This is a genomic window from Shewanella vaxholmensis, assembly GCF_031932135.1.
Classification (GTDB): domain Bacteria; phylum Pseudomonadota; class Gammaproteobacteria; order Enterobacterales; family Shewanellaceae; genus Shewanella; species Shewanella hafniensis.
In genome coordinates this window covers 57,672-173,014 of the sequence record NZ_JAUOEV010000003.1, presented here as the reverse complement: position 1 = coordinate 173,014, position 115,343 = coordinate 57,672, and the positions used below count along the sequence as shown (strand labels likewise).

The 115,343-nt window shown below is 43.9% G+C and carries 103 protein-coding genes and 1 tRNA gene (2 of these 104 cut by a window edge); 87 read left to right on the top strand and 17 right to left on the bottom strand.

The window, feature by feature from the left end; translation table 11 throughout:
- A protein-coding gene (locus Q4Q46_RS04360; protein ID WP_106649956.1) for a CNNM domain-containing protein crosses the window boundary here: on the bottom strand, window positions 1-321 show its 5' portion. Its footprint begins 771 nt before the window's first position; the window shows 321 of its 1,092 coding nt (coding positions 1-321); the start codon lies at window positions 319-321; its stop codon lies beyond the left edge, outside the window.
- A 150-nt stretch (window positions 322-471) separates the two neighbouring features.
- Between Q4Q46_RS04360 and rlmN the strand changes: the two genes are divergently transcribed.
- The 8 genes from rlmN (at window position 472) to der (ending at window position 9,488) form a co-directional block, all read left to right on the top strand.
- Complete coding sequence (gene rlmN, locus Q4Q46_RS04355; RefSeq protein WP_106649957.1) at window positions 472-1,593, top strand: dual-specificity RNA methyltransferase RlmN; 1,122 nt, start codon at window positions 472-474, stop codon at window positions 1,591-1,593.
- A 32-nt stretch (window positions 1,594-1,625) separates the two neighbouring features.
- Window positions 1,626-2,414 (top strand): type IV pilus biogenesis/stability protein PilW, encoded by a 789-nt coding sequence (gene pilW / locus Q4Q46_RS04350; RefSeq protein ID WP_106649958.1) that lies wholly within the window; start codon window positions 1,626-1,628, stop codon window positions 2,412-2,414.
- Window positions 2,411-3,508: a RodZ domain-containing protein gene (locus Q4Q46_RS04345; RefSeq protein ID WP_311905320.1), complete on the top strand. Its 1,098-nt coding sequence runs from the start codon at window positions 2,411-2,413 to the stop codon at window positions 3,506-3,508. The genes pilW and Q4Q46_RS04345 overlap by 4 nt, the downstream gene beginning before the upstream one ends.
- A 48-nt stretch (window positions 3,509-3,556) precedes the next feature.
- Window positions 3,557-4,672, top strand: coding sequence for a flavodoxin-dependent (E)-4-hydroxy-3-methylbut-2-enyl-diphosphate synthase (gene ispG, locus Q4Q46_RS04340; RefSeq protein ID WP_106649960.1), 1,116 nt, complete (start codon window positions 3,557-3,559; stop codon window positions 4,670-4,672).
- Between the two features lie 145 nt (window positions 4,673-4,817).
- Complete coding sequence (gene hisS / locus Q4Q46_RS04335; RefSeq protein ID WP_311898813.1) at window positions 4,818-6,098, top strand: histidine--tRNA ligase; 1,281 nt, start codon at window positions 4,818-4,820, stop codon at window positions 6,096-6,098.
- A gap of 24 nt (window positions 6,099-6,122) precedes the next feature.
- Window positions 6,123-6,743 (top strand): tetratricopeptide repeat protein, encoded by a 621-nt coding sequence (locus Q4Q46_RS04330; RefSeq protein WP_063883274.1) that lies wholly within the window; start codon window positions 6,123-6,125, stop codon window positions 6,741-6,743.
- Between the two features lie 11 nt (window positions 6,744-6,754).
- On the top strand, window positions 6,755-7,942 hold the full coding sequence (gene bamB / locus Q4Q46_RS04325; RefSeq protein ID WP_311905319.1) for an outer membrane protein assembly factor BamB: 1,188 nt from the start codon (window positions 6,755-6,757) through the stop codon (window positions 7,940-7,942).
- 79 nt (window positions 7,943-8,021) lie between these two features.
- Entirely contained in the window at window positions 8,022-9,488 is a 1,467-nt protein-coding gene (der, locus tag Q4Q46_RS04320; protein ID WP_006082478.1) for a ribosome biogenesis GTPase Der, read from the top strand.
- An 82-nt stretch (window positions 9,489-9,570) separates the two neighbouring features.
- Here the strand turns inward: der and xseA are convergent, their stop codons facing one another.
- Complete coding sequence (gene xseA, locus Q4Q46_RS04315; protein WP_311905318.1) at window positions 9,571-10,917, bottom strand: exodeoxyribonuclease VII large subunit; 1,347 nt, start codon at window positions 10,915-10,917, stop codon at window positions 9,571-9,573.
- Between the two features lie 120 nt (window positions 10,918-11,037).
- Here xseA and guaB point away from each other — a divergent pair, with 120 nt between their 5' ends.
- Window positions 11,038-12,504, top strand: a complete 1,467-nt coding sequence (gene guaB / locus Q4Q46_RS04310; protein WP_106651111.1) for an IMP dehydrogenase — start codon at window positions 11,038-11,040, stop codon at window positions 12,502-12,504.
- 119 nt (window positions 12,505-12,623) lie between these two features.
- Window positions 12,624-14,201 (top strand): glutamine-hydrolyzing GMP synthase, encoded by a 1,578-nt coding sequence (gene guaA / locus Q4Q46_RS04305; protein WP_220590772.1) that lies wholly within the window; start codon window positions 12,624-12,626, stop codon window positions 14,199-14,201.
- Between the two features lie 49 nt (window positions 14,202-14,250).
- On the opposite strand, the gene Q4Q46_RS04300 is transcribed toward guaA, so the two are convergent.
- The gene (locus tag Q4Q46_RS04300; RefSeq protein WP_311905317.1) at window positions 14,251-15,132 is read right to left on the bottom strand and encodes a GGDEF domain-containing protein; all 882 of its coding nucleotides are present in this window, start codon (window positions 15,130-15,132) and stop codon (window positions 14,251-14,253) included.
- Between the two features lie 159 nt (window positions 15,133-15,291).
- On the opposite strand from Q4Q46_RS04300, the gene tadA reads away from it, so the two are divergent.
- Complete coding sequence (gene tadA / locus Q4Q46_RS04295; RefSeq protein WP_106651858.1) at window positions 15,292-15,810, top strand: tRNA adenosine(34) deaminase TadA; 519 nt, start codon at window positions 15,292-15,294, stop codon at window positions 15,808-15,810.
- 441 nt (window positions 15,811-16,251) lie between these two features.
- On the opposite strand, the gene mltF is transcribed toward tadA, so the two are convergent.
- Window positions 16,252-17,682, bottom strand: a complete 1,431-nt coding sequence (gene mltF, locus Q4Q46_RS04290; protein ID WP_006082473.1) for a membrane-bound lytic murein transglycosylase MltF — start codon at window positions 17,680-17,682, stop codon at window positions 16,252-16,254.
- 280 nt (window positions 17,683-17,962) lie between these two features.
- On the opposite strand from mltF, the gene purL reads away from it, so the two are divergent.
- The 4 genes from purL (at window position 17,963) to cydX (ending at window position 25,963) form a co-directional block, all read left to right on the top strand.
- Window positions 17,963-21,844, top strand: a complete 3,882-nt coding sequence (gene purL / locus Q4Q46_RS04285) for a phosphoribosylformylglycinamidine synthase (RefSeq protein WP_311905385.1) — start codon at window positions 17,963-17,965, stop codon at window positions 21,842-21,844.
- 1,271 nt (window positions 21,845-23,115) lie between these two features.
- Entirely contained in the window at window positions 23,116-24,672 is a 1,557-nt protein-coding gene (locus Q4Q46_RS04280) for a cytochrome ubiquinol oxidase subunit I (protein ID WP_106651106.1), read from the top strand.
- Window positions 24,673-24,687: 15 nt separating this feature from the next.
- Entirely contained in the window at window positions 24,688-25,827 is a 1,140-nt protein-coding gene (gene cydB, locus Q4Q46_RS04275; protein ID WP_311905316.1) for a cytochrome d ubiquinol oxidase subunit II, read from the top strand.
- Window positions 25,828-25,846: 19 nt separating this feature from the next.
- The gene (gene cydX / locus Q4Q46_RS04270) at window positions 25,847-25,963 is read left to right on the top strand and encodes a cytochrome bd-I oxidase subunit CydX (protein ID WP_006082469.1); all 117 of its coding nucleotides are present in this window, start codon (window positions 25,847-25,849) and stop codon (window positions 25,961-25,963) included.
- A 266-nt stretch (window positions 25,964-26,229) separates the two neighbouring features.
- Here cydX and Q4Q46_RS04265 read toward each other — a convergent pair whose 3' ends face one another.
- Entirely contained in the window at window positions 26,230-28,233 is a 2,004-nt protein-coding gene (locus tag Q4Q46_RS04265; RefSeq protein WP_311890047.1) for a methyl-accepting chemotaxis protein, read from the bottom strand.
- A gap of 259 nt (window positions 28,234-28,492) precedes the next feature.
- Between Q4Q46_RS04265 and Q4Q46_RS04260 the strand changes: the two genes are divergently transcribed.
- Window positions 28,493-28,738, top strand: coding sequence for an HP1242/YdcH family protein (locus Q4Q46_RS04260; protein WP_115334205.1), 246 nt, complete (start codon window positions 28,493-28,495; stop codon window positions 28,736-28,738).
- Here Q4Q46_RS04260 and Q4Q46_RS04255 read toward each other — a convergent pair.
- Complete coding sequence (locus Q4Q46_RS04255; RefSeq protein ID WP_311905315.1) at window positions 28,735-31,803, bottom strand: efflux RND transporter permease subunit; 3,069 nt, start codon at window positions 31,801-31,803, stop codon at window positions 28,735-28,737. The two genes, Q4Q46_RS04260 and Q4Q46_RS04255, sit on opposite strands and share 4 nt — an antisense overlap.
- Window positions 31,804-31,805: 2 nt before the next feature.
- Window positions 31,806-32,912 carry an efflux RND transporter periplasmic adaptor subunit gene (locus Q4Q46_RS04250; protein ID WP_311905314.1) on the bottom strand — a complete coding sequence of 369 codons (1,107 nt, stop codon included), beginning with the start codon at window positions 32,910-32,912 and terminating at the stop codon, window positions 31,806-31,808.
- A 139-nt stretch (window positions 32,913-33,051) separates the two neighbouring features.
- Between Q4Q46_RS04250 and Q4Q46_RS04245 the strand changes: the two genes are divergently transcribed.
- Both Q4Q46_RS04245 and Q4Q46_RS04240 read left to right on the top strand, forming a co-directional pair.
- Window positions 33,052-33,681, top strand: a complete 630-nt coding sequence (locus Q4Q46_RS04245) for a TetR/AcrR family transcriptional regulator (RefSeq protein ID WP_220590765.1) — start codon at window positions 33,052-33,054, stop codon at window positions 33,679-33,681.
- 119 nt (window positions 33,682-33,800) lie between these two features.
- On the top strand, window positions 33,801-34,745 hold the full coding sequence (locus tag Q4Q46_RS04240) for a DUF6268 family outer membrane beta-barrel protein (protein WP_311905313.1): 945 nt from the start codon (window positions 33,801-33,803) through the stop codon (window positions 34,743-34,745).
- A gap of 12 nt (window positions 34,746-34,757) precedes the next feature.
- Here Q4Q46_RS04240 and Q4Q46_RS04235 read toward each other — a convergent pair whose 3' ends face one another.
- The 4 genes from Q4Q46_RS04235 to Q4Q46_RS04220 all read right to left on the bottom strand — a co-directional run bounded on the left by Q4Q46_RS04235 (window position 34,758) and on the right by Q4Q46_RS04220 (window position 37,628).
- Window positions 34,758-35,318 (bottom strand): chalcone isomerase family protein, encoded by a 561-nt coding sequence (locus Q4Q46_RS04235; protein ID WP_311905312.1) that lies wholly within the window; start codon window positions 35,316-35,318, stop codon window positions 34,758-34,760.
- Window positions 35,319-35,610: 292 nt separating this feature from the next.
- On the bottom strand, window positions 35,611-36,090 hold the full coding sequence (locus Q4Q46_RS04230) for a DUF2947 domain-containing protein (protein ID WP_311905311.1): 480 nt from the start codon (window positions 36,088-36,090) through the stop codon (window positions 35,611-35,613).
- Window positions 36,091-36,330: 240 nt separating this feature from the next.
- A tRNA-Arg gene (locus Q4Q46_RS04225) sits at window positions 36,331-36,406 on the bottom strand.
- A 55-nt stretch (window positions 36,407-36,461) separates the two neighbouring features.
- A complete protein-coding gene (locus tag Q4Q46_RS04220; RefSeq protein ID WP_311905310.1) occupies window positions 36,462-37,628 on the bottom strand; it encodes a flagellar assembly protein FlgT in 1,167 nt (388 codons plus the stop codon).
- A gap of 279 nt (window positions 37,629-37,907) precedes the next feature.
- Here Q4Q46_RS04220 and Q4Q46_RS04215 point away from each other — a divergent pair, with 279 nt between their 5' ends.
- Entirely contained in the window at window positions 37,908-38,540 is a 633-nt protein-coding gene (locus Q4Q46_RS04215) for a FlgO family outer membrane protein (protein ID WP_012587208.1), read from the top strand.
- The gene (locus tag Q4Q46_RS04210) at window positions 38,537-38,986 is read left to right on the top strand and encodes an LPP20 family lipoprotein (protein WP_006085649.1); all 450 of its coding nucleotides are present in this window, start codon (window positions 38,537-38,539) and stop codon (window positions 38,984-38,986) included. The genes Q4Q46_RS04215 and Q4Q46_RS04210 overlap by 4 nt, the downstream gene beginning before the upstream one ends.
- A gap of 135 nt (window positions 38,987-39,121) precedes the next feature.
- On the opposite strand, the gene Q4Q46_RS04205 is transcribed toward Q4Q46_RS04210, so the two are convergent.
- The 3 genes from Q4Q46_RS04205 to flgA all read right to left on the bottom strand — a co-directional run bounded on the left by Q4Q46_RS04205 (window position 39,122) and on the right by flgA (window position 40,656).
- A complete protein-coding gene (locus Q4Q46_RS04205; protein WP_106651094.1) occupies window positions 39,122-39,547 on the bottom strand; it encodes a flagella synthesis protein FlgN in 426 nt (141 codons plus the stop codon).
- A gap of 2 nt (window positions 39,548-39,549) precedes the next feature.
- Window positions 39,550-39,873 (bottom strand): flagellar biosynthesis anti-sigma factor FlgM, encoded by a 324-nt coding sequence (flgM, locus tag Q4Q46_RS04200; protein ID WP_107948432.1) that lies wholly within the window; start codon window positions 39,871-39,873, stop codon window positions 39,550-39,552.
- A gap of 75 nt (window positions 39,874-39,948) precedes the next feature.
- A complete protein-coding gene (flgA, locus tag Q4Q46_RS04195) occupies window positions 39,949-40,656 on the bottom strand; it encodes a flagellar basal body P-ring formation chaperone FlgA (protein WP_311905309.1) in 708 nt (235 codons plus the stop codon).
- Window positions 40,657-40,861: 205 nt separating this feature from the next.
- Here flgA and Q4Q46_RS04190 point away from each other — a divergent pair, with 205 nt between their 5' ends.
- The 50 genes from Q4Q46_RS04190 to Q4Q46_RS03945 all read left to right on the top strand — a co-directional run bounded on the left by Q4Q46_RS04190 (window position 40,862) and on the right by Q4Q46_RS03945 (window position 91,334).
- Entirely contained in the window at window positions 40,862-41,782 is a 921-nt protein-coding gene (locus Q4Q46_RS04190) for a chemotaxis protein CheV (RefSeq protein WP_006082431.1), read from the top strand.
- Between the two features lie 99 nt (window positions 41,783-41,881).
- The gene (locus Q4Q46_RS04185; protein ID WP_006082430.1) at window positions 41,882-42,721 is read left to right on the top strand and encodes a CheR family methyltransferase; all 840 of its coding nucleotides are present in this window, start codon (window positions 41,882-41,884) and stop codon (window positions 42,719-42,721) included.
- A 143-nt stretch (window positions 42,722-42,864) separates the two neighbouring features.
- Window positions 42,865-43,269 (top strand): flagellar basal body rod protein FlgB, encoded by a 405-nt coding sequence (gene flgB, locus Q4Q46_RS04180; protein ID WP_011847319.1) that lies wholly within the window; start codon window positions 42,865-42,867, stop codon window positions 43,267-43,269.
- A gap of 2 nt (window positions 43,270-43,271) precedes the next feature.
- A complete protein-coding gene (gene flgC, locus Q4Q46_RS04175; protein ID WP_006085646.1) occupies window positions 43,272-43,688 on the top strand; it encodes a flagellar basal body rod protein FlgC in 417 nt (138 codons plus the stop codon).
- Window positions 43,689-43,712: 24 nt separating this feature from the next.
- On the top strand, window positions 43,713-44,483 hold the full coding sequence (gene flgD, locus Q4Q46_RS04170; RefSeq protein WP_259528076.1) for a flagellar hook assembly protein FlgD: 771 nt from the start codon (window positions 43,713-43,715) through the stop codon (window positions 44,481-44,483).
- An 82-nt stretch (window positions 44,484-44,565) separates the two neighbouring features.
- Window positions 44,566-45,948 carry a flagellar hook protein FlgE gene (gene flgE / locus Q4Q46_RS04165; RefSeq protein WP_259528077.1) on the top strand — a complete coding sequence of 461 codons (1,383 nt, stop codon included), beginning with the start codon at window positions 44,566-44,568 and terminating at the stop codon, window positions 45,946-45,948.
- 172 nt (window positions 45,949-46,120) lie between these two features.
- On the top strand, window positions 46,121-46,864 hold the full coding sequence (flgF, locus tag Q4Q46_RS04160) for a flagellar basal-body rod protein FlgF (protein WP_126491503.1): 744 nt from the start codon (window positions 46,121-46,123) through the stop codon (window positions 46,862-46,864).
- Between the two features lie 10 nt (window positions 46,865-46,874).
- Complete coding sequence (flgG, locus tag Q4Q46_RS04155) at window positions 46,875-47,663, top strand: flagellar basal-body rod protein FlgG (protein ID WP_006085642.1); 789 nt, start codon at window positions 46,875-46,877, stop codon at window positions 47,661-47,663.
- An 11-nt stretch (window positions 47,664-47,674) separates the two neighbouring features.
- A complete protein-coding gene (gene flgH / locus Q4Q46_RS04150; protein ID WP_311905308.1) occupies window positions 47,675-48,349 on the top strand; it encodes a flagellar basal body L-ring protein FlgH in 675 nt (224 codons plus the stop codon).
- Window positions 48,350-48,360: 11 nt separating this feature from the next.
- Complete coding sequence (locus Q4Q46_RS04145) at window positions 48,361-49,452, top strand: flagellar basal body P-ring protein FlgI (protein WP_220590743.1); 1,092 nt, start codon at window positions 48,361-48,363, stop codon at window positions 49,450-49,452.
- Between the two features lie 17 nt (window positions 49,453-49,469).
- Entirely contained in the window at window positions 49,470-50,612 is a 1,143-nt protein-coding gene (flgJ, locus tag Q4Q46_RS04140) for a flagellar assembly peptidoglycan hydrolase FlgJ (RefSeq protein WP_311905307.1), read from the top strand.
- A 40-nt stretch (window positions 50,613-50,652) separates the two neighbouring features.
- Window positions 50,653-52,578 (top strand): flagellar hook-associated protein FlgK, encoded by a 1,926-nt coding sequence (gene flgK / locus Q4Q46_RS04135; protein WP_311905306.1) that lies wholly within the window; start codon window positions 50,653-50,655, stop codon window positions 52,576-52,578.
- 11 nt (window positions 52,579-52,589) lie between these two features.
- Entirely contained in the window at window positions 52,590-53,798 is a 1,209-nt protein-coding gene (gene flgL / locus Q4Q46_RS04130) for a flagellar hook-associated protein FlgL (RefSeq protein ID WP_261271475.1), read from the top strand.
- A 192-nt stretch (window positions 53,799-53,990) separates the two neighbouring features.
- Window positions 53,991-55,397 (top strand): flagellin, encoded by a 1,407-nt coding sequence (locus Q4Q46_RS04125; protein WP_261271474.1) that lies wholly within the window; start codon window positions 53,991-53,993, stop codon window positions 55,395-55,397.
- Window positions 55,398-55,794: 397 nt separating this feature from the next.
- Window positions 55,795-57,198, top strand: a complete 1,404-nt coding sequence (locus Q4Q46_RS04120; protein WP_311905305.1) for a flagellin — start codon at window positions 55,795-55,797, stop codon at window positions 57,196-57,198.
- Between the two features lie 290 nt (window positions 57,199-57,488).
- Entirely contained in the window at window positions 57,489-57,890 is a 402-nt protein-coding gene (locus Q4Q46_RS04115) for a flagellar protein FlaG (protein ID WP_311905304.1), read from the top strand.
- A 140-nt stretch (window positions 57,891-58,030) separates the two neighbouring features.
- Window positions 58,031-59,386: a flagellar filament capping protein FliD gene (fliD, locus tag Q4Q46_RS04110; RefSeq protein WP_311905303.1), complete on the top strand. Its 1,356-nt coding sequence runs from the start codon at window positions 58,031-58,033 to the stop codon at window positions 59,384-59,386.
- A 110-nt stretch (window positions 59,387-59,496) separates the two neighbouring features.
- Window positions 59,497-59,850 (top strand): flagella biosynthesis chaperone for FliD, FliT, encoded by a 354-nt coding sequence (locus tag Q4Q46_RS04105; protein ID WP_113939463.1) that lies wholly within the window; start codon window positions 59,497-59,499, stop codon window positions 59,848-59,850.
- Window positions 59,851-59,858: 8 nt separating this feature from the next.
- Window positions 59,859-60,269, top strand: a complete 411-nt coding sequence (gene fliS / locus Q4Q46_RS04100) for a flagellar export chaperone FliS (protein ID WP_261271471.1) — start codon at window positions 59,859-59,861, stop codon at window positions 60,267-60,269.
- A 286-nt stretch (window positions 60,270-60,555) separates the two neighbouring features.
- Window positions 60,556-61,989 (top strand): sigma-54 dependent transcriptional regulator, encoded by a 1,434-nt coding sequence (locus Q4Q46_RS04095; RefSeq protein WP_311905302.1) that lies wholly within the window; start codon window positions 60,556-60,558, stop codon window positions 61,987-61,989.
- Between the two features lie 109 nt (window positions 61,990-62,098).
- On the top strand, window positions 62,099-63,181 hold the full coding sequence (locus Q4Q46_RS04090; RefSeq protein WP_311905301.1) for a sensor histidine kinase: 1,083 nt from the start codon (window positions 62,099-62,101) through the stop codon (window positions 63,179-63,181).
- Window positions 63,174-64,517: a sigma-54-dependent transcriptional regulator gene (locus Q4Q46_RS04085; RefSeq protein ID WP_311905300.1), complete on the top strand. Its 1,344-nt coding sequence runs from the start codon at window positions 63,174-63,176 to the stop codon at window positions 64,515-64,517. Before Q4Q46_RS04090 ends, Q4Q46_RS04085 begins: the two co-directional genes overlap by 8 nt.
- Before the next feature lie 231 nt (window positions 64,518-64,748).
- Window positions 64,749-65,084: a flagellar hook-basal body complex protein FliE gene (gene fliE, locus Q4Q46_RS04080; protein WP_006082407.1), complete on the top strand. Its 336-nt coding sequence runs from the start codon at window positions 64,749-64,751 to the stop codon at window positions 65,082-65,084.
- Window positions 65,085-65,129: 45 nt separating this feature from the next.
- Window positions 65,130-66,812 carry a flagellar basal-body MS-ring/collar protein FliF gene (gene fliF, locus Q4Q46_RS04075; protein WP_199850926.1) on the top strand — a complete coding sequence of 561 codons (1,683 nt, stop codon included), beginning with the start codon at window positions 65,130-65,132 and terminating at the stop codon, window positions 66,810-66,812.
- Window positions 66,805-67,857, top strand: coding sequence for a flagellar motor switch protein FliG (gene fliG / locus Q4Q46_RS04070; protein ID WP_028761189.1), 1,053 nt, complete (start codon window positions 66,805-66,807; stop codon window positions 67,855-67,857). Before fliF ends, fliG begins: the two co-directional genes overlap by 8 nt.
- A complete protein-coding gene (gene fliH, locus Q4Q46_RS04065) occupies window positions 67,844-68,860 on the top strand; it encodes a flagellar assembly protein FliH (RefSeq protein ID WP_311905299.1) in 1,017 nt (338 codons plus the stop codon). Before fliG ends, fliH begins: the two co-directional genes overlap by 14 nt.
- Window positions 68,829-70,166: a flagellar protein export ATPase FliI gene (fliI, locus tag Q4Q46_RS04060; RefSeq protein WP_220590729.1), complete on the top strand. Its 1,338-nt coding sequence runs from the start codon at window positions 68,829-68,831 to the stop codon at window positions 70,164-70,166. Before fliH ends, fliI begins: the two co-directional genes overlap by 32 nt.
- Window positions 70,167-70,195: 29 nt before the next feature.
- Window positions 70,196-70,642 (top strand): flagellar export protein FliJ, encoded by a 447-nt coding sequence (fliJ, locus tag Q4Q46_RS04055; RefSeq protein ID WP_006082402.1) that lies wholly within the window; start codon window positions 70,196-70,198, stop codon window positions 70,640-70,642.
- A gap of 262 nt (window positions 70,643-70,904) precedes the next feature.
- Complete coding sequence (locus Q4Q46_RS04050; RefSeq protein WP_311905298.1) at window positions 70,905-72,515, top strand: flagellar hook-length control protein FliK; 1,611 nt, start codon at window positions 70,905-70,907, stop codon at window positions 72,513-72,515.
- Between the two features lie 88 nt (window positions 72,516-72,603).
- Entirely contained in the window at window positions 72,604-73,131 is a 528-nt protein-coding gene (gene fliL, locus Q4Q46_RS04045; protein ID WP_311905297.1) for a flagellar basal body-associated protein FliL, read from the top strand.
- A 39-nt stretch (window positions 73,132-73,170) separates the two neighbouring features.
- On the top strand, window positions 73,171-74,199 hold the full coding sequence (fliM, locus tag Q4Q46_RS04040; RefSeq protein WP_006082398.1) for a flagellar motor switch protein FliM: 1,029 nt from the start codon (window positions 73,171-73,173) through the stop codon (window positions 74,197-74,199).
- A gap of 11 nt (window positions 74,200-74,210) precedes the next feature.
- The gene (fliN, locus tag Q4Q46_RS04035) at window positions 74,211-74,591 is read left to right on the top strand and encodes a flagellar motor switch protein FliN (protein WP_028761182.1); all 381 of its coding nucleotides are present in this window, start codon (window positions 74,211-74,213) and stop codon (window positions 74,589-74,591) included.
- Between the two features lie 29 nt (window positions 74,592-74,620).
- A complete protein-coding gene (gene fliO, locus Q4Q46_RS04030; protein ID WP_261271464.1) occupies window positions 74,621-75,049 on the top strand; it encodes a flagellar biosynthetic protein FliO in 429 nt (142 codons plus the stop codon).
- A complete protein-coding gene (gene fliP / locus Q4Q46_RS04025; RefSeq protein ID WP_220590727.1) occupies window positions 75,046-75,792 on the top strand; it encodes a flagellar type III secretion system pore protein FliP in 747 nt (248 codons plus the stop codon). Before fliO ends, fliP begins: the two co-directional genes overlap by 4 nt.
- An 18-nt stretch (window positions 75,793-75,810) precedes the next feature.
- The gene (gene fliQ / locus Q4Q46_RS04020) at window positions 75,811-76,080 is read left to right on the top strand and encodes a flagellar biosynthesis protein FliQ (RefSeq protein ID WP_106651069.1); all 270 of its coding nucleotides are present in this window, start codon (window positions 75,811-75,813) and stop codon (window positions 76,078-76,080) included.
- A gap of 4 nt (window positions 76,081-76,084) precedes the next feature.
- The gene (fliR, locus tag Q4Q46_RS04015; RefSeq protein ID WP_311905296.1) at window positions 76,085-76,882 is read left to right on the top strand and encodes a flagellar biosynthetic protein FliR; all 798 of its coding nucleotides are present in this window, start codon (window positions 76,085-76,087) and stop codon (window positions 76,880-76,882) included.
- An 18-nt stretch (window positions 76,883-76,900) separates the two neighbouring features.
- A complete protein-coding gene (gene flhB / locus Q4Q46_RS04010) occupies window positions 76,901-78,031 on the top strand; it encodes a flagellar biosynthesis protein FlhB (RefSeq protein WP_311905295.1) in 1,131 nt (376 codons plus the stop codon).
- A 108-nt stretch (window positions 78,032-78,139) separates the two neighbouring features.
- Window positions 78,140-80,239 (top strand): flagellar biosynthesis protein FlhA, encoded by a 2,100-nt coding sequence (gene flhA / locus Q4Q46_RS04005; RefSeq protein ID WP_311905294.1) that lies wholly within the window; start codon window positions 78,140-78,142, stop codon window positions 80,237-80,239.
- Between the two features lie 11 nt (window positions 80,240-80,250).
- Window positions 80,251-81,633, top strand: coding sequence for a flagellar biosynthesis GTPase FlhF (gene flhF / locus Q4Q46_RS04000; protein WP_311905293.1), 1,383 nt, complete (start codon window positions 80,251-80,253; stop codon window positions 81,631-81,633).
- A gap of 4 nt (window positions 81,634-81,637) precedes the next feature.
- On the top strand, window positions 81,638-82,519 hold the full coding sequence (locus tag Q4Q46_RS03995; RefSeq protein ID WP_006082389.1) for a MinD/ParA family protein: 882 nt from the start codon (window positions 81,638-81,640) through the stop codon (window positions 82,517-82,519).
- Window positions 82,512-83,225, top strand: coding sequence for an RNA polymerase sigma factor FliA (locus Q4Q46_RS03990; RefSeq protein ID WP_028761175.1), 714 nt, complete (start codon window positions 82,512-82,514; stop codon window positions 83,223-83,225). Before Q4Q46_RS03995 ends, Q4Q46_RS03990 begins: the two co-directional genes overlap by 8 nt.
- 47 nt (window positions 83,226-83,272) lie before the next feature.
- A complete protein-coding gene (cheY, locus tag Q4Q46_RS03985; RefSeq protein WP_007649667.1) occupies window positions 83,273-83,656 on the top strand; it encodes a chemotaxis response regulator CheY in 384 nt (127 codons plus the stop codon).
- A gap of 13 nt (window positions 83,657-83,669) precedes the next feature.
- Window positions 83,670-84,407, top strand: coding sequence for a protein phosphatase CheZ (locus tag Q4Q46_RS03980; protein WP_261271460.1), 738 nt, complete (start codon window positions 83,670-83,672; stop codon window positions 84,405-84,407).
- A 15-nt stretch (window positions 84,408-84,422) separates the two neighbouring features.
- The gene (locus tag Q4Q46_RS03975) at window positions 84,423-86,654 is read left to right on the top strand and encodes a chemotaxis protein CheA (RefSeq protein ID WP_311905292.1); all 2,232 of its coding nucleotides are present in this window, start codon (window positions 84,423-84,425) and stop codon (window positions 86,652-86,654) included.
- Window positions 86,655-86,674: 20 nt separating this feature from the next.
- The gene (locus tag Q4Q46_RS03970) at window positions 86,675-87,802 is read left to right on the top strand and encodes a protein-glutamate methylesterase/protein-glutamine glutaminase (protein ID WP_006085600.1); all 1,128 of its coding nucleotides are present in this window, start codon (window positions 86,675-86,677) and stop codon (window positions 87,800-87,802) included.
- Window positions 87,803-87,815: 13 nt separating this feature from the next.
- Window positions 87,816-88,355: a membrane anchored protein in chemotaxis locus gene (locus Q4Q46_RS03965; protein ID WP_311905384.1), complete on the top strand. Its 540-nt coding sequence runs from the start codon at window positions 87,816-87,818 to the stop codon at window positions 88,353-88,355.
- Window positions 88,356-88,422: 67 nt separating this feature from the next.
- The gene (locus tag Q4Q46_RS03960; protein ID WP_106651060.1) at window positions 88,423-89,214 is read left to right on the top strand and encodes a ParA family protein; all 792 of its coding nucleotides are present in this window, start codon (window positions 88,423-88,425) and stop codon (window positions 89,212-89,214) included.
- Entirely contained in the window at window positions 89,198-90,205 is a 1,008-nt protein-coding gene (locus Q4Q46_RS03955) for a chemotaxis protein CheW (RefSeq protein ID WP_311905291.1), read from the top strand. Before Q4Q46_RS03960 ends, Q4Q46_RS03955 begins: the two co-directional genes overlap by 17 nt.
- A 7-nt stretch (window positions 90,206-90,212) precedes the next feature.
- Window positions 90,213-90,707, top strand: coding sequence for a chemotaxis protein CheW (locus Q4Q46_RS03950; protein WP_006082380.1), 495 nt, complete (start codon window positions 90,213-90,215; stop codon window positions 90,705-90,707).
- Between the two features lie 228 nt (window positions 90,708-90,935).
- Complete coding sequence (locus Q4Q46_RS03945) at window positions 90,936-91,334, top strand: DUF2802 domain-containing protein (protein WP_006082379.1); 399 nt, start codon at window positions 90,936-90,938, stop codon at window positions 91,332-91,334.
- Between the two features lie 79 nt (window positions 91,335-91,413).
- On the opposite strand, the gene Q4Q46_RS03940 is transcribed toward Q4Q46_RS03945, so the two are convergent.
- Window positions 91,414-91,722, bottom strand: a complete 309-nt coding sequence (locus Q4Q46_RS03940; protein WP_106651058.1) for an EscU/YscU/HrcU family type III secretion system export apparatus switch protein — start codon at window positions 91,720-91,722, stop codon at window positions 91,414-91,416.
- Window positions 91,723-91,764: 42 nt separating this feature from the next.
- The gene (locus tag Q4Q46_RS03935) at window positions 91,765-93,696 is read right to left on the bottom strand and encodes a hypothetical protein (RefSeq protein ID WP_311905290.1); all 1,932 of its coding nucleotides are present in this window, start codon (window positions 93,694-93,696) and stop codon (window positions 91,765-91,767) included.
- 219 nt (window positions 93,697-93,915) lie between these two features.
- Here Q4Q46_RS03935 and Q4Q46_RS03930 point away from each other — a divergent pair, with 219 nt between their 5' ends.
- Both Q4Q46_RS03930 and Q4Q46_RS03925 read left to right on the top strand, forming a co-directional pair.
- A complete protein-coding gene (locus Q4Q46_RS03930) occupies window positions 93,916-94,701 on the top strand; it encodes an MlaA family lipoprotein (RefSeq protein WP_311905289.1) in 786 nt (261 codons plus the stop codon).
- A 120-nt stretch (window positions 94,702-94,821) separates the two neighbouring features.
- Window positions 94,822-95,925 carry a response regulator gene (locus Q4Q46_RS03925; RefSeq protein WP_311905288.1) on the top strand — a complete coding sequence of 368 codons (1,104 nt, stop codon included), beginning with the start codon at window positions 94,822-94,824 and terminating at the stop codon, window positions 95,923-95,925.
- 117 nt (window positions 95,926-96,042) lie between these two features.
- Here Q4Q46_RS03925 and Q4Q46_RS03920 read toward each other — a convergent pair whose 3' ends face one another.
- Entirely contained in the window at window positions 96,043-97,548 is a 1,506-nt protein-coding gene (locus tag Q4Q46_RS03920) for a peptide MFS transporter (protein WP_028761163.1), read from the bottom strand.
- Window positions 97,549-98,023: 475 nt separating this feature from the next.
- Between Q4Q46_RS03920 and rfaH the strand changes: the two genes are divergently transcribed.
- From rfaH to Q4Q46_RS03845, 15 genes are all read left to right on the top strand, one after another.
- On the top strand, window positions 98,024-98,530 hold the full coding sequence (gene rfaH / locus Q4Q46_RS03915; protein WP_311905287.1) for a transcription/translation regulatory transformer protein RfaH: 507 nt from the start codon (window positions 98,024-98,026) through the stop codon (window positions 98,528-98,530).
- Window positions 98,531-99,327: 797 nt separating this feature from the next.
- A complete protein-coding gene (locus tag Q4Q46_RS03910; RefSeq protein ID WP_311905286.1) occupies window positions 99,328-102,096 on the top strand; it encodes an SLBB domain-containing protein in 2,769 nt (922 codons plus the stop codon).
- 202 nt (window positions 102,097-102,298) lie between these two features.
- On the top strand, window positions 102,299-103,258 hold the full coding sequence (locus tag Q4Q46_RS03905; protein ID WP_311905285.1) for a Wzz/FepE/Etk N-terminal domain-containing protein: 960 nt from the start codon (window positions 102,299-102,301) through the stop codon (window positions 103,256-103,258).
- A 184-nt stretch (window positions 103,259-103,442) separates the two neighbouring features.
- Window positions 103,443-104,456 (top strand): UDP-N-acetylglucosamine 4,6-dehydratase (inverting), encoded by a 1,014-nt coding sequence (pseB, locus tag Q4Q46_RS03900; protein WP_113940949.1) that lies wholly within the window; start codon window positions 103,443-103,445, stop codon window positions 104,454-104,456.
- A gap of 22 nt (window positions 104,457-104,478) precedes the next feature.
- Window positions 104,479-105,639, top strand: coding sequence for a UDP-4-amino-4,6-dideoxy-N-acetyl-beta-L-altrosamine transaminase (gene pseC / locus Q4Q46_RS03895; protein ID WP_311905284.1), 1,161 nt, complete (start codon window positions 104,479-104,481; stop codon window positions 105,637-105,639).
- 1 nt (window position 105,640) lies between these two features.
- Complete coding sequence (pseF, locus tag Q4Q46_RS03890) at window positions 105,641-106,333, top strand: pseudaminic acid cytidylyltransferase (protein ID WP_311905283.1); 693 nt, start codon at window positions 105,641-105,643, stop codon at window positions 106,331-106,333.
- 24 nt (window positions 106,334-106,357) lie between these two features.
- Window positions 106,358-107,860: a UDP-2,4-diacetamido-2,4,6-trideoxy-beta-L-altropyranose hydrolase gene (gene pseG / locus Q4Q46_RS03885; protein ID WP_311905282.1), complete on the top strand. Its 1,503-nt coding sequence runs from the start codon at window positions 106,358-106,360 to the stop codon at window positions 107,858-107,860.
- Between the two features lie 7 nt (window positions 107,861-107,867).
- Complete coding sequence (pseI, locus tag Q4Q46_RS03880) at window positions 107,868-108,923, top strand: pseudaminic acid synthase (RefSeq protein ID WP_113940953.1); 1,056 nt, start codon at window positions 107,868-107,870, stop codon at window positions 108,921-108,923.
- A 29-nt stretch (window positions 108,924-108,952) separates the two neighbouring features.
- Window positions 108,953-110,095, top strand: coding sequence for an N-acetyl sugar amidotransferase (locus Q4Q46_RS03875; protein ID WP_113940954.1), 1,143 nt, complete (start codon window positions 108,953-108,955; stop codon window positions 110,093-110,095).
- 4 nt (window positions 110,096-110,099) lie between these two features.
- A complete protein-coding gene (gene hisH / locus Q4Q46_RS03870) occupies window positions 110,100-110,714 on the top strand; it encodes an imidazole glycerol phosphate synthase subunit HisH (RefSeq protein ID WP_113940955.1) in 615 nt (204 codons plus the stop codon).
- Window positions 110,708-111,454 carry an imidazole glycerol phosphate synthase subunit HisF gene (hisF, locus tag Q4Q46_RS03865; protein ID WP_113940956.1) on the top strand — a complete coding sequence of 249 codons (747 nt, stop codon included), beginning with the start codon at window positions 110,708-110,710 and terminating at the stop codon, window positions 111,452-111,454. Before hisH ends, hisF begins: the two co-directional genes overlap by 7 nt.
- 63 nt (window positions 111,455-111,517) lie before the next feature.
- Window positions 111,518-112,840, top strand: a complete 1,323-nt coding sequence (locus tag Q4Q46_RS03860) for a hypothetical protein (RefSeq protein WP_311905281.1) — start codon at window positions 111,518-111,520, stop codon at window positions 112,838-112,840.
- Window positions 112,841-112,856: 16 nt separating this feature from the next.
- Window positions 112,857-114,062: an oligosaccharide flippase family protein gene (locus Q4Q46_RS03855; protein WP_311905280.1), complete on the top strand. Its 1,206-nt coding sequence runs from the start codon at window positions 112,857-112,859 to the stop codon at window positions 114,060-114,062.
- Window positions 114,063-114,078: 16 nt separating this feature from the next.
- Entirely contained in the window at window positions 114,079-115,125 is a 1,047-nt protein-coding gene (locus Q4Q46_RS03850; protein ID WP_311905279.1) for an EpsG family protein, read from the top strand.
- Window positions 115,049-115,343, top strand: the start of a protein-coding gene (locus Q4Q46_RS03845; protein ID WP_498300216.1) for a glycosyltransferase. The gene runs 551 nt beyond the window's last position; 295 of the gene's 846 nt are visible here — the first part of the coding sequence; its start codon is at window positions 115,049-115,051; the stop codon falls past the right edge of the window. The genes Q4Q46_RS03850 and Q4Q46_RS03845 overlap by 77 nt, the downstream gene beginning before the upstream one ends.

Here is a 115,343-nt window from a genome sequence, read left to right as displayed (position 1 = left end):
AATAATTTCTGAGAAGAACAGAATAATAAAGGTCAATACGCCCGAGAAAACACCCAACATATCGTCACCAAATACTTTCGCTGCTTGCGCACCCGCAACGGCAGCGCCAACGGTATGAGCGATAGTATTTAACGTAAGGATTGACACCAAAGGGGCTTCGACATTTTCTTTCAGTTTACGCAAGCGCGCGGCTGCGGCACTGTCAGTTTGTTCGAGTGATGCGATATAACTTGGGGTAACCGATAGCAGAACAGCTTCGAACACACTGCACAGAAAAGAAACTCCGACAGCGACAAGCACTATAATGATGAGGGTTAACATATAGGTGGAATTACAACTCCGTATTTTAGGCCAACATTAGCCCGTGGAGATTCTAGCATAGGTTAATTGAGTTACTGGCTAAAATTTATTTGCGTCTGTATAATTCGCCGCCCTGTTACAGGATCCGGTTTTGGTGTTGAGGTTAGCTATATGAGTGAAAAGAAGATCAATTTATTAGACCTTGATCGTAAGGCGATGCGCGCATTATTTGCGGACATGGGAGAGAAACCCTTTCGTGCCGATCAGCTCATGAAATGGCTATATCATTTCGGCGTCAGTGACTTCGAAGAGATGACCAACATCAACAAAGTGTTACGTCAAAAATTGGCGGCTCGCTGCGAGATCGTTGCGCCGGAAATTTCGAGCTTCCAAAAATCGACCGACGGGACGATTAAATTCGCAATCAATGTTGGTCAAGGCCAAGAAGTTGAAACGGTTTATATTCCTGAGGATGACCGCGCGACCTTGTGCGTTTCATCCCAAGTTGGGTGTGCCCTCGAATGTACTTTCTGCTCTACGGGGCAGCAAGGGTTTAACCGTAACTTAACGGTTTCTGAAATCGTCGGCCAAATTTGGCGCGTATCGCACTTTTTAGGTTTTGCTAAAGACACGGGCGAGCGTCCTATCACTAACGTAGTGATGATGGGTATGGGTGAGCCATTGCTTAACCTAGCCAATGTGATCCCAGCGATGGACATCATGCTCGATGACTTTGGTTTTAGCTTATCAAAGCGCCGCGTAACTCTATCAACATCGGGCGTCGTACCTGCGTTAGATAAATTGGGTGATGCGCTTGATGTGGCACTGGCTGTGAGTATCCATGCGCCAAATGATGAGCTACGTGACATTCTGGTCCCAATCAATAAAAAATATCCGCTGGATGAGTTTTTAGCGGGTATTCGTCGTTATATCGCCAAATCTAATGCAAACCGTGGTCGCGTGACGGTTGAATACGTGATGCTAGATCACATCAACGACAGCACAGAACAAGCCCATGAGTTAGCTAAGTTGATGAAAGATACGCCTTGTAAGGTGAATCTGATCCCATTCAACCCGTATCCCGGCTCGCCTTACGGTCGTTCATCTAACTCACGTATCGACCGTTTTTCTAAGGTGCTAATGGAGTATGGTTTTACAGTGATAGTGCGTAAAACCCGTGGCGATGATATCGACGCCGCCTGTGGTCAGTTGGCGGGTGATATTCGCGATAGAACGAAACGTTTAGCAAAAAAACGCATGCAAGAAAACCAGATTTCAGTCACAATGAATTAACTCTTTGTTTGCACAGATTTATAGGCTCGCCCATGAAGCATGGATTGCCAAGGTTTTCGTTGATTTTAACCCTGTCATTATTGATGACAGGGTGCGTCACTGAGCGTACTTATACTGGGACAGATATCCCTGTTTCTGAACGAAAGTTAGACAAAGTCGCCGCCGCGCGCGAGCGTTTGCAGCTCGGTTTAACCTATTTAAATCGAGGTAACTCGGAACAAGCCAAATACAATCTTGATAAAGCATTAGAATATGCCCCAGAGCTTGAAGATGTGCACACCGCTTTGGCTTATTACTATCAAACCGTGGGCGATTTAGTACGTACTGAAGAGTCGTACATGAATGCCATTAGTACCAAGGACGCCTCAGGCGATTCCATGAATAATTTCGGGGTGTTTTTGTGCCAACAAAAGCAATACAACAAAGCTGAAAAAATGTTTTTGGCCGCAATCGAAATGCCCAAATATACGCGAACGGCCTCAAGCTACGAGAACTTAGGTCTCTGTAGCCGCGAAGCTGGACAAGCAGAAAAGGCACGACAGTATTTTCAGATGGCGTTAAAGTATGACCCGAGAAGATCGGTGTCGTTGCTGGAGTTGGCAGAGTTAGAAGTCGACCAAGGTGATTTTATTCAGGCGCGAAACCAATTAGCGCGATATCACCAAGTGGCTGAGCAAACTCCAGAAAGTTTAGCGCTCGGAATCAAAATAGAGCAGGCAGTGAATGATGATGCCGCTGTGAAGAGATTTGGTATTTTATTGCTTGCCAAATTCCCAGCATCACCTCAGGCCAAGCAATACAGAGTTAATTTGCATCAATGAAAGATCATGAAATCAATGCGCCAGTTGAGTCGGTAGCACCGCAATCTATCGCGCTAGATGTAACGCTTGGAACCTTATTAAAAGCTGGCCGTGAAAAAATGGGCCTTAGTATTCAAGATGCGGCGGTTAAATTGCATTTACGCCCTCGTATTGTTGAAGATCTTGAAGCCGACAATTTTACCAATATTGCCTCATCCACTTATGTTCGTGGTTATGTAAAAAACTATGCCCGTATGGTCAGCGCGGATGCGGCTTTGATTGAAGCGTGTTTAGTGCGCCAAGTGCCTGTGGTGACTGAGCCTGCAATGCAAAGCTTTTCCCGTAAAACGACTTATCAAGCCCGCGATACGCGTTTAACTTGGCTGAGTATTTTAATCGTTATTGTGTTACTCGGCTCGTTAGTCGTCTGGTGGATGCAAAAAACGACTTTGTTAAGCACTATTGATGTATCGAAACCCACGGCAGAAGAGGTCGCCGCCGCGAACCAAACGCTACCTGGTGACGTACTATTGACCGAAACCGATGCGAGTCAACAATTGACCGACATCGCGGCTAACGGCTCTATGTCAATTGACGGCCCGATTAAAGATACCGATGCCAGCACTATTGATGTGAGCACTGGGCCTACTGACAATAATTATCCTCAAACGGTTGATACGAGTAATGAAGATGGTGGCTCGGCTAATGCTGCAACCACAGCGTCTCAAACGGCCTCTTCGGTAGCTGAACAGACGGTAGCTCAACAGACGTTTGTGCAACAGCCTGCAACTCAGCCCGTTGTAACTGCAACGCCTTTGCCTGTTTCAACATCGTCAGCCACAACGACCAATACTCTGGTGGCCGCTGCCGGTGAATCAATTATTAAGGTACAGTTAACGGGTGATTGCTGGATTAACATTGTCGATGCTAAAGGTAAAGCGTTAGTCGATGGTGTGAAAGGCGCTGGCGCCGCAGTGCAAGTGAGTGGTGTACCACCATTTAAAATTATTCTAGGTGCGCCGCAAGTGGCGACATTAAGCTTAGATGGTCAAATGGTTAGCTTAGCTGATGTCCCTAAGGGACGTGTCGCGCGCTTAACCTTACCTAAGGTTTAACGACCACCTAATGATCTACAGCACGTACCGAAATAGAGCATATTAAGCATGTATAATGAAACTCCCATAAAAAGACGTCCTTCCACCCGCATTTATGTGGGTAATGTACCGATTGGTGATGGGGCGCCGATTGCCGTTCAGTCAATGACCAATACTAAGACCACAGATGTTGAAGCGACAATCGCTCAAATTCGTGCCTTAGAAAAAGTGGGTGCCGATATAGTTCGTGTCTCAGTACCGACTATGGATGCGGCAGAAGCCTTTAAACTCATTAAGCAAGCGGTTAAGGTGCCTTTAGTGGCCGACATCCATTTCGATTATCGCATTGCCTTAAAAGTTGCTGAGTACGGTGTCGATTGCCTGCGTATTAATCCGGGCAATATCGGCAACGAAGAGCGTATTCGCAGCGTGGTGGAATGTGCCCGTGACCACAATATTCCTATCCGTATTGGTGTGAATGGCGGTTCATTAGAGAAAGATCTGATGGACAAGTACAAAGAGCCAACGCCTGAAGCCTTGCTCGAATCGGCCATGCGCCATGTCGATATTCTGGACCGATTGAACTTTGACCAATTCAAGGTCAGCGTGAAAGCCTCCGACGTGTTTTTAGCGGTTGAATCCTATCGTTTATTGGCAAAACAAATCCGTCAACCTTTGCATTTAGGCATTACCGAAGCGGGCGGCGCACGCGCGGGTTCAGTTAAATCGGCAGTCGGTTTAGGCATGTTATTGGCCGAAGGTATTGGGGATACGCTACGTATTTCCCTTGCGGCCGATCCCGTCGAAGAAATCAAAGTCGGTTTTGATATTTTAAAGTCGCTGCGTATCCGTAGCCGCGGAATTAACTTCATCGCCTGCCCATCTTGCTCCCGTCAAGAGTTTGATGTGATAAGCACAGTCAATGAGTTAGAGCGTCGCCTCGAAGACGTGACTACCGCCATGGATGTGTCTATCATCGGCTGCGTTGTGAACGGCCCAGGTGAAGCCTTAGTGTCGCACATCGGCTTAACCGGTGGGCATAATAAGAGCGGATATTATGACGAGGGTGAACGTCAAAAAGAACGTTTTGATAACGACAATATTGTCGATTCCCTCGAAGCGAAAATTCGCGCTAAGGCCAGTCAAATGGCGAACCGTATTCAAATAAAAGACACAACTGAGTAATATGCATCTGCATTTGGGCATAGATTACGCCTAATGATTTTGAGCTAGGCCCCGAAACCGACGGGGTCGTTTTACGTTTTACGTTCAAAAGCCTATAATGCGTGACATTTTTTATTAATTTAGCTAAATCGGACGAGTCGATACAGTGGCAAAACAGATCCAAGCGATTCGCGGAATGAATGACATTCTGCCAACTCAAAGTCCTCTATGGCAAAAAGTGGAAGCGGTACTACGTTCGAGCGTTAGTGCTTACGGTTACAGCGAAATCCGCACTCCAATAGTGGAAAATACCGATCTCTTTAAACGCTCTATCGGTGAAGTAACTGATATTGTTGAAAAAGAAATGTATACCTTCGCAGATAATAACGGTGACAGCTTAACGCTGCGCCCAGAAGGTACGGCATCGACAGTGCGTGCGGGTAACGAAAACGGTCTACTGTATAACCAAGAACAACGTCTTTGGTATATGGGCCCTATGTTCCGTCATGAGCGCCCACAAAAAGGTCGCTATCGCCAATTTAACCAATTTGGCGTCGAAGTGTATGGCATAGGCACGGCGGATATTGATGCTGAAGTCTTGATGTTATCAGCCCGCCTGTGGGAAAAACTCGGTATTAGCGATCACGTATCGTTAGAGCTGAACACCTTAGGCGATCCCGCTGAGCGCGCGGTTTACCGTGATGCCTTGATTGCGTTTTTAGAGCAGCATAAAGACGCGCTCGATGAAGACAGCAAGCGTCGCATGTACAGCAATCCGCTGCGGGTATTGGATTCAAAAGATCAAAATGTCCAAGCTATTTTGGCTGGTGCACCTGAGTTGATGGATTTCCTCGGTGAAGAGTCCAAGACACATTTTTCACAATTGCGTGAACTACTTGATGCTGTGGGTATCAAATACACCATTAATCCGCGCCTTGTTCGTGGTTTAGATTACTATAATCGCACTGTATTTGAATGGGTTACATCGAGTTTAGGCTCGCAAGGTACAGTACTTGCGGGTGGTCGCTATGACGGCTTAGTCGCCCAGTTAGGCGGTAAAGATACCCCAGCAGTGGGTTTCGCCATGGGCTTAGAGCGCATAGTCTTGCTGCTTGAAACCTTAGAACTGAACAAAGATATTCCGCCAGAAGTGGATGTGTATGTTACTGCTATGGGTGATAGCTGTCTGGTTGAAGCGATTAAAGTTGCGCAGGAATTACGCAGCGCGCTGCCAAACCTTAAAGTGATGAGTCACTGCGGTGGCGGCAATGTGAAAAAACAAATGAAACGTGCCGATAAAAGCGGTGCAGCTGTCGCCTTACTGATTGGTGAAGATGAACTGGCCGAAGGCATGGTGACAGTGAAATATTTACGCAATGATAACGAACAACAACGGGTAGCTCGAAGTGCCTTAGGCGCATTTTTGGCTGAACTGGCCATTAAGTAATAGATCATATAAGGGGACGTGCGCGTGGAAATTTATAGCACAGAAGAACAACAAGTTGATGCTATCAAGCAGTTCTGGAAAGACTATGGTACCTCGATTTTTATTGGGGCGGTCGTTGGTTTAGGCGGCCTGTATGCGTGGAATTATTATTCTGACGTTAAAGTGGCTCAAGCGGAAGAAGCCTCAAAAGCTTTCCACGAGTTGACCACTAAATCAAGCGACGAAGCCGCTATGCTGGCGGGTGTGGCTGAGTTTTCTAAAAATCATGATCAAAAAGGTTATCAAGCGCTACTAGAACTGATCGTGGCAAAAACTGCGGTAGAAGCTAAGGATTACCCTAAAGCTATCGAAGCCTTGAACAAGGTTATTGCGGCTAAACCAGGTGCTGGTTTAGATATGATTGCCACTTTACGTGTTGCTCGAGTTCAAGCCGAGCAAGGTCAAATAGACGCTGCTCTGGCAACCTTAGAGCAAGTTACAGATAAAGCCTTCTTCGCCCAGCGCGATGAACTAAAAGGTGATTTCTTAGTACGTCAAGGTGAAGTTGAGAAAGCGAAAACAGCTTATCAAGCTGCCATGGACAATGGTGGTGTGGTGACAAGCCCAGCGCTTAAAATCAAACTTGATAGCCTAAATCAGGCATAAGGGATCCCTTGATGAAGTCTTGGTGCAAAAACCTGCTAGCCGCCGGATTAAGTCTGGCCATGTTATCCGCCTGTTCGTCGAGCGATGTTGAAGACGAACCTGTCAGTGAGTTAACTGCCATTCAGGCGACAGTGTTCCCTGAAGTAAGTTGGAGCGCCTCTGTCGGTGATGGTGTAGGTGATTATTACTCTCGCCTCGCTCCTGCCGTTCGTTATGGCAAAATATTTGCCGCCGATCGTTATGGTGAAGTCACCGCGTTTGACGAAGCGACGGGCGAGCGCGTTTGGACTAAAGATTTTAGCGAAGAATTTCGTGATAACGCCTTAGCAAAAAACAAAGGTGCGCGAATCGCCGCTGGCGTAACTGCTGCGCGTAATAAAGTCTTTTTAGGGGGAGAAAGCGGGCTGTTAGCCGCGCTGAACGCCGAAGATGGCCAAGTGTTATGGCATGTGATTGCGGGCGGTGAATTACTGTCAGCACCAACGGTTGCCGATGACGTCGTGGTTGTCAGCACCAGCTCAGGTTCACTCGAAGCCTTTAACGTCGATACTGGCGCTAAGCTGTGGGTGTACGAAATGCAATTGCCAAATCTGACCCTGCGCGGTACAGGTTCTGCAGCTTATGAAGCGGGCGGTTTCTTTATCGGTACTGCCGATGGCAAAGTGGCTGTTGTGATTAAAAACAATGGTCAAGCAGCATGGGAACAGGCGATTTATAATCCAACGGGCGGTAACGAGTTTACCCGTATGGCCGACGTGGATATGACGCCGCTGATCCTTGGCGACAATTTATATGCGGTGAGTTACAACGGTAACTTAGTGTCGATGGAATTACGCACGGGTCGAGTTGTGTGGACACGTAAGTATTCTAGCTTTAACGAGTTAGCATCAGCGGGCTTAAGCTTGTTCCTTGTTGACGACCACAGCCGTATCTACTCAGTTGATAAGCGTAACGGTCTAGAGCTGTGGAGCAACTCTGAGTTAGCTAACCGCACTCTGACGTCACCAGCTGTGTATAAAGACTATTTAGTTGTGGGTGATTTCGAAGGTTATTTACACTTCATCGATCGCAGTACAGGGACGATTGTCGGTCGTGTCCAAGTGGACAGCTCTGGATTATACAGCCAGCCATTAGTGGTTGACGATAAAATCTATGTTCAAGGTCGCAGTGGAAAGTTAGCTGTTGTAACACTTCCATAGTTAAAAGTGTTATCCTTGTAGAGCCCCTGGAAGTGTGTTCCGGGGGCTTTTTATTGAAAAGTTTTTTAGAGGCAAAATCATGATCCCTGTAGTGGCCCTTGTTGGTCGGCCGAACGTCGGTAAATCCACCCTATTTAATCGCCTTACGCGCACGCGTGATGCGCTGGTTGCTGACTTTCCTGGCCTAACACGTGACCGTAAATATGGTCGAGCATTCTTATCCGGCTATGAGTTCATTGTGGTCGATACCGGCGGTATCGATGGCACTGAAGAAGGGATCGAGACGAAAATGGCTGAGCAATCCCTTGCCGCCATTGAAGAAGCCGATGTCGTTCTATTTATGACAGATGCGCGCGCCGGTTTAACCGCTGCAGATCTGTCGATTGCACAGCACTTACGTAGTCGTGAAAAGACCACTTTCGTGGTTGCGAACAAAGTTGACGGTATCGATGCCGATTCGGCCTGTGCCGAGTTTTGGTCTTTAGGTCTAGGTGAAGTTTACCAAATGGCGGCGTCTCAAGGACGCGGCGTGACCAACATGATTGAATACGCATTGACCCCTTATGCCGAAGCGATGGGCATTGTGCGTCAAGGCGAAGACGAAGTTACTGAAGAGCGTGAATATACCGAAGAAGAAGCGGAAGCTGAGCAAAAGCGTCTGCAAGATTTGCCTATCAAGCTGGCGATCATCGGTAAACCTAACGTCGGTAAGTCAACCCTGACTAACCGTATTCTAGGTGAAGAGCGCGTTGTGGTATTTGATGAGCCCGGCACGACCCGTGACAGTATTTACATTCCAATGGAACGTGAAGGTCGCGAGTACGTGATTATCGATACCGCGGGTGTTCGTCGTCGCAGTAAAGTACATCAAGTCATTGAGAAATTCTCAGTGATCAAGACTTTGAAAGCGGTTGAAGATGCTAACGTGGTGTTGCTTATCATCGATGCCCGTGAAGGTATCGCCGAGCAAGATTTAGGTTTGTTAGGTTTCGCGCTCAATGCGGGTCGCGCTTTGGTTATTGCCGTTAACAAGTGGGATGGTATTGACCAAGGGATTAAAGATCGAGTGAAGAGCGAGCTTGACCGTCGTCTTGGCTTTATCGACTTTGCCCGTATTCACTTTATTTCTGCGCTGCACGGTACAGGTGTTGGCCATTTATTTGAATCGATTGAAGAAGCTTACGACAGTGCTACGCGCCGCGTCAGTACTTCTATGCTGACACGTATCATGCAAATGTCGCAGGACGATCACCAGCCGCCATTAGTAAATGGTCGCCGTGTGAAGCTCAAATACGCTCACGCCGGTGGTTACAATCCGCCAATCGTGGTGATTCACGGTAACCAAGTGAGTAGACTGCCTGACTCGTACAAGCGCTACATGATGAACTACTTCCGTCGTTCATTGAAAGTGGTGGGTACGCCAATCCAGCTGCGTTTCCAAGAGGGTGATAACCCATTTGAAAACAAGACTGAGAAGTTGACTATGAGCCAAGAACGTCGTCGCAAGCGCGCACAAAGTCATATCAAAGACAGAAAAACCAAATAGTGTTTTTTACTAGACACATTTGAAACAAAAGGAACCTTAGGGTTCCTTTTGTGTTTTAAGACTATTTCAGCGTCATGTAGATTTATTCGAGCGGCTTTATCTGAGTGACGGTTGAAATCACTTGTCCATGGCGCAAGCGGGTTTGCAGGCTATCACCGATTGTCAGCTTATCCGTGGAGTCGACCACTTGATTGTGGATGTCAGTGGTGATGCTGTAGCCACGGCTCAAGGTCGCAAGCGGGCTGACGGTTTCAAGTTGATGGGCCGCGTATTTTATCCGTTGCTCACTTTGGCTCAGTTTGTCCTGTAATGCATCCTGTAAGCGACTCGCAAGATAACTTAGGCGGTTGCCCTCAATGGCGAGCTTATGCTTGGGAGATTGCTGTTCAAGGCGACTTGCGAGCAACTGCTGACGGCGGCTGAGTATGTGCAAGCGATTCGACAACGCCGACTCCAGTCTTAATTGCATCTCATCGAATCTTTGCTCGAACTGCTGCAGGGTCCGTTTGGGATCTTGGCGCTGCAGTCTGTGCTCAAGCAAACTGAGTCGTCTTTCTTGCTTAAGTTGATAATGTTTCGCACTTTGTTGCAGGCGAGATAAAGCTGTTGCGAGTTTTTGCGCCTTATTGTCGCTATCTTGGGATAACAACTCGGCACCTGCAGATGGTGTTGGGGCGCGAATATCAGCAACGTAATCACTGATGGTGGTGTCGACCTCGTGGCCGACGGCGCTGACCACGGGCAGGGCGCTGTTATAAATTGTGTGGGCGAGGGCTTCGCTGTTAAAACACCACAAATCCTCAAGCGAACCGCCGCCGCGGGTAAGCAGTAATACGTCGACCTCTAAACGCTGGTTGGCGATATTGATTGCCTGACAAATACTCTGCGCTGCAGTTTCGCCTTGAACCTGAGTCGGATAGATAATGACTTCGATTGAAGGGTCGCGCCTTGCGAGTACGTGTAAGACATCGCGAATCGCTGCGCCGGTTGGCGAAGTAATAACGCCAATGCGTTGGATGTTTTTTGGCAGCGGTCTTTTGGTGTCGGCGGCGAATAATCCTTCGGCGGCGAGCTTCATTTTGAGTGCATCGAATTGCTGGGCGAGTAGTCCATCCCCTGCGGGCAGCATGGACTCAATCAATAATTGATAGTCGCCTCTGGGTTCATACACGCTGATCGCGCCTTTGACTAACACTTGCTGACCATTGATGGGCTTAAAGCTGACCGTTTGGTTACGGCCTTTAAACATGGCACAACGGATCTGGGAAGAGTGGTCTTTTAAGGTGAGATACCAATGACCTGAGCTGGGGGAGGAAAAGTTGGATATTTCGCCATTGAGCCAAATTTTACCCAGTTGTCCCTCGAGAATTTGTCTGACTTCACCATTGAGTCGCGAGACAGTATAAATATTGTTTTTGGCGCCTTGCATCGAATTACTCAATTAAATGGGGATATTTGCTATTTTCCATTTACCAGTGCCGATATGCAAGGTATAATCCCGCCGCAATATTTCACCTCTAAATCCTACTCAACTGGGGAGATGTTGCATATGCTACGTTTAATTAAAGAAGCGCTTACTTTTGACGATGTGTTGCTTGTTCCTGCGCATTCGACTGTACTCCCAAATACCGCCATTCTTAAAACTCGCCTGACCAATACCATTGAATTGAATATCCCACTTGTGTCTGCCGCTATGGACACAGTTACCGAAGCTCGTCTTGCGATCGCTATGGCGCAGGAAGGCGGTTTAGGTTTTATTCATAAAAACATGAGCATTGAAAAACAAGCCGAAGAAGTGCGTAAAGTAAAAATTTACGAAGCGGGCGTGGTTCAACAACCTGTGACTGTGACGCCATCTACGACCTTAGCCGATCTGAAAGTATTGACACTGAAGAATGGTTTTGCTGGTTATCCCGTGGTTAACGAAGCAAACGAGTTGGTTGGTATCATTACTGGCCGTGACGTACGTTTCGTCACAGATTGGAGCAAAACGGTAGAAGAAGTGATGACGCCTAAAGCGCGATTAGTCACAGTTGCCGAAGGCACTAAATTAGATGAAGTGCAAAAATTGATGCACTCACACCGCATCGAAAAAGTCCTTGTTGTCGATGATAACTTTAAACTGAAAGGTTTGATCACAGTTAAAGACTTCGAGAAAGCCGAACGTAAACCTAACGCCTGTAAAGATGAGTTAGGTCGTCTACGTGTTGGCGCCGCCGTTGGCGCGGGTGCTGGTAACGAAGAGCGTGTTGATGCACTCGTTAAAGCTGGCGTTGACGTTTTACTTATCGATTCTTCCCACGGCCATTCTGAAGGCGTTTTGCAACGCATTCGTGAAACGCGTGCTAAACACCCAACATTGCAAATTATCGGTGGTAACGTAGCTACGGCTGAAGGTGCATTAGCCTTAGTCGAAGCGGGTGTTAACGCAGTTAAAGTGGGTATTGGCCCAGGCTCAATTTGTACGACGCGTATTGTAACTGGTGTTGGCGTGCCACAAATCACCGCAGTTTCAGATGCAGCCGCAGCCGTAAAAGGCTTAGGTATTCCTGTTATTGCCGACGGTGGCGTACGTTTCTCTGGCGACTTAGCTAAAGCATTAGCGGCCGGTGCATCTTGCATCATGGCAGGTTCAATGTTTGCAGGTACCGATGAAGCGCCGGGCGAAACTGAACTTTATCAAGGCCGTGCGTATAAATCTTATCGCGGCATGGGTTCACTAGGCGCTATGTCTCAAGGTTCATCTGACCGTTATTTCCAATCTGACAATGCTGCCGACAAACTCGTGCCAGAAGGCATTGAAGGTCGCGTACCTTACAAAGGTAAGTTGAAGGAAATCATCCATCAGCATATGGGTGGCCTACGTTCATGCATGGGCTTAACCGGTTGTGCCACCATTCAAGAACTGAATGAAAAAGCCCAATTTGTGAAAGTAACTTCAGCTGGTATGGGTGAGTCCCACGTGCACGATGTGACTATCACTAAAGAAGCGCCGAACTACCGTTCAGGTTCTTAATCGTTTGATAAAAGGGGCGGCGATAAGCCGCCTCTTTGTAAAGCGTGTGATCCAATACTCAAGGCTGGCTATCGCCGCGTTGAGCAATGTTAAAACAATAGATGAGATAAAGGTTATCCATGAGCGATATTCATGAGCACAAGATACTGATCCTCGATTTTGGATCTCAGTACACTCAACTGATTGCCCGTCGTATCCGTGAAATCGGTGTGTACTGTGAATTATGGGCTTGGGATGTAACAGAAGCCCAAATCCGCGAATTTGCCCCGAACGGTATTATTCTTGCTGGCGGACCTGAAAGTGTCACGGCTGAAAACTCGCCGCGTGCGCCTGAATACGTCTTTACCGCAGGTGTGCCTGTACTGGGCATTTGCTACGGCATGCAAACCATGTCTGAGCAGCTGGGCGGTAAAGTTATCCAAGGTGTGGGCGAAGGTGAATTCGGTTACGCTCAAATTGAAATGCTAACAGATTCGTTGCTATTCAAAGGCATCGAAGATGCGGTTAGCAGCGAAGGTAAACCCTTACTCGACGTATGGATGAGCCACGGCGATAAAGTGTCGGCCATTCCTGAAGGGTTTGTGGCGGTCGCTAAAACGGATACTTGTCCCTTTGCCGCTATGGCAAATGAAGCCAAACAATTCTATGGCGTACAGTTCCACCCAGAAGTGACCCACACTCGCCAAGGTATGCGCATGTTATCGCACTTTGCCTTAGACATTTGTGGCTGTGCGGCGAACTGGAAACCTTCTTCTATCATCGAAGATGCAATTGAGCGCTTGAAGAAGCAAATTGGTGATGATGAAGTGATTTTAGGCTTGTCGGGCGGTGTCGATTCTTCGGTTGTAGCTATGTTGCTGCACCGCGCTATCGGCAAAAAACTGACCTGCGTATTCGTTGATAACGGTTTATTGCGTTTGAACGAAGCTGAGCAAGTGATGGAAATGTTTGGCGATCATTTCGGCCTGAATATCATTCATGTTGATGCGGAAAATCGCTTCCTCGATGCGATGAAAGGCGAAGCCGATCCAGAAGCTAAGCGTAAGATCATCGGCCGCGTATTTGTGGAAATTTTCGATGAAGAATCGAAAAAATGCGCTAATGCAAAATGGTTAGCGCAAGGCACTATTTATCCTGACGTGATTGAATCTGCTGGCAGCGCCACAGGTAAAGCACATGTGATCAAGTCGCACCATAACGTTGGCGGTTTGCCAGACGATATGGAACTGGGTTTAGTTGAGCCACTGCGCGAACTGTTCAAAGATGAAGTGCGCAAAATTGGTTTAGAGTTAGGTCTGCCATACAACATGCTTTATCGTCACCCGTTCCCAGGACCAGGTCTTGGTGTACGTGTATTAGGTGAAGTGAAGAAAGAATACTGTGACTTACTGCGCCGCGCCGATGCCATTTTCATCGAAGAACTGCATAAAGCCGACTTATACAATAAAGTCAGCCAAGCCTTTACCGTGTTCTTACCTGTGCGCTCAGTTGGCGTGATGGGTGATGGCCGTAAATATGACTGGGTTGTGTCACTGCGTGCCGTAGAAACCATCGATTTTATGACAGCCCATTGGGCACATCTGCCGTATGATTTCTTAGGTCGCGTATCAAACCGCATCATTAACGAAGTCGATGGCATTTCCCGCGTGGTTTACGATATCTCTGGCAAGCCGCCAGCGACGATCGAATGGGAATAAGTTAATTATCTGAATTAACGATTTAAAGGTGCCTAGTGCGCCTTTTTTGTTATTCATTCTGATTGAGATCACTGGCAAGGACCACTCGATTTCTCCCGCCGTTTTTGGCCTGATATAGCGCTTTATCAGCAAGGTTAATGATCTCATCTCTATTTAGGTGTTGATTTGCAACGGTTGCGATACCAATACTGACTGTGATGCTAAGGTATTGACCTGAATAGTGAAAATCACTTCTTTCAATCAGCGTCCTGAGTTGTTCGGCTTTGAGTTGGGCCGTATGACTATCGCAGTGTTTAAGCTCAATGAGAAACTCTTCACCTCCCCAGCGGGCAACTCTATCTTGTTTTCGTAGGCTCTTGCTGATGTGTTTTGCAAGCTTTGTTAATACATAATCACCCGCTGCATGGCCATAGGTGTCATTGATTTGTTTGAAGTGATCTATGTCGAGGATTAAGTAAGCACTGGGATTATTGTCGGTACTGTTTTCGACATTTTGATTGAAACTGCGTCGATTTAGCAGCCCTGTTAGCGGGTCGGTATTTGCGGCAATATTGAGTATTTGGTTTTTGGTGATTTGTTGTTGGATTAATTGATAGAGGCCGAACCAAGCGCAGAGAATGCCAAAGGTAAAGAGTAAGTCTTCGACTTCTTGATAGTAACTGGCTTCGAAGGTAGATAATTCATCCAGTATATTCATATTGTTACCTATGAATAGGCTCCCACAGCCAATTAACAGCCAAAGATAGATTTGACGGTTATGTCGCGTGTAGCTGATATAGAACATCATAAATAACCAAATGATAGAACGGATCAATTCAAGGCTGAGTTCGTAATAATTGATTTCGTTATTAATGGACTTGCCGTGCAGCATAATGCAAGAAAAGCCTGCACTTATGATCAGAATTAACCACTGCCAAAAGTATCGAGTCATTGGAGTATCGATGATAAAACCATAGGTAAAGTATAGTGTGATGGTAGTGTTATGCAGGGGGCTTGCATTGGAAATGCTGACTTTGTGATATGTAGGCGATTGGCTGTTATAATCCGGTTTTATTTTCAGGCTAATTAAATGAGCGTGTGAGTGGAGCAAATGCAGCAAGTTGAACAATCGCAGCAGGACGAACATTGGATGCAAGTGGCTATGTTGATGGCCGAGAAAGCCGAGGCCGAGGGTGAAGTACCTGTCGGTGCGGTTCTGGTCAAAGACGGCCAGCAAATTGCGACGGGTTACAATTTATCCATTAGCCAACATGATCCTAGCGCCCATGCGGAAATTTTATGTTTACGGGAAGCGGGGCGCTTGGTCGAAAACTATCGCCTGTTAGACGCGACTTTATATGTCACCCTTGAACCTTGTGCTATGTGTGCAGGTGCCATGGTGCACAGCCGGATCGCGCGGGTGGTTTATGGTGCTCGGGATGAAAAAACCGGTGCTGCGGGGACGGTAGTGAATTTACTGCAACACCCGGCATTTAATCATCAAGTTGAAGTGACATCGGGTGTATTGGCCGATGCTTGTAGCGCGCAATTGAGTCGTTTTTTTAAACGGCGTAGAGAGGAGAAAAAAGCCCTGAAACAGGCTCAAAAGGCGCTGCAAGCAATTGAGTAAACAGTGGTAAAAGCGACAGGATTAATCCTGAGACTGAATAAAAGTAAAGAAAAGTTTCTGACGATTCAAAATACGACGATGGCGAACTTTGAGTAAAGTACGACGACGCGCGACAGTATTGCTGATGGTTTTTCTTCTCATATTGACCCCATTTATTGTTATTATTGATGCCCTGCAGTGATGTATCGCAGGTCATAACCCCAAGACAGTAGCAGTTGCACTTGAGCGCAGCAATAGCACTGGTCAGATAAGCTGAACTAAGCGATGTTTTTAAGCGTAAACCTAAGTTGGATTCAGCCCAGTTAAGCCAGCTTGGATCTAGTTTTGACTCTAGCTTCTAAACCTAAGCTCACTGAGATCACTGAGCTTAGGTTTAGAAGCTCGGCTCTTGACCTAAGTGTGTAGAAATATAGCTCTAACGCTTGGCTCAGGCTATTCAAATTACTTAGGTTGTTCTGGGCTCAATGTTCCTGCGGGAATGGCGGGTTCTTCCGACGCAAGATCGCTCGGTTCTTCCTCGGGGTTTTGCTGTTTCGACTGATTATCCACCCAGACTAACGTGTCGTAGTAGCGGCGAATACTGTCGACGTAATGGACGGCTTCACTGCCACGGGCATAGCCGTAGCGGGTTTTTTGATAGTATTTACGCTTTTGCAGCAGTGGCAGCACTTTCTTTAAATCTCGCCACGCATTGGGATTTAACTCCATCGATTCAGCCAGCTTTCGCGCATCTTCAACATGGGCATACCCTATGTTGTAGGACGCCAGTGCAAACCACATACGTTGACTCTCGGGAATGGATTCCGGCAGACGATTGATCATATCGTTCAAATAAGCCGCGCCGCCGCGGATACTTTCTTCCGCATCCAAACGGTTGGTGATGCCAATTTCTTTTGCTGTAGGTTGAGTCAACATCATCATGCCACGAACTCCTGTTGCTGAGCGGGCATGGGGATTCCAATGGGACTCTTGATAGCTAGTCGCCGCAAGTTTTCGCCAATCTAAATTACCCGCATGGGTTTCGAATAACTGACGATAGCGGGGCAAGACGGTTTCGATGGCGCGGATAAATGCCCGAGTATCGACATAATCGAAGCGCTTCACATGGCCAAAGTATTTTTCGTTGAGATGATCGAGCGTGCCAGCCAGTTTTTCTTGGTGCCAAAAGGCCAGTAATTGGCTCATGAGTTCATCACTGCGGGTTGGTGGCAACAGCCAGACCACATCGAGCTTTTCTTCAAGTACGGGGCCTGAACGTAGATCGGGCAAGTAGCGGCGGTTGATTTGTACGCTGCTGGAGTCGGCGATAGTGTAGTCAATTTCTTTGTTGGCGATCATGGCCAGCAATTCTTCGCTGTCTTTGTCGGTAATTTGATCCCACACCAGCGTCGGATAATGCTTTTGCAATTGAGTTAATGTCTCGACGAAGGAAGAGTCTGCGATGACAGTGATCTTACCTTTTAAGTCGCTGATGTCTTTGGGCGCTGGCATGCCTTCGCGATACACCAATACTTGATTAACGCGGTACAGCGGCGGTCCTAGGCGGAATTGTTCACGCCTTGCGGGCGTTTCTGTCATGCCCGCGGCAATCAGGTCGATTTCATTCTTTTTAAGAGCTTCGTACAGCTCGGTACGGTTAGTGTAGGGCACCATTTTTAACGGCACATCTAAGTATTCGGCGAACAATACCGCCATATCGTAATCGAAACCGCTATCACCTTGGCCCGATGTCATATAAATCTGTGGGCCGTAAAGTGTGCCGACTCTTAACTCAGTTAATTTCTTCGGCACGAATTCTGTTTCGTCCACGGTCACCTGCTGACAGGCAGTCAGTAAGAAACCTAAGATAAGAGCGAACAGGAATCGAGTCATTAAATGTGCTTATAGTAAATAAAATCAATATTATAGATAGCGAGTTAATAGTGGGGCATGTGTGATGAACTGGCCGACATTGGTGGGATTATATCCGTTTGTCTGCGATAACGTAAAAAAATCATTCGTGGGGGAAAATGGCGACTTAAAATGGTCGCGTTTTTTATATCACAGGAAACACTGTTTTGCGTAAGGTCACAGGTGATTTGTGGCAGACATTTCCTTATAATAGCGCCACCTCTGACCCCTGCAATAATAAATAATAAGGTGAATAGACGTGATGGAGATCATCCGCGGAGCCCCTGCACTCTCGACGTTTAGGGTGCAAAAGCTGATGGAGGCCTGCGAAAACGCTGCGCTTCCGGTACGCCAAATCTATGCTGAGTATGTTCATTTAGCGGATTTGAGCGAGTTGCTCGACACAAATGAACGCCAGCAACTTGAAAAAATTCTCACCTATGGACCTGCGATAGAAGCTCATATCCCCCAAGGTTCACTCCTGTTTGTCACTCCTCGCCCCGGTACTATTTCTCCTTGGTCTTCAAAAGCCACTGACATCGCACACAATTGTGGCCTTGGTAAAGTGAAGCGTTTGGAGCGAGGCGTTGCGTATTATGTCGAGTCAGATGCACTGACAGTAGCGCAGCAACAAGCCTTAAATGCGCTGTTGCACGATCGCATGGTTGAAATCATGCTTGATGATTTTGCCAAAGCCGATGTGTTATTCAAACGCACTGAGCCTGCGCCGTTTAAAAGCGTCAATATTCTTGCCGAAGGTCGCCGCGCACTTGAAGTGGCTAACACAGCATTGGGCCTTGCCTTAGCCGAAGATGAAATCGACTATTTAGTCGAAAACTTCGTCCGTTTAGGCCGTAATCCCCATGACATCGAATTGATGATGTTTGCTCAGGCGAATTCTGAGCATTGTCGTCATAAGATTTTTAACGCAGATTGGACAATTGACGGTGAAGTTCAGCCTAAGTCATTGTTCAAAATGATCAAGAACACCTTTGAATCCACCCCAGATCACGTGTTATCTGCCTACAAAGATAATGCCGCTGTGATGGAAGGCTCGGTTGCCGGTCGTTTCTTCCCCGATCCTGATGGGGTGTACAACTACCACACTGAACCTATGCACATCCTGATGAAAGTGGAAACCCACAACCATCCAACCGCCATCAGCCCCTATCCTGGCGCTGCAACGGGTTCAGGTGGTGAAATCCGTGATGAAGGCGCAACGGGTCGTGGTTCTAAACCTAAAGCCGGTTTAACGGGCTTTAGCGTATCAAATTTAAAAATCCCGGGTTTTGTTCAACCATGGGAAGGTAACTACGGTAAGCCAGATCGTATCGTTAGCGCGCTCGATATCATGACCGAAGGCCCACTGGGCGGCGCGGCATTTAACAACGAGTTTGGTCGTCCTGCACTGGTCGGTTATTTCCGTACCTACGAGCAGGAAGTCAGCAGCCATAACGGCGTTGAAGTGCGTGGTTACCACAAGCCCATTATGTTGGCCGGTGGTTTAGGTAACATTCGCGAAGAACATGTACAGAAGGGCGAAATCACCGTTGGCGCTAAGCTGATTGTGCTGGGTGGCCCAGCGATGAACATTGGTTTGGGTGGCGGCGCCGCATCATCTATGGCATCGGGTCAATCGAGTGAAGATCTCGACTTTGCTTCTGTGCAACGTGAAAACCCAGAAATGGAACGTCGTTGTCAGGAAGTGATTGACCGTTGCTGGCAGCTTGGTGATAAAAACCCTATCCAATTTATCCACGATGTGGGCGCGGGCGGTTTGTCGAACGCTTTCCCTGAACTTGTGAATGACGGCGAGCGCGGCGGTTTATTCAATCTGCGTAACGTGCCTTCAGATGAGCCAGGCATGAGCCCGCTGGAAATCTGGTGTAACGAATCACAAGAGCGTTATGTGATGTCCGTTGCCCCTGAAAACCTCGCACTATTTACTGCCATTTGTGAGCGTGAGCGTGCCCCGTTTGCGGTTGTGGGTGAAGCGACGGCGGAGAAACACCTGACACTTAGCGACAGCCATTTCGACAATAATCCTATCGATTTACCGCTCGAAGTTTTATTAGGCAAAGCGCCTAAGATGAGCCGCGATGTGGTATCGGCTAAAGCGGTATCACCCGCGTTAGCGCAAGATAATATTGAAGTTAAAGAAGCGGTTAAACGAGTACTGAGCTTGCCTACCGTTGCGGATAAAACCTTCCTTATCACCATTGGCGACCGCACTGTTACGGGTTTAGTTAACCGTGACCAAATGGTGGGTCCATGGCAAGTACCTGTGGCCGATTGCGCGGTCACAGCGGCAAGTTTTGATACTTACGCCGGTGAAGCTATGTCACTGGGCGAGCGTACACCGCTGGCACTGCTTGATTTTGGCGCCTCTGCCCGTATGGCGGTGGCTGAATCCATCATGAACATCGCCGGTGCCGATATCGGTTCATTTAAGCGTATCAAGCTTTCTGCTAACTGGATGTCTGCTGCGGGTCACCCCGGAGAAGATGCGGGTCTTTATGAAGCGGTGAAAGCCGTAGGTGAAGAACTGTGTCCAGAGCTGAGCCTAACCATTCCGGTCGGTAAAGACTCTATGTCGATGAAGACCGCCTGGCAGCAAGATGGCGCGGATAAAACCGTGACGTCGCCAATGTCATTGGTCATCACCGCTTTTGGCGTGGTGCAAGACATTCGTAATACAGTGACGCCAGAGCTGCGCACAGATAAAGGCGAAACGTCTTTACTGTTAGTGGATCTCGGTGCGGGTAAAAATCGTTTAGGCGGTTCTTGTTTAGCCCAAGTGTTTGGTGAGCTAGGTGATATTGCGCCGGATCTTGACGATGCTGCACTGCTGCGCGGTTTCTTTGAAACCATGCAAAATCTAGTGGCTAAGAAATCGGTTATCGCTTACCACGACCGTAGCGACGGCGGTTTATTCACTACCTTAGTGGAAATGGCCTTTGCGGGTAATACAGGTCTGAATATCGATTTAGAAGATCTACAGGGCACGGATTTAGAGCGACTCTTTAATGAAGAGCTCGGCGCTGTGCTGCAAGTGAGCCGCGACAATGCGGCGAAAATTGCCGCTCAGTTTGCTATCGCAGGCGTACCTTGCCATGTGATCGGCACGTTAGCTGACGATCAACGCATCACCATTAATGATGGCGCGCGTGAAATCTTCAGTGATAGCCGTGTAGCGCTGCGCACTGTGTGGTCAGAAACCACCTATCGTATGCAAGCACTGCGTGATAACCCAGCCTGCGCACTTGAAGAGTTCAAACTTAAGCAAGACGAAACCGATTTAGGCTTAACCGTTAACTTAAGTTTTGATCCAAGTGCTGACGTTGCCGCACCTTATATCCTTAAGGGCGCTGCACCTAAGATGGCGATTTTGCGTGAGCAGGGCGTTAACTCCCACGTTGAAATGGCCGCTGCCTTTGACCGCGCTGGATTTGAAAGCCGCGACGTACACATGTCGGACATTTTATCTGGCCGTATTAGCCTAGAGGATTTCCAAGGTCTTGTGGCCTGTGGTGGCTTCTCTTATGGTGACGTATTAGGCGCAGGTGAAGGTTGGGCTAAGTCGATTCTGTTTAACGAGCGTGCCCGCGATGAGTTTTCGCGTTTCTTTGAGCGTGACTCAAGTTTTGCCCTTGGCGTGTGTAACGGTTGCCAAATGCTGTCAAACCTGAAAGAAATTATTCCAGGAAGCGAACATTGGCCGCGTTTTGTGCGTAACCGCTCAGAGCGTTTCGAAGCGCGTTTCAGCTTAGTTGAAGTGCAACAGAGCCCGTCGTTATTCTTCCAAGGTATGGCAGGTTCGCGTATGCCAATCGCTGTATCACACGGTGAAGGTTTGGCTGAGTTTGCCAGCGCTGAAGCGCTGGCGATGGCCGAAGCGTCAGGCACCATTGCCCTGCGCTTTGTCAATGGCAAGGGCGATATCGCAACTCAGTATCCACAAAACCCGAACGGTTCTCCAAATGGCCTAACGGGCATTTGTACCACTGACGGACGCGTTACTTTGATGATGCCGCATCCTGAACGTGTGTTCAGAACGGTCGCTAACTCTTGGCATCCAGATGCTTGGGGTGAAGATAGCCCTTGGATGCGTATGTTCCGTAATGCGCGAGTGACCTTAGGTTAAGCGAGTAAACTCAGCGGCTTTTACCTCTATTGATGGGTAAAAGTGGATTTAGTTAATCGTAAAAAAGGAGCGATAATTTCGCTCCTTTTTTTATATTTAAAATGCACTTTTATGAAATATCTTGGATTTCAAATCATTAACACTTATTGCAAATAATCTAATGGACCAAAGTGAAAAAATAGCTTCTTTCATCGGTAAATACCTATTAATAGGTATGTTGCATACTTGATGCTGGAAGCGACGTTTTATGGGGTTCTAGAGTTGAAGGCAGATGTTGCGGCTTTAGAATAGAAAAAGCCCCCACTCTCAAAGAGATGGGGGCTCGTTTTGCGCTAACAAAACTTCAAATTAATGCAATAAATTTCACGAGTAATTCTGGGGATTATTTCAGCTCATTAGCTGTATAAAGTTCAACAAAAACACGCTTGTAGCTGTTAACCAGACGTTCAAATAATTTAGTCATATCGATATCTCCACACCAAAAGTTAATACCTATGTGCGCGAAGTTGGCATTGACTGGGCTACGACACCAGTTCTACCAAATTGTCTCCTTAACACAGGACATATATTAAACAACTCAGGTTAGCTTCTCAAACGAGAAAAAATACAATTATTCATTATTAAAACTAATGAATTTTGATGCTGTTTTTATATGCTAATTTATATGTATGGATTTATATATTGATTTTAAAGGTTTTAAATTAATTTTATCTGAAAATATTTTTATGTTTTCTTAGTTAATTTGTTGCAACATTATTTGTTTGTTAGTTTTTTGGCAGCTGGAGCTGATTTGCGGCAGCTAATCAATAAAAGTAGGGGTTTACATTAATTGATGTGTGCTCACTACTCCTGTTTTATGTGGTTGTCAATCCCTCTCAATGGGGAAGTGTGTGCCTCACCGCAAAACCCACCTAAACCACTGAGTTTGATTGATTTGCATCAAAGCGAGGTGGTATAAAATAGCCACAAATGAAAGCGAATAAATATCTTAACTATCTGATATTTATATCGATGAGATCATTTGATTGATTAAGTGGTAGGGTGTTGGTCTCAGTTACTTGCGATAGTGTGACTCGCGTCTCAATATGCGACGGATATTGGTACTTTTTAACCCTTGCTGCTTCGAACTAATGAAAAAGATTAAATTTAACGGTTTATACTGATGTTCAGATATAAACACAAAATGAAAACTCACTATCCTACAAAGGCACTTGCTGTGATTGACGCGGGTTTTGTCATAGCAATTGGACGCACCAAGTAAGGAGTCACCGATGATTGTTGAAGAGGTTGTTGAGCTATCGCGGTTGCAGTTTGCGCTGACAGCCATGTATCACTTCCTGTTTGTTCCCTTGACCTTGGGGTTGGCATTTTTGCTGGCTATCATGGAATCACTGTATGTGATGACAGATAAACAAATTTATAAAGATATGACTAAGTTCTGGGGTAAGTTATTTGGTATTAACTTTGCCTTGGGGGTTACCACAGGTTTGGCAATGGAATTCCAGTTTGGTACTAACTGGTCTTACTATTCGCATTACGTAGGGGACATCTTTGGTGCGCCTCTGGCTATTGAAGGTTTAATGGCCTTCTTCCTCGAATCTACCTTCGTCGGTATGTTCTTCTTCGGTTGGGATCGTTTCACTAAACGTCAACATTTAGTGGTGACTTGGTTAGTGGCCTTTGGCTCTAACATGTCGGCATTGTGGATTTTAGTGGCAAACGGTTGGATGCAAAACCCTGTGGGTTCTGTGTTCAACTACGAAACCATGCGCATGGAAATGACCAGCTTCGCAGAAGTGGTGTTTAACCCTGTTGCGCAGGTGAAGTTTGTTCACACTGTGGCTTCGGGTTATGTGGCGGGTGCCATGTTTGTGCTGGCGATCAGTGCTTATTACATCCTCAAGAAACGTGACTTACCTTTTGCCCGTCGCTCATTTGCTATTGCGGCAAGCTTTGGTATGGCGGCGATTTTATCGGTTATCGTCTTAGGTGATGAATCTGGTTATAAAGTCGGTGAAGCACAGCGTGTTAAGTTAGCGGCAATTGAAGCTGAATGGCACACAGAACCTGCTCCTGCGGCCTTTACTGCGGTTGGTTTCCCAAATCAAGAAACCATGCACACGGATTATGCGATCAAAATTCCTTATGCGATGGGCATTGTGGCAACACGTTCATTGGATGAAGAAGTCACGGGGATCCGTGATTTGATTGCTGAGCATGAAGTGCGTATCCGTAACGGTATGAAAGCTTATGCCATGTTAGTGAAGCTGCGTGCGGGTGAAGAAACCCCTGAACTGCGTGCGGCCTTTGAAGAAGCAAAAGTCGACTTAGGCTATGGTTTCTTACTGAAACGCTACACAGACAAAGTGGTTGATGCCACTGAAGAGCAAATTAAAGCAGCAGCTAAAGATTCTATCCCGAACGTAGCACCGATTTTCTGGAGCTTCCGTGTGATGGTGGGTCTAGGCTTTATCATGTTGTTCGTATTTGCTGCGGCTTTCTGGCAAAGCACACGTCATCAAATCGCTGAGAAGAAATGGGTACTTAAAGCTGCACTTTATAGCTTGCCATTACCTTGGATCGCGATTGAGTGTGGTTGGTTTGTGGCTGAGTATGGTCGTCAACCTTGGACGATTTCTGAGGTACTACCGACCTTTATGTCTGCATCGAGTTTAACGACTGGCGACTTATGGTTCAGTATCCTTTCTATCACCCTGTTCTACACTGTGCTGCTGGTGATTGAGATGTTCTTGATGTTTAAGTTTGCCCGCATTGGTCCGAGCAGTTTAAAAACTGGTCGTTATCATTTCGAGAACCTAGAAGCCTAAGCAGAGGATTTCATTATGTTTGATTATGAAATATTAAGAGTTATCTGGTGGGCTCTGATCGGCGTACTGTTCATCGGATTTGCGGTTACTGACGGTTTTGACATGGGTGTCGGTGCGTTACTGCCAATCATAGGCAAAGACGATACTGAACGCCGTATCATGGTCAACACTATTGCTCCCCATTGGGACGGCAACCAAGTGTGGTTAATCACAGCAGGTGGTGCGTTATTTGCCGCTTGGCCTATGGTGTATGCAGTGTCTTTCTCTGGCTTCTATGTCGCCATGATGTTAGTGCTGTTTGCCCTTTACATGCGTCCAGTCGGATTCGATTACCGTTCTAAAATTGAAAATCCAAAGTGGCGTAAGTCGTGGGACTGGGCCTTGTTTGCCGGCGGTTTTGTACCTCCACTGATCATAGGCGTAGCCTTTGGCAACTTGTTACAAGGCGTACCGTTTGAATTCGATGAGTTCCTACGTGCGACTTACCACGGTGGTCTATTCGGTCTGTTGAATCCTTTCGGTCTACTGGCAGGTCTTGTGAGCGTGAGCATGTTTATGATGCAAGGCGCTTCTTGGCTACAAATGAAGACTGATAGCGAGCTGCGAGTTCGTGCTGCGAAAGCCACGCAATTCTTCGCACTATTAGTGGCTGTGTTGTTTGCAGCAGCAGGCGTGTGGTTAGCCAATGGTATTGATGGTTATGTCGTGACATCAGTCCTTGACCATAATGCGGTGTCTAACCCAGCAATGAAAACAGTCGCGATTGAAGCGGGTGCTTGGCTTGCCAACTATGACAAATACCCCATCACTATGTTGTTCCCTTTCTTAGGTGTGCTATTGCCGCTGTTAGTGATTCTGGTGAGCCGCTTTAACCGTTCAGGTTTTGCGTTCCTATTCAGTTCGCTGACTGTCGCTATGGTGATTTTGACGTGCGGTGCAGCTATGTTCCCATTCGTTATGCCATCATCACTAGACCCTAACGTCAGTTTGACTATGTGGGATGCAACAGCCAGTAAAACTACCTTAGGGGTGATGACTGCTGCCGCTGCGATTTTCGTCCCTATAGTATTGAGCTACACTGTTTGGACTTACTACAAGATGTTTGGTCGTATCGGCCGTAAACATATTGAAGATAACAAAGCCTCACTCTATTAGGCATTAAGGAGCATCTGCTATGTGGTATTTTACGTGGATATTAGGGGTTTTGTTGGCCTGTTCTTTCGGGATTATCAATGCCCTGTGGCTTGAGAATACTGAGAACATGGACAGATCGGCAGATGATGCCGAGTAACGTCTAAACTCGATTTAAAAAACCTCGCACTAGCGGGGTTTTTTATTGGGATTTATTTACTGGGTGAGGTAAGGTTTAGCCTGTGTTGGGCTCTTTTAAAATAGCTATCCTCAATAACTATCTCCTCAAGTCGCTTTCTTGAATGATGCCCAAAACTGTTGGAATCGCGGCCATAAAAAATGCCACCCAGTGTGGGTGGCATTTGATAAACAACTCATTAAAAATTTGAGCTAGTGGTGTTAATTGAACCTGTCGAGCGAGTCTATCTAGGCCTTAAACTGGCTTATTTGGCGTTTTAAAGCCGCCGCTAAGGAAGACAGTTCATTGGCTGAATGTACGGTTTCAGTGGCACGGTGCTCGCCCTCATTTGCTAGTTCACTGATCTGATGCAGATTGTGAGTAATTTCCTCTGCAACACTGCTTTGCTGTTCAGTTGCTGAGGCTATATTACGTGAACTAATGGCGAGTTCACCAATCCGGCGGGTGATTTCCTTAAGCTGCTCGCCGGTTGCTTCGCCCTGTGCTGCGGATTCCATACCTAATTGATGACTCTGACCCATTTGCTCTGTGGTGCTTTTCACTTGGGTTTGTAGCTTTCCAATTGTTTGGCCAATTTCTAAAATGGATGATTGGGTGCGCTGGGCTAAGGTTCTCACCTCATCGGCAACGACCGCAAAGCCTCGACCTTGATCGCCTGCGCGCGCCGCTTCAATCGCCGCATTGAGTGCCAGTAAGTTTGTCTGCTCGGCAATGCTGTTAATCACTTCGGTGACTTTACTGATGGCTTCACTTTCGTGACTGACTTTTTCAACCGACTGATGACTGTTACTGAGCTGTTCACTGAGCTTGAGTAAATCTTGCACTACTTTAACTTGCTGATCTTGGCCTTCTTTGGCTGCGGCATCCACTTGCTGGCTCTGAACTGCGCCGTCTTGGGCATGGTTCGCCACATCACGAATAGAGGTCGACATTTCTTCAATGGCTGTGGCAATTTGATCCGTTTGTAGCATTAAGGCCTGAGCTTCTTCGCCATTCTGTTTGGCGATACTTTGTGCCTTAGAAGCCTGCTGCTCTAAACTCATCACCGAATCCTGCAGGGCAATGATCAACTGCCTTAACTCTGAGGACATGGTCGATACACTGGTGGTGATGCGATCAACTTCGTTTTGACTCTGTGGTTCCGATGGCGCTAAGTGATGACTAAAATTGCCACTGCCTAGCCTTTCCATATGCACTTGTAGGGCATGTAACGGTTTAAGTGCACGGATTAATACTACTGAAAGCAGTGCTGTGATCAGCGCAATCCCTGTGAGGGCAACGATAGCGTTGATAGTGAGTAACTGCATACTTTCTTCATTGAGTTCACTTGCCTTAACTTGGCCTACCAACATCCAATTCCAGCCGGTTACGGTTTGGCTATAGGCAAACATAGGCTCATTTTTACTATTGCTATAACTGTACTCAGAATCATCTTTCGTGGCCTCAGCCACACTTAACCCATCGAGCATACTCTCGGTGATAACGTCGCCAGCATTAAACTGAGGATGCGCGACTAGTACATTGTCCGCTTTACGCACTAACAGAAAACGGCCGCTTTCTTCTAGGGTGAGTCTGTTTACTGCATCTTTTAATTGTTTTAACGAGCTGGTGATGTCAAAGCCAATATATAAGATACCAATGACTTGGCCTTGGACGTCCTTTACTGGGCGATAGACTGTCATATAGTCTTTGCCGAAGAGTTTGGCGTAGCCTTCGTATTCTTGGCCGCTGATCAGCGCTTGATAGCCTGGATGCGTTTTGCCGAGGAAGGTGCCTAGTGCACGGCTACCATCGGCTTTTTTGAGTGAGGTCGACACCCGCATAAAATCATCGCCATCACGCACGAATACCGTTGCCGTGCCGCCTGTCAGGTTAGCAAAACGATCGACTTTACTTTTTGAGGAGTTAATTTGTTCTTGTTCGTGCATGAGGGCGGGGGAGCTGACTCCCATCACATTGACGGTTTTATTTGGTTTACTAAATTGCCCTGGATACATTTCCTTAAACACATCGGCGTTGCGCCTTGCAAGCTGCAAAAGGCTATCGTATTGCAGTTCTAACATGTCTGAAACGGCACGCATTTCGGACTTCATGGCACTCATGCCTTTATCTTCTAATACATTTGAAGCGGCTTTGTAGGAAACGGTACTGAGTATGCCGAAAATGGTGAGTGTGAGAATAAACGCGAGGGCACCTATTTGTTTTGCAATAGGCCAATTTTTATAATTCATCGTACGATCCTATAGGTAACGGTTACATCAATGTAGCCTAAGTCTCACTCCATGGTCTTGATATGGGTCTAGTATTTAAGCAATTGTATAGTCAATTCTTTGATATTTTACCAGTTTTAGACTTGAGTTAATGGATTCATTCCACAGACATGTCGGCAGATAAAAAGTCCTGCTAACTGGCCGTATTGTGATGGCATGGACTAAGCTGCTTAAGGTGAATGGAGTTCATAGTGTCAGAACCATTATAGGGGAAGTGTATATGCTAGGTGAGAATCATGCGTTAGTTTATGAGTTTCCTGATTTTGTCGATCAAATTAAGCATCTAAAAGTCAATAATAGCTCCTTTGCGACTATGGCCAGTCGTTACCATGAGCTCGACAATAAAATTAGGGCACTGGAGTTAACTAAAGTGCCCACCGCCGATGAGCACTTTTTAGCGTTAAAATTAGAGCGGTTAAACCTCAAAGATAAACTGTATCAATACCTAGTCCACGATGCGATTTAAGCTGGAATGGCGGACTGATTGTTCGCCATACGGGTTTTCATCAACAGTAGATACATAGTCGGTACCCAAACCAGAGAGAGCAAAGTCGTCAGCAGCGTGCCGCCCGCGATAGCAATGGCAAAGGGAGGCCAAAATCCGCCGCCAGCAATGATAAGCGGGATAAACCCGCCCACTGTGGTGATGGTTGTTGAGCTGATATGGCGGCCACAACTGCTGACGGTTGAGACTATGGTTTCCATATCGCCGAGTCTAGCACTCGGCATATCCTCAAGTTCAGCCAAGATCACTATGGCAGCGTTAATGGCCAGTCCCATCAAGCCTAGTAAACCTATGATGACAGGGAATCCAAAGGGATAGCCGAACACAAACACGGCTAATAGGCCAAGCCCGGCTGATTGTATCGCGCTCAACAAAATGATGGCCGTGAGCCTGAAGGAGTTGAACGACAACACCACAGTGGCCAATAACAAGGTGACGACTAACATCACATTGGAGAGCAAATTGCCGACCGCTTCGTTACGTTTTGCGCTTTCACCTCCGATTTCAATGCGATAACCCGATGGCAGCGCGAGTTGTGCCACTTTATCTTTGACATCGTTCAGCACCTGGGCGGGTAACACGCCACTGACAATATAGGCTTCTATGGTATTCACCCTTTGGCCGTTACGTCTTGGAATGGCGCCGCGACTCACTTGTACTTCGTTGTGGGCGAGGGCAGAGAGCGCGACCGACTCACCTGAAGGTGTCACTAATTGGATTTCTGAAAGGCGGGTGACTTGTTCGCGACTGCCATCACCGAGTCGCACTCGAACGGGTAATGACTCCGTTTGCTCAAGTACGCTGCCACCGATAACGCCCGTGGTCGACATTTGGATTTGCTTGGCGATATCCGTCAGACTTAAACCACTCATTAAGCTGGCATCTTCATTCACTTGCAGCCACAGCTTAGGCGCACCGGCACTTAAGGTGGCTCGGGTATGGAGCACGTCCGGTGTTTGCGCGAGGATATTGCGGACTTCGTCGCCTAGCGTTCGCAACGTATCGAGATTCGGACCGAAGATCATCAACTCTACCGGCGCATTAAAGGGCGGACCTTGCTCGAGTTTGCGAACTAGCACTTGTGCCTCGGGGAAAGCGCTATCGAATTGCTGTTGTAATTCGGGGATCAGCTCATTGGCACGTTCAAAGTCGGTCACTTTCACCATGGCCTGCGCATAGTTAGTCGCGCCCTGTTGGCGCTGCGTCAGGTTGTAATAAAATGAGGGCGTATTGCCGCCCACCACCCAATCGACTTGGGTTATCCCATTGACAGCATGGAGCTTTTTATCCATCAGTTGCACTTGGTTCAAAGTGTTTTCTAAACTCACATGGGGCGCAAGATAGACTTCAATTTGGAACATGTCCCTGTCCGATGGCGGAAAGAATTGCTCTGTCATCTTGCCCGAGGCGTAAAAACCTAATACTGGCGTAATACCAATAAGCAGCGCACTGAGAATAGGGCGCTTAAGGGCGATTCTGAGGCTGGTTTGAAAATATTGGCTCACAAGCGGGAGATTTATTCCGTGTTGATACCAGACATCATGTTTGCCTTCATGGCTAAATCGTCCCGCAAGTCCCGCAATTATCGTGTGGGAAATCAGGTAAGAGCCCAGCAGCGCAAACATCACTGACATGGCAATGCCACCGACAAACTCTCCTGCTGCACCGGGCATCAGCACTATGGGCGCAAAGGCTAGAATCGTGGTAATCGTTGAACCTGCTAAGGGTAACCAAAGGTGGTGTATGGTTTCACTCACTGCGGCTAGGCGGCTCATCCCTTGTTGGCGCCGTTGTGAGATGGCATCGACAATCACAATCGCATTATCCACCATGATCCCAAGGGCGACGACGAGTCCAGTCACCGACATTTGATGTATGGGCAGGCCGATATATTTCATGCAGGCCAAGGTAAACAGTGCCGTGAGGGGCAATGAAATCGCTACTATGATGGCGTTTCGTAGTCCGAGGGTGAGTAGCAATACCAGCAAGATGATCACAAATCCTTGCAGCAGGTTAACCACGAGTCCGCCAAGGCGATCGCTGGTGTAACTGTTTTGCTCGAATAGCCATTGGATCTGGATATTGGCGGGCACTTCGCGATTAAGTTCATCGACGACGCTATTCACTTGTGCTTGCCAGAGATCGACACGGTTATTGTTAAGCATGCGCGCGGCGACAAAAACGCCTTGTTCACCATCGACTAAGGCTATGCTGTCCGCGGGCGTTTTGGCTTGGCGCGTGACAGTGGCAATATCTCCAAGGCGAATAATTTGGCCTTGGTTATCAATTTTAAGTGGCACTTGGCGAATGCGTGTTAATGAGTCGAGTTCGCCCGAGACTTCGACTAAGGCGCGAAATTCACTGTTATTAATTTCACCCGCGGCAATTTTACTGTCGGCGCCGCTGAGAATATGGGCGATGGAAGCGGGAGTGAGTTGTAACTGGCTCATCTTGTTGCCATCGAGCTGCACTAGCATTTCTTCGGTCGGCGCGCCGTAGAGTTTGACAAAATCCGTGCCCGATAACAGCCTGAGCCTGCTCTGTAATTCCTTCGCGTAGCGGTTGAGCATATCGACTCGAACGGGCGTATTGCTATTCCACACTAAGCTTAAAATGGCGGTATAGGCATAACCAATTTGATCATCGAGTGTCGGGGATGGTATGCCCTCGGGCAGATTGATTTTCGCATCGGCTAATAAATCCCGCGCCCGAGACCACACGGGATCTGTCTCCATGACTGTGTCTTTTAATTCTAACTGTATGACTGAAATCCCCGGCCGAGAGGTCGATTGGATCAGCTTGATTTCTTCTAAGCGTCTGAGCTGATTTTCGAGCACTTCCGTGACTAATGCTTCGACCCGTTCAGCCGAAGCTCCGGGATAAGGGGTGATCACAGAGGCGAAACGGTTAGTTATGTGTGGATCTTCAGTGCGCGGCAGACTCGAGATAGCGCCAAAGCCCGCGACCAGTAATAGTGCAATAACGAGGCTGACTAAGCGGCCATTTTCAACAAAGGCTTTAATCATAACTACCTCGTGGCTGCGGCAATAGGAGACACGGCTTGGCCTACGACCAGCTTATGGAGTCCTTGGCTGACATAGATTTCATTGGGCTGAATCGCGCCTTGAATGTAGGCCATGTCTTGGGTTGTGTAGAGAATTTCCACATCTCGGCGCTCTATGATGGATTGCTGTTCATCATTTGCGATGACATACAGATTCCATAATCCGCGAATGCCATCCGTCAGCGCTGAAATTGGCACCCAATACCCAGCCTGCTCAATTTGCTGCTGTTGATGCAGATACGCAATTTCACCGTTAATCACACGGGCATCTTGGGGCAGGCTGATCCTAAGTTGTAGGGTGCGACTGACGGGATTCACTTCGGCGCTGATACCGGCAATTTCGGCGGTAAAGGTTTGGTCTTGCACGCTGACTTGTACTTGCTGTCCGGCGTGAAACTGCTCCGCTAACGCGACAGGTACGCCAATGTAGGCTTCAGGATTGATATTGCCCACTAAGGTGAAAATGGGGCTACCCGCAGCAACCACTTCGCCTAAGTTATGCAGTCTTTGGCTGATGGTGCCGTCGAAAGGCGCCACTAAGATGGATTTATCGAGCTTAAGTTGATTGGCATACTGTGAGGCAAGTAGGCGGTTTTTCGCCGCGGCTAAGCTATTTAATTGTGAGCGGTTTTCATCTAAAAGCTGCTCAGAGACATAACCCGATTTTTTCAATTCTTGATTACGTTTTAGAGTGCTGGTGGCCAGATCAACATCGGCTTGGGTTTGCGCCAGACTCGCTTGGATCTCTTGACGTTCGGCTTCGAGTAGTCGGGTATCGAGAATTGCCAGTATTTGACCTTGCTTCACTTTGATGCCGGAATCGGCCTGTAGTTCGTTTAACTTTCCTGCTAGTTCAAAGCCGACGCCAGTCGTGTTGCCCGCACGGATAGTCCCCGTGAAGGTCTGCTCGTGCTGATAGCTTAGTGTCAGGCTCAACGCTTGGCTCGTGACTGTGGGCAGTACGGTTGTCGTGGCGTGTTCAGTGACTTCCTTTTGGCAGGCGGATAATGTGACTAAAGCAAACACGCAGACGCTGATAGTGCGCCAAGAACGTCGGGCAGTTCGATCCATTTTAAGTGCTTCCGCTGTAAGTCAAACGTTAATGCTATGTAAATAGACTTGCTAGTCTAGTTGTGTGGAACTAGACTGTCTAGTCTATTTTGTGCTTAACTAATGCCAATTTATTATGTCTATCTATTCGAGAGTCGATATGACGCATTCTTCTGAGACGCAGTTACCTCTGAGCCGTAGCGAACAAAAACGTCAGCAAGTGCTTGTGGCTGCTATTGATTTATTTTGTCGTCAAGGGTTCCCTCATACCAGTATGGATGAGGTTGCCAAGCTTGCGGGTGTGTCGAAACAAACCGTCTATTCCCATTACGGCAGTAAAGATGAATTATTTGTTGCGGCAATCGAATCTAAGTGTGTCGGCCATAATCTTAATGATGATTTGTTAAGTGATCCCACTAAGCCGGAATTCGCATTAACCCAATTTGCCCTGCAATTTGGGGAGATGATCGTCAGCCCTGAAGCTATTACGGTATTCAAAGCCTGTGTGGCGCAATCTGAAAGCCATCCCGAAGTGTCGCAGTTGTTCTTCGATGCGGGCCCGAAACATATAGTGGGATTGCTGGCTGACTATTTAGTGAAAGTAGAGGCGTTAGGGCAATATCGATTTGGTAACGCTCACCACAGTGCTGTGCGTTTATGTTTAATGTTGTTTGGTGAGCTAAAACTCAAATTAGAATTGGGGTTAGCGGCCGATGAACTCGCTAACGATAGAAATGCGTATATTTTGGGTTGTGCCGACATGTTTCTGAGGGCGCATAGGGTTAAATAAAACGTGTACGTTAAAAAGGTATCATTTTGTATCTGAATATTGAAAGCATGAACCTTTTAGCTCGATAGCGCGTATTATGCGCAAAAATCTGTTAATCAATTTAAATGCAAGGAGCTGACGTGGCTAATCGAGAACTCTTACCATCGAGCGCAAAACTGCGCCTGCTGAAAAGCGCTGTATTACTGTTGCCGTTAATGAGCTGTGCTGCTATTGCAGCGGATAAACCTTCGCAGGAATATAAGCCTTTTAGATTAAGTGTCGCGCAGATCAGCACCCAGAGTGCCGAGGTTGCCAATGGCAATACCGAGCTTCAAAGGGACAGTTTATTACTGAGTGCAGGGATGAATGTTCCGTTAAATCAGCAATGGTCTTTAGGCTTTCGTGTAGGTTATGACAGGCTGGACTACGACTGGCGTAATATCACCCTTACTGGCGCTAACAGTGTCGCACCGCTTTTTGGTACCGACGGGCAGAATTGGGATCATATCAATCGCTATCGTGCAGGAGTGTCGTTAAATTATCGCATGGATAAACATTGGGCCTTCTTTTTAGCGCCGCAGATCCAATATGCTTACGCCGATACTGCATCGGCCAGCGAAGCCCAGAGTTACGGTATTGTGGCGTCTGCCATGTATGCATTTGATTCGGGGAATATGATTGGTGTTGGTGTCGCGTATCTTAATGATATCGATGAAGTTCGTACTGTGCCTTATCTCGCAATGCGCTGGCAGATAGATGAACATTGGGCACTGGCTAACCCTTTCCAAGCCGGTTTTAGTGGTCCCGCTGGATTAGAGCTGAGTTATCGATTTAATTCCGATTGGAATATTGGCTTTGGTAGTTCGCGTCGTACTGAGCGATTCCTTATCGAAGACGATGACACTGTAGTAGAAACGAACGAATGGGTGAGTTATCTGCGTGGTGGTTGGCGAGCAACGTCTGCAATAACAGTGAATCTTTACGCCGGTTATTACTTTGATGGTGAGTTAGAAGTGACTGACCAAGCCGCGCTTGATATGGATAGCCAAGGCGCTGCGGCCTTGGATATCGAATTCAAATTCTGACGTTAATGTCAGTTATTTACCCAGCATGGCCTCTTTGAGGCTTTTCTGGGCTGGCTTGTCACCTAGCCAAATTTTTAACAGTGCTTGACGGAACATTTCACCTTCGATGGTGGCTTGTTCCTGACCATTTTTATAGGCCGTCACGCCGCGGGCTTTATTGGCGACTAAGGTAAATTGATCACCTTCTTTAATTTCTTCGTTAAACAGCGCCATAAAAGCATCGATTTGCGGTTGAATATCGGCGGTATTATCTGCCGTCGCGTGCTCAAAACCTTCGGTGATCGCATCGCGCATTTTTTCTGAGGTGATCATGCCAGAGGTTATATTAAGGCGGATCGCCGCAATTGGAGCATCGATAACCGCAGTCGTATTACTCAAGGTTGCTGGCAAATACAAACTGCCCACATATAAATCCATAAAGAACTTACTGCGAACCCCCGCGCCATTAAGCTGTAATGCTTGACTATCTAATGTCACAGTATCGGCGACTTGCACACCTGAGACTTCTTTGGCCATTAATGTGTGGGGTAATAACAGCGCGCTGGCTAGGGTAAGAGTGGAGAGTAACTTCATAATACACCTCATTTTTCTATTTTAATTATTGGGTTTTAAGTAAAGCTTTATGAGTATTCACAGCAGAAAGTTGACCCCAACTTCTGAAATACTCGGCATCGAAAATGGATGTTAATCTAAAGTAGAGGGGAGAGATAGGCTAATTGTGCTTAAGTATCTTTCGAGTATGGCATACTCATCATTAAGTATGAGCATGCCAACAAGATGACTCATCGCGTTAAAATACTGACGTAAAAGTATTGATGTAAAACTATTGGCGGGTAAATTATCAGCGTTAAGCAACTGGTATAAATTATCCGCGAGTGCCCAGCTTGTACTGTCCACTCTGTTCGAACATCACGGCTTGTTTCTGTTTTGGTGAGATCAAAATTGGACCGTCGTCGAAGAAGAGAAAACACTTCCAATTACGGACGAACACATCCCAACGAGTTTCAATAATCTGATATTTTTCATAGCAAAAATAGACAGTTGTTTCATCTGGCCATTGAATGAACTCGGCTAACATGTCGGGTAAACTGCTCTCTTCACTATCCCAAGCACTCTGCCAATGATCTGTATCCACCCAAGCATCAGCCTTCGCCGCCCAATCTCCCTTAGTGAATTGCTCCGCACGACTACTCTTGTTGCTAATCCATTGGTTCCAGATTTCCATCGCACTTTTATCTGTTAACGGCAGGATATGCGCCTTGTCCTCGTCAGTGACAGGCAAGTCCTTGTGGTTGAAAATCCACTTACGGCGGTATTGATCTAGCGGGATATAAGTGTTGGCCAAGCAAGCTCTCCTAGGTTGAGCCCTGAAGGCTCATCAAACATCAGTGTGTTGGATTATACTGACTTAGCCAAGTTTAGGGAAATGGCGCAATGTGGCTATATCCTAGTATTGGATTTTATAGTAACGATTAAGAGAGCTGTTTTTTAAGGGATATAGACTGAGGAAGTTTTAAATGTGTTTTTGAAAATTATTCTTATCAGAAAAATCTTCAAGTGAAGTTGAAATCACACAAGCATTATCTGGTCTCTCCACAGGGACTCGAACCCCGATCGGCCGCTTAGGAGGCGGCTGCTCTATCCTGTTGAGCTATAGAGAGACGACAGTGATTATACTGGTTTTATCTCTGATTAAAAGGCTTATGATTTAGTTGCTTAAATCTTAAGCGCTATGTCGTTTATCTGCACATTGTAGGCCGCATTTTGGTCTAAAAGTACTGCTGTTGAGCTTTCTTCACTCACTTGTTCGATTTTTACCGTGGCTCGACTTTTGGTTGCGACGGCGCGCATTTCATTGAGTCTATCCGGTAGGTTTTGCTGTAATACGACTTGGAATTTATCCCCAACACGAATGCCATGTTTACGGCCGAGATTTAAAATGATCCTGTCCGCTTGGCGGCTCACGACTTGGCCGAGTAAGGGTCTGCAATTGAGTGTGCTGTCCAAATCGTGGGTAGCCTGTTGCATTAATTTAGTAATATTTTTGCCATAGGATGATCGCCAGAATCTGTCTGTATTTGGGGCAATAATGGCTTGTTCTTCAAATTCCCATGGCGCCGATGTGCTGTAGCTTTTACTCCAGACTTCTTCGCCACTGATCCCATGATAAAGGCTAAGTTTGAACTGGAATTGCCTGAGTGGAGCTTCATCCCAGAATCCTAGGAAGGTTGGCTGCACTGGCTCCATTGAGATATCCATAATTTGTGGTTGGAGGATATATTGGCTGTCGGTAATTTCACTGAGCCAGCTTGGGAGTCGATAACCGCGGATATCCACTAGATCTTGCTTAATATCGAGCAGCTCTTTAGCGTGAGTGTGGCTAAAGCCTGTGGCGGAGTAATCTTCTATAACACTACCAAGTTTTTCTGAAATAACTTCTTCAAAACCTGAAAGCTGCCCATATCTGAGCTGAGAACGATCTTTGATTTGTGCTTGAGGGATTAAAATCGCAGCCTTTAATTGTCCATTTGGACACTGCTGCGTAGGATCATCATTTAGATCGAGTCGTAGGGACACATAAATTTTGTTTCCCTGGATTCGTTCGCTAACGAGTTGGATGCTGATGGCTTGGGCGTTGCGATTTATCGCGAAGTTATTCTGTGTAAGGTTTCCGTTAGAGGTTTGTTGTTCACTGGATATTTGAATGCCTGTGCTTAATGTCGCGTAGCTAACGGCTTGATTAATCGCTTCTTCCCTTGCTTGAGCCGTATTACCATTGATAATAGTCGCTTCACCACTGGCTTCTATCCATTCGGCCTGAGTAGGCAAAGACAAGAGTGCAAGGCCCAAAATGATGAGCGAAGCTGAACCTGGTATATGCATCAATACAATCCTTATCGCTAAGCTATTGGCGAGCTTGCTAATCGAGCCAGTTTCCTGACACTTAATCTAATATACCGACAAAGCAAATTTCATGCCTGAGTAACGAGAGTTTTCGATAAAGTTTCCATTGGCGCAGTCGATATACAGCGTATGAGCATAATATTGTCGGGCTGGAGCAATTTTGGTCCGAAGATTGCTGGCTTTTGTTACTCACAAAAATGAAACGCATAGAGTGTGAGTGATTTAATTGCCAGTACACCCACAGATGAGGTAAATCCAATGCTAAAGCGTGTGATTATTCCCTTAACATTGATTATGTTAGGTGGATGCGTGGCTAAATCGGTTACACCGCCCAAGCCGAGTTTAGTGGATGGCAATGGGTTGCCGCCAACGGCAGTGATCAACCATTTAGCACAGCGAATTGTGACAGAGCTCGTTAAGCAAAATGATGCTCTGCGCTCTGATCAGCCAATTGTCGTCGCCACCCCTGTATTAGTAGGTGACATGAATGGCACAAATGCGTTGGCGCAGCAGTTACAGCAAGGATTAATGACGTCGCTCCATAGCTTTCAGTTTAATGTAGTGGATTTGAATTTAGCTGATGGCTTGAGAGTGACGGCTAATGGGGATTTTATTTTGACGCGAGATTGGCAACAATTGTCGAAAAATCTTCCCGTTGAGCATCTTGTCGTTTCGACTATGAGCCCAGTTACCAATGGTATGGCGATCAATACTCGGATTGTGAACATAAGTAACAATCGTGTGGTATCGGCCTCTCAAACTTTTGTGACTCAAAAAGAGTTGGCAAACTACATGCAGCCTTCGGAGCAAATTGTGTCACAAAATGGCATCTTATATCGTCAGGCGAGTCCAGGCATGAATGAAGTGCGTGTTTTAGGAGATGGAAAATGAAACGCTACCTTTTAGTTATTGCGGCGCTAATGCTAACTGGCTGCGCTGCTAAAGATAGATATGTGCAATGGGAAGATGTGCCTCCGCCGAGTTTTCCTAAGTTAACGGCCATAGGATATGCGCCCTTAGCGACTCAACCGGCTAAAGAGCAATCACAAAGAGTGTTGATGGCCATGCAAGCATCAAAAATTGTGGCCTATCGTGAATTAGCAGAACAAGTTTATGGGCAGAAAATAACGGCAAACAGCAGTGTCAGTGATTGGATGTTGACTGACGATAATGTTAAAGCGTCGGTTTCTGGCGTGATCCGTGGGGCGCGGGTCGTTAAGAGTTATCCGGCAGGCGATCATTATGTCACTGAGTTAGAACTGGATTTTTCACAGGTATGGGCGCTGTATCAACAACAGAGTCGTCCACAGCGAGTGAAAGAAGTCACGTATTTCTAGTCATTTCTACATGACTCTATTGAGCCGCGGACTATACGAGTAGTATGCGGCTTTTCTATTTCTGCAAAGTACTAAAGTTTAATTTTTAATCAGAGCTTAGAAGCTGGAAATACAGAGTATGAATTGATGCGCCTGTTAGGCTTTTAAATCATTACCTAAACTTGAGATAGTTGAGGTCTTGCCTTTATCGTTATACGTAAGGCTGGAGGCGTTTCTGCTGGCTTGTAAAGCTTGAGCGAAGCGATTGAGACTGGCTAAATTCATCTCAATTAAACTGGCATTTTGATCGTTCAGTGCTTTGCATTCAGTTAAGGCGTCTTTGACAACGGCCATTTTATGCACGAGTTCGGTTTGCTGAGTGAGTTGAGACTTATCAGTGTGGTTTGCCAGAATATCGTCATTAGTCTTGAGTTCCTTCAGACATTGTGATTTTTCGTTAGCAAGAGAAAGCAGTAAATCGGCGTTTTGGTCAACCAAAGCGCCTTTTTCCTTGAGTATGATTTGCTTAAGAACAGCCAAATGGGCGTGTTGTAGATCTACCAGTTTAGCTATTTCAGTCATAGTTACTCTTTATTTAAGTCATTAAGTTCGGCTTCAAAACTTGCAATATTGGCAGCCAACTTTTCGGGGTCAATTTTGTAGCGGCCTTCGGCGATAGCTTGTTTAATTTCGGCCACTTTCTTTTGATCAACTTCAGGAAGGCTCGCCATTTTAGTCTGAGCTCCTTGCAGTTGTTGCGCTTGCGCTGTAATCACCACTGAGTCGCTTCTTTGTGGTGTTGTCGATTTTGTGGCAACTTGAGCAGATTGATCGCTGCTAGTTTTAGTTGCACCTGAACGAACTTGTGCGGTCGTTGCAGTGTTGAGTTTGCTAATATCAATTGCCATTTTCGGCTCCAGCGTCGTGTGTACGGGATTTCTTAACTGGGGTATCGGCAGCTTATAAAAAAGCTTTAGATTATTTTACATTCTTACTTCAACTTCGCCAATGCCCGTGACTATAGCATCTAGTTCTTTGTTTGAACTGCTATTTTTGACTCTGATCCGATCGCCTTTATTGCCATCTTGTAGGGCTTCGCCTACTGTTTTGAGTTCGAATGAGCTAGAACGAACATAGATAGATACCGAGTCGTTTTTACACACAAAGCATAAGTTGTTGCTTAATATGGGATTATCCTTTGAGACGCGTCGTTTGACTCGCACACCAGCTAATTTACTAGGGTCATTAAATTCAGCGCCCCGCAAACTATTTTGCTCAATGTAACGGATTGCAACTTGGCTAGGGGAGATGAGTTCGCCAGGCGCTAAGGTTTCAGTTGTGACCACAACGGGGAATAAAATATCCACTCTCACCGAGATATAAATTTGCCAAGGGTAAGCGAGCTCTTGCGTATCGCAGCTGACTTTTAGGGTGTTATTACGACTAATTTCCCTGTCACTCGCCAATTCAACCTTAATCGGCGACGAGCATTGTGACGGCAGCATTCTTGCGTCAACTAATTGCGGCGAAATATCGACTTTGGCATTAGTTGGCACAGATATTTTTTCTGAAATAAGCGCTTTAGCTAATTCTGAGATGGCCGATACGGTGGGAACAATAGGCTCTGCACTCGCAAAAGCGGGCATGAAGAGGGTGAAAACACTAAAAAAACAGACTAAATTTACTTTCATAATGAAGAGACTAGCTTGTAACGCCAGAATGCACCTATACTTTTATCAAGTTCGAAGCTGACCACTGTAATAATAATTTGCATCACTGTCAGAAGATTGACTCAGTTTCGACTATGTTTATCGATAGATAAGACGTAAGCAATTAATATGCCTATACTCAAACGAGTCATAGGGCCGTACATAAACAGAACAACAAGGCAGAGTTATGTCGAGTATTCTTGATTCAGTCAACAAACGAACCCAGCTCGTTGGTCAAAACCGTTTAGAATTGCTGCTTTTTAAGTTAAACGGTCGTCAACGGTTTGGGATTAACGTGTTTAAGGTGAAAGAAGTACTGCAGTGCCCACCACTGACCACTTTGCCTAAACTTAATCCTTATGTTAAAGGTGTCGCGCATATTCGCGGTACGACTATTTCAGTTATTGATCTGAGTGCGGCAACAGGTGGTAGACCTTTAGCGAGTACTGAAAACTGTTTCATCATTATTTCTGAATATAACCGCAGTGTTCAAGGTTTCTTGGTCAGTTCTGTTGAGCGGATTATCAACATGAATTGGGAAGCGATTATGCCTCCGCCGCAAGGTGCCGGTCGTTATTCTTATCTGACGGCTGTAACTGAGATAGAAGGTGAATTGGTTGAAATTCTCGATGTAGAAAAAATCTTAGATGAGATTTCACCGGTAAAAACCGCTATCAGTGAAGAAGCCAATGAAAAGCTGACCCTCGACAGAACCCAGCATTACCATATTATGGTTATCGATGATTCTGCCGTGGCCCGTAAGCAAATTATTCGTTCACTCGAGTCATTGAACTTACAAATTGATACCGCAAAAGATGGTCGAGAAGCATTAGATAAGCTTAAAGAAATCGCCAAAGAAATGGACAATGTTGCCGATGAAATCCCTCTCATTATCTCAGACATTGAGATGCCTGAAATGGATGGCTATACCTTGACCGCTGAGATCCGAGACGATCCTAAGCTCAAGCATATTAAAGTGGTACTGCATACGTCGTTAAGTGGTGTATTCAATCAGGCAATGGTTCAAAAAGTGGGGGCCAATGACTTTATCGCTAAGTTTAATCCCGACGAACTGGCTGCTGCCGTGAATAAACACTTAAGTTTGTAAGTGCAGTAGTTAGTACCTAGATACGCTTTACGCTATAATCTCGACTTTATAACATGATGGTTTCGCACTGATTTTGGTGCTTGCTATAGGATTTAGGATGTGAATGTGCCAAATAAATCACTCGCTGAAGCTGAATATAATCAATTTAGGTTGTTCTTAGAGCAACACAGCGGCATCGTACTGGGTGAAAATAAGCAATATCTGGTGCGCAGTCGTCTTGCTCCTCTGATGGGGAAATATAACCTGCCATCCTTATCCGATGTGGTTAAGCATTCGATGAAGCCAACGGAACGTGCGCTTCGGGCTGAAGTGATCGATGCTATGACGACTAATGAAACCCTCTGGTTTCGTGATCGTTATCCATTTGAGTTATTGCATAACGTTTTGTTACCTGAGTATAGTCGTTTAGGTCGTCCACTTAAGATTTGGTCGGCCGCGTGTTCGTCCGGGCAAGAACCCTATTCACTGGCGATGACGATTCTTGAGTATCAACAGAAGAAGCCTGGTGCGCTTGCGGGTAGTGCGTCAATTCAAGCCACGGATTTGTCGCCTTCCATGTTGGAACGTTGCAAAAATGCTGAGTACGATAGTTTGGCATTAGCGCGCGGTTTATCCGAAGAGCGTAAGCGTCAGTTTTTTGATGCTTTGCCTTCAGGCAATATGAAGTTAAAGGATAATGTTAAGCGTTTGGTGAACTTTAGAGCACATAATCTGCTTGAAAGTTATAGCTTACTTGGTAAGTTCGACATTATTTTTTGCCGCAATGTGCTGATTTATTTTGCGCCTGAGGCAAAGGCAAAAATTTTGCGGCAATTCGCTGCCGCTCTTAATCCAAAAGGTATTCTATTTCTTGGTGCTTCCGAATCTATAGCTGGTTTAACGGACGAGTTTGATATGGTCCGTTGTAACCCAGGGATTTATTACCAGAAAAAGACTTAAGTCTACAGCTTTAAAGAAAATTACCGACACTTGTCGGTAATTTTTTACCCATCACTAGCATACCCTAATTGTTATTTTCATTGTCTCCTGATGTTGGCACATGAATTGCTTTGTTTTCGTGAGTAACACGAGGAGGCAATTTTATGGCGATCAATTTTGATAATGCACTGGGTGTGCATCAGTACACTCTCGGTATTAGAGCGCAGCGAGCTGAAGTCATTTCGAGCAATATCGCTAATGCCGATACGCCACATTATAAAGCCCGCGATGTTGATTTTTCTGCGGCAATGCAGGCCGCCCGTGGCCAACAACAGCAGCGTAATAGTCTTGAAATGCAAGAGACAGACAAGCATTTTGGACTTGCTGAGTTGACGGGGCAATTTGTTAAGTTCCGCGTGCCAAATCAACCCGATACCGGTGATGGCAATACCGTTGATATCCAACAGGAACAATCGGCATTCATGCAAAATGCCCTTGAATATCAAATGTCATTAGGTTTTTTAGACAGTAAGTTTAGTGGCATGAAGAAAGCGCTGAGAGGGGATTAATCATGAGTTTATTTAGCATATTTGATGTTGCTGGCTCGGGAATGTCGGCTCAATCGGTCAGGTTGAACACCACTGCGAGTAACATAGCTAACGCTGATTCCGTCTCGAGTAGCGTAGATAAGACCTATCGTTCCCGTCATCCTATTTTCGAAGCTGAAATGGCCAAAGCGCAAAGTCAGCAACAAGCCTCTCAAGGTGTGGCGGTAAAAGGCATTGTTGAAAGTGATAAACCACTACTAAAAGAATACTCGCCCGATCATCCGATGGCGGATGCGGACGGCTTTATTTATAAACCGAATGTTAATGTCATGGAAGAAATGGCAGATATGATTTCTGCTTCGCGCTCATATCAAATGAATGTTCAAGTCGCTGAAGCAGCTAAGTCTATGCTGCAACAAACACTTGGGATGGGTAAATAACATGTGTTACTTAGGAGGTAAGCTGTGAGCCTCATTAATCAAATTAACCAAGCATCGGCGCAGACGGCTCAAAATAAGAGTCAATCAAATGCTGTGACGACCAACTCATCAACCAGTTCAACGGGTAATCCGTTTCTTGATGGCATACGACTGCCAAAAGATTCGATAGTACCGGAAGCGAAAAGCCAACAATTAACTCAAGATGACTTTTTCTCGTTATTAAGCCAACAGTTATCGATGCAGGACCCTTTTAAGCCCGTCGACAACGACCAAATGATTGCGCAGATGGCATCATTCTCGACGGTTGATGGTATTACTAAGTTGAATAATGAAATCGTTAATTTAAACGGTGTTATGACGTCGAGCCAAGCATTGCAGGCATCAGGACTTGTTGGTCGCAAGGTATTGATCCCAACCGATACAGGTAACATTTCAGCTGAAAGCCCAACAATAAAAGGTGTGATTAGCACGCCAGCTAAAATTCCTGAAATTACTGTACGTGTTGAGGATGATAAAGGCCAAGTTGTGACCACCTTTAAAGTTGATGGCAGTAAGGGGGGCAATGTCGATGTGAACTGGGATGGTTTAGATAAAGATGGAAAACCTGTGACCGCAGGCAACTATACGATTAAGGCGAGTGGGTTAGTGGATGGAAAATCCCAAGAACTGCCTGTTTCAACTTATGCCCATGTGACCAGTGTCTCTCTTGGTACGGCCAGTACTGGCGCCATTCTCAACTTGAGAGGCGGTATGGGCATCAAGTTAACCGATGTGTTAGCTGTGTCTGAAACCTAAGTTTGCCTAAAAGAATTTTTGCAGCATCCGAATTGGGCGTAAGTCGCTCATCAATGAATTGAGTCAAGTGTAGAGGTGAATTATGTCGTTTAACATTGCATTGAGTGGCATTGCTGCCGCGCAGAAAGATTTAAACACTACGGCGAATAACATTGCTAATGCGAACACCATTGGCTTTAAAGAGTCCCGTGCTGAATTTGCGGATGTGTACGCTAATTCTATTTTTTCAAATGCTAAAACTGCTGTTGGTGGTGGTGTTGCAACGAGTCAAGTGGCACAGCAATTCCATCAAGGCAGCTTACAACTGACGAATAACTCCCTCGACTTGGCAATCAAAGGTGGTGGTTTCTTTGTAACGTCCTCTGAATTAGGAACATTAGATCACGCATTCACCCGTGCAGGCGCTTTTAAAGTAGATTCTAATAATTACATGGTGGATTCGGCTGGTAATTATTTACAGACTTTCCCTGTGGATAAAGACGGCAACTCAACATCTGTGAGTTTAACCACGGCTAAGCCTGTACAAATTCCCGATACTGCAGGTAGTCCAGTAAAGACTGAGAATGTTACTTTACAAATGAACTTAAATGCTAAAGCTGAAGCTCTGGATCCTGCTTTATTTGATCCCGCCGATCCAAAAACTTATAACAATGTCACTTCAATGACTATTTATGACTCACTCGGTGAGGGCCACATCATGACCACGTACTTTGTGAAGCCTAAAGACGGTGCATATAATGGTGAGAGTAATTGGGTGGCTTATTATGCTATTGATAATAAACCTGTAAATTTAAATGGCCCTGCAGGTAAATACGATGTGGATACTGATGGTGACGGTAGTCCAGATGTGCCACCTGTTGCGGGCGGTGGTGGTGTTTCAGCGCAAACTGCTGGTGGCTGGACGGGGGCGGTGCTGAAGTTTAACTCAGTTGGAGCCTATATTGACAGTAATCCTGCAGTTATTACTACGGCGCCACTTGGTAATAAACCAGCTGGTGTATTAGGTGCTGGAGCGGATGGCACTCAAGCATTAACAGTGAAGTTCAATGCGCCAACGCAATATGCAGATCCTTTTGCGGCGACTGAATTGAAACAAGATGGTACGACGGTTGGTCGTTTAACTAACGTTGAAATTGGTGCTGATGGCCTAATTACAGCAAGCTATTCTAACGGTTCGAACGTTGCTTTAGCACGGGTTGCTTTAGTTCGTTTTGCTAACGAACAAGGTTTAACGCAAGTGGGGAATACGTCGTGGAAAGCCAGTTTAGCTTCAGGTCCTGCGTTAGCGGGTGAGCCCAATAGTGGAACTTTTGGTAGTCTCAGTTCATCGGCGTTAGAGCAATCGAATATCGATTTGACCACTGAACTGGTCGATTTGATTTCGGCGCAGCGTAACTTCCAAGCGAACTCTCGTACCCTTGAAGTGAACAACACACTGCAACAAACCGTATTACAAATCCGCTAATCATTACATTGTTTGACTAAGTGTTGCCGCCAGTGGCAACACTTAGCCTTTATCCTGCTATCAATTCACTTCATTTCCTTATTCTTCAATTCTATCAGTAAATTAAACGTCAACTTTATTGGCACGATGCTTGCTTTGCTATTGTCATGTAGAAAATTTGACGGAGCAGTCTGTGGACAAATTCCTTTATGTCGCCATGAGTGGCGCCAAGCAAAATATGAATGAGCTGGCGCTCCGTGCGAACAACTTAGCCAATGCGAATACCGACGGTTTTAAATCCGATATGGCACAAGCTCGCTCAATGCAAGCCTTCGGTGAAGGGTTGCCTTCCAGGGTATTTGCGATGACAGAATCTCCGTCAGCTAATTTTCGCTCAGGCCCCATAAAAACCACTGGACGAGATCTCGATGTTGCCATTAAAGGCGATGGCTGGTTTGCCGTTCAGGCGAAAGATGGCAGTGAAGCTTATACCCGCTCAGGCAGTTTAAGTTTCGACTCTACGGGTTTACTACACAATGACAGGGGAAATCCTGTTATGGGAGATGCGGGCCCCATAGTGTTGCCGCTCCCTATTGAGAAGGTTTCAATTTCTCAGGATGGCATTATTTCTGTTCGACCTCAGGGCGCTACCGCTGAAGTGGTGGAAGAAGTTGGTCGCTTGAAACTCGTTAATCCCGGTAATGCGCAGATGATGCGTGGTGAAGATGGATTATTTCGACAAATGTCAGGAGAACCAGCACCAGCTGATCCTTTCGTCGCAGTTGAAAGTGGCGCAGTGGAAGGCAGTAACGTAAATCCTGTCGATGAAATGGTGTCTTTGATTGACCTTCAGCGTCAGTTTGAATTGCAAGTCAAGATGATGAAAACCGCGGAAGAAAATGATCGCGCTTCATCCTCATTAATGCGTATTAGTTAGGAGATAGATTATGCATCCGGCGTTATGGATTAGTAAAACTGGCTTAGACGCACAGCAAACTGACATTGCGGTGATCTCAAACAACGTGGCGAACGCCAGCACTGTGGGCTACAAGAAAAGTCGCGCAGTATTTGAAGATTTGCTTTACCAAACAGTTAACCAAGCGGGCGGTGTCAGCGCTTCTAACACTAAGTTACCTAATGGGTTAAACATAGGTGCGGGTACCAAAGTCGTCGCCACGCAGAAAATGTTTACCCAAGGCAACATGCTGACTACGGATAACTCATTGGATCTGATGATTGAAGGCCCCGGCTTTTTTGAAATCCAGCTACCCGATGGTACTGCAGCCTATACCCGAAACGGTCAGTTTACCTTAGACGATACGGGCCAGATTGTGACACCCGGTTCTGGCTACTTGCTGCAACCCGCGATCACTATTCCTGACAATGCGACCAGTATTACCGTTTCCGCGGAGGGGGAAGTTTCAGTGAAAACCCCTGGTACTGCTGAGAACCAAGTTGTGGGTCAGTTGACTATGACGGATTTTATTAATCCATCGGGTCTAGATCCCATGGGGCAAAACTTATACACGGAAACTGGTGCGAGCGGCACGCCAATTCAAGGTACCGCTTCGTTAGATGGCATGGGAGCGATTCGTCAAGGCGCCTTAGAAACCTCTAACGTTAACGTGACCGAAGAACTGGTGAACCTTATCGAAAGTCAGCGCATTTACGAGATGAACTCAAAAGTGATTTCAGCGGTAGATCAAATGCTGTCTTATGTGACTCAGAATTTATAGAGGCAAACATCATGGCTAGATATCTTGTGGTGGCCGTCGCGTTATTGCTTGCAGCCTGTAGCTCGACGCAAAAGAAACCCCTTGCGGATGATCCCTTTTACGCGCCGGTATACCCAGAGGCTCCGCCAACAAAAATTGCTGCGACTGGTTCTATTTATCAAGACAGTCAAGCATCTAGCTTGTATTCGGATATTCGTGCTCACAAAGTGGGTGACATTATCACTATCGTTTTGAAAGAGTCGACTCAAGCTAAGAAGAGTGCAGGCAATCAGATTAAAAAAGGCTCCGACATGAGCTTAGATCCCATTTTTGCTGGTGGTAGTAATGTGTCCATTGGCGGAGTGCCAATTGATTTACGTTATAAAGATAGCATGAACACTAAGCGTGAATCGGATGCGGATCAGAGCAACAGTTTAGATGGCAGCATCTCGGCAAACGTGATGCAAGTGTTGAATAACGGCAGCTTAGTGATCCGCGGCGAAAAATGGATCTCAATCAATAACGGTGATGAGTTTATTCGCGTCACAGGTTTGGTTCGCTCGCAGGATATTAAACCCGATAACACTATCGATTCAACGCGGATGGCCAATGCCCGTATTCAATACAGTGGCACTGGTACTTTCGCAGATGCTCAAAAAGTGGGCTGGTTAAGCCAGTTCTTTATGAGCGACTGGTGGCCCTTCTAAGGAGTCGTATCATGAAATATAAACTGGTATTAGCCATTGCTGCACTAGTGTTTTCTTTACCTAGTCAGGCTGAACGAATTAAAGATATTGCCAATGTGCAGGGCGTACGCAGTAACCAGTTGATCGGTTATGGCTTAGTGGTTGGTTTGCCGGGAACGGGTGAAAAAACCAGTTATACCGAGCAAACCTTTATGACTATGCTCAAAAATTTCGGCATTAATCTTCCTGACAACGTCAAACCAAAGATTAAAAACGTTGCTGTGGTTGCCGTACACGCCGATATGCCAGCCTTTATCAAACCGGGTCAAGATCTTGACGTCACCGTATCTAGCTTAGGCGAAGCCAAAAGTTTACGCGGTGGCACCTTGCTACAAACCTTTTTGAAAGGTGTTGACGGTAATGTGTATGCCATAGCCCAAGGCAGCTTAGTGGTGAGTGGTTTTAGTGCAGATGGTTTAGATGGTTCAAAGGTCATTCAAAATACCCCAACAGTTGGCCGTATACCCAATGGCGCGATTGTTGAGCGCAGTGTGGCGACCCCATTTTCAACTGGCGATTATTTGACGTTTAACCTACGTCGTTCTGATTTCTCTACCGCACAACGGATGGCCGATGCGATTAATGAGCTATTAGGCCCTGATATGGCGCGTCCTTTAGACGCAACATCTGTGCAGGTTAATGCTCCGCGTGATGTATCACAACGGGTGTCTTTTTTAGCAACGCTTGAAAACCTCGATGTTATCCCAGCAGAAGAATCTGCCAAAGTGATTGTTAACTCACGTACCGGAACCATAGTGGTTGGGCAAAACGTGCGTTTACTCCCAGCGGCGATTACCCATGGCGGCATGACAGTCACGATTGCTGAGGCTACGCAGGTTTCACAGCCAAATGCCTTGGCTAATGGTCAAACAACCGTCACCAGCAATAGTACGATTACAGCGACAGAAAGTGATCGCCGTATGTTTATGTTTAATCCAGGCACTACGCTGGATGAGCTGGTTAGAGCGGTTAACTTGGTCGGTGCAGCCCCTTCAGATGTGTTAGCAATACTGGAAGCGTTAAAAGTGGCAGGAGCTTTGCATGGTGAACTTATCATCATCTAATTTCTGTCGGGAAAATCATGGAAAAGCTTTCAAGTTCATCACATTTTCTTGACCTGGGCGGCTTAGATTCACTCCGCGCCCAGGCACAGAAGGATGAGAAGGGCGCCTTGAAAAAGGTCGCCCAACAATTTGAAGGTATTTTCGTGCAAATGCTGATGAAAAGTATGCGCGATGCCAATGCGGTTTTTAAGTCTGATAGTCCTCTCAATAGCCAATACACTCAGTTTTACGAACAGATGCGCGATCAGCAGTTATCGGTCGATTTATCTGACAAAGGGGTATTGGGCCTTGCCGATATGATGGTGCAGCAACTCTCCCCTGAAACCAGTCATTTCACGCCAGCATCGGTATTACGCGACGATGGCGGTATGAAAATGCTCCATGATGCTAAAGCCCTTAACGTGCCAATGCAGAGTGCAGCCGCTCCAGTGGTTGAACCCACAGTTGTTAATCATGGTGTCCCCGCTGCCATTGCTCGACCAGCATTTGAGCCCGATAGAGCCATGAATGCAAACTCATCAATGGACATTGATACGCCTCATCGTTTACTGGCAATTGATACACCTAAGCCAAGCTGGAGCGAACAGTCACTTTCTGTCGTTGAACCTGTGATTAGCGGCCAAGTTTTGCCGACGGCGGCCTTTAGGGAAACCCAGAAAATAGTCCGCTTCGGTAGTCGCGAAGAGTTTTTGGCGACCTTATACCCACACGCTGAAAAAGCGGCAAAAGCATTAGGTACCCAGCCAGAAGTATTGTTGGCGCAATCGGCGCTTGAAACTGGCTGGGGACAAAAAATTGTTCGTGGCAATAACGGCGCGCCAAGTCATAACCTATTCAATATTAAAGCTGATCGCCGTTGGCAGGGCGATAAGGCGAACGTCAGCACCTTAGAATTCGAACACGGTGTGGCAGTGCAGCAAAAAGCCGACTTCCGTGTTTACAGTGACTTTGAACATAGCTTCAACGATTTTGTGTCCTTCATTGCCGAAGGCGAACGTTATCAAGATGCGAAGAAAGTGGCAGCGTCCCCAACTCAGTTTATTCGAGCTTTGCAGGATGCGGGTTATGCCACAGATCCTCGATATGCTGAAAAAGTCATTAAAGTGATGCAGTCCATCAGCGAAGAGCTGAAATCAATTCTGCCAGGAGAAGACAAATGATGAACCTTACAACCCTGTTTGTTCATAGGAGTGTCAACTAATGGCTGTTGATCTGCTGAATATTGCGCGAACTGGGGTGCTTGCCTCCCAGTCGCAACTGGGAGTCACCAGTAATAACATTGCTAACGCCAATACCGCGGGTTACCACAGACAAGTGGCAACTCAGTCGACTCTAGAATCACAGCGTTTAGGCAATAGCTTTTATGGCACAGGAACTTACGTTAATGACGTTAAGCGTATCTACAATGACTATGCCGCAAGAGAGTTGCGCATTGGCCAAACAACGCTCAGTGCCGCCGAAGCCAGCTACGGTAAATTGAGTGAACTCGATCAGCTATTTTCACAAATAGGCAAAGTTGTGCCACAAAGCTTAAATGACCTGTTTTCAGGGCTGAATAGTGTGGCTGATTTGCCTGCAGATTTGGGTATTCGGAGTTCGACCCTAACAAACGCACAGCAAGTTGCCAGCAGTCTTAATCAGATGCAGTCGTATTTGAATGGCCAGCTTAATCAGACCAATGACCAGATCACTGGTATGACTAAGCGTATCAATGAGATCAGTACAGAACTGGCAAATTTAAACCTAGAGTTAATGAAGTCGCCGAATCAGGATGCGCAGTTGCTTGATAAGCAAGATGCACTTGTTCAAGAGTTAAGCCAGTACGCTCAAGTGAATGTTATTCCATTAGAAAATGGTGCTAAGAGCGTAATGCTCGGTGGCTCAGTGATGTTGGTTTCTGGCGAAATTGCTATGACGATGGGAGTCCAAGCGGGTGATCCATTTCCGAATGAGCTCCAATTGACTTCAAGTATTGGTTCGCAAAGTGTCACTGTTGATCCGAGTAAACTTGGCGGTCAGTTAGGGGCCATTTTTGATTATCGTGATCAAACGTTAATTCCCGCGGGTCATGAGCTCGACCAATTAGCCTTGGGCGTGGCTGATAACTTCAATAAAATGCAAGCACAAGGTATTGACCTCAATGGGCAAGTTGGTGCCGATATCTTCAAAGATATCAACGATCCTATGATGTCTTTGGGCCGTGCAGCAGGTTTTTCTGGTAATACAGGTAATGCAACGTTAGGCGTCACCATAGATGACACCAGTTTATTAACTGGTGGTGCCTACGAACTGTCATTTACCGCGCCTGCAACTTATGAGCTGAGAGATTCGAAAACGGGGGCAATTACGCCACTGACGTTAACTGGCTCGACTTTATCGGGTGGATCTGGATTTTCAATTGATATAAAAGCGGGCGCTATGGCGTCTGGCGATCGTTTTGCCATTCGCCCGACAGCAGGTGCTTCAAATGGCATTGAAGTGGTCATGAAAGACCCTAAAGGCATTGCCGCCGCATCACCAAAGATTACTGCAGATGCCGCTAACTCGGGCAATACCCAAGTGAAGTTGACTCAAATTAGCAATCGTAATGCCGCAAATTTCCCTGTAACGGGCAGTGAGTTGACGATAAAGCTCGATACCACAGTTGTGCCTCCAACCTATGAAGCATTCGACGCCGCGGGAACATCCCTTGGGGCTGCAGCCCCTTATACGCCTCCGAGTATTAGCGCTTTTGGTTTTACCTTTGAAGTTGACAGCAAAGCGGCTGCAGGCAATGACAGATTTACCTTCGATTTATCCTTCGCAGCGGGGGATAACTCTAATGCTGTCGCTATGGCTAAGTTGAGCGAAAGTAAGGTGATGAATGGGGGAAAGTCGACCCTAGCTGATGTGTTCGAGAACACTAAGCTCGAGGTAGGCAGTAAAACGAAAGCGGCTGAAGTGCGTGTTGGTTCGGCAGAGGCCGTGTATCAACAAGCTTATGCGCGAGTAGAGAGTGAGTCGGGCGTGAACTTAGATGAAGAAGCAGCAAATTTAATGCGTTTTCAGCAAGCCTATCAAGCCTCTGCGCGGATCATGACGACTGCACAGCAGATTTTTGACACCTTATTATCCTCAGTGCGTTAGGAGATTTAACTATGCGATTATCATCCGCGCAGATTTTTAATCAAAGCATTACCAGTGTGCTGCAAAAGCAAACGGCGACCAGCAAAATTCTTGACCAATTGAGCAGTGGTAAGAAAGTCAATACTGCTGGTGATGATCCTGTGGCGTCACAGGGTATTGATAATCTGAATCAGAAAAATGCACTCGTCGATCAGTTTATTAAGAACATTGATTATGCAACGAATCACTTACAACAGACCGAAAGTCAACTTGGCCAAGCAGATAAACTAGTGTCGAGTATGAAGGACATGATGTTACGGGGTTCTAATGGCAGTATGACAGCGGCAGAGCGGCAAACAATTGCCGATGACCTGCGCAAAAGTTTGGATCAATTGCTGACAATTGCGAATACCAAAGATGAATCGGGAAATTATCTCTTTGCAGGTAATAAAACTGACACCCAACCGTTCGCATTCGATAATAATGGTCAGATTATTTACTCAGGCGACTCAGGCGTTCGTAATAGCATGATTGCATCAGGTATTCAGCTTAATACTAATGTGGCTGGAGATACCGCTTTTATGAAGTCACCTAATGCAATGGGTGATTATAGCGTCAATTATTTGCCGTCCCAACAAGGTGATTTTAGTGTATCTAGCGCTAAGCTAGCTAACGCGACACCTTCTCTCTCTGATTACACAGTTTCATTTCTAGATGATGGTGCTGGTGGCATCAATGTTCAAGTTACCGACAACGCTATTCCCGCCAATATCATCTCCCCCGCAGCGGCGTTCGATCCCGCGGTGCCAGTCACTTTTGACGGTGTTGAACTAAAAATTGCTGGCGAGCCGAAGATAGGTGACAGCTTTACCCTTCATCAAGAACCAGAGGTTAGTATTTTCAATACGTTAAATAAGGCAATTGCTCTTTTTGAAAATACTGACCAAGTGCAGACGCCTTCTGGGCAGTCTGAGTTGGCACAGTTATTGAATAATGTTGGGAGTGGTGTCAAACAAATGAGTCAGCAGCAGGGCTTAGCAGGTAACAGTTTAAAGATACTGGAAAAATATACTGATAAGCACACTGATGAAAAATTGATTAACACCTCGGCATTATCCAAATTGGAAGATCTTGATTATGCCACTGCGATAACTGAATTTGAGAAGCAACAACTCGCACTCAATGCCGTATCCAGTGTGTTTAGTAAAGTGGGTTCCGTATCGCTGTTTGATTACATCTAGATCGAATGCCTTCTGAACCGAAAGCGCTAAAACAAGACGGTTTTCAATGATGAAGGCATCAAGGTCTGAAGGTTAAGTAATTAAATTAAGCAAATAGAGTTAAGCACGTTAAGTAAAGTTGCAGCAATTGATGGCAACAAGATTTAGCCAGGCTTCCACGTCTTGGCACCCAACTTAGAAGAGGAATGTAACATGGCTATTTCAGTAAACACGAACGTCACATCAATGAAGGCGCAAAAAAACCTTGGTGGAGCCAATGGTAATCTGCAAACGTCCATGGAACGCTTGTCGTCAGGATTACGGATTAACAGCGCTAAGGATGATGCCGCAGGTCTACAGATTTCAAACCGTATGACGAGTCAGATTAATGGGCTCGATGTTGCAATGCGCAACGCTAACGATGGTATTTCTATTGCTCAAACTGCCGAAGGTGCAATGCAAGAATCGACTAACATTTTGCAACGTATGCGAGATTTGTCACTGCAATCGGCTAATGGCTCGAATTCAACCAGTGATCGAGAATCAATGCAAAAAGAACTTTCTGCATTGCAAACAGAATTAACTCGTATTTCAGATACCACTTCTTTTGGTGGTCAGAAATTACTTGATGGTACGTACGGTACGCAAAAATTCCAAGTGGGCTCCAATGCTAATGAAACGATTTCAGTATCGTTGTCTAGCACAGCAGCGAATAAAATTGGTAATAATAGCGTTTCAGGTGCAGGCACTAAATTTGGTGTAGAAGCGGCGACTGTTTTAACACAAGGTACAACCGCAGATGCAGCCTTTGCTGTTAATGGAAAAGTTGTAGCCATTACGGCTGGTGACAATGCTGCCAAAGTTGCGGAGAACATTAATAAAGCAGGTGCTGGTGTTACGGCTGAAGCCTCAGTTAAGACAACGCTGTCTGGTTTAAGCGCCGCGGATACCGGGACTTTCTCTGTTGTTGCCAAAGATGGTACAAAAGATAGTTACGATTTAGCGACATATAAAGGTGATTCAGCGCAACTTGCGACTGACTTAGGTAAAGCGGGATACGATGTTAGCCACGATAAAGAAACAGGTGTCATTAGTATCACGGCTAAGGGTGTTGCAGGTGTAGAAGTTGCTGGTTATGGTGGCGGTACAACAGCTAAATTAGGTGGTCAAGCTGCTGGTGCAGCAAACGCCAGTAAAACGGCTGAACTTAAATTATCTTCACCTGATAAATTTGCCATTAAAGGTACAACAGCTAACGAGTTGCTCGGTGGCGGTGTGACTGCCACTGCTGGTAATTCATCTTTAAACGCAGTGAGCAAGGCTGATATTAGTACTGCAAATGGCGCCCAAGATGCGATAGCTGTGATTGATAACGCTTTGGCTGGAATCGATGCACAGCGTGCAGATTTAGGTGCGGTTCAAAATCGAATGAGCTTCACTATTAATAACTTAGGCAACGTGCAGACTAACGTGGCTGACGCAAGGAGTCGCATTCAGGATGTTGACTTTGCTAAAGAAACTGCACAGATGACTAAGCAGCAAATTTTGTCTCAGACCTCTTCTGCTATGTTAGCACAGGCTAATCAGTTGCCTCAGGTGGCGTTATCATTACTGGGCTAATCATTAAGTCAAGCAATAGAAAACGAGCTTAATGCCCAAGGCCTTATCTAAACTTTTGTTTAGACGATGTACTTGGGCATAGTTTTTCCGCGTTGCATGCTATTAATTTGATTTTTGTGAACAAGCAATAGAGTCAGACCATCCATAATAATTTCCACAGTTCTCAGCTTATTTCTTTCCTATCTCACTTTTATTTCTCAGTAATCAGTTGGTTAAAATCAGTTAATTCATTGTGATGATTTCTAATGGATATATTTTTTCAATTATTTAAATAAAAAAATTAAAGTAAGCCAAAGTACTGCCGTTAAACTGAATGTAACCCATGAGATTGGCCTGGCTTAACGTCATTACAGCAAGACAGGCACTAACGTAACGTCAGGTAAAGAGGATATATTTTATGGCTATTTCAGTAAACACCAACGTGACTTCAATGAATTCACAAAAGAACCTTACCAGTGCGAACAATGGTTTGAAAACGTCCATGGAACGCTTATCTTCAGGTTTGCGTATCAATGGCGCTAAAGATGATGCGGCGGGCCTACAAATATCTAACCGTATGACGAGTCAGATTAATGGTTTAGACGTAGCAATGCGTAACGCGAACGACGGTATTTCAATTGCGCAAACTGCCGAAGGTTCAATGCAAGAATCGACTAACATTCTGCAGCGTATGCGTGACCTGTCACTACAATCTGCTAACGGTTCTAACTCAACTGCAGACCGCGAGTCTATGCAGAAAGAGATTTCTTCATTACAAACAGAATTAACCCGTATTGCAGACACGACTTCTTTTGGTGGTCAGAAATTACTTGATGGTAGTTACGGTAGTCAAAAGTTTCAGGTCGGTTCAAACGCAAATGAAACGATTTCAGTTTCGCTTTCTAGTACTGCGGCGAATAAGATTGGTAATCACAGCGTTTCAGGTGCAGGCACTAAATTTGGTGTAGAAGCGGCGACTGTTTTAACACAAGGTACAACCGCTGATGCAGCTTTTGCTGTTAATGGTAAAATTGTGGCAATTACCGGCGGTGACAATGCTGCTACAGTTGCTGATAACATTAATAAAGCAGGTGCAGGCGTTACGGCTGAGGCCTCAGTTACGACAACCCTGTCAGGCTTAAGTGCTGCGGATACGGGGACTTTCTCTGTTGTTGCCAAAGATGGTACAAAAGATAGCTACGATTTAGCAACATATAAAGGCGATTCAGCGCAACTCGCGACTGACTTAGGTAAAGCTGGATACGATGTTAGCCACGATAAAGAAACGGGTGTCATTAGTATTACAGCTAAGGGTGTTGCTGGTGTAGAAGTTGCTGGTTATGGTGGCGGTACAACGGCGAAATTAGGTGGTCAAGCTGCTGGTGCAGCAAACGCCAGTAAAACGTCTGAACTTAAATTATCTTCACCTGAAAAATTTGCCATTAAAGGCACAACAGCTAACGAACTGCTCGGTGGCGGTGTGACTGCCACTGCTGGTAACTCTAAATTGTCTGAAGTGTCTAAAATTGATATTGGTACGGCTAAAGGAGCACAGGATGCCTTGGCTGTCATAGATTCAGCTATTGCTGGTATTGATTCCCAACGTGCAGATTTGGGTGCGGTACAAAACCGTATGAACTTCACAATCAATAACTTAGGGAACGTGCAAACTAACGTAGCAGATGCCCGTAGCCGTATTCAAGATGTTGACTTTGCAAAAGAAACTGCAGAAATGACTAAGAAACAAATTCTGTCTCAGACATCTTCTGCTATGTTGGCACAAGCCAACCAATTACCACAAGTTGCCCTGTCATTGCTGTAATTATGATTGGCGGTTATCTCATACTGAGATGATAGACAGCTAAGTGTTTGGCACTGAGAGGGGAGGTTCGTTTAGACCCTTCCCTTTGTGCATTAAAATGGTCAGTTTAGTGTTGTTAATAAAGTGATTATGAGTCAATAACATTTAGCAGCATCATCAATATACAGTAGTAAGCAGATTAGTAGCTGTTTGAAGATAAAGCTGAAGCGTGTAGTTTTGTGCTTCATCTGTGAGGTTAGTACTTTCTAGCAGTACCAGAGTACATAGGTAAGTGTGACTAAGAGGGTGGCATGATGGATATTAATTCAGTTAGTACATCTAATGTAGTGGGGCTGAAGACAGAGCTTAAACTAGCTCCTCCACAATCTCTTCAGCAAGAGTCAAGTGGTTCAATAAAGCCTTTGTTTGGCGAATCAAACAGCGTGAACATGGTAGAAGATGGCAAGTCTACAAAAGATACTAAAACGAATGTTGGGCAGTTAGATAAGGTTGCGAGTGACCTGACGGATATGGTAACTATGATGCGTAAGGGATTAGCATTTAAAGTTGATGCGAGTTCTGATAGGCCTGTTGTCAGTGTTATGGATATAGACTCTGGCGAAGTGCTGCGACAAATTCCTAGTGAAGAGGCGCTTGCCTTGGCTGAAAAACTGTCTGAAGTGACTGGTGCATTAATAAAAACAGAAGTTTAAGTTGTAGTTTTTAATATGCATTGATGAGAGGTTCAATCTAAAGTGGTAAGCTATTCACATTAACTGAAGTGTTGGCGTGAATTTTGCTAAATTATTGACTATGCGTTTTGTAAATTTTTAGACGCAGATCAGAGGTGGATATGGGATTAACATCATTGGGTGTAGGTACTGGCATGGACATCGGCGGCATTGTAACCGCTCTAGTTAATACAGAAAAAGCGCCTAAAGAAGCCAAATTCAATGCTCAAGAAGGTAAGATAAATACTCAGATCTCTGCTCTGGGGGCATTGAAAAGTGCAATGTCTGATTTCTTGGAGAAAATAAAACCTCTATCTGATGCTAAAACTTTTACAGGTTTTAAGAGTGCGCTTTCCAATAAAGATTTTATGACCGCAACAGTTGACCCGACTGCAGTAGCTGGTAACTATAAAGTTATTGTTGAACAGTTGGCTGAAAGCCATAAATTAGGTTCTACAGCAGTTACAGATGTTACGGCTCCAATAGGAAGTGGCTCATTAAGTCTGACAGTGGGAAGTGAGAGCTTTAATGTCGCTGTTGGTGCAGAAGACTCTCTGCAAGACATTATGAAAAACATCAATGCTTCTAAAGATAATGTTGGAGTAACTGCAACCATTATTAAGGGCGATAATGGTGCTCAGTTGGTTCTTACATCTAACAAGACTGGTGCGGCTAATGTAGTGCAAGCATCGGCCACGGATGACGCTGGAACAGCACTTTCAGATGTTTTTGCGATGACAGAATTACAACCTGCAAAAGATGCAATTTTGTATGTTGATGGTTTAAAAGTGACTTCTGATTCAAACGAAGTAAAAAATGCGATTACAGGTATCAACTTAACATTGACGGATGCTAACAAAGATAAAACAACGACACTCAAAATTGAACCTAATCGTGAATCTTCTAAAACAGCTATAAAAGATTTTGTTAATTCATACAATGAGTTAATGAAAACGATGTCTGGCATGTCAGGCTATGATCCCAAAACTAAGAAAGCAGGTGTATTGCAAGGTGATTCTGTTATTCGTGGTGTCCAAAACCAGATGAGGGGTGTGTTGTCATCAACGAGTGGTGATAGTGGCTCTATGATGTTAGCGAATCTGGGCATTAAAACCACTCAGACGGGGAGCCTTGAGATTGATGATAAAAAGCTTGATGAAGTGCTAAGTAAAGATATTAATGCCGTATCCGACTTTTTTTCAGCGGAAAAAACTGGGTTTGGTACACGAATGAAAGATGTTACTGACTCCTATGTAAAAACAGGGGGGATTTTAGATAGTCGAGATGAAAGTTTAGATACTCAACTTTCTCGTATTACCGATAGCCGTGAGAGTCTTGCCTTAAAAATGAAGGCCTATGAAGCTAGGTTATTAAAGCAGTACAATGCTATGGATTTGATTGTTGGCCAGATGAACGCTCAAGGTAGTATGCTAACTCAGCGACTCGACTCTCTTCCTGGGCTTGTGAGCAAACGATAATATTATATCAGCCAAATTGTCCCTACCGTAAGATAGATTTACACGATGTTTGCCAGTTTTTGGATTTTATGAGTTTGTTATCTAAAGTGGCAGAGTAAGAGATTTTATTTATGCATCATAGCCAAATTAATACACAGAATGTTGTTAGCACATTAGATTCTCTTAATGAGCAAATGAATGAAATCATTAGACAAGTGACTACATTATCAATAGATAATGAAAATATTGATTTTTTGGTATTAAAATTGCAAGAGTTTGTTGGCCAGCGTCAATTATTACTTGAGGCTTTGGTTGCAGATGAGCAATTTGTTGACAGAGATTATTTGCAGTTACAGTTTTCATTAACTCAAGCATGTACAGAGAAAGCCAATGTTTTCTTACTGGACAGGCAAGCTCTATTGCATGCTGGTAGTAATAGTCAACGTCATATCAATGTATACAAGTCGATAGATGCAAATAGGTAGGTACTAATATGAGAGGTTCATTACAGTCATATCGTAAGGTTTCTTTAGAAAGTGAGATAGCAGTGGCATCGCCTCACCGCATTATTCAAATGATGTTTGCTGGTTTGCTTGAGCGTTTGGCTCAGAGTCGATATGCAATAGAGCAGCGTGATTTTGCAAAAAAAGGGCTTCTTATTGGCAAATCGCTAGGGATTATCGCGGGGCTGAATAGCTGCTTAAATATGGAAGCTGAAGGCAGTGTTGCTTACAATCTCAGTAATTTATATGATTTTATGTTGCGCCGTATTTCAGAGGCGAATTTGAATAATGATGTTAAAGCGATTGATGATGTAAGTGACATAGTTCGTACTCTAAAAGAGAGTTGGGATGCGATTCCTGCAGATAAACATAATATTTCTGCGCATTCTGAAGCGGGTTAATATCTTATTTGGTGATTAAAAAAAGACGCACTGGTTGCGTCTTTTTTTTGGCTCAAAGTCAAATGTTTGACGTTTTTAACTAGAATCATGGCATAAATGAACTAAAATCAATTCAGTTTGGCATAAACCTCATCTGAGGCTTGCTTCTCGTCTGCTGATAATACAATATTCATCAAAGTAGTGATGGTGGCACAGATTGTTACATTGAATTTGTTAAGCTTTTACAGCAACTAATCATAAATAATTAATGCGAATTAATACATATTAGAGCTTTACGGCCTACTGAATGATGCAAACAGATCAACGAATTTTACTTATCGGCCCCTCATCAGAGCGATTAAATCGCCTGTGTTGCATTTTTGATTTTTTAGGTGAGCAAATTGCACAAATTGACGCCGAAAAATTAAGTGCTAGCCTCCAAGATACTCGTTTTCGAGCTTTAGTTATCCTAACTGATGTTATGGATGCTGATGCACTTAAAAACATCGCGGGTCAACATCCATGGCAACCTATGCTGTTGCTTGGCAACGTTGACGATCTGCAAGTGTCTAACATTCTAGGAAATATTGAGGAACCTTTAACCTATCCTCAACTCACTGAATTATTACACTTCTGCCAAGTATTTGGCCAAGTTAAGCGTCCTCAAGTACCCACAAGTGCGAATCAAACTAAGTTATTCCGAAGCTTGGTGGGGCGCAGCGATGGTATTGCTAATGTTAGGCATTTGATTAATCAAGTAGCGACATCTGAGGCAACCGTGCTTGTACTGGGTCAATCGGGTACAGGTAAAGAAGTGGTCGCCCGTAATATCCATTATTTGTCTGAGCGCCGTGATGGCCCTTTTATCCCAGTGAACTGTGGTGCTATACCACCAGAGTTGTTAGAGAGTGAACTTTTTGGCCATGAGAAGGGATCATTTACTGGGGCAATATCCTCTCGTAAAGGCCGTTTCGAATTGGCTGAAGGCGGCACACTATTTCTCGATGAAATTGGTGATATGCCATTGCAGATGCAAGTTAAATTGCTTCGTGTACTGCAAGAACGGGTATTTGAGCGTGTTGGCGGCACTAAGACCATCAACGCCGATGTGCGCGTTGTAGCAGCGACACATAGAGATTTAGAAACCATGATCAGCGTGAATGAGTTCCGCGAGGATCTCTATTACCGCCTAAACGTATTCCCGATCGAAATGCCCGCGTTGTGTGATCGCAAGGACGATGTGCCTTTGCTATTACAAGAGTTGGTGAGCCGAGTCTACAACGAAGGCCGTGGCAAGGTGCGCTTTACGCAGCGTGCGATTGAGTCTTTAAAAGAGCATGCTTGGTCGGGTAACGTGCGTGAGCTGTCTAATTTAGTCGAACGCCTCACCATTTTATATCCGGGTGGATTGGTTGATGTTAACGATTTACCCGTTAAGTATCGCCATATCGATGTGCCCGAATATTGTGTAGAGATGAGCGAAGAGCAGCAAGAACGTGATGCATTGGCTTCTATCTTTAGTGATGAAGAGCCGGTTGAAATCCCTGAGACACGTTTCCCAAGTGAGCTACCGCCTGAAGGTGTGAACCTTAAGGATTTGTTAGCAGAACTGGAAATCGACATGATACGTCAGGCACTAGAGCTGCAAGATAACGTTGTTGCTCGCGCGGCTGAGATGCTAGGAATACGTCGTACAACGCTAGTAGAAAAAATGCGTAAATACGGAATGACCAAAGATTAGTTTTCTATTTTATTGTTATATAAGTCGTTTTAACCTCTAAAGTTCAATTTCTAATTTGGCATAGATACTGCAGTCACTCCGTCATAAGCAATTTTTTGACGGAGTGACTATGTCAGCCAACCCACTAGCGCAAATTGAGTCATTCAAGCACACTAGCAAACAATGGAACCAACTGCGTGAGGCCGCTAATATGTCCAATCGAATGGAGCATATTTTACAGGCTATGCCATCCGGCGTGGTGATTATCAATGGCGACGGTATAGTCACGGATGCCAATCCGGTTGCAGTTGAATTACTTGAGCGCTCCTTGTGTGGCGTTCGCTGGATTGATGTGATCCACAGTGCCTTTGCGCCACAGGATGATGATGGCCACGAAGTGTCACTGCGTAATGGCCGCCGCGTTAAGTTAGCAATTACGCCACTGACGCCAGAGCCTGGTCAATTAATTGTGTTAACTGATCTGACTGAAACTCGATTATTACAGAAAAATCTATCCCATCTACAACGCTTATCTGCACTGGGTAAAATGGTTGCGACCTTGGCACATCAAGTGCGCACGCCTTTATCTGCCGCTTTGCTATATGCCTCTAATCTTGCAAGTCCTAAGTTATCCGATGCCGCTAAAGCGAAATTCCAGCAAAAGCTTGTTGATAGACTCAATGAACTGGAGCGTCAGGTTAACGACATGCTATTGATGGCGAAAGGCCGTCAGGATGAACTGGGAGATTTGATTACGCTTGCTGAGGTTATCGACAATGTATTGGCAAATTGTGAGCCAATAGCGGCAAAGCAAGGCTGTGACTTGTCATTTGATGATGCATCAAGCAGTTCGATGTTAGCCAATTCCAATGCTTTAAGCTCGGCGATTAATAATTTAGTCATGAACAGCATAGAAGCCGGCGCCACTGAGATTCGTATTCAGGCGAAAGAAGAGGGCGATCAGTTACTACTGGATGTCATCGACAATGGCAAAGGTTTAGATGCCAATATGCAGCAGAAGGTACTTGAACCTTTCTTTACGACTAAGTCGCAGGGAACTGGGCTCGGGTTAGCGGTTGTGCAATCTGTGGTGCGTAATCATGGAGGACAACTGCAATTAAGTTGCTTACCGAATAAAGGCTGCACTGTGTCTTTAGTCTTCCCTCGGGCTAAATCTGCGGTGATATTACCTTTGGAGATTACCCATGTCTGAAGCAAAGTTATTGCTCGTTGAAGATGATGCTTCATTGCGTGAAGCCTTGTTGGATACCTTAATGCTGGCTCAGTATGAGTGTGTTGATGTTGCCTCGGGTGAAGACGCTATTCTAGCTTTGAAGCAACATCAATTTGATTTAGTCATTAGCGATGTGCAAATGCAAGGTATTGGTGGGTTAGGATTATTAAATTTCCTACAGCAACATCATCCTAAGTTGCCAGTGTTGCTGATGACAGCTTATGCCACGATTGGTAGTGCGGTGGATGCCATTAAATTGGGTGCTGTCGATTACTTAGCCAAACCTTTTGCGCCAGAAGTCTTGCTCAATCAAGTGTCCCGCTATTTGCCGTTAAAACAAAATGTGGATCAGCCAGTTGTTGCCGATGAGAAGAGTTTAGCTTTATTGGCACTGGCTCAGCGGGTTGCGGCTTCTGATGCATCGGTTATGATCTTAGGTCCAAGCGGCTCGGGTAAAGAAGTCTTAGCCCGTTATATTCATCAACACAGTAGCCGCGCCGATCAAGCTTTTGTGGCCATTAACTGTGCTGCAATTCCCGAGAATATGCTTGAAGCCACGCTTTTTGGTTATGAAAAGGGTGCATTTACGGGTGCCTATCAAGCATGTCCTGGGAAATTTGAGCAGGCTCAAGGCGGCACTTTGCTGCTAGATGAAATCTCTGAGATGGATTTAGGCTTACAAGCTAAGTTATTGCGGGTATTGCAAGAGCGTGAAGTTGAGCGTTTAGGCGGCCGTAAAACTATTAAGCTCGATGTGCGCGTGCTTGCCACATCCAATCGAGACCTAAAAACCGTGGTGGCGGCAGGTGGCTTTAGGGAAGATCTCTACTATCGAATCAACGTGTTCCCATTAGCTTGGCCCGCATTAAGTCAACGTCCAGCGGATATTTTACCCCTTGCACGCCATTTATTGGTTAAGCATGCCAAGGCATTGAATGTCGCCGATGTGCCTGAGTTGGATGAAAATGCACGTCGACGTTTATTGAGTCATCGCTGGCCGGGGAACGTACGTGAACTCGACAATGTGATCCAGCGGGCTTTGATATTAAGAGCCGGTCAAGTGATCACCGCCAATGACATTATTATCGATACGCAGGATGTGGTTTTAGGCGGTGAAGACCTAGATCAATTTGCTGCTGAGCCAGACGGTTTAGGCGAAGAACTTAAAGCGCAGGAGCATGTGATTATTCTAGAAACCCTTAATCAATGCCAAGGAAGCCGCAAACTGGTCGCTGAAAAACTGGGGATCAGTGCCCGAACTCTAAGATACAAGATGGCAAGGATGCGTGATATGGGCATTCAATTACCAAATTAGTCTTTAAATTCAAGCTATGATATTGCAGCCTCCATATTGATTGTGAGGCTGCATTTTTTGAAATATACCAGCATAAATGTGACCTATTTTATCCAGAATCCTTAGTGTTAACTTCAGGCTTATCCCGTCAATTTATTATCAATCACGACCACTTTAAAACTTGGCCGTTATTTTGCATTGTCCCGTTATCGGTATTTTGATCGTCAAGAACTCGACGACTGGGAGCTCAGCATGCAAATAGGCGCAAATTCATTCCTGCAGGAAATGCAGAAACTCCAAGGCGAGATTACGCCGTCTTTTGGCGTTCAGCCAAATATCATGCAGCAAGTGAATAACACCAGTGGTGCAGACTTCGGTCAGTTACTCTCGCAAGCCGTCGGCAATGTCAGCGGCTTACAGTCGACATCATCAAACCTCGCGACGCGCTTAGAAATGGGAGATACTACCGTCACTTTGTCGGATACTGTTATCGCCCGTGAGAAAGCCAGTGTCGCCTTCGAGGCAACGGTACAAGTACGAAATAAACTTGTCGAAGCCTATAAAGAAATAATGAGCATGCCTGTCTAGGCCAGTGAATAACCCAATTAGCAGGTACGAATCGTGAGCACAGAAATGATTGTCGGATCCAATTCCGGCTTAGCTGACCAAGGTGTCCAGCAAGAACATAAGTCAGGAATGATGGGAAACCTTGGCGGTGTCGATATGATGCGTCAAGTAACTATGATTTTAGCCTTGGCGATTTGTTTGGCCTTGGCCGTATTTGTTATGCTTTGGGCACAGGAGCCTGAGTATCGTCCATTGGGAAAAATGGAAACTCAGGAAATGGTTCAAGTATTAGATGTGCTTGATAAAAATAAAGTTAAGTATCAAATCGACGTGGACGTGATTAAAGTCCCCGAAGATAAATATCAAGAAGTGAAAATGATGCTGAGCCGCGCAGGCGTCGACAGCCCTGCCGCTAGTCAAGATTTCTTGAATCAAGACAGCGGCTTTGGTGTCAGCCAACGTATGGAGCAAGCCCGTCTTAAGCATAGCCAAGAAGAAAACCTCGCTCGTGCAATTGAGCAACTACAAAGTGTTAGCCGCGCCAAAGTGATCCTCGCGTTACCTAAAGAAAACGTCTTTGCCCGCAATGCTTCAAAACCAAGTGCAACTGTGGTTATCAATACCCGTCGTGGCGGTTTAGGCCAAGGTGAAGTCGATGCCATCGTCGATATCGTTGCCTCTGCTGTGCAAGGTTTAGAGCCATCACGGGTGACAGTGACTGACTCTAACGGCCGTTTATTAAACTCAGGCAGCCAAGATGGCGCGTCTGCGACAGCCCGTCGCGAGCTTGAATTAGTACAGCAAAAAGAAGCCGAATACCGCACTAAGATTGAATCGATTTTGGTACCTATCTTAGGTCCTGATAATTTCACCTCTCAAGTCGATGTTAGCATGGACTTTACTGCGGTCGAGCAAACCTCTAAGCGTTACAACCCTGATTTACCATCCCTGCGCAGCGAAATGACCGTTGAAAATAATACCACTGGCGGCTCTTCGGGTGGGATCCCTGGTGCGCTATCGAATCAGCCGCCAATGGAGTCAAATATTCCAGAAGATGCGACTAAAGCGACTGAGTCTGTCACCGCAGGTAATTCGCACCGTGAGGCGACACGTAATTTTGAGTTAGATACCACCATTAGCCATACCCGTCAGCAAGTTGGCGCGGTTCGCCGCATTAGTGTGTCGGTTGCGGTGGACTTTAAACCCGGTGCCGCTGGAGAAAATGGCCAAGTGGCGCGGGTTGCCCGTACTGAACAAGAACTGACCAACATTCGTCGTTTACTCGAAGGGGCAGTCGGTTTTAGCTCGCAACGGGGTGATGTGTTAGAAGTGGTCACGGTTCCCTTTATGGATCAATTGGTTGAAGACTTGCCTGCACTAGAACTGTGGGAGCAACCTTGGTTCTGGCGCGCAATTAAGCTCGGTATTGGCGCGTTAGTGATTCTGGTGCTGATTTTAGCTGTGGTACGCCCTATGCTGAAACGCTTAATCTATCCTGACAGTGTCAATATGCCTGAGGATGGCAGATTAGGTAACGAACTGGCCGAAATTGAGGATCAGTACGCGGCAGATACGCTAGGGATGCTTAATACTCAAGAGGCGGAATACAGTTATGCCGATGATGGTTCAATTCATATCCCTAATCTGCACAAAGATGATGATATGATTAAAGCTATCCGTGCGCTCGTGGCGAATGAGCCTGAGCTCTCTACTCAAGTCGTGAAAAACTGGTTACAAGACAATGGCTGAGAATAAAACGAAAGAAGTGGCTCCAGCGGCCGCACCTGCCTTTAACATTAAGGATATTAGCGGTGTCGAAAAGACCGCGATCTTACTCCTCAGTTTGAGTGAGGCCGATGCTGCATCCATTTTAAAACACTTAGAGCCGAAGCAAGTGCAAAAAGTGGGTATGGCGATGGCGGCAATGGATGAGTTTGGTCAAGAAAAAGTCATCGGGGTACATAAGCTGTTTCTCGATGACATTCAAAAGTATTCTTCTATTGGTTTCAACAGCGAAGAGTTCGTTCGTAAAGCCTTAACCGCCGCACTGGGTGAAGATAAAGCGGGTAATCTGATTGAACAGATTATCATGGGCAGCGGTGCTAAGGGGTTGGATTCGTTGAAATGGATGGATGCACGCCAAGTGGCGACCATTATTCAGAATGAACATCCTCAGATCCAAACCATTGTATTGTCCTATTTAGAACCCGATCAAGCGGCGGAAATTTTTGGTCAATTCCCTGAAAACACCCGTTTAGATTTGATGATGCGGATTGCGAACCTTGAGGAAGTTCAGCCCGCTGCACTGCAAGAGCTGAACGACATCATGGAGAAACAGTTTGCTGGTCAAGGTGGCGCACAGGCCGCGAAAATGGGTGGCCTAAAAGCGGCTGCCAACATAATGAACTACTTAGATACGGGTATCGAAAGTCAGTTGATGGAAACCATGCGCGAGTCTGATGAAGAAATGGCGCAGCAAATCCAAGACTTGATGTTCGTGTTTGAAAACTTAATCGATGTTGATGACCGTGGTATTCAAGCACTGCTCCGTGAAGTACAGCAAGATGTACTGATGAAGGCGCTCAAAGGCACTGATGATCAGCTGAAAGAAAAAATCTTGGGCAACATGTCAAAACGTGCCGCAGAATTGCTGCGTGACGATCTTGAGGCCATGGGCCCAATCCGTATCAGTGAAGTGGAAGTCGCCCAAAAAGAAATCCTGTCTATTGCCCGTCGCTTAAGTGACAGCGGCGAAATTATGTTAGGCGGCGGTGGTGGCGATGAGTTCCTCTAATCCGAGCGACAATAAACCGTCAAATAAGGTCTTGAGCGACGGTGATATTGAGTTTAGTCACTGGGCACTGCCAGATGTGACTGAAGCCGATGACGATTCTATCTCGAATTTGTTCGGCCATTCGAATCATCAAGCCGCTAAGCCGACGACGGTTGAGAGTGTTTCTCCGCCGACGATGGCCGAAATTGAAGACATTCGCGCCCAAGCTGAAGAAGAAGGGTTTGCCGAAGGTAAACAACAAGGTTACGAGCAAGGGCTAGAAAAAGGTCGCTTAGAAGGCTTAGAGCAAGGCCATACCGAAGGGCTCGCCCAAGGGCATGAGCAAGGATTAGAAACTGGTTTAGCTCAAGCCAAAGTTTTACTTTCGCGGTTTGAAGCCTTATTAACCCAATTTGAAAAGCCATTGCAATTACTCGATGGTGATATTGAGCTCTCCCTACTGAACTTGAGTATGACATTAGCTAAATCAGTCATAGGTCACGAATTAAAAACCCATCCAGAACAAGTGCTTTCGGCATTACGCTTAGGTATAGAGTCGCTACCGATTAAAGAGCAAGCGGTGACTATTCGGCTGCATCCTGACGATGTGATCCTTGTCGAACAACTTTATTCCACCGCCCAACTGACCCGCAGTAAATGGGAACTTGAAGTCGATCCGACGTTAAGTGCTGGCGATTGTATTCTGAGCAGTCATCGCTCATTAGTCGATTTAACGCTTTCATCGCGTATCGATACTGTGTTTGAGTCATTACGAAATCAACATGCGCATTTGAGTGATAAACAGCATCAACTGCAAGAGACGATTGAAGCTGAAGATACTGCCAAACAAGTGGCTGTGGCGCTTGAGTCTGAGCTTGATGATCAAACGCCTGATGAGCAAGCTGTCGATTCAGCGAATCAAGGTGCTGAGGATATGCAATCTGCCTCGAACACAAGTGAGCACTTAGATACCCAATCGGATGCCGGAACAGATGCAAAATCGTCAACACCAATTGCTGAATAGGCTGAATCACCATCAGGACAAAGTGCCGCCATTTCGCGCAGTGGCCAGTGGTCAACTCGTGCGTGTTGTTGGCTTAACCTTAGAGGCGAGCGGTTGCCGTGCGCCTGTGGGCAGCTTATGTTCCATCGAAACCATGGCGGGCGAGTTAATTGCAGAAGTCGTCGGCTTTGATGGCGAACTCCTGTATTTAATGCCTATCGAAGAATTACGTGGAGTATTACCCGGTGCCCGGGTGGTGCCTTTAGGAGAACAAACTGGACTCAATGTCGGCTTGTCCCTGTTAGGACGCGTGCTCGATGGCAACGGTGTGCCTTTAGATGGTTTAGGTGCGTTGCAGACAGATCAACAAGCGCCAAGACATAGCGCTGCCATTAATCCCTTATCTCGCCGTGCTATTACCGAGCCGCTGGACGTCGGTGTGCGCGCCATTAATGCCATGCTGACAGTGGGCAAAGGCCAACGTATGGGCTTGTTTGCTGGTTCAGGTGTGGGTAAGAGTGTGCTCTTAGGTATGATGACCCGCGGCACCACTGCCGACATTATTGTGGTTGGGCTGGTGGGCGAGCGTGGCCGTGAAGTAAAAGAGTTTATTGAAGAGATTCTTGGTGAAAAAGGTCGAGCGCGTTCTGTTGTTGTTGCCGCACCTGCAGATACCTCGCCGCTGATGCGCCTGCGCGCCTGTGAAACCTCGACTCGTATTGCCGAATATTTCCGCGATTTAGGCTATAACGTCTTGTTATTAATGGATAGTTTAACGCGCTACGCCCAAGCGCAGCGTGAAATTGCTTTGGCTGTGGGTGAGCCGCCTGCCACCAAAGGCTATCCGCCTTCAGTGTTTGCCAAGCTGCCGCGTTTAGTTGAGCGCGCCGGCAACGGTGGCCCAGGTCAAGGTTCAATTACGGCATTTTATACTGTGTTGACGGAAGGGGACGATCAACAGGATCCCATTGCCGATGCTTCGCGGGCGATCCTCGATGGTCACATTGTCTTGTCCCGTTCGCTTGCGGATTCGGGGCATTATCCTGCGATTGATATTGAAGCTTCTATTAGCCGAGTCGCGCCTATGGTGATCTCCAATGAACATTTGGAAGCCATGCGCCGCGTGAAACAAACCTATTCCTTGTATCAGCAGAATCGGGATTTGATTTCCATTGGCGCTTATGCCCAAGGCAGCGATCCTCGAATTGACAATGCAATACGACTGCAGCCAGCAATGAATGCTTTTTTACGCCAAACCATGCGTGATGCATTTAGCTTTGCCGATAGCCAAGTCATGCTTGGGCAACTTGCCGCTCAGTGCAAATAATGGCGTCATCGAATTAATCGAGGTTTAGTATGGCTAACGCCGATCCCTTGTTGTTAGTGTTAAAGCTCGCCAATGATGCCGAAGAACAAGCGGCGTTATTGTTAAAGTCGGCGCAATTAGAGTGCCAAAAGCGGCTGAATCAACTCAGTGCGCTGAATAACTATCGCTTAGAATACATGAAGCAAATGCAATCCCAGCAAGGCCAAGCCATTAGTGCCAGTCACTATCACCAGTTTCATCGCTTTATTCGTCAGATTGATGACGCTATTACTCAGCAAAATCGCGTTGTAGCCGACGGTGAAAAACAAAAAGAATATCGACAACAGCATTGGTTGGAAAAACAAAAAAAACGTAAGGCTGTGGAATTACTCTTAGCGAGTAAAGAGAAGAAGCGCCAAGTTGTTGAACAAAAACGGGAGCAGAAAATGACCGATGAATTTGCTTCTCAGCAGTTTTATCGCCGTCATCAGCGTTAGTGAAATAGCGCGTTAAATGTTCGGTATCTTCACCATTCACTAGCCCGATATGAGTTCAGTTTTCTGCCGCCGCCCTATGGCGCTGAACATTTGTTCGACTTCTTTCCCTGAGTTTTATTCTTTTCAATATGCCGCAGTAAAAAACTGAAGTTTTGGCATCTTATTTGCTTTGATTTAGTCCATGACCCTGCAACCGCAGTGTTTAATTGACGTTTCTACCTAGCCATTTTCTTTTTCTGCTGGGTGATGTTTGGGAGCACTTATGCAACAAATGACCAATATCCTGTTGAGTAAAACAGGCAACTCTGCGGCCAATTCCGCTAAGAAATCTTCCCAAGAGTCTAATAATGAAGACTTTTCATCTACACTTGCGTCTGTCTCCGCTAGCTCATTTTCTATTTCCGCGCCTAAAAAGGCTACAGCGAATACTGACGATAAAGTGCAGATCGCCTCTACTGATAAAGTAAAAGATAAAGACATATCAACGGATGACGCTGACGTAAATCTCATCTTCGCCCAAATAAGCATGGCAAATGACATGAAGAAAACGGCATCAGAGGGAGAGAGTTTGCCGCTAGTATTTTTAAATGCTGAAGATACTACTGACATGACGGGTAAAGATAATACTGATGCGACATCGGCGGTATTAATCGATCCTTCATTAGTATCAGCTATTTCTGCCGATGTTGAGCAGGCATCAGATGCAATGGTTGATGAAGTGGGCTTCTCTGCTGAATTACAAAAATTAGTTTCTACTGCGTCAGATGTGCCAGTGGCTGTATCTGCTGATAATGATGTTAAGTCAGTCCCTTTGACTGATAAGCCACTCGTTCAGATTCTTCCCATAGATCCAATAATTACAGCGTCAGTGGATTCCGATGCTGTTATTGACCCCAATTTGATCGATGATGCTGCTGAATTACAGATAGAAGACACAGAACTTGTTGTTACTACTCAAATGGGCGTTAGCATAGATGAGCCTTTAGTCGAGAATGAAGTCACACTTAACGCTATGGTTAATCAAGCTGGTTTAACGAATAGCTCAACGACAAAATCGACGATGAGCACTTCGCCAAAGTCATTTGCTAGTGCCGCGAGTACTCCGATATTGGACAGTCTCAATACAGGTAACGTTTCTACCTCGGCAAATACTTTTGAACTAAATACTTTAGGTTCTGCTGTTTCATCTGAATCATCGGCTACTCAGTCTGTAACAGAAAGTGATCTTGATGGAAGTCTTAATCCTGAACTGGCTGCTAACCTATTACTTAAAGATGCAAAATTGACCGTTGCGATGGATATTCCCCGAGATGAAAATTTTATTGATGATGGCAGTACCTTCTCAGATATTAAGTCTACATCATCAATCCATACACTCTCGATGTCACAAGTAAATCGCCAAGAAACAATGCAAGTTCAATTGTCATTACGCCAAGGTGTCGATCAACAAAACCAAATGCAAGAGATGATCCAACGGTTTTCACCTGTGATGAAGCAACAGTTGATCACTATGGTGAGTCAAGGTATTCAACATGCAGAGATTAGGCTCGATCCCCCCGAGCTTGGGCATATGCTGGTAAAAATTCAAGTGCATGGCGAGCAGACCCAAGTACAGTTCCATGTCACTCAGACACAAACGCGTGATCTGGTTGAACAAGCTATGCCAAGATTACGTGAGTTACTGCAAGAACAAGGGATGCAATTAGCGGATAGCCATGTGTCTCAAGGTGGCCAAGGTGAACGTCGAGAGGGGAGTTTTGGCGACGGTGGCGGTTCAAGTGGGGCTGATGTGGATGAAATCTCGGCAGAAGAGCTACATTTAGGTTTAAATCAAACCACTAGTGTAAATTCAGGTATAGATTATTACGCTTAAGTAGGTAACCTATAGCAATGATTAAACATAATGACGTTTTGGTTAATCAGAATCGTCATTTGTTCCGCCTAAATTAAAGAGAATAGTGATGGCTAAGGAAGAATCGTTAGAACTTGAAAGTACCGAAGAGCCTAAAAGTAAGAAAAAACTGTTTATTTTTGTTGGCGTAGGTGTTCTTATCGCTCTCTTAATCGGTGCTGGTATCTGGTTTTTTTTGGGGAGTAATTCTGAGGAAGTTCCTGTCGCTACGGCTGATGGAGTTGTTCAGGCTGAAACTCCTGCCACCGGAGATTTAGCCATAGCATCCTATGTGCCTATGCCACGCCCTTTCCTATTCAATTTACCAGGGCCTGACAGAGCACGTTTAGTTGAGATCAAAGTCCAACTTATGGTGCGTGGTACCGATGATGATGTGCTGACACAAAAACACATTCCGTTGATTGAAGATGCGCTTTTAACGACTTTCAGTGGTGCTGATGTGCAAAAACTCAGTACGCAAGCGGGTAAAGATGAGTTACGCCAGTTAGCACTCTTAAGTGTGCAAAATACTCTGCAGTCGGTCACTGGCCGTAAAGTTGTCGAGAAAGTACTATTTACCGGTTTTGTAATGCAATAACCCTTTAACTTCAGCACCAAAAGAGGCGAAGGCAATATAGTGAGTGATTTATTAAGCCAAGACGAAATTGATGCGCTATTGCACGGGGTTGATGACGTCGATGATGACGAAATTGATGCTGTTGGAGAAGATGCACGTTCCTACGATTTCTCTTCCCAAGATCGAATAGTTCGTGGGCGTATGCCGACGCTGGAAATTGTGAATGAGCGTTTTGCGCGCCATTTGCGTATCAGTATGTTTAATATGATGCGCCGTGCGGCCGAAGTGTCGATCAACGGTGTACAGATGCTCAAGTTTGGAGAGTATGTACATACGCTATTCGTTCCTACTAGTTTGAATATGGTACGTTTTAGTCCGCTCAAAGGTACAGCATTGATCACCATGGAAGCCAGATTAGTGTTCATCCTAGTGGATAACTTTTTTGGGGGAGATGGCCGTTTCCATGCCAAGATCGAAGGGCGGGAATTTACGCCTACTGAGAGACGTATCGTACAGCTATTGCTTAAAATAATTTTTGAAGATTATAAAGATGCGTGGGCACCTGTGATGGATGTGGAGTTCGATTATTTGGACTCAGAAGTCAATCCGGCCATGGCCAACATTGTCAGTCCTACTGAAGTTGTCGTGATTAATTCATTCCATATTGAAGTTGATGGTGGTGGCGGTGATTTCCATATCACTATGCCGTATTCCATGATTGAGCCGATTCGCGAGTTGCTCGATGCGGGTGTTCAAAGTGATAAGCAAGATACTGATATGCGTTGGTCGCAGGCATTGCATGATGAAATCATGGATGTGAAGGTCGGGTTCGATGCCAACATTGTGGAACATGAATTAACGCTCAAAGATGTAATGAATTTTAAAGCGGGCGATATTATTCCGATTGAGTTACCGGAATATATTATGATGAAAATCGAGGATTTACCGACATATCGTTGTAAAATGGGCCGTTCTAGAGATAACCTAGCACTTAAAATATATGAAAAGATCCCTCGGCCAGAAACTGTTAAATCCGAGCTACAATTAGTGACGCGCAAGGGTAAATCTCGCGATATATCAGAATTATAAGGTGAAGTAAGATGAGCACAGACGATACGGATGATTGGGCTGCAGCAATGGCAGAACAAGCCTTAGAAGAAGCTAACGCGATTGAGCTCGATGAATTAGTTGATGATTCGAGACCTATCTCTAAAGCAGAAGCGGCGAAATTAGACACTATTTTAGATATCCCAGTCACTATCTCTATGGAAGTGGGCCGTAGCTATATCAGTATTCGTAACTTGTTGCAGTTAAACCAAGGTTCTGTGGTTGAGCTCGACAGAGTTGCGGGTGAACCTTTAGATGTGATGGTTAACGGTACGCTGATTGCGCATGGTGAGGTTGTGGTTGTAAACGATAAATTCGGTATTCGTTTAACTGATGTGATCAGTCAAACCGAGCGAATTAAAAAGCTTAAATAATTGTCTCATCAACGAAAGTTGGAACCAGAATGACTATTTCGGTAATACTCAGTTTAGCTGCAGTATCTCAAGCAAAAACTGAGAGTCTTGTAGGCGATAGTGCTCAAGGTGTAACAGCAGTGACATCTTCGGCCGCAAAAATGGCTGAACCTTCTCAAGTCGCAACCCTAGCGAGTATGTTAGGTGGCTTAATTCTGGTTTTACTCTTAATTTTTGCGTTAGCTTATTTATTAAGACGGTTCAATTTAGTTCCCACGACCAACGGTGTTTTAAAAACCATAGCCGTGACTTCGCTCGGTCAGAAAGAGCGTTTAGTCTTAGTGCAGGTGGGGGAGCAGCAATATTTACTTGGCGTTAGCTCGCAGCAGGTGAGTTTGATTGATAAGTTAGTTGAACCTATTCATATAGAGTCTGATTCCTTTGCGAGTCGGCTACGTCAGGCGAAATCAAAACAATGATAACACGTATCCTCGCGTTAGTTGGGTTCGTTATTCTGTTATGCATGCCGTCGGCATGGGCCGCTGATGGTGTTTTGCCTGCAGTGACTGTAACAACAGGACCAGACGGCTCCACAGAATACTCAGTCACAATGCAGATTTTACTGCTGATGACATCGCTGAGTTTTTTACCTGCGATGCTCATCATGTTGACCTCTTTCACGCGGATCATCATTGTTCTGTCTATATTACGTCAAGCTATTGGCTTACAACAAACACCTTCCAATCAAGTATTAATTGGCATGAGTTTATTCATGACCTTTTTTATTATGGCGCCGGTATTTGACCGGATTTATGACGAAGGGGTTAAGCCTTACATTGAGGAGCAGTTAACCCTGCAGCAAGCGTTCGAAAAAGGTAAAGAACCAATAAGAAGCTTTATGTTAGGGCAAGTTAGGACCACAGACTTAAAAACCTTTATTGAGATTTCAGGCTACAAAAACATTAAGTCGCCTGAAGAAGCCCCGATGAGTGTGCTGATCCCCGCCTTTATTACCAGCGAGCTGAAAACAGCTTTTCAAATTGGCTTTATGTTGTTCGTGCCGTTTTTAGTGTTAGATCTAGTGGTGGCCAGTATCTTAATGGCCATGGGTATGATGATGTTATCTCCTATGATAGTGTCGCTACCGTTTAAGATCATGTTGTTTGTGCTCGTCGATGGTTGGAGCTTAGTTCTAGGGACATTAGCGAATAGTTTCGGGTAGCCAAGGGAGAGTACGCACATGAGTCCAGAGGCGCTGATTGATATTTTTCGTGAAGCTCTATCCGTAATTGTTATTATGGTGTCAGCTATTGTATTACCAGGGCTGGGTATTGGTTTGATTGTCGCCGTGTTTCAAGCCGCGACTTCGATTAACGAGCAAACCTTAAGTTTTCTTCCGCGTTTAATCATAACGCTGCTTGCGCTAATGTTTATGGGGCATTGGTTGGTTGAAACTTTGATGGACTTTTTTGTCGAGATGGTTAATCGCATTCCGCAAGTAATAGGCTAACCCAATGGAGCTGCTGCTCGATACGTTAGTGCAGACCATTGCCGCTTATATGTGGCCGCTGTTTCGGGTCGCGAGTATGCTAATGGTTATGGTGGTGTTTGGGGCAGCAACCACTCCAACTCGTGTGCGTCTATTATTGGCCATGGCGATTACCATTGCGATCGCGCCAGTCCTTCCTCCGGTTCAAAATGCCGATCTATTTTCACTCAGTGCAGTATTTATTACTGCGCAGCAAATCATTATTGGTGTTGCCATGGGGTTTGTTACTCAAATGGTGATGCAAGTTTTTGTATTAACCGGCCAGATTATTGGTATGCAAACCAGTCTCGGGTTTGCCTCTATGGTTGATCCAGGTTCGGGTCAGCAAACACCCGTTATTGGTAACTTTTTTCTATTATTGGCGACATTAATCTTCTTAGCCGTCGATGGACATCTATTAATGATCCGTATGTTGGTAGCGAGTTTTGAGACCCTACCCATTTCTAATCAAGGATTAACTCTCACTAGCTACCGCGCTTTAGCTGATTGGGGCTCGTATATGTTTGGTGCGGCATTAACTATGTCAATATCCGCGATTATTGCCTTGTTATTAGTGAACTTGTCCTTCGGTGTGATGACTCGCGCCGCGCCGCAATTAAACATTTTCTCTATTGGTTTTCCGATCACTATGATTGGCGGGTTATTTATTCTTTGGTTAACCTTAACGCCTGTTATGGCCCATTTCGATGAAGTGTGGGCTGCGGCTCAAGTGCTGCTTTGCGATATGTTAGCGCTTCAATGTAACGCCGATGGTTTGATATGACGGTATTAGGAGCTGCCCATGGCTGAAGAATCAAGCGGTGAACGCAGTGAGGAACCCACAGGGAGGCGTCTTGAACAGGCGCGGGAAAAAGGACAGATTGCGCGTTCGAAAGAACTCGGTACAGCAGCGGTATTAATTTCTGCTGCGTGTGGTTTTTATATGCTAGGTCCAAGTCTAGCCAAGAGTTTAACTCGGGTGTTTGAGACTGTTTTTACCATGGACAGGGCGCAAGTTTTTGATACTGAAGAAATGTTTAATGTTTGGGGTGTTGTCGCGGGTGAAATCGTCTGGCCCATGGCAAAAATAATGCTGTTAATTGTGGTTGTTGCTTTTATTGGCAACGTGGCTTTAGGTGGAATGAATTTCTCGACCCAAGCTATGATGCCTAAGGCCAGTAAAATGAGCCCTGCAGCAGGTTTGAAGCGTATGTTCGGTGTGCAGGCGCTAGTTGAGCTGACGAAAGGGATTGCCAAGTTTTCTGTGGTGGCATTTTCTGCATATTTATTACTGAGCTTTTATTTCAATGAAATTCTGTTGTTGTCTAGTGATCATCTTCCTGGCAATGTTTACCACGCATTAGATTTGCTCGTGTGGATGTTTATCCTGTTGTGCTGCTCTATTTTGTTAATTGTCGTCATCGATGTTCCATTTCAACTTTGGAATCACAATAAGCAACTCAAGATGACCAAACAAGAAGTAAAGGATGAGTATAAAGATACTGAAGGGAAGCCTGAAGTTAAAGGACGGGTACGGCAGATGCAACGCGAGTTGGCTCAGCGTCGAATGATGGCTGAAGTACCCAATGCCGATGTCATCGTCGTTAACCCTGAGCATTTTGCGGTAGCGATTAAATATGACGTGCAGCGTTCAGTCGCGCCTTTTGTTGTTGCTAAAGGTGTTGATGATGTCGCATTTAAAATTCGTGAGATTGCCCGCGCCCATAATGTGACAATCGTCTCTGCTCCGCCATTAGCAAGAGCTATATACCATACAACTAAGTTGGATCAACAAATCCCTGAAGGACTGTTTACTGCTGTGGCGCAGATTTTGGCCTATGTGTTCCAGTTGCGCCAATACCAAAAAGGTCGAGGTCGAAAGCCTATTCCTATCCCTCTTAATCAACCCATTCCTGATGAGTTAAAATATTAAGGTCTAAGCGAAAAATTCTTTTAAGCCGTGATATTATTGTGCGCCAATAAGCTATTGGCCTACTTTTTGCTTTTATGCTGCCATACGTCAAAGTTTAGGTAATTATGAATGGATGTTAGAGCGACCTTAGGTCAGGTAAAACAAATGCGCTTGAGTACGTTTAAAGGTATAGGCACTCCTATACTCGTACTCGCAGCATTGGCCATGATAGTTTTACCTATCCCTCCATTCTTACTAGACATACTTTTTTCATTCAACATAGCCTTAGCGCTCATCGTATTATTAGTCGCTATTTATACCGATAGACCGTTGGATTTTGCCGCTTTCCCGAGCGTCTTGTTAGTGGCGACTCTACTTCGCCTTGCTCTGAACGTCGCTTCAACTCGTGTGGTTTTACTCGAAGGCCATAATGGTGGCGATGCGGCAGGTAAGGTGATTGAAGCCTTCGGTTCCGTGGTGATTGGTGGTAACTATGCCGTTGGTTTAGTTGTATTCATCATTTTGATTATCATCAACTTTGCGGTAGTGACTAAAGGTGCTGGTCGTATCGCTGAAGTGAGCGCCCGCTTTACCTTAGATGCTATGCCTGGCAAGCAAATGGCAATCGATGCCGATTTAAATGCCGGGACTTTGAATCAAGATCAAGCAAGATTACGTCGCGCCGAAGTGACCCGTGAAGCTGATTTTTATGGTGCGATGGACGGTGCTTCAAAGTTCGTAAAAGGTGATGCTATTGCGGGTATCATGATTTTAGTGATCAACATCTTAGGTGGTTTCATCATAGGTATTGTTCAGCATGGCTTAAGTTTCTCAGAAGCGGTTGAAATTTATACCTTGCTGACTATCGGTGATGGTCTGGTGGCGCAGATCCCTGGGTTATTATTGTCAATCGCAGCAGCATTGATGGTAACCCGTCAAAATGAATCCGGTGATATGGGCCAAATGATGATGAGTCAGATGTTTGACAGTCATAAGTCATTGGGTATTGCTGCCGGAGTCCTATTTGTCATGGGAATCGTTCCTGGTATGCCGCATATGGCGTTCTTAAGTTTTGCTTTTATGACGGCAGGTGCCGCCTATTTTGTCTATAAACGTAATGAATCAAAACGCATTAAAGCCCTAGAACTTGTTAAGTCTGGTCCTGTAGAGAGGCAAGATAAAGAGCCTAAAGAGTTGGGCTGGGATGATGTGCATCATGTTGATACTATTGGGCTTGAGGTGGGATATCGTTTAATTCCGCTGGTCGATAAAGGTCAAGGTGGCGAGTTATTAAGCCGTATCAAAGGCGTACGTAAAAAGTTATCCCAAGAACTGGGCTTCTTAGTGCCAGCGGTGCATATTCGCGATAACTTAGATTTGTCGCCTAATGCCTATCGCATTTCATTAATGGGCGTAGTTGTTGGTGAGGCGGATATTCGACACGACTGCGAATTGGCGATTAACCCTGGCCAAGTCTATGGCAAGCTCGATGGTATTGAAACGCGTGACCCAGCTTTTGGTCTTGAAGCGGTATGGATTGCCCCTGAATTACGTGAGCATGCCCAAACATTAGGGTATACGGTTGTTGACGCCGCTACGGTTGTAGCAACCCATATTAGCCAATTGCTGACCAATAATGCAGCTAAGTTGTTAGGTTACGAAGAAGTGCAACAACTGATGGATATGCTTGCGAAACACTCGCCTAAACTGGTGGATGGCTTTATTCCTGATGTCATGCCACTCGGACATGTCGTAAAAGTGATGCAGAACCTGTTAAATGAAGGGGTTTCAGTCAGAGACTTGCGTACAATAGTGCAAACTTTGTTAGAATACGGCACTAAGAGTAATGACACTGAAGTTTTGACCGCCGCGGTGCGTATTGCATTGAAACGTATGATAGTCCAAGAGATCTCTGGTCCAGAGTTAGAAATCCCCGTCATTACATTGGCGCCAGAGTTGGAACAGATGTTGCATCAATCAATGCAGGCAACCGGTGGTGATGGTCCAAATATTGAACCCGGTCTTGCAGAACGCATGCAGCAGTCCCTTGCCGATGCGGCTCAGAAGCAAGAAATGGTCGGACAACCCGCCATATTGTTGACGTCAGGTATGTTACGCGCGACGCTGTCACGCTTTGTTAAACATACTATTCCTAATCTCAGAGTCATTTCGTATCAAGAAATACCTGATGAGAAGCAAATACGTATCGTATCTGCAGTCGGCCAGTAGAGGACGCATAAGTGAAGATTAAACGATTTTTTGCCAAAGACATGCGCGCCGCACTGGCCCAAGTGAAAGAAACACTCGGCTCAGATGCCGTCATTATGTCAAATAAGAAAGTGAATGGTGGCATCGAAATTGTCGCTGCCGTTGACTATGATGAGCCTAAAGCAAAAACCGCAGCTACTGCGCCAGCGCCAACCTTTATGGACGTGAGTGACGACCTCGTATCCCTAGGGGCTAAGCAGCCTATACGAGTAGAAACCCGTGCAAAGCTTGCGGCACCTGCTGACTCATTACAAGCCTTGTTAGAGAAGCAGCAAAGTCGTTTGAATCAACAGATGTCGCATCAGCAAGTTGATGCAGATTTACCTGCATGGGCTAAGGGCTTACAAGCGCCGGCTACTGCCAAAGTAGAGCGTCGCGAAGCGCCTGCCGCTTTTGATAAGAAGCCACAAACATCACAGAAACAAAATGCCGATATTGAGGCAATGCGTGATGAGCTAGCTTCATTGCGTAATTTGTTAACACATCAAGTGTCCTCTTTGATGACAGAACATAAAAAACGTATCGACCCCGTCGGTGCTATGCTCGAAGCCAAGTTACTTGAGGCTGAATTTTCCCCTGCGGTTGCCAATAAATTAGCGGCGCTGAGCCAACATTATACGCCTGCAGAATTAGTCAGAGCCTTACCTCAAAGTTTAGCTAATATGCTTGATAATCAAGGTGATGATATTGTTAAACAGGGCGGGGTGGTTGCATTGGTGGGGCCAACGGGTGTGGGTAAAACCACGTCATTAGCTAAACTTGCGGCCCGTTTTGCCGCTCATCATGGTGCAGAGCATGTTGCTTTGATAACGACAGACCATTATCGCATCGGAGCCTATGAGCAATTAGCAACTTATGGCAAAATAATGGGCTGCCCTGTAAAGCAAGCTCATGATCTGAATGAATTAGAGCAAATTCTTTATCAGTTTAGGAATCGCAAGCTAGTATTGATAGATACGGCTGGCATGGGACAGCGAGATATGCGTCTTTACCAGCAACTTGATAATTTAACTGCAAATAGCAGGATACCTATCCGCAGTTATCTGGTACTGTCTGCGACAGGGCAGCGCCGTGTATTGCAAGATGCAGTCAATCATTTTAAACGCATTCCCCTATCTGGTGTCGTTCTTACAAAACTCGATGAATCTGTGTCGTTAGCAGGGGCATTAAGTGTGTTGATCCAAAACGGATTACCATTAAGTTATGTTACTGATGGGCAAAGAGTTCCTGAAGATATGAAAGTTGCGGATACCTTAGATTTAGCCCAACAGGCACTCGCAGCGTTAGATAGTACAGAACAACAATCATTACAAGACACAGCGTGGTCAGATAATATGGCCTGTGCATTTGAGTAGATTTATGACCCTGGATCAAGCAAGTGGTTTACGTATGATGAATCAACCCTATAACGAAAAAGTGAAAGTAATCGCGGTCACAGGTGGTAAAGGTGGCGTTGGCAAAACCAGCGTTTCCATTAATACAGCTGTGGCATTAGCCGAAAAAGGCAAGCGTGTCTTGGTACTTGATGCTGACCTTGGCTTAGCAAACGTCGATGTCATGCTGGGTATTCGTGCCGAGCGTAACCTCTCCCATGTTCTCTCTGGTGATGCAGAGCTTGACGATATTATCGTTCGCGGCCCTAAGGGAATTGGCATAGTGCCAGCCACTTCAGGGACGCAAGGGATGGTGGAATTAAGCCCAGCGCAGCATGCAGGGTTAATTCGCGCTTTCAGTGAGATGCGGACTCAGTTTGATATTCTAGTCGTAGATACTGCTGCTGGGATTTCAGATATGGTGCTCAGTTTCTCACGTGCATCGCAGGATGTGCTGGTCGTTGTTTGTGATGAACCCACATCGATAACTGATGCCTACGCCCTGATAAAAATCCTCAGCCGTGAGCATGGCGTGTTCCGTTTTAAAATAGTTGCCAATATGGTGCGTAGTTTACGCGAAGGTATGGAATTATTTGCTAAACTCAGTAAAGTGACCGACAGATTTTTAGATGTCGCCCTTGAATTAGTTGCAACTATTCCATTTGACGAAAACTTACGTAAATCAGTTCGTAAGCAAAAACTGGTAGTTGAAGCTTATCCTAAATCACCAGCGGCGATTGCGTATCAAGGATTGGCAAATAAAATTCTGAGCTGGCCTGTACCGCAGCAACCTGGTGGGCATTTGGAGTTTTTCGTTGAGCGTTTAGTGCAACGACCAGATTTTCAAGAGGAAAAAACGAGTGAATAAAGCCGCTGCGTATACTTGTTTAGACAATAAATCGTCGATCGTTGAACAGTATGCTCCGTTGGTGAAAAGAATTGCGCATCATTTACTCGCCAGACTACCTGCCTCAGTGCAGCTAGATGATTTACTCCAAGCTGGGATGATGGGTTTATTAGAAGCATCATCCAAGTTTGATGGTGGCAAGGGTGCGAAATTTGAAACCTTCGCCGGCATACGTATACGAGGGGCGATGTTAGATGAAATTCGCCGTGGTGATTGGGTGCCTCGTTCCGTTCATCGTAATAACCGCAAGGTTGCACATGCTATTGATGAGTTAGAGCAAGAACTGGGCCGTGATGCACGCGACACAGAAATTGCAGAAAAACTTGATATGACGCTCGATGAGTACCATCATATTCTTAACGATGTTTCTGTCGGAAAAATCATAGGGATAGAAGACTTAGGCGTATCTCAGGATATACTTACAGTGAGTGATCGGTCCGATGATGACTCTTTTGAAGCATTAGCTGAGAACCAATTTCATTCTGCGCTGGTTGAGGCAATTAAATTATTGCCTGAAAGAGATGCATTAGTGTTATCCCTGTACTACGATGAAGCATTGAATTTAAAAGAGATTGGCGCCATTCTTGAGGTCAGTGAATCGCGTGTTAGCCAGATATTAAGTCAGGCAATGTTGCGATTGAAAGCTAAACTCAAGCACTGGACATAAGTATAATTATTAATCGAGCACAGAATGTCAGCTCACCGGAGGAAACCTTGGACAAGAATATGAAGATTCTCATTGTTGACGATTTTTCGACAATGAGGCGTATCATCAAGAACTTGTTGCGAGACTTGGGGTTTAATAATACCCAAGAAGCAGACGATGGCTCAACAGCCCTGCCGATGTTGCAAAAGGGGGATTTTGATTTTGTTGTTACAGATTGGAATATGCCCGGTATGCAAGGCATCGATCTGTTAAAAGCAATTCGCGCAGATGATTCGCTAAAGCATTTACCCGTATTAATGGTGACAGCTGAAGCAAAACGTGAACAGATTATCGCTGCCGCTCAAGCGGGAGTGAATGGATATGTGGTTAAGCCTTTTACCGCTGCAACGCTGAAAGAGAAGCTAGATAAAATATTCGAACGACTCGCTTGAGCAAGGATGAGCTATGAAGTCACAAACATCAGGGCTCATCACGCTCGAACAAGCTCAGCACTTGGTTGAATTATTAAGTGTCGGTGAGCAACGTCAGGCAGATGATTTATTACGGGAGCTTGCTGCTCCACTGCAACGAGAATTATTTGAAGAGGTAGGGAAATTAACTCGGCAACTTCATAGCGCTTTAATGGATTTTCAAGTTGATAATCGTCTAGCTGAATTAGCCAATACAGAAATTCCCGATGCCAAACAACGTTTAAATTACGTTATTGACATGACTGAACAAGCGGCAAATAAAACCATGGATGCGGTAGAAGAATGTTTACCTTTGGCCAATGCCGTAACGGTAAATATTCAAAAAGTCATGCCATCTTGGGACAAATTAATGCGCCGAGAAATAGAACTCAGCGAGTTTAAGGTTCTTTGCCACGATGTCCAAGATCTTATGTCCCGTAGTTCAAATGACTCGACTCGACTGCGTGAATTGTTAAATCAAATATTGATGGCGCAAGATTTTCAAGACTTAACAGGACAAATGATACGTCGTGTTATTGATCTGGTTATGGAAGTTGAAAGCAATCTGGTTTCTATGCTGACGGTATTTGGTGAGCAACCTATGATTGAAACTCAGATTGCTCAGAAAAATAATATTGAAGCGGAAGGGCCGATAATGAATGCCGAGCTTCGTCAAGATGTAGTAACGGGTCAAGACGAAGTGGATGATCTTCTATCGAGTCTGGGTTTCTAACTGGGAGTCAATTTGATGGCCTTTGATGTAGATGAAGAGATACTCCAGGACTTTTTAATCGAAGCCGGTGAAATTTTAGAGCTTCTGCAAGAGCAACTCGTTGCGCTTGAAAATAATCCTGATGACACTAACTTGCTAAACGCCATTTTTAGAGGGTTCCACACCGTTAAAGGTGGCGCAGGCTTTCTTAGCTTAACTCCCATGGTCGATGTGTGTCATGAGGCTGAAAATACCTTCGATTTATTACGGACAGGCAAACGTAGCGTCAATGCAGAGCTGATGGATATTATTTTGCAGGCTGTTGATGCAATTAATACCATGTTTGCTCAAACGCAGCAGGGCGAGCAGCAAGATCCTGCCGATTCGGGTTTGTTGGCTAGGCTTAAAATGCTGAGTTCAGGTGCGCCATTGCCATCTGAAGTTGCGTCTGCAGAGGTGGTCGAAATTGTCGAACCTGAGCCTGTCGTTGAAACCATTGTTGAAACTCCCGTCCCACAAGACATCTCTATAGAGATAAGTCATAGCTCATCTTCAAGTATTGATGATATCAACGACGCTGAATTTGAAGCTTTATTAGATGCGCTTCATGGCTCAGGAAAAGGTCCTGCGGCGGCTACCGCCGTGGTCTCTGAACCTGTTGTCGCTAAGCCTGCGGCACAGGTTAAAGCGTCTCCTGCATCGGGCGATGACATCACTGATGACGAGTTTGAAGCATTGCTTGATGAACTTCACGGTTCTGGCAAGTTTAAAGTCGAGGCAGAAGTGCCGGCTAAACCAAAGGTTGTCGCCGCACCTACGCCTCAACCTATAGTCGATGCCGATGAAATTACTGATGATGAGTTTGAAAGATTACTTGATGAACTCCATGGTAAAGGCGGAGCACCTGCGAAAGCTGACGTAAAAGCGTCGCCAGTGACGCCAGCTGTGGCAGCTGCACCTAAAGCCGCAGTGACTCCTGAGCCTGCGAAAGTTGCAGCACTAGCCCCCGTTGTTGCCGCAAAACCGAAAGTAGACATCGCGGTTGTAGAGAAAGCGCCTGCTAAAGCAAGTTCAGCAAATGTGCCTCAAGGTGAAACCACGGTTCGTGTTGATACTGCACGACTCGACCAAATCATGAATATGGTCGGTGAGTTAGTATTAGTGCGTAATCGATTAGTGAGCTTAGGCATCAGTCGTGATGATGAGGAAATGTCTAAAGCCCTTGCGAACTTAGATCTCGTGACAGCCGATTTGCAAGGCGCGGTGATGAAAACCCGTATGCAACCGATCAAGAAAGTGTTTGGTCGGTTCCCTCGGGTAGTCCGTGATCTTGCGCGTACACTCAATAAAGAAATTGATTTGATTATGGTCGGTGAAGAAACTGACCTAGATAAAAACTTAGTTGAAGCGCTTGCCGATCCACTCGTCCACTTAGTGCGTAACTCGGTGGATCACGGTATTGAAATGCCAAATGAGCGTGAAGCCAGTGGCAAGCCGAGAACGGGTACAATTACCTTATCTGCAAGTCAGGAAGGTGACCATATACTGCTGAAAATCGAAGACGATGGCGCAGGTATGGACCCTGAAAAACTGAAAAAAATCGCGATAACACGTGGTGTACTTGATGAAGATTCAGCTTCGCGGATGACTGACAGCGAAGCTTATAATTTAATTTTTGCGCCAGGTTTTTCAACTAAGGTCGAAATTTCAGATATTTCTGGTCGTGGCGTTGGGATGGACGTGGTAAAAACCCGTATCACTCAGCTTAACGGCACAGTGCATATTGATTCTATGAAAGGTAAGGGCACGATACTTGAGATTAAAGTACCGTTAACGCTGGCGATTATGCCAACCTTAATGGTTGATGTCGCTAAACAAGTGTTTGCATTACCTCTGTCTAGCGTGAACGAGATATTTCATCTCGATCTTACTAAGACCAATATCGTCGATGGACAACTCACCGTCATAGTGCGTAACAAGGCTGTGCCTTTGTTCTATTTGGAGCACTGGCTGCATAGAAACAAAACCACCTTTAAACATGGCGATAAAAAGCATGGTCATGTGGTGATTGTACAATTAGGTATGATGCAAATTGGTTTTGTTGTGGATGCCCTAATAGGCCAAGAAGAGGTGGTGATTAAACCCCTTGGCGCTATGTTACACGGCACTCCTGGGATGGCTGGCGCGACGATTACATCGGATGGTGGTATCGCACTGATCTTAGATGTCCCTGGATTGTTAAAGCATTATGCGAAAAGTAAGAATTAGTTTCCAAGCTAAGGAATGGAATGGCCATTAAAGTATTAGTCGTTGATGACTCAAGTTTTTTCAGACGACGTGTTAGTGAAATAGTCAATCAAGATCCTGAACTGGAAGTTATCGCGACGGCCTCAAATGGGGCCGAAGCGGTGAAGATGGCTGCTGAACTTAATCCTCAAGTTATCACTATGGATATTGAGATGCCCGTGATGGATGGTATTACTGCCGTCCGTGAAATCATGGCTAAATGTCCGACGCCGATCTTGATGTTTTCTTCTTTAACCCATGATGGCGCTAAAGCGACGTTAGACGCTTTAGATGCTGGTGCGTTAGATTTTCTACCTAAACGTTTTGAAGACATTGCTACCAATAAAGATGATGCTATTTTATTGTTGCAGCAGAGAGTTAAGGCATTGGGACGCCGCAGAATGTTTCGCCCTATTGCACGTCCTGTCGTAGCTTCAACACCTAGCGTGCGCCCAACAAGTAGCGTTTTAGGGACAACGAGTATAGCGTCGCATACACCTGCCACTGCTCCTGTGAGGACCTCAACAGCAGCGTCGATTCGTGCAAGTGGTAAGCAGTATAAAATACTGCTGATCGGCACATCTACTGGTGGTCCAGTTGCTTTGCAAAAAATTCTTACTCAATTCCCGGCAAACTATCCGCATCCGATTTTATTAATCCAGCATATGCCCGCAGCTTTTACGCCAGCATTTGCAAGTCGTTTGAATGGCTTATGTAAGATTGAAGTAAAAGAGGCCGCTAATGGCGATCTTCTTAAACCGGGTTGTGCATATTTAGCGCCTGGCGGTATGCAAATGATGGTTGAACGTACTGGAGGTAGTGGTCGATTAAAAGTCATCGCTGGCAGTGCGGACATGAACTACAAGCCTTGCGTTGATATCACCTTTGCTTCTGCATCCAAAGCCTTTAGCGGTGACGTGCTTGCCGTTGTGCTAACTGGTATGGGCGCGGATGGCAGAGAAGGTGCCCGGATGTTGAAAGCAGTCGGTGCGACCATTTGGGCGCAGGATGAAGCCAGTTGTGTGGTTTATGGCATGCCGCAGGCTGTCGCTAGTGCTGGTATTGCCACTCAGTCGATTGCGTTAGACAACATGGCTGAATGCATTTTAAAAGAGTCTGTTCGTGTCTAAGAGTTTGCATCCGATGAGCACGAATAGTGTGCTCATCATTTTGCTGATGGCGATTGCTATTTTGTGTCTTGGTGCCTTGAGTCTCGATTATCGGCATAAAAATAGTTTGTTGAGAGAAGAGATAAAACGTTTGGAATCGACTCAGGTACTGTTAATGGTCCCTGACGAACAAGCTGAAGCAATTGCTGCTTGGTTAGCGTCTCATCCTGATCAAACTAAAGCTATGTTGCAATTGGCTACTCCTGGTGAACAAAAGGCTGTGACAATTGGTCCTGACTCTACCCAGATTAGTGTTCCGCCTTTGCTGAATAAGCAGAATTCTGGGGTGGATACGACGAAGGATAACGCTAATCAGCAACCTTTAGTTCCTACGCTGCTCCAGACGCCAAAAAAGGATGTCGAGACTGCGACTTCGCCTATTGAACCTAATCAGTCAATTGAACCGAAAAATGCACAGATGCTGCCAGTGGTGATTTCTGAAAATGCCGATGGAGTTAAAGTGATTAGTTTACCCAATGGTGGTATCCGAGTTACGACGAGAGAAGAGCAATAACCTTTGGAATGCGTGTTAAATATTCTCATTTATTAGCATTGAATCAATTTATGTGGGGGGTCACTTCTTGAAAGTCTGGACCATAGCGAATCAAAAAGGTGGTGTAGGCAAAACCACGACGGTTGCGAGTTTAGCGGGAACCTTAGCTAAGCGTGGCAAGCGTGTACTTATGATTGACACCGATCCACACGCTTCGCTAGGTTATTATTTAGGCATTGATTCTGAAGAGGTTCCTGGCTCTTTATTTGATGTGTTTCTGGCCCATAAAAGCCTCTCTAAAGAACTCGTTTTATCCCATGTAGTACCAACCTTAGTCGATGGTCTCGACTTGTTGCCGGCCACTATGGCATTGGCAACATTAGACAGAGCCTTAGGTCATCAAGAGGGGATGGGGTTAGTTTTACGTAATTTATTAGCGCTAGTTGCTGATGAATATGATGTGGCTATCGTTGATTGCCCACCCGTACTTGGTGTTTTAATGGTCAATGCCCTTGCGGCAAGTCAGCATATTATTATTCCCGTGCAGACTGAGTTTCTTGCCATTAAAGGGTTAGAGCGGATGATAAAAACGATGGAGTTGATGGGGCGATCTAAAAAGACGCGTTACAGCTATACTGTCGTGCCAACCATGTACGATAAACGTACTAAGGCATCACCCGCTGCTTTGCAAGTGCTGGGCACAGAATACACTGAAACCCTATGGAAGGACGTGATTCCAGTCGATACTAAGTTTAGAGATGCCAGTTTGGCACATTTACCCGCATCGCATTATGCGAGTGGATGTCGTGGCGTAAAAGCCTATGAAAGATTATTAGATTTCTTATTAGTTGGGGAGTTTGGCCATGTCAAAATCGGTTGATGAAACTGTTTTTGATTTTTTCGCATTATTGCTGCAGGAAGACGACGCTCCAAGTCAGGCGGTTTCTCCTCAAAGCATAGTAAAAGCTGACTCAAATCAAAATGTTGCCACTAATCAAACGGAGGCGGCATTACTTGATGCAGCCATCTTGGCTGAAAATGGTCGTACGGCTGCATCACAAGCTCATGAGAGGGCGATAACACCAACGGTACAGCTACAACCAAAAGCGACGCCAAGACAGCATGAGTTTGTTGCACCTGTAAGTAAGATTGCTTCTCAAGTGGATAAGCAAGCGCTAGAAAAATTGCTGGCGCCTGTACTTAAGACTAAAACAGTAGAACCGACACCATCTTTTGTCGAAGTTACGCCGACTGTTGATGTTCAACCCGTGGTAGAAGTACCACAAGCACGACCTGTTGTTGAAGAGCCAGTTATTGATGAAATAATTGCTGAAGAAGTCGTTGAGCCAGTGGTTGTGCCAGAAACACAAGTCGGTATTACGCCTCCTAGTGTGACAAAAGATTTGCAAGAAGTGCTCGATGATGAGTTTCAGGTACTATTCTTTAAAGTAGCAGGGCTGACATTGGCTGTGCCTTTGGTCAGTTTAGGCGGAATAGTTAAAATTGAGCGGATAAACCATATCTTTGGCAGACCCGCATGGTTTCTCGGTGTACAAACGCATAGGGAAGAGCAATTAAATATTGTTGACACTTGTGCGTGGGTTATGCCAGAAAAATACTCAGATAAACTGGCGCAATCGGTAAATTATCAATATCTTGTATTATTAGAAGACAGTAACTGGGGATTAACTTGTGAGTCCTTGGTCAATGCGGTAAAAATTAATAAATCGCAAGTCAACTGGCGTAGTCAAGCAGGCAAGCGCCCTTGGTTAGCGGGTGTAGTGAAAGAGCAGATGTGTGGCATTTTGCACGTACAAGCCTTAGTTGAAATGCTTAATGCGGGTTTAGGTTGTCAGGACTCAATTGGTTGAGGTAAACATGAAAGATACAAGAAATGTAGCAGCAGTCGCTGCAAGTAAAGATGATGCAGTATTACAATGGGTTACCTTTAAGTTAGACCATGAAACTTACGGCATCAACGTAATGCAAGTGCAGGAAGTATTGCGTTACACTGAAATCGCCCCCGTGCCCGGTGCACCTTATTACGTATTAGGCATCATTAACTTACGTGGTAACGTTGTCACAGTTATTGATACTCGCTCACGTTTTGGATTGCAATCTGCTGAAGTTGATGACTCAACTCGAATCGTTATCATTGAAGCTGAAAAGCAAGTCATTGGCATCTTAGTGGATAGTGTTGCAGAAGTGGTTTATCTACGCCGCTCTGAAATCGACAATGCGCCTAATGTTGGAACGGAAGAGAGTGCTAAATTTATTCAAGGTGTGAGTAATCGCGATAATGAGTTACTGATCTTAGTCGATCTTGACAAGTTATTATCCGATGAAGAATGGGCCGAACTGACTCAGATTTAATCAATTAGCGAGATAAGGCTGAATGATATCAATTCATTCAGCTATTTTGTGTATTTGCGAATAAATCGATGATGCTAATACTTTACAATTTACGGATAGGCAAAGTATTTTATCGCGGCTTGAACAATGGCTAATGATATTAAGTCATTTAAGTGCAGCACTTTGGAATAGATAATTCAGTTGGAATGCCTGCTAGTTTATGGCTATGAGTGAGTATAAGGATTTTTAATGGGCGATGAATTTTTGATCGCAGCTTTAGTCTATGTCATCGCATGCTTAGGATTAGTACTCTTTTTACAAAAACAATTGAGCAAACTAAGAAGTAAGGTCGAAGCCTTAACCGTTTTGGTCAAAGAAGGTGATCGTCAGCGAGAGTCGTTTAAGCGTGAGTTACAAGAGTTACGCAGTGGCACTATCGGAGTCGGTCGGCGTGTGATTGAGTTAGAAAAACGCCTACTTCAGCAGTCAGAACGGATAGAAGAGACGACTCAACAGGACCCACAGGCTAAACTTTATACTCGAGCCATGAAAATGGTGGCGCTTGGTGCTGGTGTGGATGAGTTGATTAAAGAATGCGAATTACCCAAAGCGGAAGCCGAGTTATTGATCCGACTTCATCGTAAATGATCGCATAGAATTGCAAGTGATTGATATTGAAGCTCTATTTGACTCTTAAAGCTAATTTGCCAAAATTAGCTTTTTTATTTTATGCCTTCTCAACAATTTTTTGATGCATATTATTCCATTGCTCGGGAAACTTACCGTCGAGCATATACACAAATGCGATCAGTTCGGCGATAAGCAAATAAAGTTCCTTAGGTATTTCATCCCCTAGTTCAAGCAACTGTAAAAAATGGCTTAGATGGGGATCTTGATGGATATAAACGCCGTTAGCCTTGGCTAAAGCAATAATCTCTTCTGCGATAAGCCCTTCACCTGTTGCCACAATTTTAGGCGCGTTATGACCATCATAGCTCAGCGCGACAGCTTGTTTAGGTTCTCTCTCTTCGCTCATTGGGTTATTCCTAAAGTATTCAAATTTAGTATCCTACCCTAGCTAAGCCTTCGTCTTGACGAGGAAATGATCACCAGGTAATAAGGTTGCTGGTACTTGCGCTATTTGTGTCGTGAGCTCGCCTGGTGTAAACCCTAGCTGTGACAGTTTTTGGCTTAAGGGCGTTAAAAAGTTATTGACCTTATTAAGTAGCATTTGGCTATTGCCTTTAAACTGGATATCTAACTGTTGATTGTGCTGCTGAGCAGCAATCAGCAGTGGACCTTGTGCTAAATTAAACTTGAGCTGTAAACGCCATCCTGCTTTTTTCTCTGGATCATCTGAATCAACTTCTTGCTCAAATTTACCTTCCAATTGCTCGTGGCGTTGATTAATGCCATAGGGCAGGGCAAAGAACCAGACTAAATTGCCTGCATTCTCATTGCTTGCCTGTTGGTACAAATGTAAGTTTGAGGCCAATTGCCCCATGCTATCAAGACCGCCAGCTTTACTTAGTTGGCCAAGTTGTTTAGTGGAAAAGCCGACTTTGGCTTGCAGTTGCTCAAGATAATCGGCCAATTTCTTACTCATTGAATTCGAACTATTATTAGCCTTAAAGCCTAGTAGTAGTTGAAATAGTGAGGTAATCGCACTGGCATTCATAAACATTGAGGCTTGATTTGACAGAGGTGTGGCAAGGTTAAGACTCGTTAGCCCGAGGATATTGGCCTTGAGCTCATCTAAATCATTTAACTGACTGAGTGGCGGTAATCCTATATGCGGTAAGTGCTTTAACAACTCTGATGCTAAATTTGAGCTGTTGTTAGAACGGGACAACTCAATAGGAAGTGCCCCCGCTTTATTAAACGCTTTTTGCAAAACATCAGCCACCTTCATAGGGCTGTCAGTTTTAACGTCACTAGCTTTTAGTCCATTTTTAAGGCCACTGGAACCCAAAATATCCTTTAGCTTGTTTACATCTGCAGTATAGGCCCCAAGTGTTTCTTGAGGTGCTTTACTTAATGAATCAGCAATGCCATGAGGCAAGTTATTTTTACTATTTGTTTCTGTACTGATTGTGGATGGCGAGGGTTGACTCACAAGCCGATTTATATTGTCTGAGTTTAGAGAACTGACTAAAGGACTTTTTTCTAAACCTTTTGGCATTGACGTTATGGCTTGCACATTGAAAGTATTGGGAGAACTGGCTGAATTAGTAGCCTGTGGCGTATTTGCTTTACCTTGAAGTTGCGTGACCTCAGTTTTGGGTATGATGTCTTGTTTTGTTGTCTCAGGTAAAGAAACGATAGCTTCAAGTTTTTTTAAAAAGGAAGCGATGATCTGAACCGGTTCAACTTTGGCGATCACTATGTCAGAAGACAATTTATTTGTGGGAACCTGAGTTTCATTTACTGGCGCCCCAATAACGATTTCGAGTTTGCTCTGTATTGGGGTGAGTAATAAAATAGGCCGCCCTTGCTGAAAGGCTATTTTTGCTAAGAATTCACCTTGATTCAGCTGAGGTCCAGGATCTTGTGCTACAACAGTGCCATTAGCAAATTGAAACGCTTTGTTAATAATAGTGACGTTCGGTAACGGGTAGCCTTGAGTTCGAGCCGCAAGAGCTGAAAGCTGTGTCTGAGATATGCCATTTTGTTGCGCCAAATTGATAACAGCCTCTGGAACTTTCAGCGCAATAGGCGTGGCTAGAGCAAGCAGTTGGCTGATGGGATTTTGAGTCGCTGTGGTTGTTGGTGGCGTGTTTTGCGTATTAGGCGTGACTAGAAAAGTATTAGCTGTCAATAATATTTGCCGCTGCTGAGCGTTAACAAGCTTTAAATTATATTCTGTACCGTTTAGAATAATACTATCTCCTTCAGGCGAGGTTTGCACCTGAGCTGGAATAGGGCGCGGAGAAGCATTGAGAGCATCAGCTTGGGCTGTCGCAGTATGTAACTGCGGGTTTTGACTGCTAACAAGTGGAATTGACTCCATTTATAGACCTTATATAGTTTATTCGGCGATACATTCGTTTTGTAAAATTAACAATTGACCAATTTTTTTTGCCAAGTATGCTTATGCGCCTTGTGACAACGGAACTGTCATACTGGATAGTATGCCACTAAGACGAATTATCTTTATATCGTCATTTTTGTATTGTCACTTTAGCGAAAATTTGATGTCTAAACTGTACATTTATATTAAGAGAGCGATATGAAGTTAAAATGGATGGGATTATCTTTGGGGTTAATGCTGTTGCCTAAAGTGCAATCGGCTGAAGTATACCTATCAGATACCATTCAGCAGGAAACACCTGCTAAGGTACAAATTACCTATGATGATCCCCGCGATCCGTTCGAAGGCTTTAACCGAGCTATGTGGGACTTCAACTATCTCTACCTAGATAGATATTTATATCGTCCTGTAGCCCATGGTTATAACGATTATATTCCTACGCCTGCTAAAACAGGTATCAATAACTTTGTGCAGAATTTAGAGGAACCTAGCAGCTTAGTAAACAATGTGCTGCAGGGTAAGTGGGGCTGGGCAGCTAATGCCGGTGGACGCTTTACGATTAACACAACTGTTGGTCTATTAGGTGTCATTGACGTCGCAGATATGATGGGCATGAGCCGTAAGCAAGATGAGTTTAACGAAGTGCTTGGTTATTATGGCGTACCCAATGGACCTTATTTCATGGCACCGTTTGCGGGTCCTTATGTTGTGCGAGAACTCGCGTCTGATTGGGTTGATGGTCTATACTTTCCCTTGTCTGAGCTAACAATGTGGCAAACCATTGTTAAATGGGGACTTAAAAATCTTCACTCCAGAGCATCTGCGATCGATCAAGAGCGACTCGTTGATAATGCACTCGATCCCTATGCCTTTGTCAAAGATGCGTATTTACAACACATGGACTATAAAGTCTATGATGGGAATGTTCCTCAAAAACAAGATGATGATGAGTTACTCGAACAGTATATGCAGGAGCTAGAGTAACCAATAGGCCGTACTTGACAGCATTTGTCTTTAGTATGCAAGTGTTCGCCTTATCGAATAACGTTATCGGTATGTTCACTTGAGTAATGGCAATGCGATGAATTCTATTCAGGAACTTTTATGGCGTTAAATGGTGTTGCGGTTCTTTTAGTTGAAGATGATCCTGTGTTTAGGCAGATTGTTGCAAGCTTTCTTGATAGTAGAGGTGCGCAAGTTACACAAGCCTGTAACGGTGAAGAAGGATTATCATTTTTCAAATCGCAGCACTTTGATGTTGTTCTTGCAGACTTAAGCATGCCTAAGCTTGGTGGGCTCGATATGCTTAAGGAAATGACAAGGTTAGCGCCGCTCGTCCCTTCAGTTGTGATCTCAGGTAATAATGTCATGGCTGACGTTGTTGAGGCATTACGCATTGGCGCCAGTGATTATCTCGTTAAACCAGTATCCGATTTATTCATCATTGAACAAGCGATTAAACAAAGCCTGCATAGTTCCTACATTGATGATACTCAAGCTGCAGATTTTGAAGCCCTATCCCATCAAGAGTTAAGCGACAACCTCGTTTTGCTCGAGCAAAGTGTTGCCGCGGCCAAGCAAGTGCAGCAACAATTATTCCCCGCTTCAAACATCAGTTACCCTGCCGCCAAAGTTGACTACAGTTTGTATAAAAATAGTGACATTAGCAGTTACTTTATTGATTCGACAATGGTCGGCACTGATCACTTGATCATGTATATGGCGCATTTATATCCCGAAGATAATCGAGCCGCTTTTGCCTGTGTTCTGCTTAGAAGCTTTGTTAATCAAAAACTTAAAGATTTTCGAAATGGTCAAAGCCAAAGCATTATTGAACCATTCAATATGATGAGCTATTTGAACGAGCGTCTAGTTAAATCAGGGCTCGATATTAAAGCGGATATGATTTATGTCTCTATTGAGCTAACTAAGTACCGTGCTGCTATTGCACAGGCGGGTAAGGGGCTGCGTTGTTATCTGCGTAATGATGAGGGATTAAGCCCGTTAGCACTGCCTGAGAGTCTGCAGCTTGGCGTGTTGGATTGGGGTAAACCGAGCATTCAGTTCCGCAGTATTTTACCGCAAGAGCAGTTATGTATTGCGACCAGTGAGCCCGAACATAAACAAGCTTTACTTGATAACAAGTTTAAGGGCTTAGTCTATGATGCAACGCTACCAGCAGGTGGTTTTCTACAGTTAAGCCTTTAGTTTTTAGACGCTTTGACGAAATTGAGTATATAACCGAGTAGCTGACTTAACAAAAACGCCTTACTCTTGCGAGTAAGGCGTTTTGTTTTAACAGTCAAAAACAGTTGAACAGGATAATTAACGTTTTATCGCTTCATGTTCAGCCGTCACTGCAATTTCGCTTTCTAAGGCTTCAGCTTCAGTGTGATGTTTGGTTTCTGCGCCATGCATCCAATCGACTAATTTGTCAGCCATAAAATACAGGATCACGCCAGACAGAGCAGCTGTAATCGCAATACCGGCAAAAATTGACATAGCATTAGCAAGTTGTTCCTCTTTGCCACCACCGTGACCAATCAAAGAGCCTACGACTCCAGCAACCTTGTTCGCCATCGCAATAAACAGGAACCAAGCGCCCATCATCAAAGAGGCAATACGCAGTGGAGCAAGCTTAGTCACCATAGACAAGCCAATAGGTGACAAACATAATTCACCCATAGTATGGAAGAAATAAGCACCCACTAACCACCACATGCTTGATTTAGCAGTAGGATCGCTACCCATCTCAACCACAGCGCCAATCATGAACAAGAAGCCAATCGCCAATAAGAACAAACCTAAGGCAAATTTCACTGGCGAGTTAGGTTCATTTTTACCTAAACGGATCCATATTGAAGCAATTACAGGGGCAAATAACACAATAAAAATAGCATTTAGCGATTGGAAATAAGTCGTGGGCACTTCCCAAGTACCTATGTAACGGTCAGTAAACTCATTGGTAAATAAGTTCATTAACCCGCCCGCTTGTTCAAATCCCGCCCAGAAAATAATAGTGAACAAACCCAGCACCATAATTACCTTGAGACGATCACGCTCAATTTTAGTAAGTGGTTCTTTACGGGTATTGCCTAGCTTAGCCTGGCGTTCACGTTCTAGCTTGGCCGCTGGCACGGTACCAATGTTACCTAACAGTTTTTGAGCAAATAAAAATTGAATCACCAGCGACAGCAGCATCCCAATACCAGCACAGAAGAAACCTGCCTGCCAGTTATTAACAAAAACCTCTTGGCCATTAACCATTTCAGTGTGGCCAAAGCTAGTATAAGCCCAAGCAACAATAAAGCCGGATAATGCTGCACCTAAATTGATTCCCATATAGAAAATAGTAAATGCACCATCGCGACGGTGATCACCTTCCTCGTAGAGATCGCCCACCATTGTGGAAATGTTCGGCTTAAACAAACCATTACCCAGAATGAGTGTACCTAGACCGATATAAAAAATGGTCGTTTCAATACCAGGAAACCAAGCATGAGGCGCAGCTAGCATAAATTGGCCAGCCGCCATTAACGCACCACCAAAATAAATGGCTTTGCGCTGACCCAGAAAATTATCAGCTAACCAACCACCAATCAGCGGCGTTAAATACACTAACGCAGTAAAAGTACCATACAAGGATAAAGCGTCAGCTTGGCTAAATCCTAAGCCGCCACCGCCTTGTTTACCCACCTGATCAACTAAATACAGTACCAAAATGGCACGCATTGCATAATAACTAAATCGTTCCCAAAGTTCTGTTGTAAACAGCAGGAACAATCCCTTAGGATGCCCAAGCATCGTTCCTTGTGGTTTTGCTACGCTCATGAAGTCTTCCACCTTAAGCTCGTGATTGCCTGTGGGCCCCTGAAACAGGATGATGTCACCACAGAAAAATGGTTGTTGCTCGTCCCCATATCGCCTGCAGGTTTAATCAGCAATCAATTCATACTAATGCATTCATTAATTGTTGAATAACCGCTAGTTACGTATGGGTTATTGTTACGTTTTTATAATAAAAGTAATGTTTTTAGCTGTGAAATGAGTATTTTCGCTAAAATCCCACCTTATATACCCCTTAAAAGCAATCAAAGTCAATTTTGGTAAACCAAGTGGTGACATTATCTGCAATATAGTGTTGCCGTGTTTTTAGATGTGCTTTCACTAATGTATATGGGCATTGTATGTATACCGAGCGAGAGGCTGGAATAGGCGAAAAACTACTTCCATCGACTTAAGCATCTTTGCTATGATTGCGGCCCGTGAACGGACGTCACTTATAATAGGGCAGTGAGATTAGCGTATGAAGGCATGGTACCTTTTGTATTGTAAGCCTCGTAGTGAAGCGAGAGCACAACAGAACTTAGCACTTCAAAATTTAGAGACGTATTTGCCAATGGTCTCTGAAGAGAAATCTCAACGCGGACGTAAACAGATCAGTCGTGTTCCATTATTTCCTAACTATTTATTCATCAATTTTGACCCAAGCCAGACGAGCGTTAGGCAGGTCCACTCTACTCGTGGTGTAAATCGAATCGTTAATTGTCAAGAAAAAATGACGCCCATTGACGACAGAGTTATCCATGCCATTCGCATGAAAGAATTAACGCCTGCCCAAAGGGTATTAGCCGAAGCATTAGAGCTAAAAACTGGGGAAAAAATTCGTTTTACAGATGGACCGTTTGTTGATCTAGAAGGTATTTTTCAAGAAAAATGCCCGAACAAGCGTTGTCACATATTATTTAACATAATGGGTCAAGTGAAAACTGTTACTGTACCTGAGGAAAGCATCAAACGAGTCCGCGTTTAATTGTCCAATACAAGCATATTTGTAAGAATAGCTCTAATGATTTTGTAAGATATTAGCCATTCTAAAAGCCTGTGAAATTTTCATATTAGCGATATTGCTCGTATAGCTGACTTTAAAACCAATTAAAATCAAGTAGTTAAAATTATGGGGGTGATGTTTCCCTATTTTTTAACTTAACGGACTAAAATGTTCATTGGCAGTATTCGGTTTGAGTATTAAGTGTTCTATCGCAACTTGATATTTAGAGTAAAATCTCGAATTCGAAAATGAGACCTATAATAGGTTTTATTTTAATTGTGCACCAAGCTTCAAAGTGCTGCAGTAGCGTTGGTCAGTTTGAGTTGGTATAGCGAGCGTGTCTTATGCACTTAAGCCTTTTGATAGATTTAGCGTAGACATGTAAAGCTTTAATTGTATGTAAAAATAAGAATTTCGCATCGCGAAGGGCAATATAGAAGCCGCAATCTATGGGCGGTAGCGTGTCTGAAAGGCATCGAATGAATAGTTTCATGCGTTAAGCGAACGCCGAAGGCCTCTGGCCGCCACGCGGATCGGTAGTGTGTCTAAAACGTGAATAGCTGCAGGTTTAGTGGCCGAACGAGAGGCTGAAATGCCCCAGTGGTTCTTAGTCGTATTGCTCCGCAGTTAAAGTTGACGAGCTTTGTTGCTGCGGAATGATTTTCTGGAACTTGTTTTCCAGCGATCGAAGCGTTTTGTAAGTGAAATATTGTGTAAACGACGTACTTTGTTTTTAGTCGCACTGCGACGCCTTGTTTTCAACCAATCGGAGATATCTGGTGTTACAACAAATCAAACAATTCATCATAGTAGGCCTTATTGCCACGATATTGATGGGCGTTCAGGCTCATGCCGTTACGCCATCTCCACAAATGATTGAGCAGTTTAAGCAATTACCAAAATCTGAACAGGCAAGGCTTGCTAAGCAGTATGGTATTGATCCGAGTCTACTGACGGGGACTCAGGCCCAAAATCAGCTTTCTAATCCTGAAGTGGTAGGCACTAGAGATATTAACGCTAGAGATAATAATGCCAGAGATGAAGATGGGCGAGGTACCGATAACCGTAAAAAAACTGCTAAATCAGAATTAGATTTCTCTGAAGATTCCAGTAAAGGTCAATTACGCCGTTTCGGTTATGAGATGTTTGCTGGTGAGCCATCGACCTTTGCTCCAGTATCAGATGTTCCAGTTCCAGGCGAATATCTTGTTGGTCCAGGGGACAACATCAAAGTTCAGCTGTATGGTAAAGATAACAAGGAATATGATCTTGTTATTAACCGAGAAGGTGTTATTCAGTTCCCTGAGTTAGGTCCTATCCCTGTAATGGGACTCAGTTTTTCTGAGCTTCGAGACTCTTTGTCGCAAAGAATTAAGCAACAAATGATAGGTATTGAATCTAATATCACTATGGGTGAGTTGCGTTCTATCCGCATTTTTGTTGCTGGCGATGCCTATAAGCCTGGTTCGTATACGGTTTCTAGTTTATCAACAATGACACAGGCTCTGTTTGTCGCCGGCGGTGTGAATGAGATTGGTTCTTTACGCAACGTTCAACTAAAGCGTAACGGCAAACTTATTGGTACTTTAGATCTTTACGATTTGCTAATGCGCGGCGATGCTTCTGGTGATTTGCGACTCCATTCTGGTGATGTTGTATTTATCCCTTCAATTGGTGGTCTTGTCAGTGTTACTGGAGAAGTAAGACGTCCTGCTATCTACGAGCTTAAACATAATGAAAGCATGGCTGATGTTATCGCTATGGCTGCTGGGCTGAATGCGGGTGCATATCCGAGAAGCAGTTCCATAGAACGTTACAATAGTAACTCATTGAAAACAATTGTTAATGTGGATTTGACGACTGAACAAGGCAAAAATACTTTGGCGAAAGCCGGGGACGTTGTTCGAGTTAAAAGTGCGACCGAACAGTATGAAAGTGCAATTACAGTCGCAGGCGCCGTTGTTAGACCTGGAAAATATCAATGGTTTGCTGGGCAAAAAATTAGTGATGTATTGCCTTCACTTTGGGGCGACTTAGCGGTTTCGGCTGATCTTGATTACGCCATTGTCATTCGTGAAGTAAATCAGTACGGCGATATTGAAGTACATCAATTTTCTCCAGGAAAAGCGATAGTAGCAAAAGAAACTAGTCAAAATTTAAGCCTAAATGCTCGTGATAAAATTCTTATTTTTAGTTTCTCTGATGATATACAGAATCGTTATGAATTGAATAAGCTTGTGAAAGAGCGAGTTGAAAAAGTTACGTCTTTAAATACGAATAACCTATTAGGTTCTGATTTATTCAAAGCCGGATTCGTCCAGCTTGATAAGTCTAACTTAACGCAACGTTCTGAACTTGCTGGTGTAGTAATAGCGGATAAGGACGAGGCTGAAGAAGCGGAAGTGGTAAAAGGCGTAGTCAATAAAATGTTGGCTAATCTTTTTGACGATACAGATCTTCTTAAACTCAGTAATCAAATGGGGCGTCAGGAATTACTTTACCCTGTAATGGTTAAATTGAATAGCCAAGGGCGAGCTGGCTCAGGTATTCAAATCGTTGCGATTGATGGGCAAGTACGAGAGCCTGGAGTCTACCCGCTGACGGTAGGCGCTCGTGTAAATGATCTTGTAATCGCTGCTGGTGGATTAAAAGAAGGTGCCTATACCGCAAGAGCTGAGCTCACAACTACCTTTACTGATATCAAAGGTTCAAGCATTGAACATCATAATATTGATTTAACTCAGGCAATGCAGGGTATTGATGATGCCAATGTTCGGTTAACTGGCCGTGACATGTTAACAGTGATGACAACACCGGATTGGCAAGAAACGAAGATAGTAGAAATCAGAGGCGAAGTGAAATTCCCCGGACGTTATAACATTCGCCGTGGTGAAACCTTAAACGACTTGCTCACCAGAGTGGGAGGATTTACTGAATATGCCTATTTGCCTTCGGCAGTATTTGTGCGCGAATCAGTTCGTAAGCAAGAACAAATTGAAATTAAAAAGCTAGCAGATCAACTTCGTCGAGACCTCGCTACGCGAGGAGTGTCTAAGGATGGGACAGTTGTAAATTATGCCGATGCACAATTGATGTTGGCTGATTTAGAAAATATTAAAGCGGTTGGACGTTTAGTTGTTGATTTATCGGCGATTTCATTAGGTATTGAACAAGCAAATCTTCAGCTTGAAGATGCTGATATTCTCTATGTTCCATCGACTAAGCAAACCCTTGCTGTTATTGGAGAAGTGCAAAACCCTGCTACTCATCGCTTTAAAGATGGCTTAACGGTAGAACAATATGTGGCTATGTCTGGTGGTGAGCGTAAACGAGCTGATGAAGGACGAACTTATGTTATTAAAGCTAATGGTTCAGTATACATTCCAAGTCATTCGAGTTGGTTTAGCAGTGAAGATCAGCTTCAAGCCGGAGACACTATAATCGTGCCATTGGATACAGAATACAAAGATAGTTTGAGTCTCTGGAGTCAAATTACAGGGATTATCTACAATACCGCTGTCGCATTATCTGCAATATCTAATATGTAAGCTTAAATCCATATTCGTTAAATGGTTTATGCTTCATACGAGATAAATAAACGCTTTATTAACGTAACAACTGAAGTTAGATAGTAAGCTTGTTTAAATATAAGCAAACTTTTAAATGGTTTACGTTTGTGAAGCGTTTTTCCTAAATATTTAATCAGCCGTAATTAATCATTTACACTTTGCATAGAGAGACAATTCGTTAATGTCCACTATTTCAGAATACAAAACAGATGCAATTTTTCCTCATGTCTCCGCAGCTAATGACGAAATTGATTTGCGTGAACTTTTTTCTGTTATTTGGCAGGGAAAATGGATAATTATTTTTATAACTGCTGTTTTTGCTATTGGTTCAGTTATTTTTGCCATTATGCAACCTAATATCTACAAGTCTGAGGCATTGCTCGCTCCTGCATCTGAAGAGCAAAGCGGTGGACTAAGCGGATTAGCATCACAATTCGGCGGTTTAGCAAGCTTGGCGGGGGTAAATTTAGGTGGAAAAGGTGGTATAGATAAAACCCAAATGGCAATCGAAGTCATGAAGTCCCGTCAATTCACCAGTGATTTTATTAAAAAGCATAATGTTCTACCAGATTTAATTGCTGCCAAAAAGTGGGATAGGAATTCAGATAAACTAATCTATGATCCTGAACTTTACAATGGACAAACCAAAACTTGGGTACGTGAAGCTAAAGCGCCATTTAAATCAGAACCATCAATGCAGGAGGCCTATAAAGTCTTTAGCAAAATGATTGCTGTTAATAAAGCCAAAGAAACTGGAATGGTCACTATTTCAGTTGAGCATTTATCACCAGCTGTTGCACAGCAGTGGGTTGCTTGGTTAATCCAAGATATTAACAAAGTGATGAAAGACCGCGACGTTGCTGAGGCGAATCGTAGCAGTGAGTTTTTAAATAAACAAATTGCTTTAACTAATGTGGCAGATATTCGAACCATTTTGTATAAGCTAGTAGAAGAACAAGCGAAAACTATCATGTTTGCCGAAGTGCGTGATGAATATGTATTTAAGACGATAGATCCAGCACTAGTACCAGAAGAAAAAGCAAAGCCTAAACGCGCTCTAATTTGCGCATTAGTTACACTGCTTGGTGGTATGTTAGGCGTGATGTTTGTGTTGGTTCGGCATTTTATAAGAAAAGACTAAGAACTTAATAACAGTTTACTTCTGTTCTTTCATTTCTAGTTTGGTACCCGCAAGTTAGTTACTCTGTGACGTGCTGTAAACAGTAAAATGATAGAGTATGAAAATGAAAAAGCATTTTAGATTGCTTTAAAAACTGAGATTAAGAATATTTAAATTTTGATATTAAATAAATATGGAATAAACAATGCTAAATAATAAAACTGTTTTGATTACCGGTGGTACAGGTTCATTTGGTAAGCAGTTCATTAAAACTATATTAGAGCAGTATAAAGATGTTAAAAAAATTGTAATATACTCTCGAGATGAGCTAAAACAATTTGAAATTCGCCAAAATTATCCTCAAAAAGACTTTCCTCAACTGCGTTTTTTTATTGGTGACGTGAGAGACCAAAATCGTCTCAAGCAAGCGTGTGAAGGTGTAGATGTAATTATTCATGCTGCCGCTATTAAACAGGTTGATACTGCAGAATACAATCCAACGGAATGTATTCGTACAAATATTGACGGCGCAGAGAATGTTATTCAAGCCGCTCTTCAATGCGGCGTTCATGATGTTGTTGCACTGTCAACTGATAAAGCGTGTGCACCAATTAACTTGTATGGTGCTACCAAACTGGCTTCAGATAAACTTTTTGCTGCTGCTAATAATATCAAGGGTTCGAAAGATATTCGTTTTAGTGTGGTTCGTTATGGAAACGTAATGGGTTCACGTGGATCTGTTATTCCATTTTTTATGAATAAGAAAGAGGAAGGCGTATTACCAATTACTCACGAAGAGATGACTCGATTTAACATCTCTTTGCAAGATGGCGTAAATATGGTCATGTATGCCCTAGAAAATCATTTAGGAGGTGAAATATTCATACCTAAAATTCCTTCTTATAAAATTCTTGACATAGCAAAGGCTATAGCCCCTGAGTGTGAAACTAAAGTGGTGGGTATTCGCCCAGGAGAAAAATTACACGAAGAGATGATTACAGATACCGACTCGCTAAATACAATCGATTTAGGTAAATATTACGCAATATTACCTTCAGTTTCGTTCACGTATACTGAAGCAGAATATATGTTGCATCATAAGGCTGAAAAAGTTCCGTTCGGTTTTAAATATAACTCGGGCACTAATACAGAATGGGAAACCGTTGAAGGACTGCGTAAACTGATTGTTGAACATGTTGATCCTAACTTTACGGCTTAGTATTTAAAGGAAGAGATATATTATGATCCCTTATGGTAAACAAGATATTTCGCAGCAAGATATTGATGCTGTGATTGATGTTTTACAATCAGATTTTTTAACTCAAGGCCCACAGGTTCCTGCATTTGAAGCTGCACTTAAAGTTCATACTGGTGCTCAATTTGCACTTGCTGTTAATAGTGCTACCTCTGCTTTGCATATTGCTTGCTTAGCGCTGGGTTTGGGGCGAGGGGATAGACTATGGACTACACCTGTGACGTTTGTTGCGTCAGCTAATTGTGGCTTATATTGTGGCGCAAGTGTCGACTTTGTGGATATTGATCCTCACACTTACAATATGAGTGTGAGTGCATTAGAAGCTAAACTTATCCTGGCTAAGGCAGATAACGCTTTACCTAAAATAGTTGTACCTGTTCATTTGTGTGGGCAAGCATGCGATATGGAAAAAATCCATGCATTAGCGATTGAATATGGGTTTAAAATAATTGAAGATGCTTCTCACGCAATTGGTGGTAGTTATCTCAATACGCCAATTGGCCGATGTGATTATTCAGATATTACTGTGTTTAGCTTTCATCCTGTCAAAATTATTACCACTGCAGAAGGTGGGGCGGTTATGACAAATAGTCAAGAGCTAAGTGAAAAAATGGCGCTTTATCGAAGTCATGGTATTACTCGTGATGCTGATAAAATGAACAGCGAATCTCATGGTAGCTGGTATTACGAGCAAATTGATCTAGGTTTTAATTACCGTATGACAGAATTGCAAGCAGCTCTTGGTGTTTCACAAATGCAGCGTTTGGATGATTTCGTGACTATTCGTCATCGTCTTGCTGAACGGTATAATCAATTACTGGATAATTTACCGATAACTTTACCTTATCAGTTGGAAGGTACTTATTCTGGTTTACATCTATATGTAATTCGTTTGCAATTGGACGCAATATCAAAGTCGCATAAAGAAGTTTTTGAAGCATTACGTGATAATGGTATTGGTGTTAATCTGCATTATATACCTGTTCATATGCAACCCTATTATCAAAGCATGGGATTTAAAATTGGTGACTTTCCACTAGCGGAAGCGTATTACACAGAAGCAATTTCACTGCCTATGTTCCACTCGATGAGTGAAGAACAGCAAAATGAAGTTGTACGTGTATTGACCCTAATACTAAAAGAGTAATATGAAAGTAGCAATTATCCCCGCTCGTGGTGGTAGCAAGCGTATTCCGCGTAAAAATATTAAACTTTTCCATGGTAAGCCGATGATTGCTTACTCGATTGAGGCTGCTTTGGCATCTGCTTGTTTCGATAAAGTTATAGTTTCTACAGATGATATGGAAATTGCTGCGGTAGCAAAACAATATGGAGCTGAAGTACCATTTTTACGGCCTGTTAATATTTCTGATGACTACGCAACGACTATGGATGTAATGCAACATGCTATTGAATGGTTTGTACAGCAAGGTTGGGATATTAAAGCGGTATGTTGTTTGTATGCGACAGCACCTTTTGTGACACCAGAATACCTTATTGAAGGTTATCAAAAGTTACAGCAGCGCAATGTTGAATTTACTTTTAGTGCCGCAGCATTTTCTTTCCCAATTCAGCGTGCTATCAAGCTTTCAAATCATGGGGCCGTATCAATGTTTGATGCTAGCCAAGAGCAAGTTCGCTCGCAAGATTTAGATGAAGCTTATCATGATGCAGGGCAATTTTATTGGGGACGTACAGAAGCTTTTTTAGAGCGAAAATCAATATTTGCTCCTCATTCTCGTGTGGTTATACTGCCTAGAACTAGAGTGCAAGATATCGATACACCAGAAGATTGGCTTTTTGCTGAAGCACTTTATAGCTTACTTGATCAACGTGTTTAGACCTTACCTACTTCGAGTTTATTAATGAAAGTTGTATTTCGTGTTGACGCATCTACTTGGATCGGCAGCGGGCATGTTATGAGGTGTCTTGTTCTGGCAGATGCATTAAAAAAAATTGCTTCTAATGTTAGCTTTGCATGCTTGCCTCAACAGGGCGATATGATTGCTTACATTAAAGAAAGAGGCTTTCACGTTATTAAGCTTACTTCTGTTTTATCGCCGATAACTCCGGTTGATGATGCTGATTACCTTGGTTGGCTTCAACGTAGCATAAATCTAGATGCGGATGATTTTATAACGAAAGTTGACAGCGCTGATATTGTTATAACTGACCATTACGCCATTGGCTTGGAGTGGCAAAAAAAAGTCAAAGCAGCGCTTATTTGTAAGATTATTGCTATTGACGACCTTGTCCGAGAACATTGTGCCGATTGTATTATTGACCAAACTTTAGGTCGAAAAGCAGAAGAATATAAAACGAAAACTAATATCCTAGCGGGTACTAATTATGCCTTGTTAACTTCGACATTTAGTTCATTTCGAGCTAAGGCGTTTGTCAAAGTACCACCAAGTAGTACTCCAAAAATTTTGCTTTCAATGGGGGGAGTTGACGCTCCTAATGCAACATTAAAGGTTTTGAAGTGCTTAGTTGGTAAAATTCAAGGTAATATTACAGTATTGTTAAGTCCACGAGCTCCACACTACAAAGAAGTTGTAGAATGGTGCGGTGGTCACAATGAAATTATCCATTGCGATTTTAGTAATAACATGGCTTTGTTGATGTCAGAACATGATATAGCAATAGGGGCACCAGGTACGACAAGTTGGGAACGTGCTTGCTTAGGTCTTCCTAGTATTATTATTCCTTTAGCTGACAATCAAACAACAATCACCGCTCAGCTTGTTAAACATAAAGCTGCTATTGCAGTAACGTTAAATAATATAGAGCACGATTTAGTAAAATCTTTTGAAACTTTAATTAATGATTGGAAAACATACCATCAAAATAATTTAATACTTTGTGATGGAAAAGGAACACAACGTGTTGTGTTGAATCTCCAGCAGATGATTTTAGCTGAGCCATTCGAAAGATATCAACTTACACTAGCAACTTCAGCTGATATTACACTTGTATATAAGTGGCAATGTCATCCAAATACTAGACAATATGCATTAACTACTTCGGCACCGTCCTGGGAAGAACATGCATCATGGATGGCAAATAAATTAATGAGTCTTGATGATTTTTTCTATGTAGTAAGATGCAATTTATCAGGTCAAGCCGTCGGTGTGTTACGTTTAGATAAACAACAAGATTCACATTATCTGGTATCTATATTTATTGCACCAGAACATTATGGTAAAGGTGTTGCTAAAGCAGCATTAATGTTAGCTGATTTAATTCATCCGAATGTTACTTTACACGCAACGGTATTAGAGCAAAATAAACCATCACAGCTTTTATTTGAAAAAGCGAATTATCAACGAATTTCCCAACAAGAATTTATTCGCCACCGAATGAAATAGGATTATTATGAACCCGTATATCACTATCGACGGCCGTAAGATTGGGCCCGATTATCCACCTTATATCATAGCTGAATTATCAGCTAACCATAATGGTGACATAAACCGTGCTTTTCAAATTATGGAAGAGGCGAAAAAGGCTGGTGCAAATGCTATAAAGTTACAAACTTACACCCATGAAACCATTACCATGGACTGCGATTCAGAAGAATTTCAAATTCGTGGTGGTTTATGGGATGGGCAAAGTCTGTATGCACTATATAAAGGCGCTCATATGCCATGGGAATGGCATCAACCTCTATTTGAAAAAGCTAAAGAATTAGGCATTACTATATTTAGTTCGCCGTTTGATTTTACTGCGGTGGAGCTATTAGAAGATCTCAATGCACCAGCATATAAAATTGCTTCTTTTGAATTGATTGATTTGCCATTAATTAAGCGCGTGGCGCAAACAGGTAAACCGATGATCATGTCTACTGGTATGGCCAATAAAGAAGAGATTGCTGAAGCGATTAAAACTGCTCGTGATAACGGATGTAAAGAGTTAGTTGTATTGCATTGTGTTAGTGGCTATCCCGCTCCAGCAGACCAATATAATCTAAAAACAATTGCAGACATTGCCCAGCGATTTGAAGTGTTATCAGGTTTATCAGATCATACTATTGATAATGCAACGGCAGTAGCCTCTGTTGCATTAGGTGCTTGTCTGATCGAAAAACATGTGACTATGGACCGTAACGGTGGTGGTGCAGATGATAGTTTCTCATTAGAGCCACTTGAATTAGCTCAATTATGCAAAGATGCTAAAACAGCATGGCAGGCTATGGGGCAAGTTAACTATGAACGTACCGAAGCTGAAAAAGGTAACGTGAAATTTCGTCGTTCGCTTTATGTTGTTAAAGACATTAATGTGGGTGAAGCCTTTACAATGAATAACGTACGTAGTATTCGTCCTGGGTTTGGTATGGCGCCGAAATTTTTAGAGGATATTTTAGGTAAAAAAGCATCCAGGTTCGTCGAAAAAGGTACAGCACTTCAAGCTGAATTTATCGCCAAAAATTAATTTATAGTTGAATCGTTTTAAGGAAAGATATGCAATATTGTAAAAAATGTATTATGCCAGCTACTAGACCTGAGCAAGTATTTACTGATGGTGTTTGCGACGCTTGCCATTCCGCTGTAGACAAACATGTGACAATCGATTGGTCTAAGCGTGATGAAGAGTTTAAAGCAATATTAGATAAATATCGAAGCAAAGATGGAAGTGAATACGATTGTATTATTCCAGTTAGTGGTGGAAAAGATAGCTGTTATCAGGCGATCACCATGCGAGATAAGTATGGAATGAATCCATTATGCGTTACTCATACTCCTTGTGAATTAACTCCAGTTGGCATTCAAAATTTAAACTTTTTACGTGACCAAGGTTTTGATCTAATACAAATTTCTGGTAATAGAAAACATTATAAAGAGTTAGTTAGAATCGGTTTTTTCAAACTAGGTGATTGTTGTTGGCCTGAGCATATCGGCATTTTTACTGCACCAGTTCGTGTTGCTGTTAATTATAATATTCCATTACTGATTTGGGGTGAAAATTCGCAATTTGAATATGGCGGGCCCGCTACTAAAAAAGAAAATAACTTTTTAGACCGTAATTGGCTTGAACAATTCCAAATGAGCGGGCATCGATTATCTGATGTAGTCCATGATGGTGTTGAATTGAAAAATATTCAAACGCTGCTATATCCAAGTGATGAAGATGTAAACCGTGTAGGCGTAACTGGCCTATTTTTGGGTTATTTTGAAAAGTGGGATTCAAAACGTAATGTCGATTTATGTTGTAGCTTAGGCTGGAATAAAAATCCTGACGGTCCAATTGAAGGTGCTTTTAACGATATTGAAAATCTAGATTGTAAATGGATAGGTGGTCTACATGATTATATGAAATTTATTAAATATGGTTATGGTAGAGCAACAGATCAAATCTGTATCGAAATAAGAGCTGGAAGAATGACTCGTGAAGAAGGTATAAAAGCTTTGAAAGAGTCTTCTGAAGGAACTATTCCATGGAAATATGTTCCTGACTTTTTAACCTATTTAGATATAACAGAAGCTGAGTTTTTAAGTAATTTAGATAGATTTACAAATAAAATGATATTTGAACGGAATGAAGATACTGGCGAGCTCTGTAAAGATTCTCACGGAAATTTAATCAGAAAATACTTCCCAGGATAATTAAATGCTTAAAATTGTTGATCTAGAAGTTGGCAATATTGGTAGTGTAATTAAAGTTATTAAGCATATTGGAGTTGATTTTGAATTAATTACATTACCAGAGCAACTAATTGGTGCCAGTAAAATTATTCTTCCAGGGGTCGGCAGTTTTTCTGCCGCGGCCCAAAAAATGCATAAATCAGGTTTTGCGGAAGCTTTAAATGAGCATGTATTAATAAATAAAGTACCAGTACTCGGGATTTGTGTAGGAATGCAATTATTGGCTACCTTAGGCGTTGAAGGTGGAAGTACAATGGGACTTGGATTTATTAATGCTACAGTCGAGCGTATCGATAATTTAAATGGAACATTAATTATCCCACATATGGGCTGGAATGACGTTTACTCTAATAATATACCAATTTTTCAAAATATTAATGACAACAGCTGTTTTTATTTTGTTCATAGTTACGCGATGAGAATATCTGAGAATGAAAATGTTAAAATAGCTTATACTAACTATGGAGAAAATATTGTAGCATACGTTAATAAAGAACATATACATGGAGCACAATTCCATCCAGAAAAAAGTCAGCAAGTGGGCATTCAATTTTTACGGAATTTTATCGAATTATGTTGAGAAAGAGAATAATACCAATTGTTTTACTTGATGGTTTTTCAGTTTTAAAAACAATTAATTTTAATGTTAGACGTAACTTAGGTAGTCCTATAACCGTAGCCAAAACATATAATACCCGTAATGTCGATGAGTTGGTTTTGTTGGATATTGATGCATCAAAGCAAGGGCGGTCGATTGATAAATTTACAATTGCTGAAATTGCACAAGAGTGCTTTATGCCGCTTACTGTTGGTGGTGGCATTAGAACCATAAAAGATATTCGAGATTTACTTGCTAAAGGTGCGGATAAAATATCTATTAATAGTTATGCTTTAGAAAATCCTGATTTTATAAAAGAAGCATCGGATATTTTTGGCGCGCAATGCGTAGTTGTATCTATTGATGTTATTGAGGATGGTGGTAATTTTTACATCTACAATAAAGGTGTAATTCTAAGGGATCTTGATTTAATTGAATGGATTCAAATGGTAGAAAAACTTGGTGCAGGTGAAATATTAGTAAATAATGTTAGTCGTGACGGAACTATGATTGGTGCAAATATTCATCTTGCTGAATTGGTTTCCGATTCTGTATTTATACCTGTTATTTATGCAGGAGGTGTAAGTAGCCCAATTGATGCAGCATTAGTTGCTGAAACTAAAATTTCTGGTATCGGTATAGCAAGTATATTTCATTTTACTGATTACACTCCAGATGATTGTCGGAATGCTCTGAAAGCTAAATTAATACCTGTCAGGTAGTGTTTAAGAGTTATTTAAAAGCAATATTATATAATATTGCTTACTTAAATGTGATTTCTTAGAATGAAAATTAAATTATTTAAAAATTTTTTCTGTTTTATTTTGAAGTATTATTATATATCTAAAAGCAGTAATCAAATATTAACATGCAATAATAGTGGTGAATTAGCTTTTCAATGCACTATAGCGAAAAAACAATTTTTCTATAGTGTCTTTTTAAGATCATTGTTGCCTATACGTTATATTATAAAAAATTCATTTCTTGCATCTAAAATGCAAGAGCTTAAATTCGTGAATGACGGTTCTATTTTGTCGATATATTCAACTCTAAATCAAAAAAAATCTATAGATGCCGTTAGTGATGGTAATAAAATACTTAGTGTAACATTGACTAAAGGACTTGATGCAGACTACTTCTCCACTTTAAATTTGTGGAAGTCCTCTATGGCTTTACCTTTTATATATACATATTTATTTGTTATCTCTATATTTGATGTTGGTTTTTTAACAACTAAAAAACTATTTTCTTCATCAGGGGATAAAATGATTTTAGCATTATTTTATTATGTAAAGTTCTATTGTTTTTTTTTGAAAAATAGACCTGGATTAATATTTGTTGCTAATGACCATAGTCCTGAAATTAGATCTATAATATTGGCAGCTAAAGAGTTTAATATTAAGACCGCTTATATTCAACATAGCTCTGTTAGTAAGTTCTTTCCCGATATCAATGTTTTTGATATTGCTTTTTTAGATGGAAAGCAGTCTTTAGATGTTTATAACTCTATTTCACCATTACAGGAATGTACTCCTTATATTACTGGCGCAATCAGATTGGTTAATTTAAAAGAGCATAATCAGATGAGGGTGATTGAAAATAGAGTAAATATTGCTATTAATGACACCTTAAGTATTGATGGTTTAAAAGAATTAATTTTAAGTGCAAAAAATAAATTTCCTGTCGATTGTGTTTTTTATATTCGTCTTCATCGTCAACAGACAAACAGGAAACAAATTTTGAATCTTTGTAAAATAATGGGTGTTTTAATTTCTGATTCTAGCAACAATGTTTTTGACTTTTTATCTAGATCAAGATATTTGATAACTGTTTCTTCTGGTATTGTACTTGATGCACTTCGGAATAATGTGTTGCCTTTACTTTATATAGAACCAGATACAATTGATTTTTTCGACTTTGTAGAGAATGATATAGCCATTGATATTAGTTGCTTTAGTTATTGTGAGTGTGATTATTCAAATTCATTGAAAAAATTACAATTAAATGCTAAATACTTTGATCAATTAATTGGAGAGGATGCTGTAGTTGTATTCAAAAAAATTGCTGAAGTTAATAGTATTTTGTTATCCTCTAGTAGTGAATTATGAATAAGTATTTTGGTTTATGAAGATAATTAAGGATAGTGCAATATATCTATTGGGGGAGTTGATATCAAAATCAATACCATTCATGATGCTTCCATATTTAACTCGAAAATTGGAGTCTTCAGGTTTTGGTGAGTTATCAATATATCAACTTTATATATCCATTTTTGTCATCTTTATTGGTTTCAGCCAAGAGGGTGCCATTTCTAGATATTATTTTAGATATGGTACTAGAAATTTAGATTCTTTAGTTTTTACAAGTTATATATTTTCTTTTTTTATACTTATATTTTTTTTAGTAATATCCATTGCATTTAATTATTTACTTTTAGCTGTTTGTGCCCTGATTAGTTTTTTGCAATTTGTTTTTACGGTTCAACTTACCATTAGACAATGCAAAAAAGATGCAAAAGAATATTTTATATTGCAGTTTATATATAGTTTCTCGTATTTCTTATTTACTTATTTGCTGTTTGAGTTTTGGGATGTTTCTATAAGAACAGTGTTATTCTCTTTAATATTATGCTCTCTTTTTTCTGTGTTTATTTCCTCAATTTATACACTTAAAAAGATAACTAGCTCTGGCTTTAAATTTAAAGTGACTACGAAGTTGTTTTTTTATTTAATTTCGTTTGGCATACCGCTTATAATTCATCAATTAAGTATTTTAGTAAAGGGGCAATTTGATCGGTTCGTTGTTTATAATTCATATTCATCTGATGTTTTGGGGAAGTATGCAGTTGCTTATCAAGTTTCATCAGTGATTTTTGTTATTCTTATGGCTTTGAATAAAGCAATTGTTCCTTATTATTTTAGTGCATTAAAAAATAAGAGGATTAATTTTTCGCATTTAAATAAGTTTGTCATTTATTCATTATCTCTTTTGCCAGTAACATACTTTTTTTTAATTAAGTTAGTTCCAATTGGTTTCCTTGGATGGCTGTTAGGTACTGAGTTCGAAGAAGCTAGAGTTTTCATCCCTATTTTCTCTTCTGGGTTCATATTGTTGATCCCTTATTTGGCTTTAGTTAATTATCTTTTTTATCATGGCAAAACTAAAGTTATAGCAACCATGAGTGTCATTGCCTCATTCGTTTATGTTCTCTGGTTGTTTTACTCAAGCTCTAAATCACTCTTAAGTGTTTCTCATTCTATGTTAATATCGAATTCTGTTTTAGTTTTGGTTCTTTATTTTTATAGCCGACAATTTAGTCATAGAAGTTGATTTTATTTGGTGAATTATGACTTTGGAAATGTTTTTGTTTTTGCTATTGTTCTTATTTGCTCTCGTATTGAGCTTAATTAAGTTAAATAAGGTCTTGTACTTTTTAATTTCTTTTTTTTTATTAATATCATATTCTGTAGTAGTAAGGTTGGCTGGCTTTGATGCTGATATTGGGAATTATTCTGAATTCTTGAAAGTCGATAGTTTTTCAATATACTATTTGAAAGAGCCTATTTATTGGCTTGGTTCGCGTTATTTGTTTAAGTTAACGGGTTCAGAATTTTTTGTATTTATTTTCTATGATCTTATATTTATAGGTTTGTTACTTATTTCTTGTGGTAAACTTAATCTGCCCAGGTATTTTCCTTTTGTTTTCTTTTTATTTTTTCCTACTGTTTTAGGTATGCAAAATGTATTTAGACAATTTATTGCCAGTGGTTTTTTGATTTTATTACTATCCTTGGCTTTTACAGGGGCGAAGTATAGGTATCGTTTTTTTGTTTTATTGCTTGCGACGCTGACTCATAATGTTTCTTTGTTGTTTTCGCCTTTGGTTTTTATTAGTCAAAACCAAAAAAAGTTTAATTTGTTTTTTTTAGTGTCGTGCTTTGGTGTGTTTTTATTGCTGCCAATAGCTGCTGGCACAAAGTCTGATTCAAATACTGGAGACTTGCCTCCGTATTTATATTTGACTATTTATTTGTTAGTTGTTGTCATTTATGTTGTTATTACTAGATTTAATTTCAATTTAAAAGAATATGCTTCTAAGTATGCAAGTTATTTATATATGATGTTTTATTTTCTTATTTTGATCTTTTTGTCTGTCTTTATATTAGGTGGGGCACAAAGTAAACGTGTCGGAATGTTATCATTATTATTGTCTTTAGTTCCTCTTACCTTGCTTATTGAGACAAGATTTAAGCAGAAAGTATTGGTTAGAGTATTGTTCATTTTTGCTGTAACGGCACCTACTCTGATTTTTCATAATGCACGTAGTCTGCTTGAAACGTCTCCATCTACTTTACAAGCAGAAGCAGCAGCAAGAGCACTTAATCACCACTAAATTATATGAGAATATGATGCCAGAGGTTTCAATAGTTTTACCCGTATATAATGCAAAGAGTTTTGTTGACGAGACGATTGAATCCGTCATAAATCAAACTTATACCAATTGGGAATTAATCGTAGTTGATGATTGTTCTTCTGATGGAACGTTTCAATATTTGCAGAGAAAGTATGGGAGTCTGCCTAATATAAAAATATTCACAAATCAAACGAATT

Coding starts and splice junctions, on each gene's coding strand:
- rlmN (WP_106649957.1), top strand. CDS start 472: ATGAGTGAAAAGAAGATCAATTTATTAGACCTTGATCGTAAGGCGATG.
- pilW (WP_106649958.1), top strand. CDS start 1,626: ATGAAGCATGGATTGCCAAGGTTTTCGTTGATTTTAACCCTGTCATTA.
- Q4Q46_RS04345 (WP_311905320.1), top strand. CDS start 2,411: ATGAAAGATCATGAAATCAATGCGCCAGTTGAGTCGGTAGCACCGCAA.
- ispG (WP_106649960.1), top strand. CDS start 3,557: ATGTATAATGAAACTCCCATAAAAAGACGTCCTTCCACCCGCATTTAT.
- bamB (WP_311905319.1), top strand. CDS start 6,755: ATGAAGTCTTGGTGCAAAAACCTGCTAGCCGCCGGATTAAGTCTGGCC.
- der (WP_006082478.1), top strand. CDS start 8,022: ATGATCCCTGTAGTGGCCCTTGTTGGTCGGCCGAACGTCGGTAAATCC.
- xseA (WP_311905318.1), bottom strand. CDS start 10,917: ATGCAAGGCGCCAAAAACAATATTTATACTGTCTCGCGACTCAATGGT.
- guaB (WP_106651111.1), top strand. CDS start 11,038: ATGCTACGTTTAATTAAAGAAGCGCTTACTTTTGACGATGTGTTGCTT.
- guaA (WP_220590772.1), top strand. CDS start 12,624: ATGAGCGATATTCATGAGCACAAGATACTGATCCTCGATTTTGGATCT.
- Q4Q46_RS04300 (WP_311905317.1), bottom strand. CDS start 15,132: ATGACTCGATACTTTTGGCAGTGGTTAATTCTGATCATAAGTGCAGGC.
- tadA (WP_106651858.1), top strand. CDS start 15,292: ATGCAGCAAGTTGAACAATCGCAGCAGGACGAACATTGGATGCAAGTG.
- mltF (WP_006082473.1), bottom strand. CDS start 17,682: ATGACTCGATTCCTGTTCGCTCTTATCTTAGGTTTCTTACTGACTGCC.
- purL (WP_311905385.1), top strand. CDS start 17,963: ATGGAGATCATCCGCGGAGCCCCTGCACTCTCGACGTTTAGGGTGCAA.
- Q4Q46_RS04280 (WP_106651106.1), top strand. CDS start 23,116: ATGATTGTTGAAGAGGTTGTTGAGCTATCGCGGTTGCAGTTTGCGCTG.
- cydB (WP_311905316.1), top strand. CDS start 24,688: ATGTTTGATTATGAAATATTAAGAGTTATCTGGTGGGCTCTGATCGGC.
- cydX (WP_006082469.1), top strand. CDS start 25,847: ATGTGGTATTTTACGTGGATATTAGGGGTTTTGTTGGCCTGTTCTTTC.
- Q4Q46_RS04265 (WP_311890047.1), bottom strand. CDS start 28,233: ATGAATTATAAAAATTGGCCTATTGCAAAACAAATAGGTGCCCTCGCG.
- Q4Q46_RS04260 (WP_115334205.1), top strand. CDS start 28,493: ATGCTAGGTGAGAATCATGCGTTAGTTTATGAGTTTCCTGATTTTGTC.
- Q4Q46_RS04255 (WP_311905315.1), bottom strand. CDS start 31,803: ATGATTAAAGCCTTTGTTGAAAATGGCCGCTTAGTCAGCCTCGTTATT.
- Q4Q46_RS04250 (WP_311905314.1), bottom strand. CDS start 32,912: ATGGATCGAACTGCCCGACGTTCTTGGCGCACTATCAGCGTCTGCGTG.
- Q4Q46_RS04245 (WP_220590765.1), top strand. CDS start 33,052: ATGACGCATTCTTCTGAGACGCAGTTACCTCTGAGCCGTAGCGAACAA.
- Q4Q46_RS04235 (WP_311905312.1), bottom strand. CDS start 35,318: ATGAAGTTACTCTCCACTCTTACCCTAGCCAGCGCGCTGTTATTACCC.
- Q4Q46_RS04220 (WP_311905310.1), bottom strand. CDS start 37,628: ATGCATATACCAGGTTCAGCTTCGCTCATCATTTTGGGCCTTGCACTC.
- Q4Q46_RS04215 (WP_012587208.1), top strand. CDS start 37,908: ATGCTAAAGCGTGTGATTATTCCCTTAACATTGATTATGTTAGGTGGA.
- Q4Q46_RS04210 (WP_006085649.1), top strand. CDS start 38,537: ATGAAACGCTACCTTTTAGTTATTGCGGCGCTAATGCTAACTGGCTGC.
- Q4Q46_RS04205 (WP_106651094.1), bottom strand. CDS start 39,547: ATGACTGAAATAGCTAAACTGGTAGATCTACAACACGCCCATTTGGCT.
- flgM (WP_107948432.1), bottom strand. CDS start 39,873: ATGGCAATTGATATTAGCAAACTCAACACTGCAACGACCGCACAAGTT.
- flgA (WP_311905309.1), bottom strand. CDS start 40,656: ATGAAAGTAAATTTAGTCTGTTTTTTTAGTGTTTTCACCCTCTTCATG.
- Q4Q46_RS04190 (WP_006082431.1), top strand. CDS start 40,862: ATGTCGAGTATTCTTGATTCAGTCAACAAACGAACCCAGCTCGTTGGT.
- flgB (WP_011847319.1), top strand. CDS start 42,865: ATGGCGATCAATTTTGATAATGCACTGGGTGTGCATCAGTACACTCTC.
- flgC (WP_006085646.1), top strand. CDS start 43,272: ATGAGTTTATTTAGCATATTTGATGTTGCTGGCTCGGGAATGTCGGCT.
- flgE (WP_259528077.1), top strand. CDS start 44,566: ATGTCGTTTAACATTGCATTGAGTGGCATTGCTGCCGCGCAGAAAGAT.
- flgG (WP_006085642.1), top strand. CDS start 46,875: ATGCATCCGGCGTTATGGATTAGTAAAACTGGCTTAGACGCACAGCAA.
- flgH (WP_311905308.1), top strand. CDS start 47,675: ATGGCTAGATATCTTGTGGTGGCCGTCGCGTTATTGCTTGCAGCCTGT.
- Q4Q46_RS04145 (WP_220590743.1), top strand. CDS start 48,361: ATGAAATATAAACTGGTATTAGCCATTGCTGCACTAGTGTTTTCTTTA.
- flgJ (WP_311905307.1), top strand. CDS start 49,470: ATGGAAAAGCTTTCAAGTTCATCACATTTTCTTGACCTGGGCGGCTTA.
- flgK (WP_311905306.1), top strand. CDS start 50,653: ATGGCTGTTGATCTGCTGAATATTGCGCGAACTGGGGTGCTTGCCTCC.
- flgL (WP_261271475.1), top strand. CDS start 52,590: ATGCGATTATCATCCGCGCAGATTTTTAATCAAAGCATTACCAGTGTG.
- Q4Q46_RS04125 (WP_261271474.1), top strand. CDS start 53,991: ATGGCTATTTCAGTAAACACGAACGTCACATCAATGAAGGCGCAAAAA.
- Q4Q46_RS04120 (WP_311905305.1), top strand. CDS start 55,795: ATGGCTATTTCAGTAAACACCAACGTGACTTCAATGAATTCACAAAAG.
- Q4Q46_RS04115 (WP_311905304.1), top strand. CDS start 57,489: ATGATGGATATTAATTCAGTTAGTACATCTAATGTAGTGGGGCTGAAG.
- fliD (WP_311905303.1), top strand. CDS start 58,031: ATGGGATTAACATCATTGGGTGTAGGTACTGGCATGGACATCGGCGGC.
- Q4Q46_RS04105 (WP_113939463.1), top strand. CDS start 59,497: ATGCATCATAGCCAAATTAATACACAGAATGTTGTTAGCACATTAGAT.
- fliS (WP_261271471.1), top strand. CDS start 59,859: ATGAGAGGTTCATTACAGTCATATCGTAAGGTTTCTTTAGAAAGTGAG.
- Q4Q46_RS04095 (WP_311905302.1), top strand. CDS start 60,556: ATGATGCAAACAGATCAACGAATTTTACTTATCGGCCCCTCATCAGAG.
- Q4Q46_RS04090 (WP_311905301.1), top strand. CDS start 62,099: ATGTCAGCCAACCCACTAGCGCAAATTGAGTCATTCAAGCACACTAGC.
- Q4Q46_RS04085 (WP_311905300.1), top strand. CDS start 63,174: ATGTCTGAAGCAAAGTTATTGCTCGTTGAAGATGATGCTTCATTGCGT.
- fliE (WP_006082407.1), top strand. CDS start 64,749: ATGCAAATAGGCGCAAATTCATTCCTGCAGGAAATGCAGAAACTCCAA.
- fliF (WP_199850926.1), top strand. CDS start 65,130: ATGATTGTCGGATCCAATTCCGGCTTAGCTGACCAAGGTGTCCAGCAA.
- fliG (WP_028761189.1), top strand. CDS start 66,805: ATGGCTGAGAATAAAACGAAAGAAGTGGCTCCAGCGGCCGCACCTGCC.
- fliH (WP_311905299.1), top strand. CDS start 67,844: ATGAGTTCCTCTAATCCGAGCGACAATAAACCGTCAAATAAGGTCTTG.
- fliI (WP_220590729.1), top strand. CDS start 68,829: ATGCAAAATCGTCAACACCAATTGCTGAATAGGCTGAATCACCATCAG.
- fliJ (WP_006082402.1), top strand. CDS start 70,196: ATGGCTAACGCCGATCCCTTGTTGTTAGTGTTAAAGCTCGCCAATGAT.
- Q4Q46_RS04050 (WP_311905298.1), top strand. CDS start 70,905: ATGCAACAAATGACCAATATCCTGTTGAGTAAAACAGGCAACTCTGCG.
- fliL (WP_311905297.1), top strand. CDS start 72,604: ATGGCTAAGGAAGAATCGTTAGAACTTGAAAGTACCGAAGAGCCTAAA.
- fliN (WP_028761182.1), top strand. CDS start 74,211: ATGAGCACAGACGATACGGATGATTGGGCTGCAGCAATGGCAGAACAA.
- fliO (WP_261271464.1), top strand. CDS start 74,621: ATGACTATTTCGGTAATACTCAGTTTAGCTGCAGTATCTCAAGCAAAA.
- fliP (WP_220590727.1), top strand. CDS start 75,046: ATGATAACACGTATCCTCGCGTTAGTTGGGTTCGTTATTCTGTTATGC.
- fliQ (WP_106651069.1), top strand. CDS start 75,811: ATGAGTCCAGAGGCGCTGATTGATATTTTTCGTGAAGCTCTATCCGTA.
- fliR (WP_311905296.1), top strand. CDS start 76,085: ATGGAGCTGCTGCTCGATACGTTAGTGCAGACCATTGCCGCTTATATG.
- flhB (WP_311905295.1), top strand. CDS start 76,901: ATGGCTGAAGAATCAAGCGGTGAACGCAGTGAGGAACCCACAGGGAGG.
- flhA (WP_311905294.1), top strand. CDS start 78,140: ATGGATGTTAGAGCGACCTTAGGTCAGGTAAAACAAATGCGCTTGAGT.
- Q4Q46_RS03995 (WP_006082389.1), top strand. CDS start 81,638: ATGACCCTGGATCAAGCAAGTGGTTTACGTATGATGAATCAACCCTAT.
- Q4Q46_RS03980 (WP_261271460.1), top strand. CDS start 83,670: ATGAAGTCACAAACATCAGGGCTCATCACGCTCGAACAAGCTCAGCAC.
- Q4Q46_RS03975 (WP_311905292.1), top strand. CDS start 84,423: ATGGCCTTTGATGTAGATGAAGAGATACTCCAGGACTTTTTAATCGAA.
- Q4Q46_RS03970 (WP_006085600.1), top strand. CDS start 86,675: ATGGCCATTAAAGTATTAGTCGTTGATGACTCAAGTTTTTTCAGACGA.
- Q4Q46_RS03965 (WP_311905384.1), top strand. CDS start 87,816: ATGAGCACGAATAGTGTGCTCATCATTTTGCTGATGGCGATTGCTATT.
- Q4Q46_RS03955 (WP_311905291.1), top strand. CDS start 89,198: ATGTCAAAATCGGTTGATGAAACTGTTTTTGATTTTTTCGCATTATTG.
- Q4Q46_RS03950 (WP_006082380.1), top strand. CDS start 90,213: ATGAAAGATACAAGAAATGTAGCAGCAGTCGCTGCAAGTAAAGATGAT.
- Q4Q46_RS03945 (WP_006082379.1), top strand. CDS start 90,936: ATGGGCGATGAATTTTTGATCGCAGCTTTAGTCTATGTCATCGCATGC.
- Q4Q46_RS03940 (WP_106651058.1), bottom strand. CDS start 91,722: ATGAGCGAAGAGAGAGAACCTAAACAAGCTGTCGCGCTGAGCTATGAT.
- Q4Q46_RS03935 (WP_311905290.1), bottom strand. CDS start 93,696: ATGGAGTCAATTCCACTTGTTAGCAGTCAAAACCCGCAGTTACATACT.
- Q4Q46_RS03930 (WP_311905289.1), top strand. CDS start 93,916: ATGAAGTTAAAATGGATGGGATTATCTTTGGGGTTAATGCTGTTGCCT.
- Q4Q46_RS03925 (WP_311905288.1), top strand. CDS start 94,822: ATGGCGTTAAATGGTGTTGCGGTTCTTTTAGTTGAAGATGATCCTGTG.
- Q4Q46_RS03920 (WP_028761163.1), bottom strand. CDS start 97,548: ATGAGCGTAGCAAAACCACAAGGAACGATGCTTGGGCATCCTAAGGGA.
- rfaH (WP_311905287.1), top strand. CDS start 98,024: ATGAAGGCATGGTACCTTTTGTATTGTAAGCCTCGTAGTGAAGCGAGA.
- Q4Q46_RS03905 (WP_311905285.1), top strand. CDS start 102,299: ATGTCCACTATTTCAGAATACAAAACAGATGCAATTTTTCCTCATGTC.
- pseB (WP_113940949.1), top strand. CDS start 103,443: ATGCTAAATAATAAAACTGTTTTGATTACCGGTGGTACAGGTTCATTT.
- pseC (WP_311905284.1), top strand. CDS start 104,479: ATGATCCCTTATGGTAAACAAGATATTTCGCAGCAAGATATTGATGCT.
- pseF (WP_311905283.1), top strand. CDS start 105,641: ATGAAAGTAGCAATTATCCCCGCTCGTGGTGGTAGCAAGCGTATTCCG.
- pseG (WP_311905282.1), top strand. CDS start 106,358: ATGAAAGTTGTATTTCGTGTTGACGCATCTACTTGGATCGGCAGCGGG.
- pseI (WP_113940953.1), top strand. CDS start 107,868: ATGAACCCGTATATCACTATCGACGGCCGTAAGATTGGGCCCGATTAT.
- Q4Q46_RS03875 (WP_113940954.1), top strand. CDS start 108,953: ATGCAATATTGTAAAAAATGTATTATGCCAGCTACTAGACCTGAGCAA.
- hisH (WP_113940955.1), top strand. CDS start 110,100: ATGCTTAAAATTGTTGATCTAGAAGTTGGCAATATTGGTAGTGTAATT.
- hisF (WP_113940956.1), top strand. CDS start 110,708: ATGTTGAGAAAGAGAATAATACCAATTGTTTTACTTGATGGTTTTTCA.
- Q4Q46_RS03860 (WP_311905281.1), top strand. CDS start 111,518: ATGAAAATTAAATTATTTAAAAATTTTTTCTGTTTTATTTTGAAGTAT.
- Q4Q46_RS03855 (WP_311905280.1), top strand. CDS start 112,857: ATGAAGATAATTAAGGATAGTGCAATATATCTATTGGGGGAGTTGATA.
- Q4Q46_RS03850 (WP_311905279.1), top strand. CDS start 114,079: ATGACTTTGGAAATGTTTTTGTTTTTGCTATTGTTCTTATTTGCTCTC.